This is a genomic window from Streptomyces sp. NPDC107550 (assembly GCF_055639095.1).
In genome coordinates this window covers 115,344-228,829 of the sequence record NZ_JBVKBC010000009.1, presented here as the reverse complement: position 1 = coordinate 228,829, position 113,486 = coordinate 115,344, and the positions used below count along the sequence as shown (strand labels likewise).

102 protein-coding genes, 5 tRNA genes and 1 pseudogene (2 of these 108 cut by a window edge) are annotated in these 113,486 nt (G+C 72.8%); 76 read left to right on the top strand and 32 right to left on the bottom strand.

Annotated elements, in window-relative coordinates:
* A protein-coding gene (locus ACZ7LY_RS15860) for a D-alanyl-D-alanine carboxypeptidase (RefSeq protein ID WP_471625151.1) crosses the window boundary here: on the top strand, nt 1-1,486 show its 3' portion. It extends 332 nt beyond the left edge of the window; the window shows 1,486 of its 1,818 coding nt (coding positions 333-1,818); the start codon falls outside the window, past its left edge; its stop codon occupies nt 1,484-1,486.
* A gap of 151 nt (nt 1,487-1,637) precedes the next feature.
* Nucleotides 1,638-3,536 (top strand): MFS transporter, encoded by a 1,899-nt coding sequence (locus tag ACZ7LY_RS15855; RefSeq protein WP_471625150.1) that lies wholly within the window; start codon nt 1,638-1,640, stop codon nt 3,534-3,536.
* 26 nt (nt 3,537-3,562) lie between these two features.
* Here the strand turns inward: ACZ7LY_RS15855 and ACZ7LY_RS15850 are convergent, their stop codons facing one another.
* From ACZ7LY_RS15850 to ACZ7LY_RS15840, 3 genes are read right to left on the bottom strand one after another with little or no spacing between them, the layout of a single operon-like run.
* Complete coding sequence (locus tag ACZ7LY_RS15850) at nt 3,563-4,900, bottom strand: extracellular solute-binding protein (protein WP_471625149.1); 1,338 nt, start codon at nt 4,898-4,900, stop codon at nt 3,563-3,565.
* A complete protein-coding gene (locus tag ACZ7LY_RS15845; protein WP_471625148.1) occupies nt 4,897-6,204 on the bottom strand; it encodes a hypothetical protein in 1,308 nt (435 codons plus the stop codon). Before ACZ7LY_RS15845 ends, ACZ7LY_RS15850 begins: the two co-directional genes overlap by 4 nt.
* Complete coding sequence (locus ACZ7LY_RS15840) at nt 6,201-8,585, bottom strand: serine/threonine protein kinase (RefSeq protein ID WP_471625147.1); 2,385 nt, start codon at nt 8,583-8,585, stop codon at nt 6,201-6,203. Before ACZ7LY_RS15840 ends, ACZ7LY_RS15845 begins: the two co-directional genes overlap by 4 nt.
* Before the next feature lie 405 nt (nt 8,586-8,990).
* Between ACZ7LY_RS15840 and ACZ7LY_RS15835 the strand changes: the two genes are divergently transcribed.
* Together ACZ7LY_RS15835 and ACZ7LY_RS15830 are read left to right on the top strand one after the other, a co-directional pair.
* Entirely contained in the window at nt 8,991-9,896 is a 906-nt protein-coding gene (locus ACZ7LY_RS15835) for a tRNA (adenine-N1)-methyltransferase (RefSeq protein WP_471625146.1), read from the top strand.
* Between the two features lie 235 nt (nt 9,897-10,131).
* Nucleotides 10,132-10,710, top strand: a complete 579-nt coding sequence (locus tag ACZ7LY_RS15830; RefSeq protein WP_471625145.1) for a hypothetical protein — start codon at nt 10,132-10,134, stop codon at nt 10,708-10,710.
* Nucleotides 10,711-10,800: 90 nt separating this feature from the next.
* Here the strand turns inward: ACZ7LY_RS15830 and ACZ7LY_RS15825 are convergent, their stop codons facing one another.
* A complete protein-coding gene (locus ACZ7LY_RS15825; protein WP_471625144.1) occupies nt 10,801-11,121 on the bottom strand; it encodes a ferredoxin in 321 nt (106 codons plus the stop codon).
* 263 nt (nt 11,122-11,384) lie between these two features.
* On the opposite strand from ACZ7LY_RS15825, the gene arc reads away from it, so the two are divergent.
* The 6 genes and pseudogenes from arc (at nt 11,385) to prcA (ending at nt 17,139) form a co-directional block, all read left to right on the top strand.
* Entirely contained in the window at nt 11,385-13,151 is a 1,767-nt protein-coding gene (gene arc / locus ACZ7LY_RS15820; RefSeq protein WP_471625143.1) for a proteasome ATPase, read from the top strand.
* Between the two features lie 256 nt (nt 13,152-13,407).
* Nucleotides 13,408-14,919 (top strand): depupylase/deamidase Dop, encoded by a 1,512-nt coding sequence (gene dop / locus ACZ7LY_RS15815; RefSeq protein WP_471625142.1) that lies wholly within the window; start codon nt 13,408-13,410, stop codon nt 14,917-14,919.
* 150 nt (nt 14,920-15,069) lie between these two features.
* Nucleotides 15,070-15,288 (top strand): ubiquitin-like protein Pup, encoded by a 219-nt coding sequence (locus ACZ7LY_RS15810; protein WP_266756831.1) that lies wholly within the window; start codon nt 15,070-15,072, stop codon nt 15,286-15,288.
* A 71-nt stretch (nt 15,289-15,359) separates the two neighbouring features.
* Nucleotides 15,360-15,497 (top strand): annotated as a pseudogene (locus tag ACZ7LY_RS15805) (endonuclease domain-containing protein); the annotation flags it as partial.
* Nucleotides 15,449-16,294, top strand: a complete 846-nt coding sequence (prcB, locus tag ACZ7LY_RS15800; protein ID WP_471625141.1) for a proteasome subunit beta — start codon at nt 15,449-15,451, stop codon at nt 16,292-16,294. The pseudogene ACZ7LY_RS15805 and the gene prcB, both read left to right, overlap by 49 nt.
* Nucleotides 16,295-16,368: 74 nt before the next feature.
* Nucleotides 16,369-17,139, top strand: coding sequence for a proteasome subunit alpha (prcA, locus tag ACZ7LY_RS15795; protein WP_471625140.1), 771 nt, complete (start codon nt 16,369-16,371; stop codon nt 17,137-17,139).
* A gap of 129 nt (nt 17,140-17,268) precedes the next feature.
* Here the strand turns inward: prcA and ACZ7LY_RS15790 are convergent, their stop codons facing one another.
* Nucleotides 17,269-18,312, bottom strand: coding sequence for a LacI family DNA-binding transcriptional regulator (locus tag ACZ7LY_RS15790; protein WP_471625139.1), 1,044 nt, complete (start codon nt 18,310-18,312; stop codon nt 17,269-17,271).
* A 123-nt stretch (nt 18,313-18,435) separates the two neighbouring features.
* Between ACZ7LY_RS15790 and ACZ7LY_RS15785 the strand changes: the two genes are divergently transcribed.
* The 17 genes from ACZ7LY_RS15785 (at nt 18,436) to ACZ7LY_RS15705 (ending at nt 35,876) form a co-directional block, all read left to right on the top strand.
* The gene (locus ACZ7LY_RS15785) at nt 18,436-19,701 is read left to right on the top strand and encodes an MFS transporter (protein ID WP_471625138.1); all 1,266 of its coding nucleotides are present in this window, start codon (nt 18,436-18,438) and stop codon (nt 19,699-19,701) included.
* Between the two features lie 9 nt (nt 19,702-19,710).
* Nucleotides 19,711-21,072, top strand: coding sequence for a Pup--protein ligase (gene pafA / locus ACZ7LY_RS15780; RefSeq protein WP_471625137.1), 1,362 nt, complete (start codon nt 19,711-19,713; stop codon nt 21,070-21,072).
* Between the two features lie 126 nt (nt 21,073-21,198).
* The gene (locus ACZ7LY_RS15775; RefSeq protein WP_471625136.1) at nt 21,199-22,218 is read left to right on the top strand and encodes an FKBP-type peptidyl-prolyl cis-trans isomerase; all 1,020 of its coding nucleotides are present in this window, start codon (nt 21,199-21,201) and stop codon (nt 22,216-22,218) included.
* Between the two features lie 69 nt (nt 22,219-22,287).
* Nucleotides 22,288-22,662, top strand: a complete 375-nt coding sequence (locus tag ACZ7LY_RS15770; protein WP_471625135.1) for an FKBP-type peptidyl-prolyl cis-trans isomerase — start codon at nt 22,288-22,290, stop codon at nt 22,660-22,662.
* 174 nt (nt 22,663-22,836) lie between these two features.
* Nucleotides 22,837-23,814, top strand: coding sequence for a helix-turn-helix transcriptional regulator (locus ACZ7LY_RS15765; RefSeq protein ID WP_471625134.1), 978 nt, complete (start codon nt 22,837-22,839; stop codon nt 23,812-23,814).
* A gap of 29 nt (nt 23,815-23,843) precedes the next feature.
* Complete coding sequence (locus ACZ7LY_RS15760) at nt 23,844-24,812, top strand: helix-turn-helix transcriptional regulator (protein ID WP_471625133.1); 969 nt, start codon at nt 23,844-23,846, stop codon at nt 24,810-24,812.
* Nucleotides 24,813-24,836: 24 nt separating this feature from the next.
* A complete protein-coding gene (locus ACZ7LY_RS15755) occupies nt 24,837-25,118 on the top strand; it encodes a hypothetical protein (protein ID WP_471625132.1) in 282 nt (93 codons plus the stop codon).
* A gap of 9 nt (nt 25,119-25,127) precedes the next feature.
* A complete protein-coding gene (locus ACZ7LY_RS15750; protein ID WP_471625131.1) occupies nt 25,128-25,325 on the top strand; it encodes a hypothetical protein in 198 nt (65 codons plus the stop codon).
* A gap of 306 nt (nt 25,326-25,631) precedes the next feature.
* On the top strand, nt 25,632-25,925 hold the full coding sequence (tatA, locus tag ACZ7LY_RS15745; protein ID WP_471625130.1) for a Sec-independent protein translocase subunit TatA: 294 nt from the start codon (nt 25,632-25,634) through the stop codon (nt 25,923-25,925).
* Nucleotides 25,926-25,987: 62 nt separating this feature from the next.
* Nucleotides 25,988-26,935 (top strand): twin-arginine translocase subunit TatC, encoded by a 948-nt coding sequence (tatC, locus tag ACZ7LY_RS15740; RefSeq protein WP_471625129.1) that lies wholly within the window; start codon nt 25,988-25,990, stop codon nt 26,933-26,935.
* A gap of 43 nt (nt 26,936-26,978) precedes the next feature.
* Nucleotides 26,979-27,869, top strand: a complete 891-nt coding sequence (locus ACZ7LY_RS15735; protein ID WP_471625128.1) for a diacylglycerol kinase — start codon at nt 26,979-26,981, stop codon at nt 27,867-27,869.
* A gap of 99 nt (nt 27,870-27,968) precedes the next feature.
* Entirely contained in the window at nt 27,969-30,776 is a 2,808-nt protein-coding gene (locus tag ACZ7LY_RS15730; RefSeq protein WP_471625127.1) for a DEAD/DEAH box helicase, read from the top strand.
* A 410-nt stretch (nt 30,777-31,186) separates the two neighbouring features.
* Nucleotides 31,187-32,794 carry a sensor histidine kinase gene (locus ACZ7LY_RS15725; RefSeq protein ID WP_471625126.1) on the top strand — a complete coding sequence of 536 codons (1,608 nt, stop codon included), beginning with the start codon at nt 31,187-31,189 and terminating at the stop codon, nt 32,792-32,794.
* A complete protein-coding gene (locus tag ACZ7LY_RS15720; protein ID WP_471625125.1) occupies nt 32,791-33,198 on the top strand; it encodes a roadblock/LC7 domain-containing protein in 408 nt (135 codons plus the stop codon). The genes ACZ7LY_RS15725 and ACZ7LY_RS15720 overlap by 4 nt, the downstream gene beginning before the upstream one ends.
* On the top strand, nt 33,195-33,602 hold the full coding sequence (locus ACZ7LY_RS15715) for a DUF742 domain-containing protein (RefSeq protein ID WP_471625124.1): 408 nt from the start codon (nt 33,195-33,197) through the stop codon (nt 33,600-33,602). The genes ACZ7LY_RS15720 and ACZ7LY_RS15715 overlap by 4 nt, the downstream gene beginning before the upstream one ends.
* Entirely contained in the window at nt 33,583-34,224 is a 642-nt protein-coding gene (locus tag ACZ7LY_RS15710) for a GTP-binding protein (protein ID WP_471625123.1), read from the top strand. The genes ACZ7LY_RS15715 and ACZ7LY_RS15710 overlap by 20 nt, the downstream gene beginning before the upstream one ends.
* A 77-nt stretch (nt 34,225-34,301) precedes the next feature.
* Nucleotides 34,302-35,876 (top strand): cytochrome P450 family protein, encoded by a 1,575-nt coding sequence (locus ACZ7LY_RS15705; RefSeq protein WP_471625122.1) that lies wholly within the window; start codon nt 34,302-34,304, stop codon nt 35,874-35,876.
* Here ACZ7LY_RS15705 and ACZ7LY_RS15700 read toward each other — a convergent pair.
* The 3 genes from ACZ7LY_RS15700 to ACZ7LY_RS15690 form a co-directional block, all read right to left on the bottom strand.
* Complete coding sequence (locus ACZ7LY_RS15700; RefSeq protein ID WP_471625121.1) at nt 35,870-36,823, bottom strand: pseudouridine synthase; 954 nt, start codon at nt 36,821-36,823, stop codon at nt 35,870-35,872. The two genes, ACZ7LY_RS15705 and ACZ7LY_RS15700, sit on opposite strands and share 7 nt — an antisense overlap.
* Before the next feature lie 294 nt (nt 36,824-37,117).
* Entirely contained in the window at nt 37,118-37,966 is an 849-nt protein-coding gene (locus ACZ7LY_RS15695; protein WP_471625120.1) for a siderophore-interacting protein, read from the bottom strand.
* A gap of 47 nt (nt 37,967-38,013) precedes the next feature.
* Complete coding sequence (locus ACZ7LY_RS15690) at nt 38,014-38,922, bottom strand: 5'-3' exonuclease (RefSeq protein ID WP_471625191.1); 909 nt, start codon at nt 38,920-38,922, stop codon at nt 38,014-38,016.
* A 320-nt stretch (nt 38,923-39,242) separates the two neighbouring features.
* Between ACZ7LY_RS15690 and ACZ7LY_RS15685 the strand changes: the two genes are divergently transcribed.
* The 4 genes from ACZ7LY_RS15685 to ACZ7LY_RS15670 all read left to right on the top strand — a co-directional run bounded on the left by ACZ7LY_RS15685 (nt 39,243) and on the right by ACZ7LY_RS15670 (nt 44,505).
* A complete protein-coding gene (locus tag ACZ7LY_RS15685; protein WP_471625119.1) occupies nt 39,243-40,391 on the top strand; it encodes a quaternary amine ABC transporter ATP-binding protein in 1,149 nt (382 codons plus the stop codon).
* Complete coding sequence (locus ACZ7LY_RS15680) at nt 40,384-42,993, top strand: ABC transporter permease/substrate binding protein (protein WP_471625118.1); 2,610 nt, start codon at nt 40,384-40,386, stop codon at nt 42,991-42,993. The genes ACZ7LY_RS15685 and ACZ7LY_RS15680 overlap by 8 nt, the downstream gene beginning before the upstream one ends.
* Before the next feature lie 192 nt (nt 42,994-43,185).
* Entirely contained in the window at nt 43,186-43,761 is a 576-nt protein-coding gene (locus tag ACZ7LY_RS15675; protein ID WP_471625117.1) for a helix-turn-helix domain-containing protein, read from the top strand.
* Nucleotides 43,762-43,779: 18 nt separating this feature from the next.
* Nucleotides 43,780-44,505, top strand: coding sequence for a helical backbone metal receptor (locus ACZ7LY_RS15670; RefSeq protein ID WP_471625116.1), 726 nt, complete (start codon nt 43,780-43,782; stop codon nt 44,503-44,505).
* Nucleotides 44,506-44,572: 67 nt separating this feature from the next.
* Here the strand turns inward: ACZ7LY_RS15670 and ACZ7LY_RS15665 are convergent, their stop codons facing one another.
* Nucleotides 44,573-45,697, bottom strand: a complete 1,125-nt coding sequence (locus ACZ7LY_RS15665; RefSeq protein ID WP_471625115.1) for a TDT family transporter — start codon at nt 45,695-45,697, stop codon at nt 44,573-44,575.
* A 70-nt stretch (nt 45,698-45,767) separates the two neighbouring features.
* Here ACZ7LY_RS15665 and ACZ7LY_RS15660 point away from each other — a divergent pair, with 70 nt between their 5' ends.
* Nucleotides 45,768-46,730 carry a LysR family transcriptional regulator gene (locus ACZ7LY_RS15660; protein ID WP_471625114.1) on the top strand — a complete coding sequence of 321 codons (963 nt, stop codon included), beginning with the start codon at nt 45,768-45,770 and terminating at the stop codon, nt 46,728-46,730.
* A 30-nt stretch (nt 46,731-46,760) separates the two neighbouring features.
* Here ACZ7LY_RS15660 and ACZ7LY_RS15655 read toward each other — a convergent pair whose 3' ends face one another.
* Nucleotides 46,761-47,459, bottom strand: coding sequence for a gamma-glutamyl-gamma-aminobutyrate hydrolase family protein (locus ACZ7LY_RS15655; protein ID WP_471625113.1), 699 nt, complete (start codon nt 47,457-47,459; stop codon nt 46,761-46,763).
* A 163-nt stretch (nt 47,460-47,622) separates the two neighbouring features.
* Nucleotides 47,623-48,351, bottom strand: coding sequence for a FadR/GntR family transcriptional regulator (locus ACZ7LY_RS15650; protein ID WP_471625112.1), 729 nt, complete (start codon nt 48,349-48,351; stop codon nt 47,623-47,625).
* Between the two features lie 105 nt (nt 48,352-48,456).
* On the opposite strand from ACZ7LY_RS15650, the gene ACZ7LY_RS15645 reads away from it, so the two are divergent.
* The 5 genes from ACZ7LY_RS15645 (at nt 48,457) to ACZ7LY_RS15625 (ending at nt 54,417) form a co-directional block, all read left to right on the top strand.
* Nucleotides 48,457-49,836, top strand: a complete 1,380-nt coding sequence (locus tag ACZ7LY_RS15645; RefSeq protein ID WP_471625111.1) for a glutamine synthetase family protein — start codon at nt 48,457-48,459, stop codon at nt 49,834-49,836.
* Between the two features lie 92 nt (nt 49,837-49,928).
* Entirely contained in the window at nt 49,929-51,284 is a 1,356-nt protein-coding gene (locus tag ACZ7LY_RS15640; RefSeq protein ID WP_471625190.1) for an aldehyde dehydrogenase family protein, read from the top strand.
* Nucleotides 51,281-52,069, top strand: coding sequence for a 3-oxoacyl-ACP reductase (locus ACZ7LY_RS15635; protein ID WP_471625110.1), 789 nt, complete (start codon nt 51,281-51,283; stop codon nt 52,067-52,069). The genes ACZ7LY_RS15640 and ACZ7LY_RS15635 overlap by 4 nt, the downstream gene beginning before the upstream one ends.
* Nucleotides 52,070-52,100: 31 nt before the next feature.
* Nucleotides 52,101-53,387 carry an HAD family hydrolase gene (locus ACZ7LY_RS15630; protein WP_471625109.1) on the top strand — a complete coding sequence of 429 codons (1,287 nt, stop codon included), beginning with the start codon at nt 52,101-52,103 and terminating at the stop codon, nt 53,385-53,387.
* A 118-nt stretch (nt 53,388-53,505) separates the two neighbouring features.
* A complete protein-coding gene (locus ACZ7LY_RS15625) occupies nt 53,506-54,417 on the top strand; it encodes a DUF2510 domain-containing protein (protein WP_471625108.1) in 912 nt (303 codons plus the stop codon).
* An 81-nt stretch (nt 54,418-54,498) separates the two neighbouring features.
* Here ACZ7LY_RS15625 and ACZ7LY_RS15620 read toward each other — a convergent pair whose 3' ends face one another.
* Complete coding sequence (locus tag ACZ7LY_RS15620) at nt 54,499-55,701, bottom strand: amino acid deaminase/aldolase (protein ID WP_471625107.1); 1,203 nt, start codon at nt 55,699-55,701, stop codon at nt 54,499-54,501.
* A gap of 319 nt (nt 55,702-56,020) precedes the next feature.
* Here ACZ7LY_RS15620 and ACZ7LY_RS15615 point away from each other — a divergent pair, with 319 nt between their 5' ends.
* The 3 genes from ACZ7LY_RS15615 to ACZ7LY_RS15605 all read left to right on the top strand — a co-directional run bounded on the left by ACZ7LY_RS15615 (nt 56,021) and on the right by ACZ7LY_RS15605 (nt 59,324).
* On the top strand, nt 56,021-57,043 hold the full coding sequence (locus ACZ7LY_RS15615; RefSeq protein ID WP_471625106.1) for a hypothetical protein: 1,023 nt from the start codon (nt 56,021-56,023) through the stop codon (nt 57,041-57,043).
* Complete coding sequence (gene mycP, locus ACZ7LY_RS15610; RefSeq protein WP_471625105.1) at nt 57,040-58,191, top strand: type VII secretion-associated serine protease mycosin; 1,152 nt, start codon at nt 57,040-57,042, stop codon at nt 58,189-58,191. Before ACZ7LY_RS15615 ends, mycP begins: the two co-directional genes overlap by 4 nt.
* Before the next feature lie 401 nt (nt 58,192-58,592).
* Nucleotides 58,593-59,324, top strand: coding sequence for an SseB family protein (locus ACZ7LY_RS15605; protein ID WP_471625104.1), 732 nt, complete (start codon nt 58,593-58,595; stop codon nt 59,322-59,324).
* Nucleotides 59,325-59,415: 91 nt separating this feature from the next.
* On the opposite strand, the gene ACZ7LY_RS15600 is transcribed toward ACZ7LY_RS15605, so the two are convergent.
* A complete protein-coding gene (locus ACZ7LY_RS15600; protein WP_471625103.1) occupies nt 59,416-59,796 on the bottom strand; it encodes a DUF1844 domain-containing protein in 381 nt (126 codons plus the stop codon).
* 370 nt (nt 59,797-60,166) lie between these two features.
* On the opposite strand from ACZ7LY_RS15600, the gene infC reads away from it, so the two are divergent.
* From infC to ACZ7LY_RS15550, 10 genes are all read left to right on the top strand, one after another.
* Entirely contained in the window at nt 60,167-60,865 is a 699-nt protein-coding gene (infC, locus tag ACZ7LY_RS15595) for a translation initiation factor IF-3 (RefSeq protein WP_471625189.1), read from the top strand.
* Between the two features lie 123 nt (nt 60,866-60,988).
* Complete coding sequence (rpmI, locus tag ACZ7LY_RS15590) at nt 60,989-61,183, top strand: 50S ribosomal protein L35 (protein WP_007829094.1); 195 nt, start codon at nt 60,989-60,991, stop codon at nt 61,181-61,183.
* 101 nt (nt 61,184-61,284) lie between these two features.
* On the top strand, nt 61,285-61,671 hold the full coding sequence (rplT, locus tag ACZ7LY_RS15585) for a 50S ribosomal protein L20 (RefSeq protein ID WP_189976603.1): 387 nt from the start codon (nt 61,285-61,287) through the stop codon (nt 61,669-61,671).
* A 200-nt stretch (nt 61,672-61,871) separates the two neighbouring features.
* On the top strand, nt 61,872-62,711 hold the full coding sequence (locus ACZ7LY_RS15580; protein ID WP_471625102.1) for a TrmH family RNA methyltransferase: 840 nt from the start codon (nt 61,872-61,874) through the stop codon (nt 62,709-62,711).
* 210 nt (nt 62,712-62,921) lie between these two features.
* Nucleotides 62,922-64,049 carry a sensor histidine kinase gene (locus ACZ7LY_RS15575; protein WP_471625101.1) on the top strand — a complete coding sequence of 376 codons (1,128 nt, stop codon included), beginning with the start codon at nt 62,922-62,924 and terminating at the stop codon, nt 64,047-64,049.
* Between the two features lie 152 nt (nt 64,050-64,201).
* On the top strand, nt 64,202-65,338 hold the full coding sequence (gene pheS, locus ACZ7LY_RS15570; protein ID WP_471625100.1) for a phenylalanine--tRNA ligase subunit alpha: 1,137 nt from the start codon (nt 64,202-64,204) through the stop codon (nt 65,336-65,338).
* Nucleotides 65,338-67,851 (top strand): phenylalanine--tRNA ligase subunit beta, encoded by a 2,514-nt coding sequence (pheT, locus tag ACZ7LY_RS15565; RefSeq protein ID WP_471625099.1) that lies wholly within the window; start codon nt 65,338-65,340, stop codon nt 67,849-67,851. Before pheS ends, pheT begins: the two co-directional genes overlap by 1 nt.
* Before the next feature lie 418 nt (nt 67,852-68,269).
* Nucleotides 68,270-69,262, top strand: a complete 993-nt coding sequence (locus tag ACZ7LY_RS15560) for a PP2C family protein-serine/threonine phosphatase (RefSeq protein WP_471625098.1) — start codon at nt 68,270-68,272, stop codon at nt 69,260-69,262.
* 258 nt (nt 69,263-69,520) lie between these two features.
* Nucleotides 69,521-70,861, top strand: coding sequence for a transcriptional regulator (locus ACZ7LY_RS15555; protein ID WP_471625097.1), 1,341 nt, complete (start codon nt 69,521-69,523; stop codon nt 70,859-70,861).
* A 73-nt stretch (nt 70,862-70,934) separates the two neighbouring features.
* Complete coding sequence (locus ACZ7LY_RS15550; protein WP_471625096.1) at nt 70,935-71,465, top strand: NUDIX hydrolase; 531 nt, start codon at nt 70,935-70,937, stop codon at nt 71,463-71,465.
* Between the two features lie 23 nt (nt 71,466-71,488).
* Here the strand turns inward: ACZ7LY_RS15550 and ACZ7LY_RS15545 are convergent, their stop codons facing one another.
* Together ACZ7LY_RS15545 and ACZ7LY_RS15540 are read right to left on the bottom strand one after the other, a co-directional pair.
* The gene (locus ACZ7LY_RS15545) at nt 71,489-71,746 is read right to left on the bottom strand and encodes a hypothetical protein (RefSeq protein WP_471625095.1); all 258 of its coding nucleotides are present in this window, start codon (nt 71,744-71,746) and stop codon (nt 71,489-71,491) included.
* A 205-nt stretch (nt 71,747-71,951) separates the two neighbouring features.
* Complete coding sequence (locus tag ACZ7LY_RS15540; protein WP_471625094.1) at nt 71,952-72,812, bottom strand: 3-hydroxybutyryl-CoA dehydrogenase; 861 nt, start codon at nt 72,810-72,812, stop codon at nt 71,952-71,954.
* Nucleotides 72,813-72,979: 167 nt separating this feature from the next.
* On the opposite strand from ACZ7LY_RS15540, the gene ACZ7LY_RS15535 reads away from it, so the two are divergent.
* Nucleotides 72,980-74,194, top strand: a complete 1,215-nt coding sequence (locus ACZ7LY_RS15535) for a glycoside hydrolase family 10-like protein (protein WP_471625093.1) — start codon at nt 72,980-72,982, stop codon at nt 74,192-74,194.
* Nucleotides 74,195-74,221: 27 nt separating this feature from the next.
* On the opposite strand, the gene ACZ7LY_RS15530 is transcribed toward ACZ7LY_RS15535, so the two are convergent.
* Complete coding sequence (locus ACZ7LY_RS15530; protein WP_471625092.1) at nt 74,222-75,193, bottom strand: DMT family transporter; 972 nt, start codon at nt 75,191-75,193, stop codon at nt 74,222-74,224.
* Between ACZ7LY_RS15530 and ACZ7LY_RS15525 the strand changes: the two genes are divergently transcribed.
* Nucleotides 75,192-76,625: an aminotransferase-like domain-containing protein gene (locus ACZ7LY_RS15525; RefSeq protein ID WP_471625091.1), complete on the top strand. Its 1,434-nt coding sequence runs from the start codon at nt 75,192-75,194 to the stop codon at nt 76,623-76,625. The two genes, ACZ7LY_RS15530 and ACZ7LY_RS15525, sit on opposite strands and share 2 nt — an antisense overlap.
* Nucleotides 76,626-76,697: 72 nt before the next feature.
* On the opposite strand, the gene ACZ7LY_RS15520 is transcribed toward ACZ7LY_RS15525, so the two are convergent.
* The 4 genes from ACZ7LY_RS15520 to ACZ7LY_RS15505 form a co-directional block, all read right to left on the bottom strand.
* Nucleotides 76,698-77,168, bottom strand: coding sequence for a DUF6314 family protein (locus ACZ7LY_RS15520; protein ID WP_471625090.1), 471 nt, complete (start codon nt 77,166-77,168; stop codon nt 76,698-76,700).
* Nucleotides 77,169-77,257: 89 nt separating this feature from the next.
* Nucleotides 77,258-77,881: an isochorismatase family protein gene (locus ACZ7LY_RS15515; protein WP_471625089.1), complete on the bottom strand. Its 624-nt coding sequence runs from the start codon at nt 77,879-77,881 to the stop codon at nt 77,258-77,260.
* A gap of 82 nt (nt 77,882-77,963) precedes the next feature.
* The gene (locus ACZ7LY_RS15510; RefSeq protein WP_471625088.1) at nt 77,964-78,950 is read right to left on the bottom strand and encodes a GlxA family transcriptional regulator; all 987 of its coding nucleotides are present in this window, start codon (nt 78,948-78,950) and stop codon (nt 77,964-77,966) included.
* 163 nt (nt 78,951-79,113) lie between these two features.
* Nucleotides 79,114-80,106: a hypothetical protein gene (locus ACZ7LY_RS15505; RefSeq protein WP_471625087.1), complete on the bottom strand. Its 993-nt coding sequence runs from the start codon at nt 80,104-80,106 to the stop codon at nt 79,114-79,116.
* 156 nt (nt 80,107-80,262) lie between these two features.
* Here ACZ7LY_RS15505 and argC point away from each other — a divergent pair, with 156 nt between their 5' ends.
* The 5 genes from argC to ACZ7LY_RS15480 all read left to right on the top strand — a co-directional run bounded on the left by argC (nt 80,263) and on the right by ACZ7LY_RS15480 (nt 85,227).
* Nucleotides 80,263-81,291, top strand: coding sequence for an N-acetyl-gamma-glutamyl-phosphate reductase (gene argC / locus ACZ7LY_RS15500; protein WP_471625086.1), 1,029 nt, complete (start codon nt 80,263-80,265; stop codon nt 81,289-81,291).
* 73 nt (nt 81,292-81,364) lie between these two features.
* The gene (gene argJ, locus ACZ7LY_RS15495; RefSeq protein ID WP_471625085.1) at nt 81,365-82,516 is read left to right on the top strand and encodes a bifunctional glutamate N-acetyltransferase/amino-acid acetyltransferase ArgJ; all 1,152 of its coding nucleotides are present in this window, start codon (nt 81,365-81,367) and stop codon (nt 82,514-82,516) included.
* The gene (gene argB, locus ACZ7LY_RS15490; RefSeq protein WP_471625084.1) at nt 82,513-83,466 is read left to right on the top strand and encodes an acetylglutamate kinase; all 954 of its coding nucleotides are present in this window, start codon (nt 82,513-82,515) and stop codon (nt 83,464-83,466) included. The genes argJ and argB overlap by 4 nt, the downstream gene beginning before the upstream one ends.
* Nucleotides 83,463-84,659 carry an acetylornithine transaminase gene (locus tag ACZ7LY_RS15485; RefSeq protein WP_471625083.1) on the top strand — a complete coding sequence of 399 codons (1,197 nt, stop codon included), beginning with the start codon at nt 83,463-83,465 and terminating at the stop codon, nt 84,657-84,659. Before argB ends, ACZ7LY_RS15485 begins: the two co-directional genes overlap by 4 nt.
* A gap of 13 nt (nt 84,660-84,672) precedes the next feature.
* Complete coding sequence (locus tag ACZ7LY_RS15480) at nt 84,673-85,227, top strand: arginine repressor (RefSeq protein WP_471625082.1); 555 nt, start codon at nt 84,673-84,675, stop codon at nt 85,225-85,227.
* A 24-nt stretch (nt 85,228-85,251) separates the two neighbouring features.
* Here ACZ7LY_RS15480 and ACZ7LY_RS15475 read toward each other — a convergent pair whose 3' ends face one another.
* The 3 genes from ACZ7LY_RS15475 to ACZ7LY_RS15465 all read right to left on the bottom strand — a co-directional run bounded on the left by ACZ7LY_RS15475 (nt 85,252) and on the right by ACZ7LY_RS15465 (nt 87,782).
* On the bottom strand, nt 85,252-86,286 hold the full coding sequence (locus tag ACZ7LY_RS15475) for a bile acid:sodium symporter family protein (RefSeq protein WP_471625081.1): 1,035 nt from the start codon (nt 86,284-86,286) through the stop codon (nt 85,252-85,254).
* A gap of 92 nt (nt 86,287-86,378) precedes the next feature.
* On the bottom strand, nt 86,379-87,191 hold the full coding sequence (locus ACZ7LY_RS15470; RefSeq protein ID WP_471625080.1) for a L,D-transpeptidase family protein: 813 nt from the start codon (nt 87,189-87,191) through the stop codon (nt 86,379-86,381).
* Nucleotides 87,192-87,194: 3 nt separating this feature from the next.
* On the bottom strand, nt 87,195-87,782 hold the full coding sequence (locus ACZ7LY_RS15465) for a pyridoxamine 5'-phosphate oxidase family protein (protein ID WP_471625079.1): 588 nt from the start codon (nt 87,780-87,782) through the stop codon (nt 87,195-87,197).
* Nucleotides 87,783-87,891: 109 nt separating this feature from the next.
* Between ACZ7LY_RS15465 and argH the strand changes: the two genes are divergently transcribed.
* From argH to ACZ7LY_RS15450, 3 genes are all read left to right on the top strand, one after another.
* The gene (gene argH, locus ACZ7LY_RS15460; protein WP_471625078.1) at nt 87,892-89,319 is read left to right on the top strand and encodes an argininosuccinate lyase; all 1,428 of its coding nucleotides are present in this window, start codon (nt 87,892-87,894) and stop codon (nt 89,317-89,319) included.
* Nucleotides 89,320-89,514: 195 nt separating this feature from the next.
* The gene (locus ACZ7LY_RS15455; protein ID WP_471625077.1) at nt 89,515-90,066 is read left to right on the top strand and encodes a TetR/AcrR family transcriptional regulator; all 552 of its coding nucleotides are present in this window, start codon (nt 89,515-89,517) and stop codon (nt 90,064-90,066) included.
* On the top strand, nt 90,063-91,592 hold the full coding sequence (locus ACZ7LY_RS15450; protein WP_471625076.1) for an MFS transporter: 1,530 nt from the start codon (nt 90,063-90,065) through the stop codon (nt 91,590-91,592). The genes ACZ7LY_RS15455 and ACZ7LY_RS15450 overlap by 4 nt, the downstream gene beginning before the upstream one ends.
* An 85-nt stretch (nt 91,593-91,677) precedes the next feature.
* On the opposite strand, the gene ACZ7LY_RS15445 is transcribed toward ACZ7LY_RS15450, so the two are convergent.
* A complete protein-coding gene (locus ACZ7LY_RS15445) occupies nt 91,678-92,298 on the bottom strand; it encodes a lysophospholipid acyltransferase family protein (protein WP_471625075.1) in 621 nt (206 codons plus the stop codon).
* A gap of 341 nt (nt 92,299-92,639) precedes the next feature.
* On the opposite strand from ACZ7LY_RS15445, the gene ACZ7LY_RS15440 reads away from it, so the two are divergent.
* From ACZ7LY_RS15440 to ACZ7LY_RS15430, 3 genes are all read left to right on the top strand, one after another.
* Nucleotides 92,640-93,833 (top strand): glycerophosphodiester phosphodiesterase, encoded by a 1,194-nt coding sequence (locus tag ACZ7LY_RS15440; protein ID WP_471625074.1) that lies wholly within the window; start codon nt 92,640-92,642, stop codon nt 93,831-93,833.
* Between the two features lie 74 nt (nt 93,834-93,907).
* Entirely contained in the window at nt 93,908-94,447 is a 540-nt protein-coding gene (locus tag ACZ7LY_RS15435) for an RNA polymerase sigma factor (protein WP_471625188.1), read from the top strand.
* Nucleotides 94,448-94,464: 17 nt separating this feature from the next.
* Nucleotides 94,465-94,968 (top strand): GNAT family N-acetyltransferase, encoded by a 504-nt coding sequence (locus ACZ7LY_RS15430; protein ID WP_471625073.1) that lies wholly within the window; start codon nt 94,465-94,467, stop codon nt 94,966-94,968.
* 73 nt (nt 94,969-95,041) lie between these two features.
* On the opposite strand, the gene ACZ7LY_RS15425 is transcribed toward ACZ7LY_RS15430, so the two are convergent.
* Both ACZ7LY_RS15425 and ACZ7LY_RS15420 read right to left on the bottom strand, forming a co-directional pair.
* The gene (locus tag ACZ7LY_RS15425) at nt 95,042-95,425 is read right to left on the bottom strand and encodes a hypothetical protein (RefSeq protein WP_471625187.1); all 384 of its coding nucleotides are present in this window, start codon (nt 95,423-95,425) and stop codon (nt 95,042-95,044) included.
* A gap of 130 nt (nt 95,426-95,555) precedes the next feature.
* Entirely contained in the window at nt 95,556-95,915 is a 360-nt protein-coding gene (locus ACZ7LY_RS15420; protein ID WP_471625072.1) for a hypothetical protein, read from the bottom strand.
* A 71-nt stretch (nt 95,916-95,986) separates the two neighbouring features.
* Between ACZ7LY_RS15420 and ACZ7LY_RS15415 the strand changes: the two genes are divergently transcribed.
* The 9 genes from ACZ7LY_RS15415 to ACZ7LY_RS15375 all read left to right on the top strand — a co-directional run bounded on the left by ACZ7LY_RS15415 (nt 95,987) and on the right by ACZ7LY_RS15375 (nt 108,600).
* Nucleotides 95,987-96,637: an HAD-IA family hydrolase gene (locus ACZ7LY_RS15415; protein ID WP_471625071.1), complete on the top strand. Its 651-nt coding sequence runs from the start codon at nt 95,987-95,989 to the stop codon at nt 96,635-96,637.
* 424 nt (nt 96,638-97,061) lie between these two features.
* Nucleotides 97,062-98,117 (top strand): methionine ABC transporter ATP-binding protein, encoded by a 1,056-nt coding sequence (locus ACZ7LY_RS15410; RefSeq protein WP_471625070.1) that lies wholly within the window; start codon nt 97,062-97,064, stop codon nt 98,115-98,117.
* Nucleotides 98,114-98,887 carry a methionine ABC transporter permease gene (locus tag ACZ7LY_RS15405; protein WP_471625069.1) on the top strand — a complete coding sequence of 258 codons (774 nt, stop codon included), beginning with the start codon at nt 98,114-98,116 and terminating at the stop codon, nt 98,885-98,887. Before ACZ7LY_RS15410 ends, ACZ7LY_RS15405 begins: the two co-directional genes overlap by 4 nt.
* 62 nt (nt 98,888-98,949) lie before the next feature.
* On the top strand, nt 98,950-99,780 hold the full coding sequence (locus tag ACZ7LY_RS15400; RefSeq protein ID WP_471625068.1) for a MetQ/NlpA family ABC transporter substrate-binding protein: 831 nt from the start codon (nt 98,950-98,952) through the stop codon (nt 99,778-99,780).
* Between the two features lie 151 nt (nt 99,781-99,931).
* Nucleotides 99,932-100,570 carry a GNAT family N-acetyltransferase gene (locus ACZ7LY_RS15395; RefSeq protein ID WP_471625067.1) on the top strand — a complete coding sequence of 213 codons (639 nt, stop codon included), beginning with the start codon at nt 99,932-99,934 and terminating at the stop codon, nt 100,568-100,570.
* Between the two features lie 122 nt (nt 100,571-100,692).
* A complete protein-coding gene (cbiE, locus tag ACZ7LY_RS15390) occupies nt 100,693-101,907 on the top strand; it encodes a precorrin-6y C5,15-methyltransferase (decarboxylating) subunit CbiE (protein WP_471625066.1) in 1,215 nt (404 codons plus the stop codon).
* 353 nt (nt 101,908-102,260) lie between these two features.
* The gene (cobT, locus tag ACZ7LY_RS15385) at nt 102,261-105,890 is read left to right on the top strand and encodes a nicotinate-nucleotide--dimethylbenzimidazole phosphoribosyltransferase (protein ID WP_471625065.1); all 3,630 of its coding nucleotides are present in this window, start codon (nt 102,261-102,263) and stop codon (nt 105,888-105,890) included.
* Nucleotides 105,891-106,470: 580 nt separating this feature from the next.
* Entirely contained in the window at nt 106,471-107,718 is a 1,248-nt protein-coding gene (gene cobA, locus ACZ7LY_RS15380) for a uroporphyrinogen-III C-methyltransferase (protein ID WP_471625064.1), read from the top strand.
* Between the two features lie 54 nt (nt 107,719-107,772).
* Nucleotides 107,773-108,600, top strand: a complete 828-nt coding sequence (locus ACZ7LY_RS15375; RefSeq protein ID WP_471625063.1) for a TrmH family RNA methyltransferase — start codon at nt 107,773-107,775, stop codon at nt 108,598-108,600.
* Between the two features lie 16 nt (nt 108,601-108,616).
* Here ACZ7LY_RS15375 and ACZ7LY_RS15370 read toward each other — a convergent pair whose 3' ends face one another.
* Nucleotides 108,617-109,906: a serine/threonine-protein kinase gene (locus tag ACZ7LY_RS15370; protein ID WP_471625186.1), complete on the bottom strand. Its 1,290-nt coding sequence runs from the start codon at nt 109,904-109,906 to the stop codon at nt 108,617-108,619.
* Nucleotides 109,907-110,537: 631 nt separating this feature from the next.
* On the opposite strand from ACZ7LY_RS15370, the gene ACZ7LY_RS15365 reads away from it, so the two are divergent.
* From ACZ7LY_RS15365 to ACZ7LY_RS15355, 3 genes are all read left to right on the top strand, one after another.
* On the top strand, nt 110,538-110,744 hold the full coding sequence (locus tag ACZ7LY_RS15365; protein WP_471625062.1) for a hypothetical protein: 207 nt from the start codon (nt 110,538-110,540) through the stop codon (nt 110,742-110,744).
* Between the two features lie 286 nt (nt 110,745-111,030).
* Complete coding sequence (locus ACZ7LY_RS15360) at nt 111,031-111,969, top strand: phosphotransferase family protein (protein ID WP_471625061.1); 939 nt, start codon at nt 111,031-111,033, stop codon at nt 111,967-111,969.
* 136 nt (nt 111,970-112,105) lie between these two features.
* Nucleotides 112,106-112,426, top strand: a complete 321-nt coding sequence (locus ACZ7LY_RS15355; protein ID WP_471625060.1) for a TFIIB-type zinc ribbon-containing protein — start codon at nt 112,106-112,108, stop codon at nt 112,424-112,426.
* A 61-nt stretch (nt 112,427-112,487) separates the two neighbouring features.
* On the opposite strand, the gene ACZ7LY_RS15350 is transcribed toward ACZ7LY_RS15355, so the two are convergent.
* The 5 genes from ACZ7LY_RS15350 to ACZ7LY_RS15330 form a co-directional block, all read right to left on the bottom strand.
* Nucleotides 112,488-112,562 (bottom strand) — tRNA-Val (locus tag ACZ7LY_RS15350).
* A 62-nt stretch (nt 112,563-112,624) separates the two neighbouring features.
* Nucleotides 112,625-112,696, bottom strand: a tRNA-Val gene (locus ACZ7LY_RS15345).
* Between the two features lie 38 nt (nt 112,697-112,734).
* Nucleotides 112,735-112,806, bottom strand: a tRNA-Val gene (locus tag ACZ7LY_RS15340).
* Between the two features lies 1 nt (nt 112,807).
* Nucleotides 112,808-112,881 (bottom strand) — tRNA-Cys (locus tag ACZ7LY_RS15335).
* 36 nt (nt 112,882-112,917) lie between these two features.
* Nucleotides 112,918-112,990: transfer RNA gene (locus tag ACZ7LY_RS15330), tRNA-Gly, on the bottom strand.
* 239 nt (nt 112,991-113,229) lie between these two features.
* On the opposite strand from ACZ7LY_RS15330, the gene ACZ7LY_RS15325 reads away from it, so the two are divergent.
* On the top strand, nt 113,230-113,486 hold the 5' end (the start) of the coding sequence (locus ACZ7LY_RS15325; protein ID WP_471625185.1) for a chorismate-binding protein. Its footprint extends 766 nt past the window's final position; the window shows 257 of its 1,023 coding nt (coding positions 1-257); its start codon is at nt 113,230-113,232; its stop codon lies off the right edge, out of view.

Genomic DNA, 113,486 nt, shown 5'->3' with positions numbered 1-113,486 from the left:
CGAGCGGACCAGCAAGTTCGTGCCGCTGAAGCCGCTCGACGACGGCGCCGGCAAGGACGTACCCGCCAAGACGCCCACGCCCACGCCTCCGCCCGCCCCCGCGACCCCCGCGCCCAAGAGCGCGGCGCCCGCCGAGGAGGCCGCCCAGGTCCCCGCGCCGGAGCGGACCACGCAGCAGCCGCTGCCGCCGAAGCCGCCGCTGGACCTGCTCGCCGAGCTGACGAACACGCCGCCGCCGCCGGAGACCACCGTCCGCACCGCCGTGCGCCGGGTCAAGATCTGGACGCCGCTGGTGCTGCTCCTGGTGCTGGTGTTCGCGATCGTGCAGGCGGTGCGTCCGCTGCCGACGCCGACGCTCCAGCTCACGGCGCGGGAGTCCGTGGCGTTCGAGGGCGGCAAGCCTTCCGTGCCGTGGCCCGGGCAGGGTCAGGCCGCGATGGATGTGAACGGCATCGGCACGTTCGGCACGTCCGGCGCGCAGAAGCCCGTACCGATCGCCAGCATCGCCAAGGTCATGACGGTGTACCTGATCCTGCGCGACCACCCCCTCAAGCCGGGCGAGCACGGGCCGAAGATCACCGTGGACGCCGCCGCGCAGAAGCACTACGAGAGCGGCAAGGCGGAGCAGGAGTCGGTCGTCAAGGTCACCGAGGGCCAGAAGCTCAGCGAGTACGAGGCGCTCCAGGCGGTCATGCTGCCGTCCGCGAACAACATCGCGAAGCTCCTCGCCCGCTGGGACTCCGGCAGCAACTCCGAGGACGAGTTCGTCGCCAAGATGAACAAGACGGCCGCCGAGCTGGGCATGAAGAACACGCGGTACACCGACCCCAGCGGCCTGGACAAGACCACCGTGTCCACCGCCGGCGACCTGGTGAAGCTCGGCCGTGCCGCGATGGAGAACCCCGTGTTCGCGGAGATCTCCAAGCAGCCCGGCTACGTCGACCTCAACGGCGACAAGCAGAAGAACTTCCTCGGGCTCGTCCCCACGGTCGCCGTCGGTATCAAGACCGGCACGTCCACGGCGGCCGGCGGTAACATCCTGTTCGCCGCCGAGAAGACGGTCGACGGCAAGAAGCAGACCATCATCGGTGCGGCGCTCGGCCAGTTCGGCAGGAACGGCGTCGCCAACATCGACGAGGTCACCGCCGTCGTCCGCAGGCTCATCGCCGCAGGTCAGGACGCGCTGAAGGCCAAGACGATCGTCAAGAAGGGCGATGTCGTCGGCCAGGTCGACGACGGGCTCGGCGGCACCACCCCGGTGGTCGCCACCAAGGACGTCTCCGCCGTCGGCTGGTCCGGCCTGACGGTCAAGCTGGCCCTGAACGACCGCAAGGGCCAGAGCGTGCCCCACCAGGCGAAGAAGGGCACCGAGGTCGGTGTGCTCAGCGTCGGCGACGGCAAGAACGACGCGGTCGAGGTGCCCGTCGCGCTCGCCGAGGACCTCAGCGAGCCGGGCCTCGGCGCGAAGCTGAAGCGCGTCGGCTGACCCCGCGCGCGGGAGGCGGGTACGCCCCGCCTCCCGCGGCGCCCCCTCGCCCTGCCCGTGCTAGCGTCGCCAGGGCCTTTCGTTCGGATCGGGCCGGTGGGCGATCCCCGGCCGCCCAGGCCGTCCACGTCGGTACCTACGGGAGTCAGCAGTGGCCACAGCGGAGCCGACGCGCGCCGACAACGCGGAGCCGGGCCGGGAGCGGGCCGCCGCCGCGGACCGCGACCAGCCGTCCCTCATACGGACCACCCCGGCGGCCCCCTCGAAGGCGGGGGACGCGGCCGGGGGCGGCGACGGGGAGCGGGACGGCGCGCGCGCCGTCGTCAGGGCGTGGCTCGGACGGGTGGCGCGGGAGCGTCCGGTCGCCTTCGTCACCGTGACCGCCGGACTCCTCCACCTCCTGTGGTTCTTCACTTTTGCGAACAGTGGCGGTGACCTGGCCGCGCAGGACGCGTGGGCCGAGTTCGTCGGGCGGCACCCCGACTCCGCGTACAACCTCGCCTGGTACGGCGGTATGCACCCGGTGTCGTACAGCGTGGTGTCGCCGTATCTGATGTCCGTGCTCGGTGTGCGGACCACGATGATGATCGCGGGCACGCTCTCCGCCGGGCTGCTGACCCTGCTCCTTGTGCGCACCCGGGCCGTCGCCGATCCGCTGGGGCCCGCGTTCGCCGGGGTCTTCGCGCTGCTGTGCAACGCGGTGTCGGGCCGGGTCACCTTCGGGCTCGGCATGATGTTCGGGCTCGCCGCGGTCGCCGCCGTGTTCTGCTGGCCCTACCGCTGGCGCCACAAGCGGTGGGCCAAAGCCGCCGTCGCCGCGCCGCTCGCCGGGCTCGCCACCGCGGCCTCGCCGGTCGCGGGCCTGTTCGTGGGGCTGGTCGCGGTCGCCCTTTTCCTCCAGAAACGCCGGCCGGGGGCCTACGCGCTCGGGCTCGCGCCCGCCGCCGTCGTCGGCCTGTCGGCGCTGCTGTTCCCGTTCTCCGGCACGCAGCCCATGTCGTTCTGGTCGTCGGTCCTGCCGCTCGCCTTCGGCGTCCTCGTCTACGTGCTCGTGCCCAAGGAGTGGCTGACGGTCCGCATCACCGCCGCCGTCTACACCCTGTCCGTGCTGCTCGTCTGGCTGATCAGCTCGCAGATCGGCTCCAACATCACGCGGCTGCCGATGCTGTTCGCGGGCGTCGCGCTGCTCGCCGCGCTGCCCTTCACCCGGCCGCGCACCCGCAAGTGGTACGTCACCGTCGTCGCGTTCGCCGGACTGAACGCGTGGATCGGCTTCAAGTCCGTCGACGACATCATCCACACCACGCCCGCCGCGTCCTGGGCCCGCGAGCTGGCCCCCCTCGTCAACGAGCTCCAGCAGGTCGGCGCCGGCCGGGGCCGCGTCGAGGTCGTCCCCGCCCGCTCCCACCGGGAGGCGTCCGCGCTCGCCCCGTACGTGAACCTGGCGCGCGGCTGGACGCGGCAGGCCGACATGAAGCGCAACCCGCTGTTCTACGACGACACGCTCAACTCGGCGAACTACCACGCCTGGCTCAAGCGCTGGGCCGTGCACTACGTCGTCCTGCCCAAGGGCGAGCCGGACGGCACCGGCGGCCAGCGCGAGCGGCAACTCGTGCGGCGCGGCCTGCCGTATCTGAAGCAGGTGTGGGGCGACGCGAACTGGCAGCTGTTCTCCGTCACCGACCCGACCCCGATGGCCGAGCCGCACGCCACCGTGGACGCCGCCGAGCAGGCGCAGCTCACCATCGAGGTCAGCCGCCCCGGCCGCATCCTCATCCGCGTCCCCTACTCGCCGTGGCTTTCGGTCGTCGACGCCGACGGCAAGAGCCTGGACGCGCCGCGGGAGACCGAGGCGTCCAAGCGGGCCAGGGAGAGCGACGAGACGCTGCCCCGCCGGTTCACCAACGTGCACGGCTGCCTGAGGGAGACCGACGAGGACGCGGCCGGCGACCGCTGGACCGTGCTGCTCGCCCCCCGCGCCGGCACCTACCACCTGGGCGCCCCCTACAAGTGGTCACGCGGCACGCCCTGCCCCGACGAGCTGAAGTGACCCCGCGCGCCTGACCCGGCCGCCGCTCAGTCGCCGGTCGGTCCGGCGGCGCGGCAGATGTCGGTGGGCGGGGTGATCCCGGGCGGGGTCGGCGGGCCCGCGATCCGCGTACGGACCGTCTCCAGGCGGTTGAGGATGCGGTCCAGGGTCGCCGGGGCCGGGGAGCGGAAGTACTCCAGGACCGCCCGGTAGAACGCGTCGCGCAGCACCGGCGGCAGCACGTCGGACGCGTCGAAGCAGAGCGTGCGGGAGCCCTGGGTGAGCAGGCGGGCGATTCTGCGCGCCGTCGCGTTCTCGCCGGGCTGCGGGTCGCTCGCGTCGGGGAAGAACGGCCGCAGGTACGCCCGCGCCTCCCGCGACCAGGCCCGCCGCCCGTCCTCGCTGGTCAGCCGCCGCACCAGCTCCTGCGCGCCCGGGTTGTCGGTGAGGACGGCCGCCATGTCGCCGGACACCTCGAAACTGTCCGCGTACCGGGCCGAGCCGCGCAGGAAGCGGGCCGCGGGCTCCACGCGGACATCGCCGCGGGCCGCGTACACGTACCGCAGGAACGACGCCTGGTGCTCGCGCGCGCAGCCGCGCTGCGAACCGCCGAGCAGGCCGCGCGGGTCGCCGCCCGGCCGGCGCGGGTCGGGCGTGCCCCAGAACGACATGGTCAGCGCCGACTCCACCGCGCGCGGGGTGCGCGGGCCGCCCGCCGCGAGCAGCGCCGCCCACGTCGTGAACGCGCGCCGCAGCTCGGGGGAGGTCGCCCAGTTCAACTGGCCGGTCGCCCACCGCGTGTACGTGTCCGGGCCCGCCTGGTGCAGCAGGATGTCCTCCACCCAGTCCGTGCCGGGCCACCCGGACGTGGCCTGCGCCGCCATCGCCACGCACCAGCGGGCCGCCGCCGGGCCCGCGCCGCCGCCCTTCCTGCTCCACACGAGGCTCTTGAGGTCCACCTTCAGCGGCACCCAGTACGTGCGCCTGCGCCCCTCCACCATCAGCGTCGGCGACCACGGCGGATAGGCGCGCTCGGCGGCCTGCGGCTCCAGCGGCTTGAGCCGGCCGCGCGCCGCGTACTCGGTCAGCTCGCCGATGCTGTTGAGGATCGCCACGTCCGGCGGGGCGTCGGCGGCGAGCTGCGCGACCAGCGTCTCGCGCAGCGACCGGGTCCCCTTGTACACGTACGTGTGGCCGGAGCCGCGAGACAGGTCGCGCAGCACCGTCTCGAACGCGGCGCCCTCCGGGCCCGTCCACGGCCCGAGCACGACGACCGGCTCGCCCCGGGGCGCCGCGCACCCGCCGCCGAGCGCGGCCACCGCCAGCAGACAGCCCGCGAGCACCGCCCGCACCAGCCCGCGCGCCCGCCCCGCCGCCGCCCTCATGTGCCGCTCCTGCCGCGCCCGATGGTCAGATACTCGCGCCGGTAGCCGTGCACACTCGCGCCGATCAGTCCGGCGACGGCCAGGCCGGCCGGGGCGAGGGCGTGCGCGAAGACGTCGACGCCGCCGAGCGCGCCGTGCGCGACGACCGCCCGCATCCGGTCGGCCGCCGGGTGGATCGCCGCGGCGGCGGGCGTGGCCAGCGGGTCGTCGTCCAGGGCCGTCTCGACGCGCGGGTCGGCGCGCCGGGCCAGCACGTCCGCGTACGGCAGGGCCGCCCGCTGCGCGTTCCAGGCGAGGACGCCGTCGGCCACCACCCACGGCACCAGCAGCAGCGGCAGCGCGGCGGCCGCCAGCGGCACGCTGATCCGCAGCCGCATCCGGCGCCGCAGATGCACCGCCGTGCGCCACAGCCCCACCGCGAGCAGCGTCAGGCTCACGGCGGCGACCGCGACGGCGAGCAGGACCCCGGGGCCGAGCGCGGCGCGGGCGGTGAGGCGGGCGCGCAGCTCGCGCTCCAGGGAGGTGATGCGGTCGACGACGGTCGTCGCGTCGGACGGCTTCGCGGCGGGCGCGCACGGCGGGTAGGGGGCGTGCCGGTCGGTGGCGGGGGCGGGCGCCGGGCCGCCGCACAGCATGCTCGCCGCGTACGCGAGTCCCGCCTTGCGCAGCGAGGGGTCGCCGACGTTGGTGCGGGCCCACGCGATCCACTCCTCGTAGCCGTCGATCAGGCCCGAGATGACGTCGAGTTCCTGGCGCTGCCCCGGCCCGAGCGCGCCGCCGCGCGCGAGGCGGGCGATGTCCTGCGCGGCGGCCCCGGTCCGCGCGGTGTAGCGCGGCCCGAGCCCCGACAGCTCCACCGCCCGGCCCGCGTCGAGGCCCACCTCCGCCTCCCGCTGCGCGATGCGCAGGGACGTCTTCGCGTCGGCGAGGTCCGCGAGCGCGGGCGCGATGCTCTCCCGTACGGCGGTGGAATCGTCACGGACCTGCGCGTACGCCCAGCCGAGCGCGGCGAACCCGACGGCCGCGAGCAGCGGCAGCGCGATCAGCCGGTCGCGCAGATAGGTGCGGTTGCGGGGGGCCGGGCTGTCGGCGGTGGGCGTCGCGGGCGTCGCGGGCGGCCACAACAGCCGCCGCAGCAGGGCGAGACGGTCGGCGAGCGCCCGCGCCCGCGCTCCGGTGCGCGCCCGGTCCAGGGCGCGCACCGCCTCCGCCGCCCGGCCGCCCCACACCCGGCGGGCGCGCGCGCCGGGGCCTTCGGGGCGCGTCTGCCGCCGGGCTTCCCCGCCCGGTTTTGTACGGGTCATGCGTCGCGCCGCGGTGTGGGGCGCCGCCACAGGGCGGGCGGGCGGCGGTCGCGGTGGTGGCGCCAGGCGAGCGGGCGGACGGCGTAGGCGCGGTCGAGGAGCCGTTCGGCGACCTCGTCGGCGTGCGGGACGTCGGCGGCGCGGGCGGTCTGGCGGGCGAGCAGCAGATAGAACGCGGACAGGTCCCGGCCGAGCGCCCGGCCGCTGTCCGGGAAGCCGAGCCGGGCGCCCGCGTCCCGGGCCTCGTCGTCGCGGCGGGCCGCGTCCCGGGCCAGCTCGCGCAGCGCCGCCGCGTCCACCGCGCCGCGCGCGACGAGCCGCTGGGCCGCCTCCCACACCTCGGCCTTCATCCGGGTGCGGCCGATCTCGTCGGTGAGCCCGTGCTCATTGCACAGCCGGGCGAGGCGGACGAGGGCCGCGCCGAGCGTGGCCGGTCCATCGGCGTGCGCGACGGCGATCCTGACGGTGGCGGTACGGGCGGCCGTGCGGTGCCGGGAGTGCTGCGGCACGGCGTCGAGCGCGTCGATCGCGGCGGCCGCTGCGCGCGGGCCGCCGAGCGCGAGACGGGTGCGGGCCGCGCCGAACGCGGCGCTGCCGAGGGACGGGTTGCGCAGCCGCACCGCTTCGTAGAGGCCGAGCGCCTCCCGCCAGTACCCGGCGGCGCTCTCGCCCGCGCCCCGAGCCTCCCCACCGGCCGCGACGGCCTCTCCGTGCTCGCCCTCGCTCCCGCCCTCGCCCTCGTTCTCGTTCTCGTACGGAGGCTGCTGTTCCGCCGCGCGGGCGAGGCGCTCGGCGCAGTGGCCGAGGGCGAGCTTCGGCGCGTACTCGCCGGGGATCGCGGCATAGACCTGGTCGAATTGGTCGCGGGCCGCGTCCGCCTCGCCCCGGGCCAGCGCGAGCAGCCCCTGATGCCAGTCCACCCGCCAGTCGTGCCGGGCCCGCTCCCGCCCGATCGCCGCGGTCGCCGCGTCCAACTCCCGTTCGGCCAGGGCCAGATAGGCGTCGTCGGGGTCGGTGCGCAGCGCCACCCGCAGCCGCAGCCGGCAGCGCAGCAGATGGACCTCGGCGGAGTCGCGCCAGTCGGCGGTGTGCTGGAGCAGGGCCGCCGGGTCGGCGTCGGTGAGCCGGCTCAGCTCCGCGTGCCGCTCGTCGTGCGGGTCGGGGCGCGGCACGGGCAGCCGGGCGCAGGCGTCGGCGGCGGCGGGCGGCTCGTGCAGCGGGCCCGGCGGCTCCCCGCCCGGCGGCGCGGCCCAGCGGGGCAGCGCGGGCGGGGTACCGAGACCGGCGTCGAGCGCGTACGGGGACTGCAGGAACAGCGGCGACGGCTCGAACGTCTCGTCCCGGGTGCGCAGGGAACGTAACTCCCGCCATACTCCCCGCAGTTGGTCCTGCATCTCGCGGGCGTCGGCGTACCGGTCGGCCGGTACCGCGCGCGTCGCCCGGCGCAGCACCCGGGCCAGCGACAGCAGGCCGAGGCCGGCCGGCGGGGGCGTCGTGGCCGGCACGGCGAGCGCGGGCCCCTCCCGCAGCCGGGCCAGCGCGCCGAGCGCCCCGAGGTCCTGGTGCGCCTCGCCGAGCCCGCACAGGACGCGCAGGGTCGCGCCGAGGCTGAACAGGTCGTCCTGCGGCATGCTCGCGCCGGTCCTCGACGCGGGGCCGAGCGGTACGTTCGGCGCGCGGAACCCGCTCGTCGTCAGGCCCGGGGCGCCGGCCGGGCGGATCGAACCGACGTCGACGACCTTGATCGAGGCGCCGTCGTGCATGACGTTGTGCGGCTTGAGATCGCCGTAGACCAGCGCGACGCGGCCCGGCCGGTCGTGCAGATGCTCCAGGGCGGACAGCACGCGCACCCCGTACGCGAGGACGAACTCGTGGAAGCGGGAGCCGCCGAAGCGGTCCGGGTCGCGGCGGGCCAGCGCGCGCACCTCCGCGAGGTTCAGGCCGTCGACGTACGGCAGGACGAGGAAGCCGCCGACCTTCTCGTGCGTGCCGTAGTTGAACACCGGGATGATGCCCTCGTGGTTGAGGTCCGCGAACGCCTGCCGCTCCTCGGCCAGCCCCTGACTCGCGTACGGGACCTGCCCCGGGCGCAGCGTCTTGACGGCGACGTCCCGCCCGTCGACCTTCTCGTCCCGCGCCAGATACACATCGCCCATCCCGCCGAGCCCGAGCCGCCGCACCACCTTGTACTGGCCGGACAGCATGTCGCCCGGCGCCAGCCCGTCCCGCCCGTCGTCCGGCGGGCCGTCCACCGGCTCGCGCGGCCTGATCTCGGGCAGCGCGGTCACGTCCGGCCCTTCGGCGGGCAGGACGACATCGGCGTCACGCGGCGCGTCCGGCAGCGGCATGACGATCAACGGCCCCGAGGAGTCCCCCTCCATGGTGTCCAAGGATAGGCGGCAGGACACCAGGGAGCCCCGTTGCCCACGGTGCCGATCCGGCCACAACTCGGTCAGTTCTGCGGCCAGTTGCGGGGGCGCTGCCGCTGGGAACGTGCGCTGAGGTCAGCCCCGGCAGGGGCGCGGGCACGCTGGCGCTGGGAACGGGCGTTGAGGTGAGCCCCGCCAGGGGCGCGGGCGCGCTGCCGCTGGGAACGGGCGTTCAGGTCAGCCCCATAAGGGGCGCGGGGAACTGCGCGAGCGGCCACGACGTACCCGGCACTCTGGGGCGCTGCCCCAGGCCCCGCTCCTCAATCGCCGGAGGGGCTGGGTGTTGGCGCTGAGCCAGTCCGCCGGGAGCCGCCCGCACTGGTCGGCGACCCCCGGCGGGCCCGGTAGGCTGGTCACATGTCCGAACCGACCGGTGCCGCCCGCAGGCGCGGGCCCTTCAAGGTCGGGGATCAGGTACAGCTCACCGACCCCAAGGGCCGCCACTACACGTTCACGCTCGAAGAGGGAAAGAACTTCCACACCCACAAGGGTTCTTTCCCGCACGACGAGCTGATCGGCGCCCCCGAGGGAAGCGTTGTCCGCACCACCGGAAACGTCGCCTATCTCGCGCTGCGCCCCCTGCTCCCCGACTACGTCCTGTCCATGCCCCGCGGCGCCGCCGTGGTCTACCCGAAGGACGCGGGGCAGATCCTCGCCTTCGCCGACATCTTCCCCGGCGCCCGCGTCGTGGAGGCGGGCGTGGGCTCCGGCTCGCTCAGCAGCTTCCTGCTCCGCGCCATCGGCGACGAGGGCATGCTGCACTCCTACGAGCGCCGCGAGGACTTCGCCGAGATCGCCAAGGGGAACGTCGAGCGCTACTTCGGCGGCCCGCACCCCGCCTGGCAGCTCACCGTCGGCGACCTCCAGGACAACCTGTCCGACGCGGACGTCGACCGCGTCATCCTCGACATGCTGGCCCCCTGGGAGTGCCTGGACGTCGTCAAGAAGGCGCTCGTCCCCGGCGGCATCCTGTGCTGCTACGTGGCCACGACCACGCAGCTCGCCCGCACCGTCGAGTCCATCCGCGAGATCGGCTGCTTCAACGAGCCGACCTCCTGGGAGACGATGATCCGCAACTGGCACGTGGAGGGCCTCGCCGTCCGCCCCGACCACCGGATGATCGGCCACACCGGCTTCCTGCTGACCGCCCGCCGCCTCGCGGACGGCGTCGAGCCGCCCATGCGCCGCCGCCGCCCCGCCAAGGGCGCCTACGGCGAGGACTACGACGGTCCGAACGCGGACGGCGGCAGCCGAGGCCGCTGACCCCGCCGCCCCCGAGGCAGGGCCGGCCCGTCCGACCCGTACAACGCACGCACGCCGCCGCCGAGTTCCCCCGGCACACCGGGAACTCGGCGGCGGCTTTCGTCCGTTGACCGTACGGCGGCACCTGTCCCACGGCGTCCGCGGAAACCTCGTACCCCGGCGTTCCCCCGCACTGTGACGTATGGCACGATGCTGGCCACCCCCACCGGCACAGCCCTCACAGGAGACGCTCCTAGTGCAGCAATCCGCCGTCCCGGAACTGGCGCACACCACCACCCGTCCCATCCACTGGCTGGCCACCGCGGCAGCCGTCGCCGCGGTCGTCGCCGCCTCCGGCTTCCTCCAGCCGGACTCCGCCACCGCCGCCCAGACCGCCGCCGAGGCGCCGGTCACCACCAAGACGCGCGCCGTCGCCCCGCCCGACCCGGCCGCGGTCTCCTTCCCGATCGACTGCGGACCCGTCGGCGTCCTCGTCCAGAAGAAGGCCAGCGGCGACCTCGACGGCGACGGCAGACCCGAGACCGTGGCGGTCGTGCGCTGCGACGCCGGCTCAGGTACCCCGCCGAACGGCGTCTATGTCCTCACCCAGCCGGCCGGTGCCGAGCCGCGTGTCGTCGCCACCCTCGTCGACCCGAAGGACTCCTACTCGGTCACCGACTTCGCCGTACGCGACGGAGCCGTCCTCGCCACCCTGGAGGGCTACTCGTCGCCGAGCGTGCCGCGCTACAAGCCCGACGTCCACGACAAGGCCAAGTGGCAGTGGCGCGAGGGGGCGTTCGTCCGCTCCCGGCCCGCCGAGGCCCGGGGCGTGTGACCCGCGCGCGGGGGAGCACGTACGTGAAGGGCCCTGTCCGCCGGACTCGCTCCGGCGGACAGGGCCCTTCACGCGTGTGGGGGAGCCGTCTCAGTCGGCGTCGGCGTCGGGTCCGTACACCTCGACCCTGTCCGAAACGCGGCGCACATGGATGCAGTCGCCCGGGCACTCCTTCGCCGACGCCACCACGTCGGTGAGAAGCGGAAGCGGCACCGGCGCCGACGCGCCGGGCTCCTGGAGCAGTTCGTCGTCGCCGCTCTTGACGTACGCGAGACCGTCGATGTCCAGCTCGAAGACCTCCGGCGCGTACTGGGCGCAGATGCCGTCGCCGGTGCACAGGTCCTGGTCGATCCACACCTCCAGCGGAACGCCGGTGTCGGTGCCGGATCCGGCCTCTTGCTGCACGCTCATGTCTCCTGCCGTTTCCTTCGTCGCGGCCACCGGCCGGCGCTCGCCGGGAGCAAGTCGGGCCGGGCCTGACGGGTGTTGAACATATCGACCCTACAACCGGCCGCTTTCCGATGGTGTCCACTGGGTATTCACCTCGCGTGAGGGAGAGCGCAAGGGTGAAGATCGGACACACCCCGACCGTCTTTTTGATCTAGGGGTTTCAATCGACACCCGCCCAGGTAGGGTCTGGAAGCGTCCAGCTCCCCTTGGAGGAGGTGAGGACCGTGGCAGCCCACGACGACGACATCAACCGCGGCATCCGCCCGGGACGAGGGTCTGACGACCCGGCCGGGCAGGTTGCCTATCTCGAGCAGGAAATCGCCGTCCTGCGGCGCAAGCTCGCCGACTCTCCGCGTCATACGAGGATTCTCGAAGAGCGGATCGTCGAGCTGCAGACCAACCTGGCCGGCGTGTCCGCGCAGAACGAGCGGCTCGCCAACACGCTCCGTGAGGCCCGCGACCAGATCGTGGCCCTCAAGGAGGAGGTCGACCGGCTCGCACAGCCGCCGGCCGGCTTCGGGGTCTTCCTCACGGCGAACGAGGACGGCACCGCCGACATCTTCACCGGCGGTCGCAAGCTCCGCGTCAACGTGAGCCCCAGCGTCGAGCTCGACGAGCTACGGCGCGGCCAGGAACTAATGCTGAACGAAGCGCTCAACGTGGTCGAGGCCATGGAGTTCGAGAGCGTCGGCGACATCGTCACCCTCAAGGAGATCCTGGAGGACGGCGAGCGCGCCCTCGTGACCGGGCACACCGACGAGGAACGGGTGGTACGGCTCGCCGAGCCGCTGCTGGACGTCACCATCCGCCCCGGCGACGCCCTGCTGCTCGAACCCCGATCCGGCTATGTCTACGAAGTCGTACCCAAGAGCGAAGTAGAGGAACTGGTCCTCGAAGAGGTCCCGGACATCGGCTACGACCAGATCGGCGGCCTGGGCAACCAGATCGAACTGATCCGGGACGCGGTCGAGCTCCCGTACCTCTACCCGGACCTCTACAAGGAGCACGAGCTGCGCCCGCCCAAGGGCGTCCTGCTCTACGGACCGCCCGGATGCGGCAAGACGCTCATCGCCAAGGCGGTCGCCAACTCCCTCGCCAAGAAGGTCGCCGAGGTGACCGGGCAGGCGCAGGGCAAGAGCTACTTCCTGAACATCAAGGGCCCCGAGCTTCTCAACAAGTACGTCGGTGAGACCGAGCGGCAGATCCGGCTCGTCTTCCAGCGGGCCCGCGAGAAGGCCAGCGAGGGCACCCCCGTCATCGTCTTCTTCGACGAGATGGAGTCCCTCTTCCGCACCCGCGGCTCCGGTGTCAGCTCGGACGTGGAGAACACCATCGTCCCGCAGCTCCTCGCCGAGATCGACGGTGTGGAGGGCCTGCAGAACGTGGTCGTGATCGGCGCCTCCAACCGTGAGGACATGATCGACCCGGCCATCCTGCGCCCCGGCCGGCTCGACGTGAAGATCAAGATCGAGCGGCCGGACGCCGAGGCGGCCAAGGACATCTTCGGCAAGTACCTCACCGAGCGGCTGCCGCTGCACGCCGACGACCTCAGCGAGCACGGCAGCGACAAGGTCGCCACGGTCCACGCCATGATCCAGACGGCCGTGGAGCACATGTACGCGGAATCCGAGGAGAACCGCTTCCTGGAGGTCACGTACGCCAATGGCGACAAGGAAGTCCTGTACTTCAAGGACTTCAACTCCGGCGCCATGATCGAGAACATCGTCGGCCGCGCGAAGAAGATGGCCATCAAGGCGTTCCTCGACCAGAAGCAGAAGGGTCTCAGGGTCTCTCACCTCCTCCAGGCTTGCATCGACGAGTTCAAGGAGAACGAGGACCTGCCCAACACCACGAACCCGGACGACTGGGCCCGCATCTCCGGAAAGAAGGGCGAGCGGATCGTCTATATCCGCACCCTCGTCACCGGAAAGCAGGGCGCGGACACCGGACGCTCCATCGACACGGTGGCGAACACCGGTCAGTACCTGTAAAAGTCAGGTGGCTGCGGGTGCCCGATGCGGGTACCCGCAGCCGACTGTTTTTCCAGGAAACGACCTCGCCACCCGTCGCTCGACGCCGGAGCCAAGCAATGACGCAAATGATCTCCCCACCAGCGCAAAGGCGTTCTAGGCTCTTTCATGCCGCCGATTCGCGCGGTGCGGGGACGGGCACCGCACACGCATCGGAGAACCAGCGGTACTTGAGCGCCGCTCCCGACCGGGGGCGCCGCCGGGCAAGGAGGGCCGCATGACCGTACGGCGAGTAATGGGCATCGAGACCGAGTACGGGATCTCCGTCCCCGGCCACCCCAACGCCAATGCCATGCTCACCTCGTCCCAGATCGTCAACGCCTACGCCGCGGCGATGCACCGGGCCCGCCGGGCCCGCTGGGACTTCGAGGAAGAGAACCCGCTGCGTGACGCCCGGGGCTTCGACCTCGCCCGGGAGACCGCCGACTCCAGCCAGCTCACCGACGAGGACATCGGCCTGGCCAACGTCATCCTGACCAACGGCGCGCGCCTCTACGTCGACCACGCCCACCCGGAGTACAGCTCCCCGGAGATCACCAATCCGCGCGACGCCGTCCTGTGGGACAAGGCCGGCGAGCGGATCATGGCCGAGGCGGCGGAGCGGGCCGCGCAGATCCCCGGCGCCCAGCCGATCCACCTCTACAAGAACAACACGGACAACAAGGGCGCCTCCTACGGGACGCACGAGAACTACCTGATGAAGCGGGAGACCCCGTTCTCGGACATCGTGCGCCATCTGACGCCGTTCTTCGTGTCCCGGCAGGTCGTCACCGGCGCCGGCCGCGTCGGTATCGGGCAGGACGGCCACGAGCACGGCTTCCAGATCAGCCAGCGCGCGGACTACTTCGAGGTCGAGGTCGGCCTGGAGACGACGCTCAAGCGGCCGATCATCAACACGCGGGACGAGCCGCACGCGGACGCGGAGCGCTACCGCCGCCTGCACGTGATCATCGGCGACGCGAACCTCTCGGAGATCTCGACCTACCTCAAGCTCGGCACCACCTCCCTCGTGCTCTCCATGATCGAGGACGGCTTCATCACGGTCGACCTGGCCGTCGACCAGCCGGTGCGCACCCTGCACCAGGTCTCCCACGACCCGACGCTCCAGCACCTCATCGAGCTGCGCAGCGGGCGCACGCTGACGGCCGTACAGCTCCAGATGGAGTACTTCGAGCTGGCCCGCAAGTACGTCGAGGAGCGCTTCGGGGCCGACGCGGACGAGCAGACCAAGGACGTGCTCACCCGCTGGGAGGACGTGCTCGGGCGCCTGGAGACCGACCCGATGAGCCTCTCCGGCGAGCTGGACTGGGTCGCCAAGCGCGAGCTGATGGAGGGCTACCGGCGCCGTGACGGCCTGGAGTGGGACGCGGCGAAGCTGCATCTGCTCGACCTCCAGTACGCCGACGTACGGGCCGAGAAGGGCCTGTACAACCGCCTGGCGGCCCGCGGCAAGATGAAGCGGCTCCTGGACGAGTCCGAGGTCGAGCGGGCCCGTACGCAGCCTCCGGAGGACACGCGCGCCTATTTCCGGGGCCGCTGCCTCGAGCAGTACGCCGACGACGTCGCCGCGGCCTCCTGGGACTCCGTGATCTTCGACCTGCCCGGCCGTGACTCTCTGCAACGAGTGCCGACGCTCGAACCCCTGCGTGGTACACGCAACCATGTCAAGGAGCTGCTCGACCGCTGCCGTACGGCGGAAGATCTGGTCCGGGTGCTCTCCGGCGGCTGAAAAGCCTGTGGCAGGGGAATCACAGAGGTGGGCTCCGCACGTTGAGGAAACTGCGGGGCCGATGTCGGACCCGACTTGTAGGGTTCTGATCACGAACGACCTGAACGACACGCATGACGTGGATGTCGAACCGAGCGGGGTGAGCTGGACATGGCAACCAAGGACACCGGCGGCGGGCAGCAGAAGGCGACGCGTTCCACCGAGGAGGTCGAGGAGCAGACGCAGGACGCGCAGGCGACCGACGACCTCAAGGAGCGCCAGGAGAAGCTGAGCGACGACGTCGACTCGGTACTGGACGAGATCGACGACGTGCTGGAGGAGAACGCCGAGGACTTCGTGCGCTCGTTCGTGCAGAAGGGCGGCCAGTAGGCCACCGGCACCGCGGCCCCGGCCGGGACGTCCCCCTGTGCGCGCCGAGGCCGCGAGGCCCCGGCCGCACGGCCTCGGCCGCACATGTGGATCACCGCCACGAGCCGGGTAGGGTCCGTGGCGTACTGTGCTTCAACTGCATTTACGTGGAAGGAAACGCGTGGAAGCCAACCCTCGTAGCACCGGGCGTCTGCCGGCGGCCTTCCTGACGCCCGGTTCCTCGTCCTTCATGGACTTCCTGTCCGAGCACCAGCCCGAAATCCTGCCCGGCAACCGGCAGTTGCCCCCGACGCAGGGCGTCATCGAGGCTCCGCACGGCACCACCATCGTCGCCGTGACGTTCCCCGGCGGTGTCGTCCTCGCCGGCGACCGCCGCGCGACGATGGGCAATGTGATCGCGCAGCGCGACATCGAGAAGGTCTTCCCGGCGGACGAGTATTCGGCCGTCGGCATCGCCGGCACCGCCGGTCTGGCCGTCGAGATGGTCAAGCTGTTCCAGCTGGAGCTGGAGCACTTCGAGAAGGTCGAGGGTGCCCAGCTCTCCCTGGAGGGCAAGGCCAACCGGCTCTCGACGATGATCCGCTCGAACCTCGGCATGGCCATGCAGGGCCTCGCCGTCGTCCCGCTGTTCGCCGGGTACGACGTGGACCAGGGGAAGGGCCGCATCTTCTCCTACGACGTCACCGGCGGCCGCAGCAAGGAGCACGGCTACGCGGCCACGGGCTCCGGCTCGGTCTTCGCCCGCGGCGCCATGAAGAAGCTCTACCGCGAGGATCTGACGGAGGAGCAGGCGACGACCCTGGTCGTCCAGGCGCTCTACGACGCCGCCGACGACGACTCGGCGACCGGCGGGCCGGACGTGGCGCGCCGCATTTACCCGATCATCACGGTGATCACGGAGGACGGGTTCCGCAGGCTGAGCGAGGACGAGGCGTCCGCGCTGGCCCGCTCGGTGCTGGAGCGGCGTCTGGAGCAGCCGGACGGACCGCGCGCCGACCTGCTGTGACGGGCCCGCGGCAGGCAACTCCCGCGCCCTGGTTCCCCACTGACGCTCCACTGACAGAAAGGGACGGATAGCCGGTGTCGACACCGTTCTATGTCTCTCCCCAGCAGGCGATGGCCGACCGCGCGGAGTACGCGCGCAAGGGCATCGCACGCGGTCGCAGCCTGGTCGTGCTGCAGTACGCCGACGGCATCGTCTTCGTCGGCGAGAACCCGTCCCGTGCCCTGCACAAGTTCAGCGAGATCTACGACCGGATCGGCTTCGCCGCCGCCGGCAAGTACAACGAGTACGAGAACCTCCGCATCGGCGGTGTGCGCTACGCGGACCTGCGCGGCTACACCTACGACCGGGCCGACGTCACGGCCCGGGGCCTGGCGAACGTGTACGCGCAGACGCTCGGCACGATCTTCTCCAGCGCCGGCGAGAAGCCCTACGAGGTCGAGCTGGTCGTCGCCGAGGTCGGCGAGAGCGCCGAGGGCGACCAGATCTACCGGCTGCCGCACGACGGCTCGATCGTCGACGAGCACGGCTCGGTTGCGGTCGGCGGCAACGCGGAGCAGATCAGTAGCTACCTGGACCAGCGCCACCAGGACGGCATGACGCTCTCCGAGGCGCTCAAGCTCGCCGTGCAGGCCCTCTCCCGCGACACCAACGGCAGCGAGCGGGAGATCCCCGCCGAGCGCCTCGAAGTGGCGGTCCTCGACCGTACGCGGCCGCAGAAGCGCAAGTTCAAGCGGATCGCCGGGCGCCAGCTCGAACGGCTGCTGACCGCGGAGAGCGCGGCCGAGGTCTCCAAGGCGGCCTCCGAAGCGGTCTCCGACGAGGAGTCCTCCGACGACGAGTCGTGACGGGGGCCACCGCCCCTGATCCGTCCCGGATGTGCCCCGGCCGGTCCCGTACCGGCCGGGGCACACCTGCGTCCGGGCGCGGGGTACGGGGCGCGCGGTGCGGGCGCAGGGGCAGGCTCGGGCCCGGGCTCAGAGGTCCCGGGTGTGGGGCGCGCGGGCCGTGGAGCCGCGGACGACCAGTTCGACGGGGAGCGGGTCCGTGACGGGTGCGCGGCCCTCCAGCACGGCGATGAGCGCCGCCATGCCCCGCTCCCCGAACTCCTCGGCGGGCAGCCGCACGGTGGTCAGCTCCGGCTCGATGGCGGTGGCCAGGGAGAGGTCGTCGAAGCCGGTGACGGAGAGCTGGTCGGGCACGCGCAGGCCGAGGCGCCGGGCGGCCTTGTAGGCACCGGCGGCGAGCTTGTCGTCGTCGCACACGATCGCGGTCGGCTCGGTGAGCCCGGAGGTGCGCAGCGCCCGCTCCGTCGCCCACAGCGCGTCCTCGACGGTGAGGTCGGCGCGGACCGTGCGCAGGGTGGTGCCGGGCGCGGCGGCGGTACGGGCGGCGAGTTCGCGGGCCCGCACATCGAACGTCCAGGACGGGACCGCCGACGCCAGATGCAGGAAGTGCCGGTGGCCGAGGCCGAGCAGATGCCCCGTCAGCCGCCGCACCCCGTCCGTGAGATCGAGGTTGACGGTCGTCGCGCCGGGGTTGCCGTCCGGGTCGCTGTCCAGCATGACGAGCGGCAGGTCGTCGCCGCGCAGGGTGGCGACCGCGTCGGCCGCCATCGAGGAGGCGAGGATGCCGTCGAGGGCGGCGCGGGCCGAGGGGAACGGGTCGGGGGCGGGGCCGATCCCGGTGGGCGACGGGTACAGGACGAGCCCGACGTCGTGCCGCGCGGCGACCCGGGCGGCACCCGTGTAGACCCCGGCGAAGAACTCGTTCGTGAGCGCCGGGACGACCAGCAGGGCCGTACGGGTGCGGCCGAGGCGCAGATTGCGGGCGGCGAGGTTCGGCCGGTAGCCGAGCCTGCGGGCCGCGTCGCGGACCCGGTCGGCGGTGGCGGGGGAGACCCGGCCGCGCCACTTGTCGCCCATGACGAGGGAGACGGCGGCCTGCGAGACCCCCGCGGCGCGCGCCACGTCCCGGCTGGTGGGCCGGGCGACGGCCGGCCCGTCCGTACCGCTGGTCACTTCTGCCTCCGTGTGTCGCGTGCCCCCGAATCCCCGACGTTAGCGGGGTGGCTCCCGAGAGCCCGCACGTGGTACGTATAACGCCAGACGTTATACGTAAAACTTCAGGTGAGGCGGGGGCCCATGGCCGCGCGGTATGTGGAGATCCTCAGAGCGCGGCACGCGATGCGGCTGCTCACGGGGACGCTGGTGGGCCGGCTGCCGAACGCGACGGCGGCCATCGCCATCGTGCTGTTCATCCGAGCGGAGGGCGGCACCTACAGCCTCGCCGGCGCCCTCGCGGCCGTCTACGGCGTGGCGAACGCCATCGGCCAGCCCCTCCTCGGCCGCCTCGTGGACCTGCGCGGCCAGCCCCGCGTGCAGCTCCCGGCGGCGGTCGCGTCCGCGCTCGCCATGACCGTCTTCGCCCTCACCGGCACCGCCTCCCTGCCGCTCGCGTACGTGGCCGTCGGCGCCGCCGGACTGTTCACCCCGCCCCTGGAGGGCGGCCTACGGGCGCTGTGGCCCAGCGTGCTGCCACGCGAGGAGCAGGTCCACACCGCCTACGCCATGGACGCCATCGCCCAGGAAGTCATGTTCACCGTCGGGCCGCTGCTGGTCACCGTGTGCGTGGCCCTGTGGTCGACGCAGACCGCGCTGATCGCCCTGAACGTGGTCGGTGTGCTGGGCGCCCTGTCCGTCGTCCTCTCGCAGCCGTCCCGTACCTGGCGCTCCGCGCCCCGCGAGGCCCACTGGCTGGGCGCGCTGCGCTCGCCGGGGCTGCTCGCCCTGCTGGCCGCCTTCCTGTTCATCGGGCTCGCGCTCGGCTCGATCACCGTGGCCGGGGTCTCGTACGCGGACGACAGCGGCCGGGACGCCACGGCCGTCTACGGCTGGCTCATGGCGGCCCTCGGGCTCGGCGCCCTGCTCGGCGGCGCGGTCTACGGCGCCCGCGAGTGGGCCGGCGCACCCGAGGCGCGGCTGCGGTGGCTCGTGGCGCTGCTCGCGGTGTTCTACGTACCGCTCGTCGCCGTGCCCGGGCCGGTGGCCATGGTGGCGCTGACCGCGCTCGCCGGGGTGTTCCTCGCGCCGTGCATCGCCTGCGCGTTCATCGTCGTGGACCGGCACGCGCCGCGCGGGACGGTGACGGAGGCGTTCTCGTGGCTCGTGACGACGTTCACGGTCGGCGCGAGCGTCGGGACGGCCGTCGCCGGGCCGGTCGTGGAGTGGGGCGGCACCCGCTGGGGATTCGCCGTGCCGGCCGCCACGGGAGGCGTCGCGCTGCTCGTGCTCCTCGCCGGTGGACGGGCGTTGGCGCGGCCGGTCGCGTCCGGGCGTGTCGCGCTCTCTTCGGAAAATGATCCGAACCGTGCCGTCGAACCCCGTTTCAGCTCGGGGGATCGGGCGTAATGTTCAGACATGGACCGCCGCATTTTCGGGCTGGAGAACGAGTACGGCGTCACATGCACGTTCAGGGGACAGCGACGCCTGTCTCCTGACGAGGTGGCGCGGTACCTCTTCCGCCGTGTCGTGTCATGGGGCCGCAGCAGCAACGTCTTTCTGCGGAACGGCGCCCGCCTCTACCTCGATGTCGGATCGCATCCGGAATACGCAACACCGGAATGCGACAACGTGCCCGAACTGGTCACGCACGACAAAGCGGGCGAGCGCATTCTGGAAGGCCTGCTCGTCGACGCAGAACGACGCCTGCACGAGGAGGGAATCGCAGGCGACGTATATCTCTTCAAGAACAACACCGACTCGGCGGGAAACTCCTACGGCTGCCACGAGAACTATCTGGTGGCGCGGCACGGGGAGTTCTCGCGTCTCGCGGACATCCTCATCCCCTTCCTGGTCACCCGTCAGCTCCTGTGCGGAGCGGGCAAGGTGCTCCAGACCCCGCGCGGCGCGGTGTACTGCGTGAGCCAGCGCGCCGAGCACATCTGGGAGGGCGTCAGCTCCGCGACGACGCGCTCCCGTCCCATCATCAACACCCGCGACGAACCGCACGCGGACGCCGAGCGCTACCGCAGGCTCCACGTCATCGTCGGCGACTCGAACATGTCGGAGACGACGATGCTGCTCAAGGTCGGCGCCACCGACCTCGTGCTGCGCATGATCGAGGCCGGCACGGTGATGCGCGACCTGACCCTGGAGAACCCGATCCGGGCCATCCGCGAGGTCAGCCACGACATCACGGGCCGCCGCAAGGTCCGCCTGGCCAGCGGGCGCGAGGCGTCCGCCCTGGAGATCCAGCGCGAGTACTACGAGAAGGCCGTCGACTTCGTGGAGCGCCGGGGCATCCGTACCGGCACCGTCGACCAGGTCCTGGAGCTGTGGGGCCGCACGCTCGACGCCATCGAGTCCGAGGACCTCGACCGCATCGGCACCGAGATCGACTGGGTCATGAAGTACAAGCTCATCGAGCGGTACCGGGCCAAGCACAACATGACGATGTCGCACCCGAGGGTCGCGCAGATAGACCTCGCGTACCACGACATCCACCGCCGCCGCGGGCTCTACTACCTCCTGGAGAAGAAGGGCCAGGCCGCCCGGATCTGCAACGACCTCAAGATCTTCGAGGGCAAGTCCGTGCCCCCGCAGACCACCCGCGCCCGGCTGCGCGGCGACTTCATCCGCCGCGCACAGGAACAGCGCCGGGACTTCACGGTCGACTGGGTGCACCTCAAGCTGAACGACCAGGCGCAGCGCACCGTGCTGTGCAAGGACCCGTTCCGCAGCGTGGACGACCGCGTGGAGAAGCTGATCGCCGGCATGTAGGCACACGTTCGACGTGTCAAACCGGGACCCCGTACAAATCATTCGTACGGGGTCCTTCGGCTGCTTGGAATGACAGCCGTAGGGCCTAGAGTGGCCGGACCGTATCCGCGAGACTTGAGGATTCCTGTGCGACGCCGACTTGCAGCTCTACTGATCGTGCCGGCACTGGCGCTGACCGCGACGGCCTGCGGCAGTGACGACGGCAAGAAGGACTCGGCGGACAAGGCGGACTCCTCGTCCGCGTCGCCGAAGGCGGCCGAGGTCCCCAAGGCGGTCGACAGCGCGAACCCGATGCCGAAGGTCAGCGGCGACGCCGGCAAGAAGGCCACCATCGAGGTGCCCAAGGGCGACCCGAGCGGCAAGTTCGTCGTGCACACCCTCAGCCAGGGCAGCGGCCCCGAGGTGAAGAAGAACGATCTGGTGTCGATGAACTTCACCGGCAAGGTCTGGAAGGGCGGCAAGGACCTCGGCACCACGTACGGCTCCCAGGGCGGCGGCGACCAGATGGTCACCGCGGGCGGCGCCGGCCAGCTCCCCGCGTTCGCGCAGGCCGTGCTCGGCCAGAAGGAGGGCAGCCGGGTCCTCGTCGTCGCGCCCCCGGCCGCCGGCTTCGGCCCCCAGGGCAACCCGCAGGCCGGTGTCGGCCCCGACGACACGCTCGTCTTCGCCGTCGACGTCGGCAAGGTGATCCCGAAGAAGGTCGAGGGCACCCAGGCGCCGATCCCGTCGAACCTGCCGCAGATCAAGGCCGACAAGGAGGAGCCGGCGACGATCTCCGTCCCGAAGAACGACCCGCCGAAGAAGCTCGTCGACCAGGTCCTGATCAAGGGCAAGGGTGCCGAGATCAAGAGCGGCCAGACGGTCAGCATGCAGTACAGCGGTGCCGCCTGGAAGCTGAACGAGGGCAAGGCCAAGGCCGAGCTGTTCGACTCCTCCTGGAAGCGCGGCGGCCAGCCCTTCACCACGCCCATCGGCCAGGGCCGGGTCATCAAGGGCTGGGACCAGGGCATCGTCGGCAAGCACGTCGGTGACCGCGTGCTGCTCGTCATCCCGCCGGACATGGCCTACGGCGCCAAGGACCAGGGCAAGACCCTGCCCGCCAACTCCACGCTCGTCTTCGTCGTGGACATCCTCGCCGCCCACTGACCCGCGCGGACCCGGGGGAGTGGCAGACTGTCCCGGTTGTCCGACAGCCAACCAGCAGGAGCTTTTCACGTGAGCATCGACAAGCCCGAGGTCGACTTCCCGGTCGGCGAGCCGCCGACGGACCTCCAGATCAAGGACATCTGGGAGGGCGAAGGCGCCGTGGCCAAGGCCGGCGACTTCGTCAAGGTCCACTACGTGGGCGTGGCCTTCTCCACCGGCGAGGAGTTCGACGCCTCCTGGAACCGCGGCAACCCGCTGGAGTTCCAGCTCGGCGCCGGCCAGGTCATCCAGGGCTGGGACCAGGGCGTCCAGGGCATGAAGGTCGGCGGCCGCCGTGAGCTGACCATCCCCGCGCACCTCGCGTACGGCGACCGCGGCGCGGGCGGCGGTCGCATCGCCCCCGGCGAGACGCTGATCTTCGTGTGTGACCTCGTCTCCGTCTGAGTCGATCACACAGCGACCACAAACGGTCGGAAAGGGCCCGCGCCCCGGTGCGCGGGCCCTTTCGCGTCGGCCCGCTTGCCCCTGGCTTTTGCCAGTACACCCCGGGGCGGTACGGTCGTCCGTCGGGAGCGCCAGGGAGCGCGCGGGGAGACCTCGGGGAACGAAAGGGCGTCGATGGCCATTGCCAAGGCCGAGCGGCTGATGAATCTGGCGCTGTGCCTGCTCGGGGCGCGCCGCCCGCTCAGCAAGCGCGAACTGCGCGGTTCCATCGAGGCGTACGTCGAGGCGTTCGGCCCGGGCGGACCCACGAGCGCCGGGGACGACTCCTTCAACCGCATGTTCGAGCGCGACAAGGACGACCTGCGCGAGCTGGGCCTCGTCATCGACACCGTCGAGAACCTGGACGGCGAGGTCGGCTATCTCGCCCGCCGCGACTCCAACCGCCTGCCGCCCGTCAGCCTCGACGCCGAGGAGGCCGCCGCCCTCGGCCTCGCCGCCAAGGTCTGGCAGCAGGCCCGCCTCGCGGGCGCCGCCAGCGGAGCGCTGCAGAAGCTGCGCGCCGCCGGCATGCCCGAGGACGTGGACCCGTACGACAGTCACTGGGCACTGGAGCCGCGCATCCCCGCGCACGAGGCGGCCTTCGAGCCGCTCATGCTCGCCTGCCGCGACCGCCGCCCGGTCGTCTTCGACTACCGCAAGGCCAGCGCCGCCCGGCCCGAGCAGCGGCATGTGGAGCCCTGGGCCCTGGAGTGCTGGCGCGGCCACTGGTACCTGGCCGGCTGGGACCGCGAGCGGCAGGCCGAGCGCGTCTTCCGGCTCTCCCGCATCACCGGCAAGGTGCGCTCCCGCGCCGGACAGTTCAAGGCGCCGGTGCCCGACGTGGTGACCGTGCGCGAGACCGTCGCCGGCTGGGCGGGGGAGCGGGCCGACCGATCCGCCCGGATCAGGCTGCGCTCCGGCGCGGGCTTCCCGCTGCGCGCGAAGGCCGTCACCGTACGGGAACTCGGCGACGGCTGGGACGAGTTGGAGATCCCGTACGGGCACGGGCTCGACGCCTGGCTGGTGGAGTTCGGGCCCGACGTGGTCGTCCTGGAGCCGGCCGAACTGCGGGCCGACGTCGTGGACCGGCTGCGTGCCGTGGCCAAGGGCTGAGCGCGGGACCGAGAGGAGCACGGACGAGCATGGCTTCCAACGCCATCGACCAGACCCGGCGGATGCTGTCCCTGGTGACGTATCTGCGCGAGCGCCCCGGCGCCCACGTCAGCGACGTCGCGCGGGCCTTCGGCATCACCGAGGACGAGCTGATCTCCGACCTGGACGTGCTGCCGCTGTGCGGGACGAGCTTCCGCGGCGGCGACCTGCTCGACATCGACACCGACGGCGACCGCATCTGGTGGCACAACCCCGCCGCGCTGTCCGCCGAGGCCGCCGAGCCGCTGCGGATCGCCGCCGACGAGGCCACCGCCCTGCTGGTCGCCGCCCGCGCGGTCGCCACCCTGCCCGGCCTGCGCGAGAGCGACCGGCTCGCGCTGCTGCGCGCCACCGCCAAGCTGGAGGCGGCGGCCGGTGAGGCCGCGGGCGCCAGTGCGCGCCTGTCGGTCACCTTCGAGTCCGAGGGCGGTGTCTTCGCCGACGTGGACCGGGCGATCTCCGAGCGGCGCCGGCTGTGGATCCGCTACTACTCGCCCGCCCGCGACGAGGTCACCGAGCGCGAGATCGACCCCATCCGGCTCGTCTCCGTGGGCCATACGTACGTCGAGGCATGGTGCCGCCGCTCCGAGGCGCGGCGCACGTTCCGCCTGGACCGGGTCGCCGAGATCAAGGTCCTGGACGAGCCGTCAGCGCCGCCCGAGATCGAACTGCGCGACCTGTCCGAGGGGCTCGTGCAGCCGGCCGCCGAGGACCCCGAGGTCGTCATCGAGGTCGGTCCGGGCGGACGCTGGGTCGCCGAGTACTACCCGCACGACAGCGCCGAGGAACTGCCCGACGGCGGACTGCGCATCACCCTGCGCACGCCCGAGCCGTCCTCGCTGCGCCGGCTCGCGCTGCGGCTCGGCCGCGACGGGCACATCGTCGCGCCCGCCGACCTCGCCGCCAGCGCCCGTGACGCCGCGCGCGAGGCGCTCGCCGCGTACGACGAAGTGGCCTGAGGAATGAGAGGTGAGGTGGGCGAGATGACCGGTGTGACCGGTTTCACCGACATCGCCGGGATGACCGTCACGGTCCCCGCTCCGGCGCCCGTCGTCTTCAAGGCCGCGTGTCCGCACTGCCGGGCGCGCTGTGAACTAGCCGCGTCCGCGCTGCGGCTGGCCATCGGCGCCAGCCGCAGGACCACGTTCTACTCGTTCACCTGTCCCGAGTGCGCCGCCACCGTGCGCAAGCCCGCCGGCGAGCGCATCGTCGAACTCCTCACCGGCGGCGGGGTCAGCACGCTCCGCCTCCACCCGACCGTCTAGGCTCGGCGCATGTTCTGGGCGATGCTGGCGGTGGCCGTGGGGTTCGTGGGACTGGCCGTGCTGGCGGTCCTGGCGATCAGAGTCTTCGTCGAGGCCCAGCGCCTGAGCCGCCAGGTCACCGACACCACCCGGCGCATCAACCGCGCGGCCGAGGACCTGGAGCGGGCGGCGGTCGGCGTGGCCAAGTCGGCGGGCGACACGGTCTGACCCGCGCGCGTGGGGGCCGCAGCGGGCGGGGCAGGCAGGCGAGGGCGCCGACGCGGGCCCGGGCGGCAAGCGGATGGAAAGCGCTTTACCCCCATGGCCTGTCCGTACGCCAGGTGTGCCGGGTACGCTCCTGTAGGTGGCCCGGGAGCGAGGCGCGGGCCGCAACTGGGAGTACGCACGGGGATTGCCCCCTGTTCACCCCCGCGGGATACGATCGCTGCCAGCACGGTGGCCGGACATCAGTTCCGACGTCCGGCCGGTACCGGCAGACCCGCCCCTGCCGCCTCGGTGAGAAGGTAAACGCTTATGTTCGGTGGAAAGATCGGCGCCCCCGAGTTGATCATCATCCTCGTGGTCGTCCTCCTCCTGTTCGGAGCCAAGAAGCTCCCGGACATGGCGCGCTCGCTCGGCAAGTCGGCCCGCATCCTCAAGAGCGAGGCCAAGGCCATGAAGAGCGAAGGCAACAACAACGCCGCCGCCCCCGCGGACCCGCCGAAGACCGACGAGCAGCCCCCGGCCGCGCGCACGATCCAGGCCGCGCCCGGCGACGTCGACAGCTCGCGCCCGGTGAGCGAGCCGACGAACACGACGAAGAGCTGATCCAGAGCAGATCTAAGGCCGCCTCCGCCATGGCGGCCTGACGCACGAGATGAGGACGTGGGTTGCTCAAGTCTGCCCGCAAGCAGGAGAAGGACCCCGAGGGGCGGATGCCGCTCGCGGAGCACCTGCGTGAGCTTCGTAACCGGCTGGCGAAGGCGCTGCTGGGCATCGTCGTCATCACGATCATCGCCGCCTTCTACTACAACCAGATCATCGATGTGATCACGCAGCCGATCCTGGACTCGGTCGGCTGCCCGCAGAAGTTCTCGGAACTGGCCCAGATCAAGACCGAGCACTGCGCCCAGATCACCGTCAACGGTCTGCTGACGCCGTTCACCCTGGCGCTCAAGATCTCGCTGATGGCCGGCATCGTGTTCTCCTCCCCGGTCTGGCTCTACCAGTTGTGGGGCTTCATCGCGCCCGGACTGCACAAGCACGAGAAGGGGTACGCCTACGGCTTCGTGGGCACCGGCGTCCCGCTGTTCCTGGCCGGCGCCTACTTCGCGTACGCGATCCTGCCGACCACCGCCAAGGTGCTCATCGGCTTCACCCCGGGCAACGCGCAGAACCTGCTGCCCCTGGACGACCTCCTCGACCTCGTGACCCGCATGGTCGTCGTCTTCGGCCTCTCCTTCGAGCTGCCCCTGGTGCTGGTGTTCCTCAATCTCATCGGGGCACTCACCGGCAAGCGCATGCTCGGCTGGTGGCGCGCCATGATCATGTGCATCACGGTGTTCGCCGCCGTCGCCACCCCGAGCACCGACCCCCTGTCGATGCTGGCCCTCGCGGCGCCGATCTGGGTCCTCTACTTCGCGGCCGTGGTCTTCTCCCTGCTCAACGACCGGCGCAGGCGGCGCAACAACCCGGACGCCGAGCTGGACGACGACGAGGCCTCGCGCCTGGACCTCACCCCCCAGGACATCAACGAGGTCGAGTCCGTGCGCGCGAGCCGGATGCTGCCCGAGCAGACCAACCCGGAGCGCATCAACGGTTACGACGATGTGACCTGAGGCAACCCCCGCAGGCCCCCGGGCGGTTGTTAGGGTCCGGGCCGTGACCAGCGAGATCACCCTCTTCGTCAATCCCACCGCGGGACGCGGCCGGGGCGCGCACGCCGCGCAGCCGGCCGCTTCCGCGTTGCGGGCCGCCGGCTTCCACGTCCGCACGGTGATCGGCGAGGACGCGCCCGACGCGCTCGCACGCGCGCGTGCCGCCGCCGAACAGGGCACGGGCGCCCTCGTCGCGGTCGGCGGCGACGGGCTCGTGAACCTCGCGCTCCAGGCCGTCGCGGGCACCCGCACCCCGCTCGGCGTCGTCGCCGTGGGCACCGGCAACGACTTCGCCCGCGCCCTTCGCCTGCCCGTACGGGAGCCCGCCGCGGCCGGGGCCCTCGTCGCGGACGCCCTCAAGGGCGCGCGCGTGCGGGACGTCGACCTCGGGCGGATCGGCGGGCACTGGTTCGGCACGGTCCTCGCCTGCGGCTTCGACTCCCGCGTCAACGACCGGGGCAACCGGATGCGGCTCCCGCTCGGCCGTTTCAAGTACGACCTGGCGATCGCCGCCGAGCTGGCCGCCTTCAAGCCCGTCCCCTTCCGGCTCACCCTCGACGACGGCGCCGTACGCGAGATACCGGCGACCCTCGTCGCCGTCGGCAATGGCACCTCGTACGGCGGCGGCATGCGGATCTGCGCGGACGCGCGCGTGGACGACGGCCTCTTCGACGTGACCGTCGTCGGCGACTGCTCCCGCGCCACGCTGCTGCGCGTCTTCCCCCGCGTCTACCGGGGCACCCACCTGAGCCACCCGAAGGTCAGCGTGTACCGCGCGGCCCGCGTGGAGCTGGCCGCGCCCGACATCACCGGCTACGCCGACGGAGAGCCGGTCGGGCCGCTGCCGCTGGTCGCGGAGTGCGTGCCCGGCGCGGTCCGGGTGCTCGGGCCCTGACCGGTCCCGGCCGTTCCCGCCCGGTCCCGGCCGGTCCGTGAGCGGGCCACGCATAATGATCGTCCGATGTCAGTGTCGGCCGGTAGGCTCGAAAGCACGATGACAGACGACCTCTCACCGGCCGAGCGGTACGCGGCAGCCCGTAGGCGGGCCGCCGAGCAGGCCACCGCACTCGCGTCCTTCCGCGAGATGTACGACTTCGGCCTCGACCCCTTCCAGATCGAGGCGTGCCAGGCGCTGGAGGCCGGCAAGGGCGTCCTGGTCGCGGCGCCCACCGGCTCCGGCAAGACGATCGTCGGCGAGTTCGCCGTCCACCTCGCCCTCCAGCAGGGCAAGAAGTGCTTCTACACGACCCCCATCAAGGCCCTGTCGAACCAGAAGTACCAGGACCTCGCCAAGCGGTACGGGTCCGACAAGGTCGGCCTCCTCACCGGGGACAACAGTGTGAACAGCGACGCGCCCGTGGTCGTCATGACCACCGAGGTGCTGCGCAACATGCTGTACGCGGGCTCCCAGTCGCTGATCAATCTCGGGTACGTGGTCATGGACGAGGTGCACTACCTCTCCGACCGCTTCCGGGGCGCCGTCTGGGAAGAGGTGATCATCCACCTCCAGGAGTCCGTGACCCTGGTCTCCCTGTCCGCGACCGTGTCCAACGCGGAGGAGTTCGGCGACTGGCTCGACACCGTGCGCGGCGACACCGAGGTGATCGTCTCCGAGCACCGGCCCGTGCCGCTGTTCCAGCACGTGCTCGCCGGGCGCCGCATGTACGACCTCTTCGAGGAGGGCGAGGGCCACAAGAAGGCCGTCAACCCCGACCTCACCCGCATGGCGCGCATGGAGGCCAGCCGCCCCTCCTACCAGGACCGGCGGCGCGGCCGGCACATGCGCGAGGCCGACCGGGAGCGCGAGCGCAGACAGCGTTCGCGGATCTGGACGCCGGGCCGCCCCGAGGTCATCGAGCGGCTCGACTCCGAGGGCCTGCTGCCCGCGATCACCTTCATCTTCAGCCGCGCCGCCTGCGAGGCCGCCGTCCAGCAGTGCCTGTACGCGGGCCTCAGGCTCAACGACGACGAGGCGCGGGCCCGCGTCCGGGAGATCGTCGAGGAGCGCACCGCGTCCATCCCGGACGAGGATCTGCACGTCCTCGGCTACTACGAGTGGCTGGAGGGCCTGGAGCGGGGCATCGCCGCGCACCACGCGGGCATGCTGCCGACCTTCAAGGAGGTCGTCGAGGAGCTGTTCGTCCGCGGTCTGGTCAAGGCCGTCTTCGCCACGGAGACGCTGGCCCTCGGCATCAACATGCCGGCGAGGTCCGTCGTCCTGGAGAAGCTCGTCAAGTGGAACGGGGAGCAGCACGCGGACATCACCCCCGGCGAGTACACGCAGCTCACCGGCCGCGCCGGGCGCCGGGGCATCGACGTCGAGGGCCACGCGGTCGTGCTGTGGCAGCGCGGTTTCAGCCCCGAGCACCTCGCGGGTCTCGCCGGCACGCGCACGTACCCGCTGCGCTCCAGCTTCAAGCCCTCGTACAACATGGCGGTCAACCTGGTCGAGCAGTTCGGGCGGCACCGCTCGCGCGAACTGCTGGAGACGTCCTTCGCGCAGTTCCAGGCCGACAAGTCGGTCGTCGGGATCTCCCGCCAGGTCCAGAAGAACGAGGAGGGGCTCGCCGGCTACCAGGAGTCGATGACCTGCCACCTCGGCGACTTCGAGGAGTACGCGCGCCTGCGCCGCGAACTCAAGGACCGCGAGACCGAGCTGGCCAAGCAGGGCGCGGCCCAGCGCCGGGCGCAGGCCGCCGCCGCCCTGGAGAAGCTCAAGCCGGGCGACGTGATCCATGTGCCGACCGGCAAGTTCGCCGGGCTCGCCCTCGTGCTCGACCCGGGCATCCCGGCGGGCCGGTCCAACGGGCACCGCGGCTTCGAGCAGCACGACGGCCCGCGCCCGCTGGTGCTCACCGCCGAGCGGCAGGTCAAGCGGCTCGCCTCGATCGACTTCCCGGTGCCCGTGGAGGCGCTGGAGCGGATGCGCATCCCGAAGTCGTTCAACCCGCGCTCCCCGCAGTCCCGGCGCGATCTCGCGTCCGCGCTGCGGACGAAGGCCGGCCACATCGTGCCCGACCGGCACCAGAAGAAGGGCCGCTCCCCGGCGGCGGACGACCGCGAGATCGCCCGGCTCCGCGCCGAGCTGCGCGCCCACCCCTGCCACGGCTGCGACCAGCGCGAGGACCACGCCCGCTGGGCCGAGCGCTATCACCGGCTGCGCCGCGACACGGCGCAGCTGGAGCGGCGCATCGAGGGCCGCACCAACACGATCGCGCGGACCTTCGACCGCATCGTCAAGCTGCTGACGGAGCTGGACTATCTGCGCGGCGACGAGGTCACCGAGCACGGCAAGCGGCTCGCCCGGCTCTACGGCGAGCTGGACCTGCTGGCCAGCGAGTGTCTGCGTGACGGCGTCTGGGAGGGCCTGAACCCGGCCGAACTGGCGGCGTGCGTCTCGGCGTTGGTCTACGAGTCCCGGGCCGCCGACGACGCGATGGCGCCCAAGGTGCCCTCCGGGCAGGCCAAGGCCGCGCTCGGCGAGATGGTGCGGATCTGGGGCCGGCTCGACGCGCTGGAGGAGGACTTCCGCATCAACCAGGCGGAGGGCGTCGGGCAGCGCGAGCCCGACCTCGGCTTCGCGTGGGCCGCCTACCAGTGGGCGTCCGGCAAGGGCCTGGACGAAGTGCTGCGCGAGGCGGAGATGCCGGCCGGTGACTTCGTGCGCTGGTGCAAGCAGGTCATCGACGTGCTCGGGCAGGTCTCCGCGGCGGCGCCCGCGGGCTCCACGGTCGCCCGCAACGCCCGCAAGGCGGTCGACGAGCTGCTCAGGGGCGTCGTGGCGTACTCGTCGGTGGGATGAGCGCCGGGGGCCGTGGCCCTGGCCCCCACCGGGGCCGAGTCGATGGAGGGGCGGACGCCGGAGGTGTCCGCCCCTTCGGCGTCTCCTCGGGCGGTGCGGGCGGTCGCGTAACCCTTACGCGGTATGCGGCGGGGCGGGGAGACGCATGCGCGGACGCCCTTACTCCATGTGTGCGATTCGGTGCTGTGCGTGTAAATGGGAGCGAGTGTATTCCTCTTACGGGGGCCGTCGCAGAGGGTTGCCGAATATGACTCGGCGTTGATCCGGTCGGACTAAGCTCGCCCGCAGCGCACCGAGTTGAGAGGTATTCGGGCGTTTGTTCCCCTGTGCTCCGAAGGTCCGCATCGACCCCGGAACGAAGCGCGGCGAACCGTCACACATCCCCGATCCGACCGTTTCAGAGGGCATACATGGTGAGTGTTCAATCGCCTCCCGGTGGCCGAGAAGTCCCCTACACACGCGTGCTGTTGCTGCCCGCCATGGTCATGGCGGCCGCCACCGGGGCGGCCGCCGCCCTGGTCGCCGAGGACGCGCGGCTCGCCGTCGCCCTGTGCGGAGCGCTCGGCACGGTTCTCGTCCTCGCCGTCGCCGCCGAAGCCGTCCGCCGCGGCCGGGTCACCCGCGAGCTCCGCGCCCGCTACGCCCGCCACGTCGCCGAGCTCGAAGGCCGCATCGCCGTGCAGGAAGAACGCACGATGCGGGTCGCCAAGGAGCTGTTCCCGCAGGTGATGCGCCGGATGCGCAAGGGCCTCAACCCGGACGTCGCCGTCGCCCGCACCTGCGACTCCGACCCGTACTTCCACGACGTGACGCCGGGCGAGCGCGAGCTGATGTTCCAGTGCCTCAACGAGATCGACCGCGGTGACGCCGAACGCGAGGCGGCGCAGCGCGCGTTCGTCTCCGTCGCCCGCCGCGTCCAGGCCATCGTCCACAAACAGGCCCAGGAACTGCGGGAGATGGAGGAGGATCACGGCCGCAACCCCGAGGTCTTCGACGACCTCCTGCGCATCGACCACGGCACCGCCCTGATCGGCCGTCTCGCCGACTCCGTCACCGTCCTCGGCGGCGCCCGGCCCGGCCGCCAGTGGCCACGGCCCGTCAAGCTCTACAGCGTGCTGCGCGGCGCCATGTCGCGCATCCTGGAGTACCCGCGCATCGACCTGCACGCCATCTGCGACTCGGCGGTCAAGGGCATCTTCGTCGAGCCCGTCATCCACGCGTGCGCCGAACTCCTCGACAACGCCACCCGCTACTCGCCGCCCACCACCCGCGTGCACGTCACCGCGGTCGAGGTGCAGACCGGTGTCGCCATCGAGATCGAGGACGCGGGCGTCAGCCTCGGCGAGGAGGCGCAGGCCAAGATCGAGGGGATGCTCGACAAGGCCCAGGCCGGCGTCGACCTCAACGACCTAGGGGAGAACCCCCGGCTCGGCCTGTCCATCGTCGGCCGACTCTGCAAGATGTACCACATGAAGATCGCGCTGCGGCGCTCCGCCTACGGCGGCGTCCGCGCGGTCCTCATCGTGCCGCACGACATGCTGAGCACCGAGCACGCCCCGGGCCTCGCCCACGGCATCGGCGCCACCGCCGTGCCCCGCGTCGACCACAACGGCGTCCTCATCCAGGAGGAGCCGCGGCTGAAGAAGACGCGCCGCCCGACCACGGGCCCGCGCCCCTCAGCCCCGCTCGTTCCCCTGGAGGACGACGTCCCCGTGGTCACCGAATGGCGGGCCAACGGGCTGCCGCAGCGTCGCAGGAAGTACGACACGAAGATCATCGAGGACCAGATCATCGTGACCCCGCGCAACCCCGACCTCTCCATGCCGCCGCCCCCCGCCCCCGCCCCGCCCGCCGCCGGCGGGGAGCGCGAGCGGCGCGAACCGGGGCTGTGGGTCGAGGCGTTCATGAACGGCCTCAAGGAAGCCGACGACGCGCACGCCGCCGCAGGCACCGCCGACCCCGACAAGCCGCAGAACGACACGTACAACCAGCAGGTCGACGAGGGAGACCGCCAGTGATCCAGCAACGGGCCAATTTCGACTGGATGCTCAAGGAGCTCGCCGAGTGCGTGCCCAACGTGCATCAGGTCGTGGTGCTCTCCGCCGACGGTCTGCGCATCGCCCGCTACGGCGGCGACCCCGACGCCGCCGACCGTATCGCCGCCGCCTGCGCCGGACTCCAGTCCCTGGCCACGGCCGTCGCCACCGAGATCCCGCAGAGCGACGGCACCATGAACATGGTGATCATCGAGGTCGACGGCGGCTTCTTCTACCTCATGGCGGCGGGCAAGGGGGCGTATCTCGCGGTCCTCGCCGACCAGTTCGTCGACGCCGGTCTGGTGAGTCACCAGATGCGTGACCTCGTCATCCGCATCGGCGACCACCTGACCAGCCCGCCCCGCCGAGGCGGAACGCCCGTATGAGCCCACTCCCTCCCGAACCGCCGTTCAGGGACCAGCCCCCGCAGCGCGAGCGGCGCCCCGCCGCCGACGGGAAGCGCCCCGACCCCGAACGGCTCTATGTCATCACCGGCGGCACCGAAGGCAGCGACCGCGCGCCCCTCGATCTGGTCACCCTGATCGTGGCGCGCGGCACGCCGCCCCCCTCGGTCCCGCCGGAGCAGGCGGCGGTCTTACGCATGTGCGGGACCCCCCTGTCGACGGCCGAGATCTCGGCCTATCTCAACCTGCCGTTCAGCGTGGTCACCGTGCTGCTCGGCGAACTCCTCGCGGCCGAACTGGTGCAGGCGCGGGCCCCTGTGATCCGCGGCGCCACCGCCGACCGTTCCCTCCTCGAAGCGGTGATGCATGGACTACAGAAGCTCTGACGGTACGGACCTCGCGGTGGGCGCCGCGCACATCCCCGGCCCCCGCGTCGAGGACCGTATGCCGGAGACGGTCACCTCGGCCGTGAAGATCGTCATCGTCGGCGGGTTCGGCGTCGGCAAGACCACGATGGTCGGTTCGGTGAGCGAGATCCGCCCGCTGACCACCGAGGAGACGATGACCCAGGCGGGCATCGGCGTCGACGACGACTACGGTTCCGACACCAAGACCGCCACCACTGTCGCCATGGACTTCGGCCGGATCAGCATCACCGACGAACTCGTCCTCTATCTGTTCGGGACGCCGGGCCAGGAGCGCTTCTGGTTCCTGTGGAACGGCCTGTTCGAGGGAGCGCTCGGCGCCGTCGTCCTGATCGACACGCGGCGCCTCGAAGTCAGCTTCGACGTGATCGGGCGCCTGGAGGAGCGCGGCGTGCCGTTCGTCATCGCCAACAACGCCTTCCCCGACGGCCCGCGTTACCCCACCGACGAACTGCGCCAGGCCCTCGACCTCGACCCCGCCGTGCCGATCATCGAGTGCGACGCCCGCCGCAGGGCCTCCAGCCGCGACGTCCTGATGACGCTGATGCGCTATCTGCACGAGATGGCGCTGCACCGCGCCTGACCCGCGCGGCCCCCCTCTGGGCCCGCCCGCCCCTCCTCCCTCGCAGCCCACGTGACACACCACCGGAGCGATTCACCGTGACGCCTCCCGCCCAGCCCTCCCAGCCGTCCACCGGATACGACGGACTCGGCGACCCCGACCTCGCCCCGCCCCCCGGCTGCCCCGCCCACTCCTTCGGCGCCGGCGGACTGCGCCGCCTCTACGGGCCCGAGGCCGACGCCGACATCGCGTCCGTGTACGAGAAACTGCGCGCCGAGCACGGCTCCGTCGCGCCCGCGCTCATCCACGAGGACGTGCGCATGTGGGCGGTGCTCGGGCACGCCGAGAACCTGCACATGGTCAGCAACACCGCCCTGTTCAACCGCGACGCCCGCAACTGGACCGCGCTCAAGGACGGCACCGTCACCCCCGCGCACCCGCTCGCGCCGGTCTTCTCCTGGCAGCCCATCTGCTCCATGACCGAGGGCGCCGAACACCGCAGGCTCCGCGAGGCCAACGCCCTCGCCATGAGCACGATCGAGCACCGCGCGCTGCGCCGCGTCATCAACCGCTCCACCCAGATCATCATCAACCGCTTCTCCGAGCGCGGCACCTGCGACATCGTCAGCGAGTTCGCCGAGCACCTGCCGATGATGGTCATGCTGGAGATCCTCGGCGCGCCCGAGGCGTACAGCGAGCGCATCGTGCAGGCGGCCCGCGACATGATCAAGGGCACCGACACGGCCATCGCCAGCAACGAGTACATCATGAGCGTCCTGATGGACCTCGCCGTGCGCCGCCGCGCCTCGCCCGTCTCCGGCGACTTCACCAGCGCTCTCGTCGCCGCGCCCGCCGCCCTCACCGACGAGGAGGTCGCCCAGCATCTCCGGCTCGTGCTCATCGCCGCGTACGAGGGCACCGCCAACCTCATCGCCAACGTGCTGCGCGTCGTCCTCATCGACCCGCGCTTCCGCGCCCAGCTCAACGGCGGCCAGATGACCGTCCCGGAAGCGGTCGAGCAGTCGCTGTGGGACGAGCCGCCGTTCAGCGCGATGGTCGCCTACTTCGCCAAGGCCGACACCGAACTCGGCGGGCAGCACATCCGCGCGGGCGACGGCCTGATCTTCGGCATCCAGCCCGGCAACGTGGACCCGGCGATCCGTCCCGACCCCACGCAGCACATGATGGGCAACCGCTCGCACCTCGCCTTCGGCGGCGGCCCGCACGAGTGCCCCGGCCAGGACGTCAGCCGTACGATCGCCGAGATCGGCGTCGACGCGTTCCTCATGCGGCTGCCCGACGCCGAGATGTGCTGCGCGGAGTCGGACCTGCGGTGGCGTTCGACGATCCTCTCCCGCCATCTCGTGGAACTCCCCGTCGACTTCACGCCTCGCGCCCCGCAGGACGTGCAGGGCGCCCCGAGCATCGTGCCGCCGCAGGAACGGCCGGACTGGCAGATCAGCTCGGGGTCGCCGACGCCGCCCGCGTCCGCGCCTGACGCGACTGGCGCGGCTGACGCCTCCGGCCCGGGGCAGGGCCCGGCCGCGCGGTGGGGGCGGGCGGGGTCGGCATCGGGGTCGGGTCCGGCGGACTCCGGTGCTCCCGAGGGCGGGCGGCAGGAGCCGCCCGCCGGGGCGTGGCAGCGGTTCCTGCGCTGGTGGCGCGGCTACTGACCGCGCTCCCAGCGCTCGTACGACTCCCAGGCGGCCAGCTCGCGCCCGCTGCGGAAGCGGTGCGTGCGGCCGGTCACCGGGTCCCTGAACTCCAGGGAACGGGCGAGGAGTTGGAGCGGCCTGCGGAAGTCGCCGGGGGCGGTCTCCTCGGCGACGCGCGGATACAGCGGGTCGCCGAGGATCGGCAGGCCGAGTCGGTTCATATGGACCCGGAGCTGGTGGGTGCGGCCCGTGCGGGGGAGCAGCCGGTAGCGGGCGAGTCCGTCGCGGGCCTCGACGAGTTCGACGCGGCTCTCCGCGTTCGGCTCGGCGCCCGGGATCTCCTCGGCGGTGAGGACGCCGCGCTCCTTCTGGATGTGGCTGCGCACGGTCGCGGGCAGCGGTACGGCCGGGTCGTGCGGGGCGATCGCCTCGTACCCCTTCGTGACCAGCCGGTCCCGGAACAGCGTCTGGTAGCGGCCGCGTTCCTCGGGCCTGACGACGAACAGCACGAGGCCGGCCGTCAGCCGGTCCAGGCGGTGGGCGGGGCCGAGCGTGGTCAGGCCGGTGTCGCGGCGCAGGCGGGCGAGGGCCGTCTCGGTGACGTGGCTGCCGCGGGGGGTCGTGGCGAGGAAGTGCGGTTTGTCGGCGACGAGGATGTGGTCGTCGCGGTACACGACGCGTACGGGGTGCGGTACGGGGTGTTCGGGGGCGGTGTCCCGGTGGAACCAGACGTGGTCGCCGGGGGTGTACGGGGTGTGCGGGGTGACGGGGGTGCCGTCGGCGCGGACGAACTCGCCTGCGGCGATCATGGCGTCGATCACGGCGGCGCCGGCGGGGGCGAGGCGCTGGGCGAGGTGGTCGCGGACGGTGAGCCAGGGTCCCTGCGGGAGGCGGAGGTGGACGGGGTCTACGCCGGCGCGCTGCGGGAGGGGGGACGGGGGTCTGGGCGGTCTGCGGTGGGTCATCGGGGTCAGGGTATGGGGCGGGCGGGGTTTGGTGGGGGGCGTTGAGTTCTTTGGGTGCGGGTGCGTCGTGGCTGGTCGCGCAGTTCCTCGCGCCCCTGAGGGGGTTGTCCGGCGGGGGGCTTGTCGTGACCGTTTTCGCAGCTTCCCGCGCCCTTGAGAGAGCGGGCTGCGCCCAGCTCCCCAGGGTGGAGGTGGCGACGTAGCCGCCCTCCAGGGGCGCGGGGAACTGCGCGACCAGCCCTCCACCGGGCAGAAGGTGAACGAAGACCCGGGGCGCGGGCACCCCGTGTCCGGTCAGGTGCGGTCGGCCGCCGGTTCTTGTTCCGCCTCGACCCGCGCGTTCCAGTCCCGCTTCGACGCCTGCCAGCCGTCCTCGTCGTGGCCGAGTCGCCAGTACCCCGAGATCGACAGGTCCTCGCGCGGGATCTGGCGTTCGACGCGGAGCAGGCGGCGGAGTTCCTTCACGAAGCCGGCCTCGCCGTGGACGAACGCGTGGACCCGGCCCGCCGGGAAGTCCAGCGCGGCGACCGCCTCGACCAGCGCCTGGCCCACCGGACGGCCCGCCCGGTGCAGCCAGGTGACCTCGACGGGGGAGTCGATCTTCTGCTCCTCCCCGGGCCCCTCGACCTCCAGGAAGACATGCGCCCTGGCCCCCTCGGGCAGCGCCTCCACGGCCGCGGCCACGGCGGGCAGCGCGCTCTCGTCCCCGGCGAGGAGATGCCAGTCGGCGTCGGCGGACGGGGCGTACGCGCCGCCGGGGCCCATGAAGTGGATGGTCTCGCCGGGCTGGACGCGCGCCGCCCAGGGCCCGGCCAGGCCCTCGTCGCCGTGGACGACGAAGTCGAGCGTCAGCTCCCGCGCCCGCGGGTCCCAGGCGCGGACGGTGTACGTACGCGTCACCGGCCACTGCTCGCGCGGCAGTTCGGCGCGCACCCGCTCCACGTCGAACGGCTCGGGGTAGCTGACGCCCTCCGGCGCGAACAGCAGCTTCACGTAGTGATCGGTGTACTCCAGCGTCTCGGGGAAGTCCGCGAGCCCGTCGCCGCCGAGCACCACCCGGCGCATGTGCGGGGTGAGCCGCTCCGTCCGTACGACCTGTGCGGCGCGGGCCTTGCGGGGCTTGCGTGCGGGGCGCTCGGCCATGTGCGGTCTCCCTCGAAACGATACTTAGGTATGCCTAAGCTAGCACCTCACCCGGCGAGCGTGTCGAGGAGCCGCTGCAAGGAGCCGCCGAGCCCCCACCGCGCCGCCAACTCCCGTACCGCCTCGGGGTCGTGGGGCGTCCGGGGCAGTGCCGTGGCCACGTCCGGGAGCGGGACGTCCCCGGCGACGCGGACGACCTTCGGCGCCACGGCGAGGTAGGGCCGTGCCTCGTCGAGCCGCTTGCGCTGGGTCGGCGTCAGTCTGGCGGCGGGGTCGTCGACGGCCGCCATGATCCCCGCCAGATCACCGAACTGGGCCAGCAGCTTCGCCGCCGTCTTCTCCCCGACCCCTGGCACCCCGGGCAGCCCGTCGCTCGGGTCGCCCCGCAGCAGCGCCATGTCCGCGTACCCCGAGCCGTCGACCCCGTACTTCTCGCGCAGCAGTGCCTCGTCGGTGATCTGGAGGGTGCCGACGCCCTTGAGCGGGTAGAGCACGCGGCGCTCCCGCGCGTCGTCCACGAGCTGGAACAGGTCGCGGTCGCCGGTGACGATGTCGACGGGGCCGCTCGCCCGCCCGGTGAACGTGCCGATCACGTCGTCCGCCTCGTGCCCGGCGACCCCCACCCGGGCGATGCCGACCGCGTCGAGCACGGCCTCGATGACCGGCACCTGCGGCGACAGCGTGTCGGGCACCTCCTCCTCGTCCGGCGTCCCGGCCGGGGTCTCCTCGGCGACCCGGTGCGCCTTGTAGGAGGGGATGAGGTCGACGCGCCACTGCGGACGCCAGTCCGCGTCCATGCACGCCACCAGGTCCGTCGGATGGTGGTCGTGCACGAGCCGCGTGATGAATTCCAGCAGCCCGCGCACCGCGTTGACCGGGGTGCCGTCCGGGGCCCGTACGGAGTCGGGCACGCCGAAGTAGGCGCGGAAGTAGAGCGAGGCGGTGTCGAGCAGCATCAGGCGCTGGAGGTCTGTGTTCGTCACCCTCCGCATCATGCCGCAGCCCTGTGACAGTCACCGTCCGGTCGCCCCGGTAAGGCGCGCCGGGAAAGCGTCGTCACCGTATGTGAGGGAATCGGTGTCATGCGTGAACAGTGTGTGAACTGGGCCACTCTTTTGTTTGCTTCGGGCGGGCCGGGGCAGGCGCCGACCCGGAGCGGACCCGGTCGCGCGTTCAACTACTGGACGGCTGACCGGTCAGGCGGGCAGACCCCGCGCCGCTCCACGGCCCGCCGGCGGGGGAGGCGGGCCGTCTTGGTTCGACCCGAGAGGTGTATGTGTCCAGGCTTGAAGCCGAAGACCTGTACAAGGTGTTCGGCAGACGACCCACTGAGGCGGTGGAGAAGCTCCGCCGCGGAGCCGACCGTGAGGAGTTGCGTGCGGACGGCACGACGGCTGCCGTGATCGATGCGACCTTCACGGTCGAGCCCGGTCAGATCTTCGTCGTCATGGGTCTGTCGGGTTCCGGCAAGTCCACCCTTCTGCGCATGCTGAACGGACTGTTGGAGCCCACCGCGGGACACGTCCGCTTCGACGGCCAGGACCTGACGACCCTGTCCTCGCGCGAACTGCGCGAGGTCCGGTCGAAGAAGATCAGCATGGTCTTCCAGCACTTCGCGCTGTTCCCGCACCGCTCCGTCCTGGAGAACGCGGCGTACGGCCTCGAAGTACAGAAGGTGCCGCGCGAGGAGCGCGAGAAGCGCGCCCACGAGGCGCTGGAGCTGGCCGGGCTCAAGGGCTGGGAGAAGTCCTTCCCCGACGAGCTGTCCGGCGGTATGCAGCAGCGTGTGGGCCTGGCCCGCGCGCTCGCCACGGACGCCGACCTGCTGCTCATGGACGAGTCGTTCAGCGCGCTCGACCCGCTGATCCGGCGCGACATGCAGGACCAGCTCCTGGAGCTGCAGAAGACGCTGAAGAAGACCATCGTCTTCATCACGCACGACCTCAACGAGGCCATGCGCCTGGGCGACCGCATCGCCGTCATGCGTGACGGCCGCATCGTCCAGATCGGCTCCGCCGAAGACATCCTTGTCACGCCCGCCAACGAGTACGTCGCGTCCTTCACCCAGGACGTCGACCGCTCCCGCGTGCTGACCGCGGGCGCGATCATGGGCGCCCCCGGCGACGGGTACACGGCGGCGGACGCCCCGGCGACCGTCACCGAGGACACCCCGATCATCGACCTGTTCACGCCGTGCTCGACCAGCGAGGTCCCCGTCGCCGTCACCGACGCCGACGGCACCCTCACCGGTGTCGTGCCGCGTGAGCGGCTGCTCGCCGTGCTCGGCGAGCCGATGAAGTCCGTGGAGGAGGACTCCGCGCCCAAGGCCTTGAAGACCGGCGGCGCGGACCGGCCCGAGGACGCGGTGGTCTCCCCCCGCGGCGAGGGCGACGAGCCGGTGGAGAAGGTGAACGCCGGTGCCTAGGATTCCCTTCGGCGACTGGGTCAACGACGCGGTCCAGTGGATGCTGGACCACCTCGGCTGGTTCTTCGAGTTCTTCGAGAACATCTTCAAGAGCGTCTACACCGGTCTCAGTGACCTCCTCCAGGCCCCCGAGCCGCTGATCATGGCCGGTATCTTCGCCGTGATCGCGTTCTGGCTGCGCGGCACGCTCGGTGCCGTACTGACCTTCGTCGGGTTCTGGTTCATCGACAACCTGGAACTGTGGGACGACGCGATGCTCACGCTGTCGCTCGTCCTCGTCTCCACGGTGATCGCCCTGGTCATATCCGTGCCGCTCGGTATCTGGGCGGCACGCTCCAACCGCGTCAGCGGTCTGTTCCGGCCGGTCCTCGACCTGATGCAGACGCTGCCCGCGATGGTCTATCTGATCCCCGCGATCCTGTTCTTCGGCTCCGGCGCCCCCGCCGGCATCGTCGCCACGCTGATCTTCGCGCTGCCCCCGGGCGTGCGCATGACCGAGCTGGGCATCCGGCAGGTCGACAAGGAGCTGGTGGAGGCCGCCGACGCGTTCGGCACCAAGCCCGGCAACACGCTGTGGCGCGTCCAGCTCCCGCTCGCCCTCCCGACGATCATGGCCGGTGTCAACCAGGTCATCATGCTGGGTCTGTCCATGGCCGCCATCGCGGGCATGGTCGGCACCGGCGGTCTCGGTGGCGCGGTCAACGAGGCCATCGGCCAGCTCAACGTGGGTCTCGGCGCCGAGGCCGGCATCTCGATCGTCATCCTGGCGATCTACCTCGACCGCATGACCAGCTCGCTCGGCCAGCAGGTCTCCCCGCTCGGCCGCCGCGCGCTCGCCAAGGCGCGGGCCGCGCAGGGCCTCAAGGTGTGGTCCTACCGGCCGCGCCCGGCCGTCGCCGTGGTCGGCGTCGTCGTCCTCGCGCTCGTCGCCGGCGGCATGGGCATGTTCGGCAGCTCCCCGGCCACATCGTCGGCCGGTGACGCCACGGACGTGGGCAAGGGCAAGAAGCTCTCCATCGGCTACATCCCCTGGGACGAGGGCGTCGCCTCCACGTTCCTGTGGAAGGAGGTCCTGGAGCAGCGCGGCTTCGACGTCGAGGCCAAGCAGATGGACGCGGGCCCGCTCTACACCTCGCTCGCCCAGGGCAACGTCGACTTCGAGACGGACTCCTGGCTGCCGACGACCCACGCCCAGTACTGGAAGAAGTACGGCAAGCAGCTGGAGGACCTCGGCGCCTGGTACGGCGAGACGTCCCTGGAGCTGACGGTGCCCGCCTACATGAAGGGCATCGACTCGCTGGCCGACCTCAAGGGCCAGGGCGCGAAGTTCGACGGCAAGATCACCGGCATCGAGGCCAGCGCCGGCGAGACCGCGCTCCTCAAGAGCAAGGTGCTCAAGGCGTACGGGCTCGACAAGGAGTACAAGGTCGTCGACAGCTCCACCCCGGCGATGCTGGCCGAGCTGAAGCGCGCGATCGCCAAGAAGAAGCCCATCGTGGTCCCGCTCTGGTCGCCGCACTGGGCGTACAACGACTACGACCTGAAGAAGCTCAAGGACCCCAAGGGCGTCTGGGGCAAGGGCGACGGCGTGCACTCGCTGGCCCGCAAGGGCTTCGGCAAGGACACCCCCGAGGTCGCCGACTGGCTCAAGAAGTTCAAGATGAGCGAGAAGGAGCTGACGAGCCTCGAAGCCGAGATCAACAAGGTCGGCAAGGGCAAGCAGCAGGACGCCGTCAAGGCGTGGCTCAAGCAGCACCCCGGCTACGTCGACAAGGTCGCCCCGGTCAAGAAGCAGTCGCGCGGCTCGGACTCCAAGGACCCGGTGAACGTCGCCTGGTTCCCGTGGGACGAGGACGTCGCGGTGACGTACCTGTGGAAGAACGTCCTGGAGAAGCGCGGCTACAAGCTGAACCTCAAGCAGATGGACGTCGGCCCCGTCTACACCGGCCTCGCCGGCGGCGACCTGGACGTCAACTTCGACGCCTGGCTGCCCTACGCGCAGAAGAACTACTGGGACCAGCACAAGAACGACCTCAAGGACCTGGGCAGTTGGTACAGCCCCACGTCCCTGGAGATCGCCGTGCCGTCCTACGTGAAGGGCATCAAGTCGCTCGCCGACCTCAAGGGCAAGGCGAAGACCTTCGACGGCAAGATCATCGGCATCGAGCCGGGCACCGGCGAGATGAACATGCTGAAGAAGCAGGTGCTCCCCGGCTACGGGCTCGACAAGGAGTACCAGGTCGTCGACGGCTCCACGCCGGCGATGCTGGCCGAGCTGAAGCGCGCCATCGCCAAGAAGAAGCCGGTCGCCGTCGTCCTGTGGTCGCCGCACTGGGCCTACAGCGAGTACGACCTGACCAAGCTCGCCGACCCGAAGAAGAAGTTCGGCGAGGGCAACACGATCCGCACGATCTCCAACAAGGACTTCCCGAGCAAGTACCCGCAGCTCACGAAGTGGTTCAAGAACTTCAAGATGAGCGAGGACGAGCTGGGCAGCCTGGAGGCCGAGATCAAGAAGAGCGGTCAGGGGCACGAGGAGGAGGCCGTCACGACGTGGCTCAAGAGCCACGGTGACGTCGAGAAGCGGATGACCGCTTCCTGACCTTCCGCGTCCCCGGAGGGGGCGGGTCACGTCCGGCGCGAGCCGCGACGGGACCCGCCCCCTCCGGGGACGCCGTGCGCCACCGCGCGCGTGCCGCGCGTCACGGCTCGGCCCGCTCACCTGAAACTGTTTGAGGACTTGCGTAGGGTGCATTCCAACGGCAGGCCCCGACAGCGGGAGGGAGCGGACGTCATGGACGAACACAAGGAGACGCTGCGCGTCGGCGCGGCCGTCCGGCGCCGCCGTCGCGCGCTCGAACTGACACTGTCGGCCGTCGCCCGCCGCAGCGGCCTCTCGGTGCCCTTCCTCAGCCAGGTGGAGAACGAGCGGGCGAGACCCAGCCGCCGCTCCCTGGAGAAGGTCGCCGACGCCCTCGGCACGACCGCCGTCGAACTCCTCGCCGCCGCCGACCCCGCCCGCACCGTGGACCTCGTGCGCGCCGACGACACCGACGTGGAGAGCGCCGACGACGGCTTCGTCGTACGGTCCCTGGTGCGCGGGCACCACCAGATGCACGCGCAGGAGTTCGTCGGCGACCACGACCCGGGCCGCGAGTTCCAGCTCCGCAACGACGTGCTGATGTACGTCACCGAGGGCGCCGTCGAGGTCGAGGCGGAGGGCCGCGCCCACCGTCTGGTCCGCGGCGACACTCTGTATCTGACCGGCGGCGTACGGCACCGGTGGCGGGCGACGGTCCCGGAGGCGCGGGTCCTCGTCGTGGCGGTCGCCGAGCACATCGACGCGGTCGACGAGCCCGGCCCCAAGTAGCCCCGGGCAGCCGCCGCCATGCGAGTCGTCTCCCTGGTCCCCTCGCTCACCGAGGCCGTCGCCGTGAGCGTGCCGGGCGTCCTCGTCGGCGCCACCGAGTGGTGCACCCACCCCGCCGGGCTCGACGTGCCGCGCGTCGGCGGGACCAAGAACCCGGACGTGCCCGCGATCCTCGCCCTGCGCCCCGACCTCGTCGTCGCCAACGAGGAGGAGAACCGCCCGCCCGACCTCGCCGCCCTGCGCGCGGCCGGCGTGCCCGTCCTCGTCACCGAGATCCGCGATCTGCCGCAGGCGCTGCGCGAGCTGGACCGCGTGCTGCGCGCGTGCGGCGCCCTGACCCGCCCCCGCTGGCTCGACGACGCCGAGGCGGCCTGGGGCGCCCTGCCCGCGCCCGAGCGCCGCTCACGGGCCGTCGTGCCCGTCTGGCGGCGCCCCTGGATGGTGCTGGGCCGCGCCACGTTCGCCGGGGACCTGCTGGCCCGTCTCGGCGTCGACCACGCGTACGCGGGACACGCTGAGCGCTACCCGCGCGTGCCGCTGGAGGAGCTGCGCGCCGCTGCCCGTGACCTCGTGGTCCTGCCCGACGAGCCGTACCGGTTCGCCGCCGACGACGGCCCCGAGTGCTTCGAGGTACCCGCCGCGCTCGTCAGCGGACGCCATCTGACGTGGTACGGGCCTTCGCTGGCCGAGGCGCCCGGGGTGCTGGCGGCGGCCTTGCGCGAGGCCGGTCACGCCCTGCCGTGAGCCCTCCCCGGCCGCGTCACGCCGAGCGCCGCGTCATGTCGAACGCCGTGTCAGGCCGCGCGGTGCCTCACGCGCGCGGGGCGGCGAGCAGACGCCCGGCGAGCAGCCCGCGGGCCGTCCGCGCCGACGCCACCGCCCAGGCCGCCACGAGCAGCGCGTACAGCAGCACCGCGAGCCCCTCGAACACCGCGAGCCCGGTGTGCTTGGCGAGCCCCTCAGCGCCCGTCACACACGTGCCCACGGGGAACGTGAACGCCCACCACGTCATGGCGAACCCCATGCCCTGCCGCCGCGCCCGCACGACCATCGCCACGGCCAGCGCCAGCCACATCAGGGCGAAGCCCATCACCGGCACGCCGTACAGCACGGCGAACGCCGAGAAGCCGTGCGCGTACGCGTCGGGCAGGACGCCCGGTGCCACGTCCGCGAACTTGTTGGCGGCGGTCGTCGACTGCCCGAGCGGGCCGAGCACCAGGAACAGCGTCGGGGTCAGCGCGAGCGGCAGCGGCCCGGCCGTCACCAGCCGCGCGAAGATCACCGGCAGCATGACGAGCGTGGCCAGCAGGCTCAGGCCGAACATCGCGTAACACGCCAGCAGCAGCGTCTGCCGCGCCTGCCCCTCGGGCAGATGCGCCACGAGCAGCGGCCCGACCGCCGCCGACACCATCGGCGCCACCACCGGCAGCAGCCACACCGGCGACGCCTCCTGCGCCGCGATCCGATGCCGTACGACCATCAGGTACGGGATCGCCACCGCGGCGGCGAGCCCGATCACCGTCCCCGCGACGAACAGCACGGTGTCCACGGCGACCGCCGCCGGCAGCCCGATCCAGTCCGCGCCCACCAGCACCGTGCCCGCGCCGACCGCGAGCAGCGCCATCGACAGGCAGCCGTAGAACGGCGCGACCGCCGGGTCGAGCAGATGCCTGCGGGCCTGATCGCGGTGGTGCGCCCAGTGCAGCGCCCGCGCCCCGAGCAGCGTCAGCAGCAGCACGCCCGACAGCGCCCACACCACCGCGCACGCCGTCCGCTGCCCGGGGAACTGCCAGGGCAGCGTGACGCCAGCGTTGGCGACGATGGCGGTGCCCATGACGGCGGCGTACCAGTTCGGGCCGAGGTGGCGGACGAGGGCGGCGCGGCGCACGGGCGCGGGCGCGGTGGACGGGGACAAGGACGGAGCGGCGGTGACCATGACCTCACCGTCTCGCGGGGGAGCGGCCCCCACCAGGGACGCTTCCGCTATGGGGACATAAGCTGCCTTTATGAGCAGCGAGCGCGGAGAGGCAGCACAGGCACCCGACGGGACGGCACCGCCGCCGGGCACCCTCGCCCACCGCGTCCCCGACCTGGGCGCCCTGCAACTCCTGCTGGCCGTGGCCCGGCTCGGCAGCCTCGGCGGCGCCGCCCGCGAACTCGGCATCACCCAGCCCGCCGCCAGCAGCCGCGTCCGCTCGATGGAACGCCAGCTCGGCCTCGCCCTCGTCGACCGCTCCCCGCGCGGCTCCCGGCTCACCGAGACCGGCGCCCTCGTCACCGACTGGGCGCGGCGCGTCGTGGAGGCCGCCGAGGAGTTCGACGTGGGCGCGCAGGCGCTGCGGGTGCGGCGCGACTCCCGGCTGCGCGTCGCCGCCAGCATGACCATCGCCGAGTACCTGCTGCCGCGCTGGCTCGTCGCGCTGCGCACCGACCGGCCCGACACGGCCGTCTCGCTGCTCGCCGGGAACTCCGCTTCGGTCGCGCGCCGCCTGCTGTCCGGCGAGGCCGACCTCGGCTTCGTCGAGGGCGTCTCCGTACCGGCCGGCCTCGACTCGGCGGTCATCGCGCACGACCGGCTCGTCGTCGTCGCCGCGCCCGGCCACCCCTGGTCCCGGCGCCGCCGCCCCCTGACCGCCGCCGAACTGGCCGCCACCCCGCTCATCCTGCGCGAGGAGGGCTCGGGCACCCGGCAGGTCCTGGAGGCGGCGCTCGGCGCGCCCGCCCGGCCCCTGATCGAGCTGTCCTCGACGACGGCCGTGAAGTCGGCGGCCGTGGACGGCGCGGGCCCCTCCGTCCTGAGCGAACTCGCGGTCGGCGAGGAACTGGCCTCCCGGCGCCTGGTCCGCATCCCCCTGGAAGGCGCGCCCCTGACCCGCGCCCTGCGCGCCGTCTGGCCCACCGGGCACCGCCCGACGGGCCCGGCCCGCGACCTGCTCTCGCTCACCCGCACGGGCCGCGACAAGAACTGAGCGCCCGGGACGGCTCCAGGGCGGGGGGCGTCAGAAGCCGTGCGGGGTGCTCGCCGCGCGGACCAGGCCCTCGGTGACGCGGGTGTCCTCGCCCATCTCCGGATGCCACTGCACGCCCATCACCCAGGCCATGCCCGGCAGTTCGACCGCCTCGACCGTGCCGTCCGCCGCGTACGCCGACGCCACGAGCCCGCGCCCGAGCCGGTCCACCGCCTGGTGGTGATAGGTCGGCACGTCCGCGACCTCCGGTACGAGATCCGCGTACCGCGTGCCGGGCACGGGCGTCACCGTGTGCCTGCCGAAGACGCCGATGTCCTTGAGGTGCCCCTCGATGTGCTGGGTGAGCGTCCCGCCGAGCGCCACGTTCAGCAGTTGCATGCCCCGGCACACGCCGAGCAGCGGGGTGCCGGAGGTGGACGCGGCGCGGATCAGGGCCAGTTCCCAGGCGTCGCGCGCGTCGGCGGCGGGTCCGGTGCGCGGGTCGCGCTCGGCGCCGTAGCGGGCGGGCGCCACGTCGGGGCCGCCCGCCACGATGACGCCGTCCAGCCGGGCCACCACGTCCGGCGCGTGCTTCGGGTCGTCGGGCGGCAGCATCAGGGCGAGGCCGCCGGACCTCTGGACGAGCGCCGGGTAGCCGGCGGGCAGCAGCGCGGCGGGCAGCTCCCAGGCGCCCCAGGCCGCGCGGTCCTCCAGGTACGTGCTGATGCCGATCAGCGGCCTGCTCACCATCGTGCCGTGCTCCCCAACCTCGCGTCGTGGCCCGCGTGCGCCCGGCCCCGGGCCCCTTCGCGCCATGGAAGGAACGAGGGTACGAGATCACGGGCCCCGTCACCGGGACGTTCAGCATGCGGTCACCTGGGCCAAAGGAACGACCGTGGACCTTTGCGTGGGATCAGGTCAGGAAGCCGCGCAGCAGGGCCGCCGTGCCCGCGCAGTGCTCGCGCATCATCTCCCGCGCGCCGTCCGCGTCGCCGTCGAGGACCGCCTCCACCAGCGCCGTGTGCTGGCGCTGCGAATGCTCCAGGTTGCGCACCAACAGCGGGATGCAGTCGAGGAGTTCGTTCACCGTGGCTCGTACCGCCGCGTACTGCGTCGCCAGCGTCGGCGAGCCGCACAGCCCGGCGAGCGTCAGATGCAGCAGCGTGTCCCGGCGCCGGTACTCCGCGAGCGGCGCGTCGTGCGTGTCCGCGAGCGCCGCCCGCAGCCGCCGCTCCTGCCCCGCGTCCAGACCGTGCGCCGCGCACAGCCCCGCCGCGCCCACCTCCAGCACCTCGCGGAAGCGCAGCGCGTCCTCCACGTCGACTCCCCTGACGCGGCGCCGCAGTTCATCCTCGCCGGCCGCCCCGGGGCGCGGCAGCACGAACGTGCCGCCGTACCGGCCGCGCCGCGACTCCACGAGCCCCTGGTCCTGGAGGACCTTCAGGACCTCGCGCAGCGTGACCCGGCTGATGCCGAGCCGGTCCGCCAACTCCCGCTCCGACGGCAGCCGTTCACCGGCCGGGACGAGACCGAGCCGGACCACCTGGAGGATCTGCTCCAGCGCCTCCTCGAAGCCGTTGCCGGCGCGAACCGGGCGCAGCACAGCCGCCCCGGCGCCCGGCGCGGTCTCCTCGTGCGACATGCCGCCCCGCCCCCTTCCCAAGCAAAGGTCTTCCGCAATACCTTATGGCGGGCGGCCGCGAGGCCGGCCACCGGCCGTTCCCAGGGACCCGAGGAGGCCACCGACGTGGCAGACCGCACACCCCCGCTCGGCGTCGACGAACTGCGCGCGCTCGTCGGGAGCGGGGAGATCGACACGGTCGTCCTCGCCTTCCCCGACATGCAGGGCCGCCTCCAGGGCAAGCGGTTCGCCGCCCGCTTCTTCCTCGACGAAGTCCTCGAACACGGCACGGAGGGCTGCAACTACCTCCTCGCCGTCGACACCGAGATGAACACCGTGGACGGCTACGCCATGGCGTCCTGGGACCGCGGCTACGGCGACTTCGCCATGCGCCCCGACCTAGGCACCCTGCGCCGCGTCCCCTGGAACGCGGGGACGGCCATGGTCCACGCCGACCTCGCCTGGGAGGACGGCACGCCCGTCGCCGCGGCCCCCCGCCAGATCCTGCGCCGCCAGCTGGAGCGCCTGGCCGCCCTCGGGCTCACCGCCCAGGCCGGCACCGAGCTGGAGTTCATCGTCTTCAAGGACACCTACGAACAGGCGTGGGACGCGGGCTACCGCGCACTCACCCCGGCGAACCAGTACAACATCGACTACTCCGTCCTCGGCACCGGCCGCATCGAGCCCCTGCTGCGCCGCATCCGCAACGAGATGGCGGGCGCGGGCCTCACCGTCGAGTCCGCCAAGGGCGAGTGCAACCCGGGCCAGCACGAGATCGTCTTCCGCTACGACGAAGCGCTCATCACCTGCGACCAGCACGCGCTGTACAAGACGGGCGCGAAGGAGATCGCCGCGCAGGAGGGCGTCTCGCTCACCTTCATGGCGAAGTACGACGAGCGCGAGGGCAACTCCTGCCACATCCACCTCTCGCTCACCGACGAGGACGGCCGCAACGCGATGGCGGCGCCCGAGGGCCACCCCGGCGGCCACGGCGCCATGAGCGACCTCATGCGGCACTTCCTCGCCGGACAGCTCGCCGCCCTGCGCGACTTCTCCCTCCTGTACGCCCCGAACATCAACTCCTACAAGCGGTTCCAGGCCGGCTCCTTCGCGCCGACCGCCGTCGCCTGGGGCCACGACAACCGCACCTGCGCCCTGCGCGTCGTCGGCCACGGCCGCTCCCTGCGCTTCGAGAACCGGCTCCCCGGCGGCGACGTCAACCCCTATCTGGCGGTCGCGGGCATGATCGCCGCCGGGCTGCACGGCGTCGAACAGCGGCTCGAACTGCCCGAGCCCTGCGCGGGGAACGCGTACACGGCCGCGTACGAGCACGTGCCGACGACGCTGCGCGAGGCCGCCGAGCTGTGGGAGACGAGCCCGCTGGCGAAGGCCGCCTTCGGCGACGAGGTCGTCGCCCACTACCGCACCATGGCGCGGGTCGAACTCGACGCGTTCGACGCCGCCGTCACGGACTGGGAGCTGCGCCGAGGATTCGAGAGGCTGTGACCTTGCCCCACCGGGAGAACGCCCTGAACACCGACCCGCACCCGCACACCGACGCGCACCCGGACCCGGCCCCGCCCGGCGACCCCGGCTCGCTGACCGTCCTGAACCCCGCCACCGCCGAGACGATCGCCACCGTCCCCGCCGCCGACGAGGCCGCCGTCGACCACGCCGTGCGCCGGGCGGCGAAGGCGCAGCACGCCTGGGCGGCCACCGCCCCCGCCGACCGCGCCCGCCTGCTGCGCCGCTTCGCCCAGCAGGTCGACGACCACCTGGACGAACTGGCCGCCCTCGAAGTGCGCGAGGCGGGCCACCCGATCGGCGCCGCCCGCTGGGAGGCCGGCAACGTCCGCGACCTGCTCCTGTACGCGGCCGGCGGCGCCGAACGCCTCAACGGCGCCCAGATCCCCGCCCCCGGCGGCTGGAACGTCACCTTCCACGAACCGCTCGGCGTGGTCGGCGTCATCGTCCCCTGGAACTTCCCCATGCCGATCGCCGCCTGGGGCGCCGCCCCCGCCCTCGCGGCCGGCAACGCGGTCGTCCTCAAGCCCGCCGAGACCACCCCGCTCACCGCCCTGCGCCTCGCCGAACTCGCCCTGGCCGCCGGGCTGCCCGAGGGCCTGTTCCAGGTCGTGCCCGGGCATGGCGGCGTCGCCGGCCGCGCCCTCGTCGACCACCCGGACACCGCCAAGGTCGTCTTCACCGGCTCCACCCGCACCGGCCGCGAGGTCATGCGGCGCTGCGCCGACGGCACCAAACCCGTCACCCTCGAACTCGGCGGCAAGAGCCCCAACATCGTCTTCGCCGACGCCGACCTCACCCGCGCCCTCGACCCGTTCTCCTTCCTCGACAACGCGGGCCAGGACTGCTGCGCCCGTACCCGCGTCCTCGTCCACGAGTCCGTGTACGACCAGGCCGTCGAGCACCTGCGCGACGCGCTGGAGGCGGTCGTCGTCGGCGACCCCGCCGACGAGAAGACCCAGATGGGCCCCCTGATCTCCCGTCAGCAGCTCGACCGCGTACGGGACTTCGTGCCGGGCGGCGCTCCCGGGCTGCGCGGCGCCGCGCCCGAGGGGCCCGGGTTCTGGTTCCCGCCGACCGTCCTGACCGGCGAGGCCCCCGGCTCGCGGGCCGCCACCGAGGAGATCTTCGGGCCCGTCGCCGTGCTGCTGCCGTTCACCGACGAGGCCGACGCCGTCCGCCTCGCCAACGCCACGCCCTACGGCCTGTCCGGCTCGATCTGGACCCGGGACGTGGGCCGCGCCCTGCGCGTCTCCGCCGCCGTCCGCGCCGGGAACCTGTCCGTCAACTCCCACGCCAGCGTGCGCTACTGGACCCCGTTCGGCGGCTACAAGCAGTCCGGCGTCGGCCGTGAACTCGGGCCCGACGCGCTCACCGCCTTCACCGAGACCAAGAACGTCTTCATCAGCACGGAGGGCCCCGCACAGTGACCGCATCGCAGGAGAGCGTCTGCCGCCGCCTCGTCGGCCGCACCGCCGTCATCACCGGCGCCGGCAGCGGCATCGGCCTCGCCACCGCCCGCCGCCTGGCCGCCGAGGGCGCCCACGTCGTGTGCGGCGACATCGACGAGAGCGCGGGCGCCAAGGCCGCCGACGAGGTCGGCGGCCTCTTCGTCACCGTCGACGTCACCGACGCCGAACAGGTGGAGGCCCTGTTCAAGGCCGCGTACGACACCTACGGCTCGGTCGACATCGCCTTCAACAACGCCGGTATCTCGCCGCCCGACGACGACTCCATCCTCGACACCGGGCTCGACGCGTGGAAGCGCGTCCAGGAGGTCAACTTGACCTCCGTGTACCTGTGTTGCAAGGCCGCGCTGCCCTACATGCGCCGCCAGGGCAAGGGCTCCATCATCAACACCGCGTCCTTCGTGGCCCGCATGGGCGCCGCCACCTCCCAGATCTCCTACACCGCGTCCAAGGGCGGCGTCCTCGCCATGTCCCGGGAACTCGGCGTCCAGTTCGCCCGCGAGGGCATCCGCGTCAACGCCCTGTGCCCCGGGCCGGTCAACACCCCATTGCTCCAGGAGCTGTTCGCCAAGGACCCCGAGCGGGCCGCGCGCCGGCTCGTGCACATCCCCGTCGGCCGGTTCGCCGAGGCCGACGAGATCGCCGCCGCCGTCGCCTTCCTCGCCAGCGACGACTCCTCCTTCGTCAACGCCACCGACTTCCTCGTCGACGGAGGCATCTCGGGCGCGTACGTCACGCCTCTGTAAGGGACGCGTCAGATCGGTGTACGGTCCCCGGATGCGTAACAGAGATGTTGCCGCGTGGACTTCGGCCGTGGTCACCACCCTGGTGACCGCGGCTCTCGTCTCTCCAGCGGCCGCCGCCACGTCCGCGTCCACCGCCTCCGGCACCCGCGCCTGCCCGCAGCTCTCCACGAAGCTGCCCTGGTACGGGGAGAACCGCGAGCACCTCCAGCAGATGATCGACGAACGCGGGACCTGCGGGGGCCACCACGGCCCGCGGCCCGTCGCCGCGTTCGACTGGGACAACACCGTCTCCAAGAACGACGTCACCGACGCCACCATCGCCTGGTCCCTCCGACACGACAAGATCCTGCGCCCCGCGAGCTGGAAGAAGACCAGCAAGTGGCTGACCGACGAGGCCGACAAGGCGCTCACCGCCGCCTGCGGCACCGCCGTGCCCGTCGGCGCGCCCCTGCCCACCTCCACCGACACCGACTGCACCGACGAGATCTTCAACATCCGCGAGTCGGGCAGAACCATGAGCGGTGCCGCCGCGTTCGCCGGTGACTGGAACCACCGCCGCACCGTGCCCCAGTACGCCTGGGTCCCCCAGCTGTTCGCCGGGCACACCGTCCCCGAGCTGGAGTCCTACGCGGCCGCCGCCCGCAAGGAGGCCCTCGCCGCGCCCGTGGGGGCCACGCGGAAGCTCGGCACGCACACCATCCCCGGGTACGTCCGCTACTACGAGCAGCAGCGCGACCTCATCCGCACGCTCCAGCGCGCCGGGTTCGACGTCTACATCGTCTCCGCCGGCTCCGAACCCGTCACCGAGGTCTGGTCCAAGGGCGTCGGCATCGACCGCGCCCACACCGTCGCCATCCGCTCCGTCCTCGACGCGCGGGGCCGCATCACCACGTACAACGAGGGCTGCGGCGGCACCGGACGGACCCAGGGCGAGGCCATCCCGTACATCGACGGCAAGCGCTGCTGGATCAACCAGGAGATCTACAAGGTCAAGGGCGCAGCCGCCTGGGAGAAGCAGCGCTGGGGCAAGCGGATCGCGCTCGGCGGCGGGGACGCCGACACCGACGTCACCTTCGTCGGCGACGCCACCGGCGCCCACCTCGTCCTCAACCGCAACAAGACCGAACTCATGTGCCGCGCCTACGACGACGAGGACGGCCGCTGGGTCGTGAACCCCATGTTCATCGAGCCGCTGCCCCGCAAGTCCGGCCCCTACCCCTGCTCCACCGCCGGTCACAACGAGCCCGGGGGCGGCTTCGGGCCCCTGCGCCGCGCGGACGGCAGCCCCGTACCCGACCAGACGGACACCGTGTACTGACGGTGTACCGAATGCTGACGGTGCACGGACGGCGTACGGGCGGGCGACCGGCCGAAACCCGTCGGGCACTGCGAGCGGACCGGTCCCGTGAGCCGGGCGCCCGCCGTACAGTGCCGGGGTGAACACGCCGCCGCCGGGCTGGTACCCGGACCCCCAGGCCCCGACCACCGAACGCTGGTGGGACGGGGTCGCGTGGACCGACGCCCGGCGGCAGCCCGCCCCGCCGACCGTGCCACCGCCGCCCGTCGGCCACGGCACGCGGCGCGGCCCCGGGCGCGTCGTCGCCGTCGCCGTGGCGGCCGTCGCGGTCGTCCTCGCGGTCGCCGCCGGACTCGTCGTCACCCTCACCCGCCATGGCAGCGACCCCGCACCCGAGGCAGGCCCCGCCGCCGACGCCACCTCCGCCGCCCCGGCCACGCCCGTGACATCGGCCCCCGCGCCCGCGCCCTCACCGAGCGAGGACCCGGGCCGCGTCACCGACGAGCTGAACGGCATCACCCTGCCCGTCGTCGACGGCTGGCAGAAACCCCAGTACGTCGCCGACGAGGACGTCGTCCTCACCACCCACGGCACCTACGACTGCCCCTTCGACCAGGGCCTGTGCCGGCACGGCACCGTCGCCACCCGCACCGTCACCGGCGAGGACACCTCCGACCTGCGCGCCCTCGCCCGCAAGGACGTCTCCGACGCCGCGGGACTCGCCTACGACAAGAACGCCATCGGGGAGCGCCCCTTCGGCGGGCTCACCGGCCACAAGGTCGTCGCCGCCCGGCAGATCGGCGTCGCCGGACGCGCCGGATTCCTCGTGCGCTGGCGGGTACGGACCGCCAAGGGGCCCGGCGGCTGGGTGCAGTCCGTGGTCTTCCCCTCCAGCGTCGGCTCGCAGTCCCTCGTCGCCGTCCGCTGCGCGCTCGACGCGGGGCCCGGCTCCCGCCCCCTCGCCGACCTCGACCGCATCGTCAAGGGCATCGCCCCGCTCGGCGGCAGCGGCGGCGGGGGAGTGGGCAGCAGCATCGGCCCCACGGACTGACGGCCCGCGAGGCCGCGCTCACGCCTCCGCGCGGCTCACAGGAAGGTGTCGCCCGCCGCGCGGCTCACGCTTCGGCGCGGCTCACAGGAACGTGTAGCCCTCGCCCCGGTACGTCGGCACCGTCTCGGCCACGCTGTCACCGGACACGAGGTGCAACACCTCGAACCGCTCGCACAGTTCACCGGCCTTCGCGTGCCGGAACCACACCTTGTCCCCGATCAGCAGATCGTCCGCCGGCGACCCCAGCAGCGGTGTCTGCACCTCGCCGGGCCCTTCCTGCGGGTCGTAGCGCAGCCCCTCCGGCAGATACGGCACCGGCAGCCGGTCCTGGCCCGCGACACCCGACGCCGGGTAGCCGCCGCCGAGCACCGTCACCACCCCGACGCCGGGCCTGCGCACGACGGGCTGCGCGAACAGCGCCGCCGGACGGCCCGTGAACGACGTGTAGTTGTCGAACAGGCGCGGCACGTACAGGCCCGACCCGGCCGCGATCTCCGTCACCGCCGCCTCGGCCGCCGTGTGCTGCACACTGCCCGTGCCGCCGCCGTTGACGAACTCCAGGTCCGGCACCACGGACCGCACCGCCCGCACCACCGCCGCCCGCCGCGCCGCCAGCTCCTTGCGCGCGGCGGCCTGCATCAGCCGGATCGCCCGCGACCGCACCGGGCGCCCCGCCACGTCGTCCCCGACACCGGCGACATGACCCTCGTACGCCATGATCCCGACCACCCGGAAACCGGGGCGCGAGGAGACCAGGCGGGCCAGCTCCGCGAGGTGGTCGGGGGTGCGCAGCGGGGAGCGCAGGGCGCCGACCCTGACCCGGCCGCCGAGGACCTGCCAGGACGTGTCCAGCTCCAGACAGACCCGGATCTCCTGGGTGCCGCCGTCGCGGGCGTCGTCGATCAGCCGCAGCTGCGCCGGGTCGTCGACCATCACCGTGACGGCGGCGGCCAGCTTCGGGTCGTGCGCCAGCTCGGCGAAACCGGCCCGGTCCGCCGACGGGTACGCGAGCAGCACGTCCTCGAACCCGGAACGCGCCAGCCAGACCGACTCGGCCAGCGTGAACGACATGATCCCGGCGAACCCGTCGCGCGCGAGGACCCGCTCCAGGAGCGCCCGGGAACGTACGGACTTGCTCGCCACCCGGATCGGCTTCCCCGCCGCACGCCGGACGAGGTCGTCGGCGTTGGCGTCGAAAGCGTCCAGATCGACGATCGCCACGGGGGCGTCGAGATGTGCGGTGGCCCGGTCGTAACGGGCACGGTCGGCGGCGCGCGGTGTCATGGCCGAAGCCTGCCAGACGCGATTACCGCAGGGTAGAGGGACGATCCGGGCAGATCGGCCGGGCGACCCCGGCGAGGCGCCCCGCGCGCGGACTGGCCCGTTAGAGTGACGCGCACGCAGGTTGAGGAAACGGGGAGGCATGAGCACCGAAGCCCGACGTGTTCCCCCACGCCCGACGGACCCGCCCCAACCTCCGGCCGCCGTCCCGCCGTTGCCCTCGGCGCCGCCGCCACCGCCCCCCACGGCCCGCTTCCCGGACCGCCGCCCGGCCCGGGAGGCCGGACGCCCCGGAGACGGGGAGCGCCACGGGTCCCGGCCGGTGCCCCCGCGGACGGCGAGCGAGACGACCACCCGGCTGCGGCCCGTCCCGGCCGCCGCCCCTTCCGCGCCCCGCGCCGCTCCTCTCGTACCGCCCGCGCCTCCCGTGCCGCCGGTACCGCCCGCGCCTCCGGCCGCCCCGCGCCGGGACGTCGGCGCCGTCGACCTGACGCCCGACCCGCGCACGGCCGGGCGCCCCTTCGTCCGTTTCGCGCGCCCCGCGCACTACGACGACAGCACGACCCGGCTGCGCCCGGTCGCCCCGCACCGCCGGCTGCGCGTCGCGGCCGCCGCCGCGTGCCTGGTCCTCGGGCTCGGCCTGATCGGGGGCGCCGCCACCGGCACCCTGCTCACCGGCGAGGACGGCGGCGGCACGCTCTCCGCGCAGGCCGCCTACCGCGACGCCGGGGAACTGTGGCACGGCATACCCGTCGACCGCCTCTTCCCGCGCACCCTCCTCGGGGAGGGCGCGGGCCCCGGCGGCGCCGACCGGACCTGGACCCGCGTCGCCGTCGCCCCCGACAGCGGCTGCCGGGACGCCTTCGACCCGCTGCTGCGCAAGGCGCTGCGCTCCGCGGGCTGCCTGCGCCTGCTGCGCGCCACCTACACCGACGCCACCCAGTCCAGCGTCACGACGGTCGGCCTGATGTTCACCAAGGCCGACGCCCCGGCGATGGCGGCGCTGCGCGGCCGGTTCCGCGACCAGCGCCTCGACCGGCGCGCCGACCTGATGCCCCGGCCCTACGCCGCCGCAGGCACCGTCGCCGAAGGGTTCCACGACGCCCAGCGCGCCTCCTGGGCCATCGACGTGCTCACCGACGCGCCCGTCGTCGTCTACGCCGTCTCCGGCTTCGCCGACGGACGGACCGTCGGCGACCCCCTGCCCGCCGTCGACGCCATGCGGCCCGGCGCCACCGCCGCGCCCGCCCAGGCCGGCCTCGGCCATGAGGCGCGGGGCGTCGCCGACCGGGTCGAGCGTGCCTTGCGCAAGGCCGTCCAGAAGTCCACGGAGCAGCCGTCATGAACCGCCCGAGCGCCGTCCGCAGGCTCGCCGTGCTCACCGCCGCGGCCGCGCTCGCCCTGCTGCCCTCCGCCGCCGGCGCCGACACGATCCGCGCCCAGCAGTGGGGGCTGTCCGCCCTGCACACCCAGCAGGCGTGGCGCACCACCAAGGGCGCCGGGATCACCGTCGCCGTCCTGGACACCGGCGTCGACGACCGCCACCCCGACCTCGCCGGGAACGTCCTGCCGGGCAAGGACCTCGTCGGCTTCGGCGCCGGGCGCGGCGACCGGCCCTGGGCCCGCCACGGCACCGCCATCGCCGGGATCATCGCCGGTCACGGCCACGGCAAGGACAACGCCGAGGGCGTCCTCGGCATCGCCCCCGAAGCGAAGATCCTGCCCGTGCGGGTCATCCTGGAGGACGGCGACCCGGACCGGGCCAAGGCCCGGCGCACGCGGGGGACCGCCCTCGCCGAGGGCATCCGCTGGGCCGCCGACCACGGCGCCGACGTCATCAATCTCTCCCTCGGCGACGACTCCGACACCGCGCACCCGGAAGCGGCCGAGGACGCGGCCGTCCAGTACGCGCTGAAGAAGGGCGTCTCCGTCGTCGCCTCCGCGGGCAACGGCGGCGAGAAGGGCGACCACATCTCCTTCCCCGCGGCCTACCCCGGCGTCCTCACCGCCACCGCCGTCGACTCCTCCGGCGCCCGTGCGTCCTTCTCCACGCGGCGCTGGTACGCGAGTGTCGCCGCGCCGGGGCGGGGCATCGTCACGGCGGATCCCGACCGGACGTACTACTCGGCGTGGGGTACGAGTGCGGCGTCCGCGTTCGTCTCGGGGGCGGTGGCGCTGGTCCGCGCCGCGCATCCCGGGCTCGACCCGGCTCAGATCAAGCGGCTCATGGAGGACACCGCGCAGGATCCGCCGCCGGGGGGCCGGGACGACGCGCGGGGATACGGCATGGTCGATCCCGCCGCCGCCATCGTCGCGGGGCGGGCGCTCAAGGGGCGGGGGCTTTCTTCCGCGGCGTACGGGGAGAAGTACTTCGGCGGTGGGCCGGTGGGGCCTGATGAGGATGGGCCCGCGCCCTGGGTGACGCCGGCGGCGTACGTCTTGGGGGCGCTGCTCCTCCTGACGGGCGCCCACCTCTACCGCACCCGGCACTGACCCCCGGGGGGCCTGGGAGTTTCCCTTGAGGCCAGCCCCGCAAGGGGCGCGGGGAACTGCGCGACCAGCCACGACGAGACCCGCACCCGGCGACGACGCCCGGGGCTCCGCCCCAGACCCCGCTCCTCAATCGCCGGAGGGGCTTGAGGGTGCGACAGCCGGAGGGGCTTGAGGGTGCGGCAGCCGGAGGGGCTGGGAATGGATGGCGCTGAGATCAGCCCCGCAAGGGGCGCGGGGAACTGCGCGACCAGCCACGACGAGACCCGCACCCGGCGACGACGCCCGGGGCTCCGCCCCGGACCCCGCTCCTCAATCGCCGGAGGGGCTTGAAGTCACCGGAGATGGACGGTGCTGAAGTCCCCGCCGGGGCCGGAGGCAACCGCGCGGGTAGGGTCGAGGGCGTGGTGAACAAGAACATTCCTGACCCCGGTTTCTCCGACGACGACGGCTCCGCGGACCCCCGCCTCACCGCCGCCCTGACCGCCTGGTCGAAGGACCGCACGGCCCACGCCGGCGTACTGGCCGCCCTGAAGGACGCCCGCCTCCTCGTCCCGGTCGTCGCCGTACTCGGCGAGGTCGAGGAGGACGAGAACGGCCTGCGCCGGGAGAAGACGTCCGACATGGCCGTCCCCACGCTGAAGGCCGGCGACCGCACCGCGCTGCCCGCGTTCACCTCCACGGACTCCCTCGCCCTGTGGGACCCCGAGGCCCGCCCCGTCGCTGTCCCGCTGCACCAGGCGCTCCAGGCGGCGGCGCACGAGAAGGCCGACACGGTCGTGATCGACCTCGCGGGCCCCGTCGCCTACGAGCTGACCGGCGCCGCCCTGTACGCCCTCGCCGAGGGCCGCGCCAGCACCGACCCGCTCGCCGACCCCGCCGTCACGGACGCGGTCCGCGCCGCCGTCGCCGCCGAACCGGCCGTCGCCCGCGCCCACCTCGGCCCGGGCACCGCCGACGGCACCCTCGCCCTCGTCCTGGACGCGGACGCCGACGTCCAGGCCACCGCGCAGGCGCTCGCCGCCCGTATCGCCGCCGACGAGACCCTGCGGGCCCGCCTGGTACGCGGCCTCGACCTGGCCCTCCTCCCCGCCGGCACCGCACCCGCCGGCGACCCCCTCTACGTACGCCCCTGAGAAGCAGGGGACGCAAGAGCGCCGGCCGGACACAGGAGCGCCCCCGGCCCGTGAAGGACTCGGGGGCGGCGGTGGACCGGGGCGGGAGGCGTCAGCCGTAGACCGCGCCCGTGTACTTCTCGCCCGGGCCCTGACCCGGCTCGTCCGGGACGAAGGACGCCTCGCGGAAGGCGAGCTGGAGGGACTTGAGACCGTCGCGCAGCGGAGCCGCGTGGAACGAGGAGATCTCCGTCGCGCTGCCGTCGAGCAGCCCGGCGAGCGCGTGGATCAGCTTGCGGGCCTCGTCGAGGTCCTTGTGCGCGTCGCCCTCCTCGGTGAGGCCGAGCTTCACGGCGGCGGCGCTCATCAGGTTCACCGCGACCGTGACGATGACCTCGACGGCGGGCACCTCCGCGATGTCACGGGCCAGCGCGTCGTAGTCGGGGGCGGCGTCGGGGACGCCGGCGGCGGTGGAAGGGGTCGGCTCACTCATGCGTCCCACGATATGCGGCCCGCGGAGCCCCTCGCGCCGCGCACCCGGTTGGGCGCCACCGCCAAGTGCTGCTAACCTTGTGTGACGACCGGCCGGAAACCCTCGTCCCGAGACGTGAGTGCCCGGCCCACAAGTGGAGGCTCCGATCTCCCACCTGGCTGCCCTCGCGGGCGGCGGGTCACCGGTCAGGCGGTCGCCATCGTTCCGTACGGACGATGGAAGCCGCAGGACAGCAAGCGCCCCGCGGTCACTCGTGGCGGTGCTCCGGTAATTCTTGGAGCCCCCCGTGTGTACCGTCCGGGGCATTTTTTGTGCGCCGGCGCGGTTGGTACTACGTAACAGACGTAACGCGGCGGTCCGCCAGGCCGTCGTGTGGTGCTACCGAGGAGGATCCATCAGCGCCGAGCCCCGCATCAACGACCGGATTCGCGTTCCCGAGGTGCGACTTGTCGGTCCCAGCGGCGAGCAGGTCGGGATTGTTCCGCTTGCCAAGGCCCTGGAGCTTGCGCAGGAGTACGACCTCGACTTGGTCGAGGTTGCCGCGAACGCGCGCCCGCCGGTCTGCAAGCTCATGGACTACGGGAAGTTCAAGTACGAGTCGGCCATGAAGGCCCGTGAGGCGCGCAAGAACCAGGCGCACACGGTCATCAAGGAGATGAAGCTCCGGCCGAAGATCGACCCGCACGACTATGACACCAAGAAGGGTCACGTCGTCCGGTTCCTCAAGCAGGGCGACAAGGTCAAGATCACGATCATGTTCCGTGGCCGTGAGCAGTCCCGTCCGGAGCTCGGCTTCCGGCTGCTGCAGCGTCTCGCGGAGGACGTCCAGGACCTCGGGTTCGTCGAGTCGAACCCGAAGCAGGACGGCCGAAACATGATCATGGTCCTCGGTCCGCACAAGAAGAAGACCGAGGCGATGGCCGAGGCCCGTGAGGCGCAGGCCGCCCGCAAGGCCGACGCGAAGGCCAACCCCGGCAAGTCGCAGAACGCGGCCGAGGCCGACGCCGACGTCGAGGCCGAGGCCGAGGTCGAGGCCGACGCCCCCGCCGAGGCTCCTGCCGAGGCATGATCCGCAGGCGCACAGCTGGTGCGCCTCGGATACCAACTGACACAACTGACGTTCCCCCACGGCCGGTCCGGGCCTCGCGCACGGACCGGCCGGGAACGCCACTGACGAGGAGAGAACGGCGCTATGCCGAAGAACAAGTCGCACAGCGGTGCCAGCAAGCGCTTCAAGGTCACCGGCTCCGGCAAGGTGCTCCGTGAGCGCGCCGGCAAGCGCCACCTGCTCGAGCACAAGTCGTCGCGCCTGACGCGCCGCCTCACCGGCAACGCCGAGATGGCCCCGGGCGACGCCAAGAAGATCAAGAAGCTTCTCGGCAAGTGAGGTGCCGGCGCCGAAAGCGCCGCGCACACCCTCACCACCGGGACCTATTCGAATTCGGGTCGGGTGAAGACAACCCCGGCCCCGCTACAAGGAGTTAAAAAGTGGCACGCGTCAAGCGCGCGGTGAACGCGCACAAGAAGCGTCGGGCGATCCTCGAGCAGGCCAGCGGCTACCGCGGTCAGCGTTCGCGTCTGTACCGCAAGGCCAAGGAGCAGGTCACCCACTCCCTGGTCTACAACTACAACGACCGCAAGAAGCGCAAGGGCGACTTCCGTCAGCTCTGGATCCAGCGGATCAACGCCGCTGCCCGCCAGAACGGCATGACGTACAACCGCCTCATCCAGGGTCTGAAGGCCGCCAACATCGAGGTGGACCGCAAGATCCTCGCCGAGCTGGCCGTCAACGACTCCAACGCGTTCGCCGCGCTGGTCGAGGTCGCGCAGAAGGCCCTCCCGGCCGACGTGAACGCGCCCAAGGCCGCCGCCTGAGCGCTCCGCTGAGCCGGACGTGATATTCGGACCCGCAAGCCGAGTGCTTGCGGGTCCGAGTGCGTTCGGTGTCTCGTCTGCCGTCGTCCGTTGTCTGCCGTGTGCGAGCCGTCAGTGGCTGAGCGCGCCCACGCGGCGGAGCCGCACATCGACACTGCCCCGCGCCCCTTGCAGGGGCGCTTGCCCCTAGGTGAGTCCTCATGGTTGCCCCCGAACTGATCTCTCCCAAGTCCTCCCGTGTGTCCGCGGCCCGGCGGCTCGGGAAGCGGAACTTCCGGGGCAAGGAGCGGCTGTTCCTCGCCGAGGGCCCCCAGGCCGTACGGGAGGCCGCCGCGCACGGCGGGCTCGTGGAGATGTTCACGACCGTCGAGGCCGCCGAGCGCTACGCCGAGATCGTGGGCGAGGCCCGCGCCGCGGGCGCCCGCGTCCATCTCGCCGACGAGAGCGTCATCGCCGACATCTCCACCACCGTCACCCCGCAGGGACTCGTCGGCGTCTGCCGCTTCCTCGACACGCCGTTCGAGGAGATCCTCGCCGCCCGCCCCAAGCTCGTCGCCGTCCTCGCCCACGTACGCGACCCCGGCAACGCGGGAACCGTGCTGCGCTGCGCCGACGCCGCCGGCGCCGACGCCGTCGTCCTCACCGACGCCTCCGTCGACCTGTACAACCCGAAGGCCGTCCGCGCCTCCGTCGGCTCCCTGTTCCACCTGCCCGTCGCCACCGGCGTCCCCGTCGAAGCCGCCGTCGCCGGGCTCAAGGACGCCGGCGTGCGCATCCTCGCCGCCGACGGCGCGGGTGAGAACGACCTCGACGACGAACTCGACCACGGCACCATGGGCACCCCCACCGCCTGGGTCTTCGGCAACGAGGCGTGGGGGCTGCCCGAGGAGACCCGCGCGCTCGCGGACGCCGTCGTGCGCGTCCCCATCCACGGCAAGGCCGAGAGCCTCAACCTCGCCACGGCCGCCGCCGTGTGCCTCTACGCGTCCGCCCGTGCACAGCGCGCCCCCGGAGGGTGCCGCTCCGTCACCCCCAGCTAGGGCCTGTCCTTCGGATCATGCCGGGGTCGCGGGCTCTGGCACCGCACCTCGCGGCGTTGTCGTCGGTTGCCATGGCTCCGCCATGACGCCCTCCTCCGCCTTGCGATGCACGGCACCAGAGCCCGCTCCCTGATCCGGCCTGACCCGAAGGAAAGACCCTAGTAGGGTGACCACCTCGGGTCCACGGTCCGAGAGGCGGGATACGGGGAGATGAGCGTCGTCGGCACGAGCAATGCGCCCGGTGCGCGGGGCCGGTGGTCACCGGTCGCGCCCCGGCCCGCGGGCGACGACCTCGCGGGTCTCGGCCTGCACCCCGACGACCTGCCCGACGGCATGGTCGTCGCCGACGAGCACGGCCGCGTCGTCTGTTTCAACGCGGCGGCCGAGCGGATCACCGCCGTCCCCGCCGAGCGCGCCCTCGGCGCCCCCCTGGAGCGCGCGCTGCCCCTCGAAGACCTCGAAGGGCGCCGCTGGTGGGAGCTGACCGACCCCTACGGCGGCCTCGCCACCCGCGGCGGACAGCCCGAGCGCAACCTGCTGCTGCCCGGCGGCCGGGAAATCCTGGTCAGCGCCCGCTATCTGCGCGAGCGCCCCACCGGTCCCGTGCGCCGCGTCGTCGTCGCCCTGCGCGACACCGCGGCCCGACGCCGCACCGAGCGCAGCCACGCCGAGCTGATCGCCACCGTCGCCCACGAACTGCGCTCGCCGCTCACCTCCGTCAAAGGGTTCACGGCGACGCTGCTCGCCAAATGGGAGCGGTTCACCGACGAGCAGAAGCGGCTCATGCTGGAGACCGTCGACGCCGACGCCAACCGCGTCACCCGGCTCATCGCCGAACTCCTCGACATCTCCCGCATCGACTCAGGCCGCCTCGAAGTGCGCCGGCAGCCCGTCGACATCGGCGCCGCCGTCTCCCGCCACATCCAGGCCCACGTCGCCTCCGGCCGCCCCGCCGACCGGTTCCTGCTGCGGGTGCGCCAGCCGCTGCCCGACCTGTGGGCCGACCCCGACAAGGTCGACCAGGTCCTGAGCAACCTGCTGGAAAACGCGGTGCGGCACGGCGAGGGAACCGTCACCATTGATGTCGAGCCCGCGCCAGCGGGCACCTCGGTCACCGTGAGCGACGAGGGCCCCGGCATCCCGGAGGAGTCCATGAACCGCGTCTTCACCCGCTTCTGGCGGGGCAGCAAGCGCGGCGGCACCGGGCTCGGCCTGTACATCGTCAAGGGGATCGTCGAGGCGCACGGCGGGACGATCACCGTGGGACGGGCCCCGGGCGGCGGCGCCCAGTTCCGATTTATCCTGCCCGTGGCGGCACCCGCGTATCTCACCGGCTGAGCACGCGGCCCCACGGGCGCCTTCGACCACCCCACCCCCGTTAGACTCGTCCTTTGGCACATTGCGTCACCAAAAAAGTGGCGTTCCGTTCCAGATCCGGGGACGCGTCGCAGATGGGGCCACCCGCCAGCCAATCGGAAGCACGGGAAGAGATGTCGGCACCGAACAAGTCGTACGATCCGGTCGAGGTCGAGGCCTTGAAACCGGAAGAGATCGAGCGCATGCGGGACGAGGCGCTCGCCGCCTTCGCCGCCGCGGACTCGCTCGACGCGCTTCAGGCGGCCAAGGTCGCGCACACCGGCGGCACCGCGCCGCTGTCCCTCGCCAACCGCGAGATCGGCGCGCTGCCGCCGCAGGCCAAGGCCGAGGCCGGCAAGCGCGTCGGCCAGGCCCGCGCCGCCGTCGGCCGGGGCCTCGCCGCCCGCCAGGCCGAGCTGGAGGCCGAGCGCGACGCGCGCGTCCTGGTCGAGGAGGCCGTGGACGTCACGCTGCCCTACGACCGCACGCAGCCCGGCGCCCGGCACCCGCTGACGACCATGATGGAGCGCGTCGCCGACGTCTTCGTCTCCATGGGGTACGAGATCGCCGAGGGCCCCGAGGTCGAGGCCGAGTGGTTCAACTTCGACGCCCTGAACTTCACGCCGGACCACCCGGCGCGGCAGATGCAGGACACGTTCTTCGTCGCCGGGCCCGAGGGCCGCGCCAAGACCACCGGCGACGAGTCCGGTGTCGTCCTGCGCACCCACACCTCGCCCGTCCAGGCCCGCACCCTGCTCGACCGTGAGCCGCCGGTCTACGTGGTCTGCCCCGGCCGCGTCTTCCGCACCGACGAGCTGGACGCCACGCACACCCCGGTCTTCCACCAGATCGAGCTGCTCGCCGTGGACGAGGGCCTGACCATGGCCGACCTGAAGGGCACCCTCGACCACATGGTCCAGGCGCTGTTCGGCGCGGACATGAAGACCCGGCTGCGCCCCAACTTCTTCCCCTTCACCGAGCCGTCCGCCGAGATGGACATGGTCTGCTACGTGTGCCGCGGCGAGTCCGTCGGCAACCCGGACCGGCCGTGCCGTACCTGCGGCAGCGAGGGCTGGATCGAGCTGGGCGGCTGCGGCATGGTCAACCCGCGCGTGCTCACCGCGTGCGGCGTCGACCCCGAGAAGTACAGCGGATTCGCCTTCGGGTTCGGCATCGAGCGGATGCTGATGTTCCGCCACAACGTCGAAGACATGCGAGACATGGTCGAGGGTGACGTCCGGTTCACCCGACCGTTCGGGATGGAGATCTGATGCGGGTCCCGCTTTCCTGGCTGCGGGAGTACGTCGACCTCCCCGCCACCGAGACCGGCCGCGACGTGCAGGCCAAGCTGGTCGGCGTCGGACTTGAGGTCGAGACCGTCGAGCAGCTCGGCGCCGACCTCAAGGGCCCCCTGGTCGTCGGCCAGGTGCTCACCATCGAGGAGCTGGAGGGCTTCAAGAAGCCCATCCGCTTCTGCACCGTCGACGTCGGCCAGGCCAACGGCACGGGCGAGCCGCAGGAGGTCGTCTGCGGCGCCCGCAACTTCCAGGTCGGCGACAAGGTCGTCGTCGTCCTGCCCGGCGCCGAGCTGCCCGGCGGCTTCGCCATCGCCGCGCGCAAGACGTACGGCAAGGTCTCGCACGGCATGATCTGCTCCACCGACGAGCTGGGCATGGGCGACGACGGCACGCACGGCATCATCGTGCTGCCGCCCGAGCACGAGGCGGGCACCGACGCCATCGAGCTGCTCGAGCTGGTCGACGAGGTCCTCGACATCGCCGTCACGCCCGACCGCGGCTACTGCCTGTCGATGCGCGGCATCGCCCGCGAGACCGCCATCGCCTACGGCCTGCCGCTGCGCGACCCGGCCCTGCTCGACGTGCCCGCGCCCAACGCCACGGGCTACCCGGTCAAGGTCGCCGACCCGCTCGCCTGCGACCGCTTCACCGCGCGCACCGTCTCGGGCCTGAGCCCCGAGGCCCGCTCGCCGATCTGGCTCCAGCGTCGGCTCCAGAAGGCCGGCATGCGCCCGATCTCGCTCGCGGTCGATGTCACCAACTACGTGATGCTGGAGCTGGGCCAGCCCCTGCACGCGTACGACCGTTCGCTCGTCCAGGGCGCCATCGGCGTGCGCCGCGCCGAGCAGGGCGAGGCGCTGACCACCCTCGACGGCACCAAGCGCACGCTGGACGCCGAGGACCTCGTCATCACCGACGAGCGCGGTCCCATCGGCCTCGCCGGAGTCATGGGCGGCGCCGACACGGAGATCGCCGACCACGACGCCCAGTCCGGCACCACCGACGTCGTCATCGAGGCCGCGCACTTCGACGCGATCACGATCGCCCGCGCCGCGCGCCGCCACAAGCTGGCCTCCGAGGCGTCCAAGCGCTTCGAGCGCGGCGTCGACCCGCAGGCCACCTCCGCCGCCGCCCAGCGCGCGGTCGACCTGCTCACGCTGCTGGCCGGCGGCACCGCCGACGAGGGCGTCACCGAGGTCATCGCCCCGGGCGCCCCGCGCACCATCACCATCCCGGCCGACCACCCCGACAAGGTCGCGGGCGTCGCCTACGGGCGCGAGACCGTCGTACGCCGCCTTCAGGAGGTCGGCTGTGATGTCTACGGGCAGGACGAGCTGGTCGTCACCGTGCCGTCGTGGCGGCCCGACCTGACCGACCCGAACGACCTGGCCGAAGAGGTCATCCGCCTGGAGGGCTACGAGAACCTGCCCTCCACGCTGCCCAAGCCCCCCGCGGGCCGGGGCCTGACCGAGCGCCAGCGGCTGCACCGCCGCGTCGGCCGCGCCCTCGCCGGCGCCGGCTACGTCGAGGCGCTGAACTACCCGTTCATGGGGCAGGCCGTCCTCGACCAGCTCGGCCTGGCGGCGGACGACCCGCGCCGCACCACCGTCGAGCTGGTCAACCCGCTCTCCGACGAGGAGCCATCGCTCCGTACGACGCTGCTGCCGGGCCTGCTCGGCGCGCTGCGCCGCAACGACGGACGCGGCAGCCACGACCTCGCCCTGTTCGAGACGGGCCTCGTCTTCCGGCCGACCGGCGACGAGCACAAGGCCGCCCGGCTGCCCGTCGACCACCGGCCCACCGACGAGCAGGTCGCCGAGCTGACCAGCGCCCTGCCCGCCCAGCCGCGGCGCGTCGCGGTCGTCCTCGCGGGCGCCCGTGAGCAGGCCGGCTGGTGGGGCAAGGGCTACCCGGAGTCCTGGGCGGACGCCGTCCAGGCCGCCCGGCTCGTCGCCCATGAGGCCGGTGTCGAACTCGTCGTGGAGCAGGACCAGCACGAGCCCTGGCACCCCGGCCGGTGCGCCGCGCTGCACGTCGTGATCGACGGGGAGAAGACCCTCGTCGGCCACGCGGGCGAGCTGCACCCCCGCGTCGTCAAGGCGCTGCACCTGCCCGAGCGCACCAGCGCCATGGAGCTGGACCTCGACCTCGTGGAGCGCGCCGGCGACGGCCCGGTCCGCGCGCCGCGGATCTCCACGTTCCCGGTGGCGACCCAGGACGTCGCGCTCGTCGTCGGCAAGGACGTGCCCGCGGCCTCCGTCGAGGAGCAGCTCCGGCTCGGCGCCGGGACGCTCCTGGAGGACCTGCGCCTGTTCGACGTGTACGAGAACGCCGAGCAGCTCGGTGAGGGCAAGAAGTCGCTCGCGTACGCGCTGCGCTTCCGCGCCCCCGACCGGACGCTGACCGTCGAGGAGGCCAGCGCCGCCCGTGACGCGGCGGTCGCCCGCGCCGCCGAGCACGTCGGGGCGGTGCTGCGCGGCGCCTGATCCCGCGCCCGACAGCAGTTGAGGGGGCGTGTCCGGGAGACCGGCCGCGCCCCTTCGCGCTGCCGGGACACGGGCGCGCGGGGCGGAGGCAGAGCCGGTGCGCGCTCACTCGTTAGGGTGAGGATCTTCGGGGATCTGGTCCTTTCGGGGCATGCGGTGGACAGAATCGGTGGGCCCGCCGGCCGACCGGTGCGGCACGCTGAACCCGCTCTGGGCCGAGGGGGCCGCCGGCATGATGCGAACCAGGACCGGAGCGCCCGCCCGGCGCGTCCCGCTCCTTCCCCGTTCCCTGCGATCTCTGCGTTCCCTGCGACCTCCGCGAGCCGCGGTTCTCCGTGCCGGGGCCGCGCGGCGCCGACCGCCCCGCACCCGGCCATCGGGCGGACTGCTGCTCGCGCTGCCCACGGTGTGGGGCGCGGTGGCGGTCACGTACAAGCTGACCTGCCCGCTCGCCCAGCAGACATCCCTCGGCGCCCGCGTGGTCAACAGCGTGGTGTTCTTCGCCGTGGGGACGGGGCTGATACTCCACGCCCGGCGCGGACTCGTCCGCGAACTGCGGGCCGTGCGGGCGGTCGCCGGGGCCGCCGAGTCGGTGCTGCTGCGCCCGCTGCCGCCGCGCCTCGACGGCCTCGCGCTCGCCGCGTGCCGGCTCAGCGCCGACCCGGGCGCGAGCGTCGGCGGCGACCTGTACGACGTCGCCGCCACCGAGCACGGCGTGCGCGTGATCATGGGGGACGTACGCGGCCACGGCATCGCCGCCCTGGACACCGTCGGCGCGGTCCTCGGCAGTTTCCGCGAGGCCGTCCACGACGAGCCCGACCTCGGCCGCGTGTTACGCAGGCTGGAGCGTGCCCACGCCCGCCACCTGCGCCAGCGCTGCCGCGACGAACATCCGGCGGCGGCGCGCGTCGCCCCCGAACATCCGCAGGCGGAGGAGTTCGTCACCGTCCTGCTGCTGGAGATCCGGCAGGACGGCACGGTCGACGCCCTCAACTGCGGGCATCCCTGGCCGTATCTGCTGTGCCCGGGCGCCCGGCGCGGCGCCGAGCCGATGAGCGGCGGCGACCCGATGCCGCCGCTCGGCCCGTTCCCGCTGCCCGCCGAGCTCGAACCGGTGCGCTGCGGCCGGGTGTTGCCGGGGCAGGGTCTGCTCCTGCACACGGACGGGATCGAGGATGCCCGGGACGCTCATGGCCGGTTCTTTCCGCTGGCGGACACGCTGGAGCGGTGTCTGGGGGGCGGGCCGTTGGTGCCGAGCACGCTGGTGCGGTCCGTGTGCGGGCGGCTGCTGCGCCATGTCGGGGGCCGGCCCGCCGACGACGCCGCCCTGCTGGTCCTGCGCAACGACCGGGGCCGGGTGCCGGCCCAGCACGGCGAGAGCGCGCCGCGGCCCGCCCACCGGGTCCCCTGACGCGCGCCGGTACGCCAGGGCGTCGTCCGCCCGCCACGGGCGAACGGGCAGGCAGGCGGGCGGACGACGCGGGACCGGGCCGCCGCACTGTACGAGGGGGAGCCGGCGACCCGTCCGGCCTCTTGCGAGGAAGTTCAGTCAACCCGTGCGAAACCAGCCACAACAGAGTGCACACCGCCCGGAGTTGGGCATTCCGATCACACCCCGTGTGAAGCGGGCGGTACTAGGCTTCTCGGCAACGAGCCCACGGAGGGCACCATGCAGCCCAACACCCTGCTCGACGCGATCCTCGACGAGGCCGGGATCTCCCACGCGGGTCTCGCCGCCCATGTGAACCAGGCGGGCAAGGCCCGGGGTCTCGCCCTGCGCTACGAACACACCGCCGTCGCCCGCTGGTTGAAGGGGCAGCGCCCGCGCGGGCAGGTGCCCGACCTGATCTGCGAGGTGCTCGCGGGCCGGCTGCGCCGCCAGGTCACCCTGGACGACATCGGCCTCGGCATCCCCGGCGAACCGGCGGCGGCGCACGCCTCCTCGCTCTCCGGGTTCGTCGAGCGGGCGACCGCCCTGTGGCGCTCCGACGAGCAGCAGCGGCGGCACGTCCTCGACGCTCCGGCGGTCACCGGGACGCCGGCCGTGATGCCGGTCTGGGAGTGGGAGAACCCGCCGGAGGACACGGACGTCTCGCGCGGCGGACGGCACCCGGTCAGCGCCGCCGACATAGAGATGATGCGTTCGGCCCGCACCCACTACGAGCAGATGTACCGCAAGGCCGGCGGCATCGCCACGCGGACCCGGATCGTCGGCTTCCTCAACACCGAGGCGGCGCCCCTGCTGCGCGGCGGCTACACCGACGCCACCGGACGCCAACTGCACCGGGCGACCGGCGGCCTGGTGGCCATCGCGGGCATCTGCGCGTACGACTCCGACGCCCACGGCCTCGCCCAGCGCTACTTCCACCAGGCGCTGCGGCTTGCCAAGGCGAGCGCGGACCGGGGGCTCGGCGCGTACGTGATAGCGCTGCTCGTCAACCAGGCGCTGCACATGCGCGAGTACCGGCAGGCCGTCGCCTTCGCGGAGGCCGCGCTGCGCACCGCGGGCCGCCACATCACCCCGGCGCTCGCCTCGGATCTGTACGCGATGCAGGCGAAGGCGTACGCGCACCTCGGCGACGGCACGAGCGCCCTGGAGTGCATCCGGCGTGCCGAGTCCGCCGCCGACCGCATCCGGCGCGGGCACGAACCGGACGAGACGGGATATGTGCAGCCCGGATTCGTCAACGTCCAGGTGGCGGAGGCCCTGCTCAGCCTCGGGGACTACACCGCCGCGAAGGAGCACGCGCAGGAGGCGGTGCACACACCGGCGCACGACCGGGGCCGGGTGCACCGGCTCGCCGTGCTCAGCCAGATCCAGCTGCGCCAGGGCAACGTGGAACAAGCCGTGGTCACCGCCGTGGAGATGGCCGAGACCGCCCGGGGCATGGAGTCGCAGCGGCTGCGCGACCGGCTCCGCGCCGTACGCGAGCACCTGGTACGCAGCGGCTGCGCCGGGACCGCCGAGGCCGCCGAACTGATCGACGGGGCGCTGCGCGTGCCGCTGTGAGCCCCCGCGCGACCGCGCCTGTTTCCGCCACTGCTGCGATATTGCCAGCAAATCGGCGGAAGGTGGCAGAACCGTGCAGTGGACGAAACAGAACGAACAAACTGTGTATGAGAACAGGTGGTTCAGCGTCAACCTCGCGGACGTCGAACTCCCCGACGGCAGCCATCTGGACCACTTCCTGATCCGGATGCGCCCGGTGGCCGTCGCCACGGTCGTCAACGAGGCCAACGAGGTGCTGCTGCTGTGGCGGCACCGCTTCATCACCGACAGCTGGGGCTGGGAACTGCCGGCCGGGGTCGTCGAGGACGGCGAGGACATCGCGTACGCGGCGGCGAGGGAACTGGAGGAGGAGACCGGCTGGCGGCCGGGACCGCTGCGGCACCTGATGAGCGTCGAGCCGTCCAACGGACTCACGGACGCCCGGCACCACATCTACTGGACCGACGAAGGGACGTACATCGGCCACCCCCAGGACGACTTCGAGTCGGACCGCAGGGAATGGGTCCCGCTCAAACTCGTCCCCGACATGATCGCCCGTGGCGAGGTCCCGGCCGCCAACATGACGGCCGCGCTGCTCCTGCTGCACCATCTGCGTCTCGGCTAGCGCGCCGCACCGGCGGGTGCGGTCTAGCGACCGAGCACCTGCCACACCGTGACGACCAGGGCTCCGACCGCCGTGAGCGCGGCGACCGCGGGCAGCGGCCAGCGGGTGTGTTCGAGCGCCGAGACACGGGCGCTCAGCTCGTCCTGATCCTTGGCCGTCTGGTCGTCGCGGTGGGCGAGCAGGGTGAGCTGACCGTCGATGCGGGTCAGCCCGACCTCGAAGACACGGCGTAACTCTGCGAGTTCCTCGGGGACCACGGGATGCTCCGGGTCGGTGGTCACGAGTCGGCTCCTTTCCGTAGTCGGCACATCCCTGTTGTGCGCAACGGAAGTCAACTCGCCTGGTGGACGCGGCGGGAGCGTGTGCGGAGAGCATATGCGTGCCCGGCGCGCGTACCCCGTGCGAACGGGACGGGCCCGGTGTCATGAAGAACACCGGGCCCGCCGTCGTGCACGGAGTGTGAGGGCGCGGCCCTCTCGCTGATGCTCAGGCGTACGTGTAGAAGCCCGAGCCGGTCTTACGGCCGAGCCGGCCCGCGTCGACCATCCGCTGGAGCAGCGGGGGAGCGGCGTACAGCGGCTCCTTGTACTCGGCGTACATCGAGTCGGCGATGGAGGCGATGGTGTCGAGGCCGATGAGGTCCGACAGCTTCAGCGGGCCCATCGGGTGGGCGCAGCCCAGCTCCATGCCGTTGTCGATGTCCTCGCGGCTGGCGATGCCCGACTCGAACATCCGGATGGACGACAGCAGGTACGGCACCAGCAGGGCGTTCACCACGAAACCCGAGCGATCCTGCGCCCGGATCGCGTGCTTGCCCAGTACCTTCTCCACCAGGACCTGGGCGCGGCTGATCGTGCCCTCGGACGTGGTGAGCGCGGGGATCAGCTCGACGAGCTTCTGCACCGGCGCCGGGTTGAAGAAGTGGATGCCGATGACGTGGTCCGGGCGGGAGGTGGCGACGGCCAGCTTCACCAGCGGGATGGACGACGTGTTCGACGCGAGGATGGCGTCGGGGCGCGTGACGACCTGGTCGAGGATCTGGAAGATCTCCGTCTTGACCTGCTCGTTCTCCACGACCGCCTCGATGACGAGGTCACGGTCGGCGAACTCGCCGAGGTCCGTGGTGAAGGTCAGGCGCGCCTGCGTCTCCGCCAGCTCCTCCTCGGTGATCTTGCCGCGGGAGGCCGCCTTGGACAGCGAGTTGAGCAGGCGGGTGCGGCCGATCTCCAGGGCCTCGCCTGTGGTCTCGGCGACCTTCACCTCCAGGCCGGAGCGGGCGCAGACCTCAGCGATGCCGGCCCCCATCTGGCCGCAGCCCACCACTCCGACGCGTGCGATGTCAGTCAAGGCGTCCGTCACCTCGTGCCTTTCGGGGATCGTCCGGGCTCGCCGGCAGCAAGAACTTCCAGGGTCTTTCGGATCTGCACGTTACCTCGTAGACATGACAGCGGTGGAGCCCGGGTTAACGCCTGTTCATCCGGCTCACACCGTGACACAAGGACACAGGGGGAACCATGGGACGTATCTCACGTCGTGCTTTCACGTTCTCGGCGGCGTTCGCGCTCGCCTCGCTCACGGCGGGCGACGCCGTGGCCGCACCGGGTCACGGGCGGCGGCGCGGCCGTGACCTGCGCGGCATGTGGCTGGCGACCGTCGCCAACCGGGACTGGCCCACGCGCCCCGGGCTGAGCGCCGCCGAGCAGCGCGCCGAGCTGATCGCCCACCTGGACACGGCCGTGCGCCGGAGACTCAACGCGGTGATCTTCCAGGTGCGGCCCACCGCCGACGCCCTGTGGCCCTCCCCGTACGAGCCCTGGTCGCAGTACCTGACCGGGACCCAGGGCAAGGACCCGGGCTGGGACCCGCTGGGGACGGCCGTCACCGAGGCGCACCGGCGCGGGCTCGAACTGCACGCCTGGTGCAACCCGTACCGCGTGGCCAACCACACCGACCCCTCGCGGCTCGTGCCGACGCACCCGGTCAGGCAGCACCCGGACTGGGCAGTCCCGTACGGCGGCAAGCTCTACTACAACCCGGGGCTGCCCGAGGTGCGGCGGTTCGTGCGCGAGGCGATGCTCGACGCCGTGCGCCGCTACCCGGTGGACGCGCTCCACTTCGACGACTACTTCTACCCGTACCCGGTCGCCGGGCAGACCTTCGACGACGACGCCGCCTACGCCGCGTACGGCGACGGCTTCGCGGACCGGGCGGCCTGGCGCCGGGACAACATCGACAAGCTGGTGCGCGAGACGGCCGCCGGGATCAAGCGGGTCAGGCCGGGCACGCGGTTCGGCATCAGCCCGTTCGCCGTGTGGCGCAACCGCGCGAGCGACCCGGCGGGCTCGGACACGCGGGCCGGGGTGCAGACGTACGACGACCTGCACGCGGACACCCTGCGCTGGGTGCGCGAGCACTGGATCGACTACGTCGTCCCGCAGGTGTACTGGAACCTCGGGTTCCCCGCCGCCGACTACGCGAAGCTCGTGCCCTGGTGGGCCGACGCCGTACGGGACACCGGGGTGCGCCTCTACATCGGTGAGGCGCTGTACAAGGCGGGTGACCCGGCGCAGCCCGCGGCCTGGCAGGACCCGGCGGAGCTGTCCCGGCACCTGACCTTCGCGGCCGGCCACCCCGAGGTGCGCGGGCATGTGTACTTCTCCGCGAAGGAGGTCGGCGAGGACCGGATCGGGGCGCTCGCCCGCGTCGTCGCGGACCACTACCGGCGCTGACCTCCGGGGCATCCGGGGGGTGGGGGCTCAGCCGCGTGAGCGCTGGGTGACGGCGATGCACACGAGCACCGCGACGGCGGTCACGGGCGCCGCGAGCGGCAGCGCCTCACCCAGCAGCGCGACCGACCACACGAGCGTCAACAGCGGCTGCGCGAGCTGGAGTTGACTGGCCTTCGGTACGCCGATCAGGCCCATGCCCTTGTACCAGACGACCAGCCCGAGGAACTGCGACCCGGCCGCGAGCCACAGCAGTCCCGCCACCGCGTGCCCGGTCAGCCGCAGCGGCTCGTACGAGAAGGCCACCGCCGACCCGGCGACCGCGAGCGGCAGGCACAGGACGAGCGCCCACGCGATGACCTGCCAGCCCGGCATGACCCCGGCGAGCCGCCCGCCCTCGGTGTAGCCGGCCGCGCAGATCAGCAGGGCCGCGAAGAGGTAGAGGTCGGCCCTGGTCAGCGCGCCGCCGCTCTGCTGCACGGTGAACGCGATCACGGCGGCGGCCCCGGCGCAGGCCGCGACCCAGAACGTACGGGAGGGCCGCGCGCCCGTGCGCAGCGCGGAGAACACGGCCGTCGTCAGCGGCAGCAGCCCCACGACGACCGCCGAGTGCGCGGTGGTCGCGGTCGTCAGCGCCAGCGTCGTGAGCAGCGGGAAGCCGACGACGACGCCCGCCGCGACGACCACGAGCCCCGCCCAGTGCCGCCGCTCGGGCACCCGGACGCGCAGGACGAGCAGACAGGTCCCGGCGATCAGCGCGGCCAGCACGCTGCGCACGCCGATCAGGGAGTACGGGCCGAAGCCGTCGAGGCCCCAGACGGTCGCGGGGAAGGTGAGCGAGAAGGCGGTGACGCCGAGCGCGGCGAGGAGCGTGCCGGCGGCCGGTCGCGCGGGCCGCCCCGGGCGCCGGGTGGGGCGTACGGGGGCCCGGGTCGAACCGGCCCGGCCGGACGTGGCGACCGCTATCCCGGAAGTGGTGGTAGCGCTATTCTCTGTCCTCATGTACGAGCGTAGCAGTGTGGGTGAGTTGGCGAACAGTCTGCGGGCGGAGCTGAACCGCTACTCGCCGGGTGAGAAGCTGCCGTCCAGCCGTGCGCTCGTCGAGCGGTTCCGGGTCAGCCCGGTCACCGTCTCGCGGGCGCTGGCCCGGCTCTCCGCCGAGGGGCTCGTGGTGACCCGGCCGGGAGCGGGCGCGTTCCGGGCCGCCCCGCGTACGGCCGTGCCCGTGGGCGACACCTCCTGGCAGGAGGTCGCGCTCAGCGCCGAGGGCTCCGCCGAACGCGTCCCGAGGGCCGTCGACGCCTCGGGCGTCCTCGTCACGCTCGCCGCGTCACCGCCCGGAGTCATCGAGTTCAACGGTGGCTACCTCCACCAGTCCTTGCAGCCCACCACCGCGCTCGCCGCCGCCCTCGCCCGCGCCGGACGCCGCCCCGGCGCCTGGAACCGGCCGCCCGTGGACGGCGTGCCCGAACTGCGGGAGTGGTTCGCGCGCGGCATCGGCGGCGCCGTCACGGACGCCGAGGTGCTGATCACGAACGGCGGTCAGGCCGCGCTCGCCACCGCGCTGCGGGCGCTGGCCCCGCCCGGCGCCCCCGTCCTCGTCGAGTCCCCGACCTACCCCGGCCTGCTGGCCATCGCCCGCGCCGCCGGGATGCGGCCCGTCCCGGTGCCCGTGGACCGCGACGGCGTACGCCCCGAGCTGCTCGCGGCCGCGTTCAAGGCCAGCGGCGCCCGGCTGTTCGTGTGCCAGCCGCTGTTCCAGAACCCGACCGGCGCCGTGCTCAGCGCCGAGCGCCGCCCCGAGGTGCTGCGCATCGCGCGGGAGGCCGGAGCGTTCGTCGTCGAGGACGACTTCGTGCGGCGGCTCGTGCACGAGGACTCGGGGCCGCTGCCGAGGCCCCTGGCGACGGACGACCCGGACGGTGTCGTCGTCCACGTCTGCTCGCTCACCAAGGCCACCTCGCCGAGCCTGCGCGTGGGCTGCCTCGCCGCGCGCGGGCCCGTGCTGGAGCGGCTGCGCGCGATCCAGGTCGTCGACCAGCTCTTCGTGCCGCGCCCGCTCCAGGAGGCCACGCTCGAACTCGTCGGCTCGCCCGCCTGGCCGCGTCATCTGCGCACCGTGGCGGGGGAGTTGCGGGCCCGGCGCGACACCCTCGCGGCGGCGCTGGCTACTTCGCTGCCGGAGCTGACGGTGGCTCATATCCCGGCCGGTGGCTATCACTTGTGGGCGCGGCTGCCCGACGGCACCGACGACCGCCGCTTCGTCGCCGGGGCGCTGCGGCACGGGGTCGCGCTCGCGCCGGGCCGCCCCTACTTCGCCGCCGAACCGCCCGCCCCGTACGTCCGGTTGAGCTTCGTCGCGGTCGCCGGACAGGCGGAGATCGGGGAGGGGGTACGGCGGCTGCGGGCGGCGTGTGAGGGGGAGGGGTGGTGAGCGCGGGCCGGGTGTGGGTCGGTGAGCGCGGGTGGCGCGTGAGGCGGAGCGCGGGGGGCGCGGGGGGCGCGGTCACGCGCGCCGGTAGTCGGTCGTCAGGCGCAGGTCCTTCGCGGGGCCGCGCACCCGCCACACCGTCCGCCACCGGTCCGCGCCGTACACGGTGAACTCGCCCCGGTACAGGTCCTCCGCGCAGGGATGATCCGCCACGCAGTGGCCCGTACGCAGGTCCAGGGCGTGGAAGAAGCGGCCGTCGGCGAAGCGGACCTCGGCGGTGCCGGGGGCTGCGCCCGGCAGGCAGCGCAGGGTGCGCTCGGCGGGCCGTGCGGTGCCGCGCCAGGTGAAGGTGCCGGACTCGGCGTGCAGCAGGCCGCCGGGGTCCGCGCCCTCGGTGGTGAAGCGGGCGGTGCCGGTGAAGGTGCCGGTCAGATCGTCGGCGAGGTCCCGTACGGTCCGCTCGATGTGCCAGGACCCGGCCCAGAACTCCAGCACGTCCGGCACTGGCATCGGCACCGGCGGCGTGCTCGCTGTCGCGTACGTCATCGCGCGCCCCTCTCCGCCCCGGCCGTCCATGTGCGCGGATACGCAGTCTAGGTCGGCGGGGCGGAGAGGCGGAGGGGTGGGCGGACGGGTCAGGCGCCCAGGGCCCCGGTGTCCGGGACGACCACGGCGAACAGGTCGGCCAGCGTCGTCAGCGCCGCCGTCTTGAGCGCGGCGGCGGGCAGGGCCGTACCGTCCGGAGCGGGCAGCGAGCGGGTCGCGGTGGCGTCGGCGACGACGGTCGGGGCGTAACCGAGGTTGAAGGCGCCCTGGGCCGTGTACGACACGCACATGTGCGTCATGAACCCGGCGAGTATCAGCGTGCGCCCCTCGCCGGCGGCGAACCCGAGGCCCTCCAGCGTCTTCTCCAGCGCGGTCGCGTGGAAGGAGTTCGGGTACTGCTTGACGACCACCGGCTCGCCGTCCACGGGCGCGACCGCGTCGCAGATCGCGCCGATCTCCGCGCGGATGTCGTACGGGCTGCCCTCGCCGCCGTCATGGACGACGTGCACGACGGGAGTACCGGCGGCGCGGGCCCGGGCCAGCAGCCGCGCGGCCTCCGCCAGCGCCTCGTCGGCGCCTTCGAGGGCCATCACGCCGCTGCGGTAGGTGTTCTGGAAGTCGATGAGGACGAGGGCGGACCCGGTGAGCGCGGCGGGCTCGCCGCCGATCCCGGAGACCTCGCGGAGGGTGGCGGAAGGGGTGTGCGTGGACATGGCTGTGCCTTTCGGTGGGTGTGCGTGAGGAAGGAACGGTCGTACGACAACCGGCGACGCCGGCCGTTGGCATAGGTTTCCTTCAGGTCGTGCGGAAGCGGCGGCGGTACGCGGCCGGGGTCGTCCCCAACTGGCGGCGGAACGCCCGGTGCAGGGTCTCCACCGAGCCGAGCCCGCTGGTGGCGGCGACCGAGTCGAGCGGCGCGTCCCCGGTCTCCAGCAGGCGGCGGGCCACCTCGACGCGCGCGGCCTCGACGTACGCCGCCGGGCTGGAGCCGGTCTCCTGGGCGAAGACGCGGGCGAAGTGCCGCTCGCTCAGGCACATCCGCTCGGCCAGCGCCGCCGCCGACAGATCGGCGTCCAGATGCTCCGCGATCCACAGCCGCAGTTCGTCGATGTCCCGGCGCTTCCCCGGTGACCTGCGCAGCGGTACGGAGAACTGGCTCTGCCCGCCCTGCCGCTTCAGGTACATCACGAGCTGCCGGGCGACCGCCAGTGCCGTCCGCTCGCCCTGGTCCTCGGCGACCAGCGCGAGCGACAGATCAAGGCAGGCGCTGATCCCGGCGCCGGTCCACAGCCGCCCCCGGTCGGCGCGGACGAAGATCGGGTCGGGGGCGACGGTGACCTCGGGGTGGTCGGCGGCGAGTTGCGCGGCCGTCGACCAGTGGGTGGTCGCGCTCATGCCGTCGAGGAGCCCGGCGGCGGCCAGGACGTGCGCGCCGACACAGACGGACGCCACCCGGCGCGCGTGCGGCGCGGTCTTCTCCACCCACGCCACGACCTCCGGGTCCACCCGCGCCACCGGCCCGGCCTCGCCCATGTCGACCGCGCCGGGCACCACGAGGGTGTCGACGTCGGCGCCGACCTCGTCGAAGGAGAGGTCGGTGAGCAGCCGCACCCCCGCCGAGGTCCGCACGGCCCCGCCCACCGGCCCGGCGAGCCGCACCTCGTACCCGGCGCGGCCCCGGGTCTCCCGGTTGGCCAGCGCGAACACCTCGGCGGGACCGGTGACATCGAGAAGGTCGACATCGGGGAAGACCGCGATGACGACCCGGTGGGTGAGGGCCATGCCTCTATGCTCCCCGCGCCGCCCCATGACCACAATGACACTTCCCTGTCACATCCGGACACGAACCTCTGTCACGCCCGTGCACGCCTGCTGCGACCGAGAACTCTGCTGAGCTGTCCTCACCCCGAAGAAGCAGGTCGGGGAAGCAGGCCGAGGACGCTCATCAGGTGAGGAAGCGGTACGGGTGCCCTGCACCTCCGGGACAAGCGTCGATGACGAGCCGACCGCTGCCCGGTGACACGCCGGTGGGGACGTTGGCGTCCATGACATCCGCGTACGGTCGGTCCTCCAGCGGGATCCAGCTCGTCGTGCCAGGGTCCCACTCGCGTTCGTCGACGGTGAGGAGCGGGATCAGCTCCCTGCCGCACTCGCCACAGGCCGGCGGCTGGGGGGCCGCGAGCCGCCAGGCGAGGTAGCCACCGACCTTCCAGCCCGGTGCGGTGGACAGGTCGTAGATGTACTGGGGGCGCCCGTCGTCCTCGGGGCCTTCCCACGCGTCGACGCACTCTCGCAGGGAGGCGGGCAGAGTCGTCAGGCAGGGGTGCTCCACGATCTCTTCGGGGTGCAGGACGCAGGGGGAGGGGACGAGCTCCGAACGGCCGACGATCTCGGGGGCCGGCTGCTCCTCGACAAGAGGGCCGGTGTCCCGAGCGGAGCGCCACCGCAGATGTACGTGGAGCTCGTGCCGGCTGTCGCCGTGCTTCTCGAACGGGCACCAGAACACCTGGAGAACGTCGCCTTCGCCGGTGTCCGGAAGGCCGGGGACGTCGCGGCGGTAGAGCTGGGCCACGGCCAGCAGGGGAATGGGGTCCGTGTCGGCGAGGTGCGGCGCGTGACGGCCGCGCTTGAACTGGGCGAGGAGGTCGGCCTCCTCGGCGTTCGGCCCGGACCGAGGATCGCGCCTCCAGGCTCGTTCGAGGATTTCCCGTTCCTGTCGTACGTCGGCGAGGCGGTAGCCGCTGCTCCGCTTGTGCGGGACGGTGCAGACGGGCCAGGGCTCGTCCGCGGGCCAGAGCAGCGGTCCGCCGACCGAACTGTCCTGAGCCGTGGGCGCCGCGCGGCGCGGGTGCAGCCGGGTCGCCGCTCGTCGCTGGGCGGCCAGTCCGGGGAAGGCGGCCTCCACGTCGGCGGGGCGAGGCGGGGTGGTACGCGACATGGGCCGGGCCTCCCGGAGCTCGATCGGCGGTTCGGTCGGGGCGGAGGGGACTCTACGCAGTGCGGGCGACTGCTCAGGGTTCCCGGGGCGCCCCGTCGGTTGATTGCATAAACGTGCAGCTGCACGTATAGTCATGCCATCCAAGAGGAGGGTTCCATGGTGGTGCGGGTAGCAGTGGCGGGCGCGAGCGGATACGCGGGCGGTGAGGCGCTGCGTCTGCTCCTCGGGCACCCCGAGGTCGAGATCGGCGCGCTCACGGGCAACAGCAACGCCGGGCAGCGGCTCGGCGCGCTCCAGCCGCATCTGCCGCCGCTCGCCGACCGCGTGCTCGGCGCCACCACCGCCGAGGAGCTGGCCGGGCACGACGTCGTGTTCCTGGCGCTGCCGCACGGGCAGTCCGCCGCCGTCGCCGAGCAGCTCGGCCCGGACGTCCTCGTCGTCGACATGGGCGCCGACTTCCGGCTCGCCGACGCCGCCGACTGGGAGAAGTTCTACGGCAGCCCGCACGCCGGGACCTGGCCCTACGGCCTCCCCGAACTGCCGGGTGCCCGCGCCGCGCTGGAGGGGTCCAAGCGCATCGCGGTGCCCGGTTGCTACCCGACGGCCGTCTCCCTCGCCCTCGCCCCCGCGTACGCGGCGGGCCTGGTCGAGGACGAGGCCGTGATCGTCGCCGCGTCCGGCAGCTCGGGCGCGGGCAAGGCCGCCAAGCCGCACCTGCTCGGCAGCGAGGTCATGGGGAACATGTCCCCGTACGGCGTCGGCGGCGGGCACCGGCACACGCCCGAGATGATCCAGAACCTCAGCGCCGCCGCCGGGCACCGGATCTCGGTGTCGTTCACGCCGACCCTCGCGCCGATGCCGCGCGGCATCCTCGCCACCTGCTCCGCCCGCACCGCCCCCGGGGTGAGCGCCGAGGCGCTGCGGGCCGCGTACGAGAAGGCGTACGGCGACGAGCCGTTCGTGCGGTTGCTGCCCGAGGGGCAGTGGCCCGCGACCGCCGCCGTGTACGGGTCGAACACCGCGCAGCTCCAGGTCGCCCTGGACGAGTCGACCGGCCGCGCCATCGTGATCAGCGCCATCGACAACCTGACCAAGGGCACCGCCGGCGGTGCCGTGCAGTCCATGAACATCGCCCTGGGGCTCGACGAGACCACCGGGCTCCCCACGACCGGCGTCGCCCCGTGAGCACCGCCCGGACGACGACGATGACGCCCCCGCCGCCCGGCGGCGCGGGCACGCGAGCCAACGAGGAGACACAGTGAGTGTGACGGCAGCCAAGGGATTCCAGGCAGCGGGCATCGCCGCCGGGATCAAGGAGAGCGGCAACCCGGACCTGGCCCTCGTGGTCAACCGCGGCCCCCGCCAGGCAGCCGCGGGCGTCTTCACCTCCAACCGCGTCAAGGCCGCCCCGGTGCTCTGGAGCGAGCAGGTCCTCAAGGGCGGCGCCGTCTCCGCCGTCGTCCTCAACTCCGGTGGCGCCAACGCCTGTACGGGCCCCAAGGGCTTCCAGGACACGCACGCCACCGCGGAGAAGGCCGCCGAGGTCCTCGGTCTGAACGCGGGCGAGGTCGCCGTCGCCTCCACCGGCCTCATCGGCGTCCTCCTCCCGATGGACAAGCTCCTGCCCGGCATCGAGACCGCCGCCGGCACGCTCTCCGAGCACGGCGGCGAGAAGGCCGCCATCGCCATCAAGACCACCGACACCGTCCACAAGACCGCCGTCCACGAGGGCGCCGGCTGGACCGTCGGCGGCATGGCCAAGGGCGCCGGCATGCTCGCGCCCGGGCTCGCCACCATGCTCGTCGTCCTCACCACCGACGCCGACCTGCCCGCCGGCGCCCTCGACCGCGCGCTGCGCGAGGCCACCCGCGTCACCTTCGACCGCGTCGACTCCGACGGCTGCATGTCCACCAACGACACCGTGCTCCTCCTCGCCTCCGGCGCCTCCGAAGTCACCCCCGACGAGGCCGAGTTCGCCGAGGCCGTCCGCGCCGTCTGCGACGACCTGGGCCGCCAGCTCATCGGCGACGCCGAGGGCGCCAGCAAGGACATCAAGGTCGAGGTGATCAACGCGGCCAGCGAGGACGACGCCGTCGAGGTCGGCCGCTCCATCGCCCGCAACAACCTCCTCAAGTGCGCGATCCACGGCGAGGACCCCAACTGGGGCCGCGTCCTGTCCGCCATCGGCACCACGAAGGCCGCCTTCGAGCCGGACGCCCTCAACGTCGCCATCAACGGCGTGTGGGTCTGCGAGAACGGCGGCGTCGGCGAGGACCGCGACAAGGTCGACATGCGCTTCCGCGAGGTCGTCGTCACCGCCGACCTCGCCGCCGGCACCGCGTCCGCCACCATCTGGACCAACGACCTCACCGCCGACTACGTCCACGAGAACAGCGCGTACTCCTCATGAGCGAGCACCAGAAGGCCACGGCCCGCAAACACACCGCGCTGCCCAAGGCGCAGACGCTCATCGAGGCGCTGCCCTGGCTGACCCGCCACCACGGCAAGACCGTCGTCATCAAGTTCGGCGGCAACGCCATGGTCGACGAGGAGCTGAAGGCCGCGTTCGCCCAGGACGTCGTCTTCCTGCACCACGCCGGGCTCAAGCCCGTCGTCGTGCACGGCGGCGGCCCGCAGATCAGCAAGGCCCTCGACCGGCACGGCATCGTCAGCGAGTTCAAGGCGGGCCTGCGCGTCACCACCGAGGACGCCATGGACGTCGTACGGATGGTGCTCGCCGGGCAGGTCCAGCGTGAACTGGTCGGCCTGCTCAACCAGCACGGCCCGCTCGCCGTCGGCCTCACCGGCGAGGACGCCCACACCATCACCGCCACCAAGCACCAGCCCCGCATCGAGGGCGAGCTGGTCGACATCGGACGCGTCGGCGAGATCACCGAGATCGACACCGGCGCCATCGAGGCCCTGCTCGCCGACGGCCGCATCCCGGTCGTCTCCTCCATCGCCCGATCCCAGGACGACCACCATGTCTACAACGTCAATGCTGATACGGCGGCTGCGGCACTCGCTGCGGCTCTTGACGCCGAGACGCTGATGGTCCTGACCGACGTCGAGGGGCTGTACGAGGACTGGCCCCACTCCGACGAGGTCATCAGCAAGCTCACCGCCGCCGAACTGGAGAAGCTGCTCCCCGACCTGGCGAGCGGCATGGTCCCGAAGATGGAGGGCTGCCTGCACGCCGTACGCAACGGCGTGCACACCGCCCGCGTCATCGACGGCCGCGTCCAGCACTCGATCCTGCTGGAGATCTTCACCGACGAGGGCATCGGCACCATGGTCGTGCCCGACGCCGAACAGCCGCACGCCGCACAGCCGAACGCAGAACACGGGGGCACCGCATGAGCAACGCAGAGCTGACCCGGCGCTGGCAGGGCGCCCTGATGAACAACTACGGCACGCCCCGGCTGCCGCTGGTCAAGGGCGCCGGCGCCCGCGTGTGGGACGCCGACGGCACCGCCTACCTCGACTTCGTCGGCGGCATCGCGGTCAACGCCCTCGGCCACGCGCACCCGGCGGTCGTCGAGGCGGTCAGCCGCCAGATCGCCTCGCTCGGGCACGTCTCCAACCTGTTCGTCGCCGAGCCGCCCGTCGCCCTCGCCGAACGCCTCCTGGAGCTGTTCGGCCGCGACGGCGCCGTCTTCTTCTGCAACTCCGGCGCCGAGGCCAACGAGGGCGCCTTCAAGATCGGCCGCCTCACCGGCAGGCGGCACATGGTCGCCACCACCGGCGGCTTCCACGGCCGCACGATGGGCGCCCTCGCCCTGACCGGCCAGCCCGGCAAGCAGGACGGCTTCACGCCCCTGCCCGGCGACGTCACGCATGTCCCGTACGGGGACGTGGAGGCGCTGCGGGCGGCGGTCACCGAGGAGACCGCGTTCGTCGTCATCGAGCCGATCCAGGGCGAGAACGGCGTCGTCGTACCGCCCGCCGGCTATCTGAAGGCGGCCCGCGACATCACCCGCGCGACCGGGACCCTGCTCGTCCTCGACGAGGTGCAGACCGGCGTCGGCCGCACCGGGCACTGGTTCGCGTACCAGGCGGAGGAGGGCATCGAGCCTGACGTCGTCACGCTCGCCAAGGGGCTCGGCGGCGGCCTCCCGCTCGGTGCGACCGTCGCCTTCGGCGAGACGGCGCGGCTGCTGAGGCCCGGTCAGCACGGCACGACCTTCGGCGGCAACCCCATCGCCTGCGCCGCGGGACTCGCCGTACTCGACACCGTCGGCACCGAGGGCCTGCTCGCCAACACCAAGCGCGTCGGCGCCAAGCTGACCGCCGGCGTCGAAGGGCTCGGGCACCCGCTCGTCAGCCATGTCCGGGGCGCGGGCCTCCTGCTGGGTATCGTGCTCACCGGGCCGCGCGCACAGCGGGTGCAGCAGGCGGCCCAGGACGCGGGCCTCCTGGTGAACGCGCCCGCCCCGGACGTCGTACGGCTGATGCCGCCGCTGAACCTGACCGACGCCGAGGCGGACGCGTTCCTCGCGGCGCTGCCCGCCGTCCTGGACGCGGCAGCGGACGACGGGGAAGCACGATCCTGAGGATGGGACGACGATGAGCAGCAAAGCGGAGAACGACGAGCGGGCCACCCACGGCGGCCAGGGCCCTGCCGTGCCGCAGACGCGCACCGCGCGCCACCGCCGGATCGTGGACATCCTGAACCGGCAGCCGGTGCGCTCGCAGAGCCAGTTGGCGAAGCTGCTCGCCGACGACGGACTGACCGTCACCCAGGCCACGCTCTCGCGCGACCTCGACGAACTGGGCGCGGTGAAGATCCGCAACACCGGCGGCGAGCTGATCTACGCCGTGCCCAGCGAGGGCGGCTTCCGCACCCCGCAGGCGCCGCTCGGCGAGTCCGCGAAGGAGGAGCGGATGCGCCGCCTCGCGGGCGAACTGCTCATCTCCGCGGAGGCGTCGGCCAACCTGGTCGTGCTGCGCACCCCGCCGGGCGCCGCCCAGTTCCTCGCCTCCGCCATCGACCAGGCCGAACTGCACGACATCCTCGGCACGATCGCGGGCGACGACACGCTGATGCTGATCAGCCGGGACCCGGCGGGCGGCCAGGCCCTCGCCGAGCACCTGCTGCGCCTCGCCCAGAACGACCACTGAGGCGCGGGGGCGGTCACGGGGGCGCTACGCCGCCGCGCGCCGCGCCCGATGGGCCATCCAGGCGGCGACCAGCGCGCCGGAGACGTTGTGCCACACCGAGAACACGGCGGCGGGCAGGGCGGCGAGCGGGCTGAAATGGGCGGTGGCCAGCGAGGCGGCGAGCCCCGAGTTCTGCATGCCGACCTCGAAGGCCATCGCGCGCGAGGCGGGCGGTCCGAGCCGGGCCGCCCTGCCCGCGCCGTAGCCGAGCAGCAGCCCGAGCCCGTTGTGCAGGACGACGGCGAGCAGCACGAGCCCGGCCGCCGACCGGATGGCGTCGGCGCTGCCCGCGACGACCACGGCCACGATCACGGCGACCGTCAGCGCCGACAGCCACGGCAGCGCCTTCAGGAGCCGGTCCACGTACCGCCCGAGGACGAGCCGGACGACGAGGCCCGCGACGACCGGCAGCAGCACGGTCTTCAGGATGTCCGTCATCATCGACGCGGCGTCCACCGGCAGATAAGCGCCCGCGAGCAGCAGCGTCAGCGGGGGAGTGACCAGCGGCGCGAGGACCGTGGAGACGGTCGCCACCGAGACCGACAGGGCCACATCGCCCCGGGCCAGGTACGTCACCACGTTGGACGCGGTGCCGCTGGGCGCGCAGCCGACGAGGATGACACCGGCCGCGAGCTGCGGGGACAGACCGAGCGCGTGCGCGATGAGCCAGCCGAGCCCCGGCATGATCACGTAGTGGGCGACGAGCCCGAGCCCGACCGCCCAGGGCCGCCGCGCGACGCCCTTGAAGTCCCCGAGCGTCATCGTCAGACCCATGCAGAACATCACGACGCCCAGCAGGTACGGGACGTTCGGCCCCCAGCCGGAGAACGTGCCGGGCGCGGCGAGCCCCCAGGCGCCCGCGACCAGGACGAGGACCGGGAAGACGGTCACGGCGAGGCGGGCGGCGCGGTCGGCGGACGCGGTGGCCGGTCCGTCGGGGGACCCGGCCGGCTCAGGGGTCCCGGTGGGCTCGGAGGCCGGGCCGGGGGAGGGGTTCGGGTGTTCGGTATCGCTCTGCACCGGGCGATGCAACGCCGCCGTCCGGTGCCCGTGCAACCGTGTCTCGATATGTGGTCGGTACACGCGTCCCGGCCGGGGCGCGTCCGGCGCCCTCAGTAGCGGGTGAGCGCGGTGGGCCCCGACGCCGTGCCGATGGCGAGGTGCGGGGCGCGGTCCGGGCGGGCCCAGGCGAGGATGTCCCGCATCGCGGCGCGCGGCACGGACACGCAACCTGCCGTCGCCCCGCGCCCGTTGACGTGCAGGAAGATGCCCGCGCCGCGTCCGCGTACGGGCCGGTGGTAGTTGAAGGCGACGACGAGGGCGTGCGCGTACTGCGTGTCGTAGTCGGCCAGGCGCTCCGACTCGCTCGCCCGGCAGTCGGCGGGGCGCGGGTCCGTCCAGCGGTTGTAGGAGCGGGAGTCGTTGTCCTCGCACCACCACGAGGTGGGCCGCACCGCGCGGTAGGGCGTCGCCGTCCCGGCCGGCGCGGGCGCGGTGCCGAACGCGAACGGCAGCGCGAAGAGGCCCGTCGGCGTGGTGGACGTCCCCTGCCGCCGTTGGATGCCCTCCACCAGCCCGTTCGCCCCGAACCTGGCCGGCGCCGACCCGGCCCGCACCCAGCGCCCGTCCGCCCGCCGGTCCCACCAGCTCAGGGTGCCGGTGGTGGCGGAGAGGCGGGGCGCCTCGGCCGTGAGGACCTGGCTCCCGCCGCCCGTGTCGGCCATCCGGGCGGGCAGACCGGCGACGGCGGACCCGGCGGGCGGCGCGGCCGAGAACAGCGCGCAGGCGGCGAGGGCGACGGCGAGACCGGCCCGCACGGAGGACTTGGCCCGTACGGAGGACTTGGTACCTACCCGAAGGGCGGGACGCACGGACGATCCGGTACGGACGAGAAGCGCGGGACGTACGGGAGATACGGGACGCATGGGTCAGAACGTAGCGGGCGGGAGCGGGAGCGGCAGCCCGGGAAGGCCGTCCAGGCTCGCCGCGATGTGCTCCTTCTTCTGGAAGTAGGCGTCGAGGGAGGCGTCGTCCTCGCGCGCGAAGCGCTTGGCGTGCAGATCGCGGTCCTCGTCGTACGACATGAACGGCACCGCGTATCCGCAGGTGTCACGGACGAGTTCGGCGTGCACGACGATGATCGCGCGCAGCCCGTGCGGGGTCGGGTCGATGCCGGGGAAGCGGGCGAGGAGACCGGGGAAGCGCTCGTCGTCGCGGAAGACGGGCTCGCCGCGCCCGTGCACCCGCACGATGTTCGGCGGGCCCTGGAACGCGCACCACATGAGGGTGATGCGGCCGTTCTCGCGCAGGTGGGCGACGGTCTCCGCGTTGGAGCCGGTGAAGTCGAGGTAGGCGACGGTGTGTTCGTCGAGGACGGCGAAGGAACCCTTCAGCCCTTTGGGTGACAGGTTCACGGTGCCGTCGGCGGCCAGCGGCGCCGTGGCCGTGAAGAACACGGGCTGTTCCTCGATGAAGGTCCGCAGCCGGCCGTCTATGCGTTCGTAGGTCTTTCCCATGGGGGAAGTATGGGCTTCCCCGCCGGTGCGTATGCCCGGCCCGATTGACGAATCATGCATGACTCTGCATAATCATGCATGACAACCACCGGCTTGAGGAGCAGAGCACGTGAGCAGCAACACCGGCGATGTCCGCCTCTGGGGCGGCCGGTTCGCCGACGGCCCCGCCGAGGCCCTGGCGAAACTCTCCGCCTCCGTCCACTTCGACTGGCGCCTCGCCCCCTACGACATCGCGGGTTCGCGCGCCCACGCGCGCGTGCTGCACACGGCGGGCCTGCTCACCGACGACGAGCTGACCCGGATGCTCGACGGGCTCGACCGCCTGGAGGCGGACGTCGCCGACGGCTCCTTCGTCGGCACCATCGCCGACGAGGACGTGCACACCGCCCTGGAGCGCGGCCTGCTGGAGCGGCTCGGCCCCGACCTCGGCGGCAAGCTGCGCGCGGGCCGCTCCCGCAACGACCAGGTGGCGACCCTCTTCCGGATGTACCTGCGCGACCAGGCGAGGATCCTCGGCGGCCTGATCGCGGACCTCCAGGAGGCGCTGGTCGGGCTCGCGGAGGCGCACCCGGACGTCGCCATGCCGGGCCGTACGCACCTCCAGCACGCCCAGCCGGTCCTCTTCGCCCACCACGTCCTCGCGCACGTCCAGTCGCTGTCCCGGGACGCCGAGCGGCTGCGGCAGTGGGACGAGCGCACGGCCGTCTCCCCGTACGGCTCGGGCGCGCTCGCGGGCTCCTCGCTGGGTCTCGACCCCGAGGCGGTCGCCCGTGACCTCGGCTTCGAGCACGGCTCCGCCGCCAACTCGATCGACGGGACGGCCTCGCGGGACTTCGTCGCGGAGTTCGCCTTCATCACCGCGATGATCGGCGTGAACCTCTCGCGCATCGCGGAGGAGGTCATCATCTGGAACACGAAGGAGTTCTCCTTCGTCACGCTCCACGACGCCTTCTCCACCGGCTCGTCGATCATGCCGCAGAAGAAGAACCCGGACATCGCGGAGCTGGCGCGCGGCAAGTCCGGCCGCCTCATCGGCAATCTGACGGGTCTGCTCGCCACGCTCAAGGCGCTGCCCCTCGCCTACAACCGCGACCTCCAGGAGGACAAGGAGCCGGTCTTCGACTCCTGTGACCAGCTCACGGTCCTGCTGCCCGCCTTCACCGGCATGATGGCCACCCTCACCGTCAACCGGGAGCGCATGGAGGAGCTGGCCCCGGCCGGTTTCTCGCTCGCCACCGACATCGCGGAGTGGCTGGTCAAGCAGGGCGTCCCGTTCCGTGTCGCGCACGAGGTCGCCGGCGAGTGCGTCAAGGTCGCCGAGGCCGAGAACAAGGAGCTGGACGACCTCACCGACGAGCAGTTCGCCAAGATCTCCGAGCATCTGACGCCCGAGGTGCGCACGGTCCTCAACGTGCCCGGCGCCCTCGCCTCCCGCTCCGGGCGCGGCGGCACCGCACCGAGCGCGGTCGCGGTCCAGCTCGCCGAGGTCAAGCAGGACCTCGCCGTCCAGCGGACCTGGGCGGACGCCAAGAAGTAACCGCACGCCCGTCCCGTACGAAACCGAGGCCCCGCCCCTGCGAAGGGGGCCGGGCCTCTTCGGCGTACCCGACGGGCTGCCGGTAGGTCCTGACCGGTCAGGGCACTGCGGTCGGTCCTGACCCGTCAGTGCCTCGGCTGGCACGTTACCCTTTCGAATGAGACACACATGTCTCATTCGGGGTATGCTCGTCTCATGGCCGTCGACCGTTCCCACATGCTGCGCACCGCCGCCGCCCTGTTCACCCGCAAGTCCACCGCCACGATGGACGAGGTGGCCCGGGCCGCCGGCACCAGCCGCGCCACGCTGCACCGCCACTTCGCGGGCCGCGACGCGCTGGTGCGCGCGCTGGAGGACCTCGGCATCCAGGAGTGCGAGAGCGCGCTGGAGCGGGCCCGGCTCGACGAGGGCCCCGCCGAGGACGCGCTGCGCCGCATGATCCACGAGTTCGAGTCCAGCGCCCCGCTGCTCGCCTTCCTCGCCACCGAGAACCAGTTGTTCGAGGGCGACGAGCAGAACGAGGGCTGGGCCCGCCTCGACGCCCGGATCGCCGCGCTGTTCCGGCGCGGCCAGCAGACGGGCGAGTTCCGGATCGACCTCAGCCCGGCCTGGCTCACCGAAGCGCTCTACAGCCTCGTCGGTGGCGCCGCATGGGCCATCCAGGACGGCCGCCTCGCGGCCAACGACTTCACCCACATGATCGCCGAGCTGCTGCTCGGCGGCGCACGACGGAGCGTGGAACCATGACCAGCACACAGCAGCGCACTCCCGCGGCGGAGGTGGTGACGCGCCCCGGCCGGTGGCTCGCCCTCTCCGTCCTCGTGCTCGCGGTGCTGCTCGTCGCCGTGGACGCGACGGTCCTCGGCCTCGCCACCCCCTACATCAGCGAGGACCTGGCGCCGACCGGCACCCAGTTGCTGTGGATCGGCGACGTCTACTCGTTCGTCATCGCCGGACTCCTCGTCTCCATGGGCAGCCTCGGCGACCGCATCGGCCGCAAGAAGCTGCTGCTGACGGGCGCCGTCGCGTTCGGCGCGGTCTCCGTGCTCAACGCGTACGCGACCAGCCCCGAGATGATGATCCTCGCGCGCGCCCTGCTCGGCGTCGCGGGCGCCACCCTCATGCCGTCCACGCTCGCCCTCATCCGCAACATGTTCCACGACCCGCGCGAGCGGTCCGTCGCCGTCGGCATCTGGGGCGCGATGGCCTCGGCGGGCGCGGCGGTCGGCCCGGTCGTCGGCGGCTTCCTGCTGGAGCACTTCTGGTGGGGCTCGGTCTTCCTGATCAACCTGCCCGTCATGGCGATCCTCGTCCTCGTCGGCGCGAAGCTCATCCCCGAGTCGAAGAACCCGGTGCCCGGCCCCTGGGACCTGGCCAGCGTCGGCCTCTCCCTCGTCGGCATGATCGGTGTCGTGTACGCGGTCAAGGAGGCCGCCGCCCACGGCTTCGGCTGGCCCGTCGCCGCCACCGCCGTCATCGGTGTCGCCGCGCTGGCGTGCTTCGTGCGCCGTCAGTTCCGCCTGGAGGCGCCGCTGTTGGACATGGGCCTGTTCAAGCACCGCGGCTTCTCCGGCGCGGTCCTCGCCGACCTGCTGACCATCCTCGGCCTCGCGGGCCTGATCTTCTTCCTGTCGCAGTTCCTCCAACTGGTCCAGGGCCGCCAGCCGTTGCAGGCCGGCCTCGCCGAACTGCCCGCCGCCGTCGGTGCGGTGGTCGCCGGTCTGCTCGCCGGAGTCGTCGCGCGCCGCTTCTCCGTACGGTCCGTCGTCGCGGGCGGGCTCGCCGCGATGGGCCTCGCGCTCGCCACCCTGACGACGCTGAGCGAGCACACCGGGTACCCGCTGCTCGGCGCGGTGCTGCTCGTCGTCGGTGTCGGCGCCGGGTTCTCGTTCACCGTGACCGCCGACGTCATCCTCTCCAGCGTGCCCAAGGAGCAGGCGGGCGCCGCGTCCGCGGTCTCCGAGACGGCGTACGAGCTGGGGGCCGCGCTCGGCATCGCCCTGCTCGGCTCGATCGTCACCAGCGTCTACGCGGGCTTCACCGCCCCGGCCGGCACCCCGGCCGAGGTGGCGTCGGCGGCGCACGAGTCGCTGGGCGGTGCCGTCGAGTCCGCGTCCGCGCTGCCCGCGGCCCAGGCGCAGCAGCTGCTGGACTCGGCGCGCGGCGCGTTCGTCGACGGCCTCCAGACGGCCGCCGGTGTCGGCTCCGCCGTCCTGCTCGCCACGGCCGTCGCCGCCTGGTTCATGCTCCGGGGCCAGCGCCTGGAGAAGTGACCCGGCGCGCGCCGAGAACGCGTGAAGGGCGTGGGCCCACCGGACGAACTCCGGTGGGCCCACGCCCTTTTCGGCGGTGTGGGGCTCAGGCGGCCTTGGCCTTCGTGGCGTACATGTCCACGTACTCCTGCCCGGAGAGCCGCATGACCTCGGCCATCACGGAGTCCGTCACCGCGCGCAGCACATAGCGGTCACGGTCCATGCCCTCGTAGCGGGAGAACTCCATCGGCTCGCCGAAGCGGACCGTCACCCGGCCCGGACGCGGCATGCCCTTGCCGCCCGGCTGCAGCTTGTCCGTACCGATCATGGCGAACGGCACCACCGGCGCGCCCGTCATCAGCGTCAGCCGCGCGATGCCGGTACGGCCCCGGTACAGGCGGCCGTCGGGGGAGCGGGTGCCCTCCGGGTAGATGCCGAAGATCTTGCCCTCTTCGAGGATGCGGCGCCCCGTCATCAGCGCCGCGACCCCGCCGTTGGCGCCGTCCCGGTCCACCGGGATCATGCCGACGCCGGTGAAGAACCAGGCCATCAGGCGGCCCTTGAGGGACGTGCCCGTGACGTACTCGTCCTTGCCGATGAAGCAGACCTGCCGGTCGCACACGACCGGCAGGATCACCGAGTCGATGAACGTCAGATGGTTGCCCGCCAGGATGACGGGACCCTCGCCCGGGATGTTCTCGGCGCCTTCCACCTGTGGGCGGAACATCAGGCGCATGATCGGTCCGAGCACTGCCTTGATGAGCGCGAAGCGGGACAACGGGCCCTCCGGTGTCGAGGAACGTATGGGTGAAGTCTGTGCAGGTGAGGACGATACTCGCGGCCGGGTACCCCGCGCACATCGGGTTCACCGACTCGATACGCGGAGTTGACACGGAAAAGACATCCCCACAGCCCCGCGAGCGCGCCCGCGTCACCCGGCGGCCATCGCGCATCAGCCCGACGTTCCGCACGAGGTCTCCCGCTCGTCACTCCCGCCCACCTACGATCGGTCCCGCTTTGACAGGTGCAAGGCAGCAGGTGGGCCGTGCTCGGCGGGAGGAGTGCTTGATGGGGAACGAGACGTCACAGGCGGCACAGGGGCAGCAGCCGGTACGGGCGGTGGGGCGCCGCTCGCTGCTCGGCGCGGCGGTGCTCGGCGCGGGCGCGGCGGCCCTCGGCGTGCCCGGGTCGGCGAGCGCCGCCGAGCGGGCGAGTGGCGGGAATCACGCCGGGGCGGGCTACCGGAGCCTGCCCGTGCCGACCGTCATCGCCCACCGCGGCACCAGCGGCTACCGGCCCGAGCACACCCTCGGCTCGTACCAGCTCGCGCTCGACATGGGCGCCCACGTCATCGAGGCCGGCGACCTCGTCCCCACCAGGGACGGACACCTCGTCTGCCGCCACGAGCCGGAGATCGGGGGCACCACGGACGTGTCCGCGCACCCCGAGTTCGCCTCCCGCAAGACCACCAAGGTGCTCGACGGGGTCTCCACCACCGGCTGGTTCACCGAGGACTTCACGCTCGCCGAGCTGAAGACGCTGCGCGCCAAGGAGCGCATCCCCGCCACCCGCCCGCACAACACCCTCTACGACGGCCGCTGGGAGATCCCGAGCTTCGAGGAGGTCCTCGCCTGGCGCGCCGAGCAGAGCCGCCGGCGCGGGCGCGAGGTGTGGATCTACCCGGAGATCAAGCACCCCACCTACTTCCGCAAGCTCGGCATCGACGTCGAGGCGAAGCTCGCCGGGATCCTGCGCAAGCACGGCCTGCACAAGAAGAACTCGCCCGTCATCATCCAGTCGTTCGAGCCGACCAGCCTCCAGCGCATGAACAAGCTCGTCGGCAACCCGCTGGCCGTCCTGCTCTCCACCGCGGGCTCCCGGCCCGCCGACTTCGTCGACAACGGCGACCCGCGCACCGTCGCCGACCTCATCACGCCCAAGGGCCTCGCCGAGATCGCCACGTACGCCCAGGGCATCGGCCCGACCCTGGACCTGATCATCCCCAAGGACGCCTCGGGCCGCCTCAAGGAGCCCACCACCCTCGTCAAGGACGCGCACGCGGCCGGGCTGATCCTCCACCCGTACACGATGCGCAACGAGAACACGTTCCTGCCCGCCGACTTCAAGAAGGGCACCGACCCGAACGCGTACGGCGACGCCTTCGGCGCGTTCAAGGCGTACTACGCGACCGGTATCGACGGTGTCTTCTCCGACAACTGCGACACCGCGCTCCTCGCCCGCGAGGACTTCGTCAACGGCTGAGCCGCCGCTGCCGGTTGGAGTGAGGCGTGGCCGCCCGGGCAACCGGCGCCCCGGTCGGCCACGTCCCGCCGTGCATGACGACGACGCACGCCACCGTGTTCGACACCCTGCGGCCCCTGCTCGCGGCCGAGGTCCGCGCCGAACTGCCCGCCGCCGAGGCCGCCGACACCGAACAGGCCGTCTGGGTGCGCCTCCTGGAACGCCTCGCCGCGCAGGGCCCGCCCGCCGACCCCGCCGCCTGGGTCACCGCCGCCGTCCGCGCCGAGGCCCGCGGCCTGCACCGCACCGCCCGCAGCGAACTGCCGTACGCGGCCGAACCCGCCGCCGAGCGCGCCGACTTCGACCCCGAACACCGCACCCTCGCCGGTGAGCGGGCCCGCGCCCTGCGCGGAGCCATCCGCAGACTGCCCGGCCGCTGCCCGCGCCTGATCGGCGCGATGCTGTCCCCGGATGACCTCACTTACCGTGAAATCGCAGGCGAGTTGGGTATCTCACAGGGCAGTCTTGGGCCGGAACGTTCCAGATGTCTGGGATGCCTGCGCAGAATCCTCGCCGCCGAGGTTGCGCCCCGAGCGCGTAGGGAAAAGGCTGGGCAACAACCGGCGGACAGGTGAGCGGGAGGCATGCACACATGGGCATGAGCGTGACCATCTCTGCGGCGACCGATGCGGACGCCGAGCAGATCCTCAAACTGCAGTACCTCTGCTTCCAGAGCGAGGCACAGCTCTACGGGGACTACTCGATCGAGCCGCTGACCCAGACCCTCGACTCGATCCGGGCCGAACTGCGGGGCGGCACCGTGCTCGTGGCCCGCCTCGGCGACGAGGTGGTCGCCTCCGTGCGCGCCGCCGTCGACGCGGACGGCACGGCGAGCATCGGCAAGCTCGTCGTCCACCCGAGGCTGCGGCGGCACGGGCTCGGCGGCCGGCTGCTCGCCGCCATCGAGGACGAACTCGGCGCGTCCGGCACCGCCCGCCGCTTCCAGCTCCTGACCGGCCACCGCAGCGAGCACAACCTGCGCCTGTACCGCCGCCACGGCTACGCGCAGGTCAGGACCGAGCGCGTGGACGACCGGCTCACCATGGTCACCCTCGCCAAGGAGGCGCGGGCGGGCGCCTTCGCCGCCAGCGCCTGACACATCCGGGGCATCCGGGGGCGCACCCACCGCGCCCCCGGCTCGGGCCTCTCCGGCTCGCACCGGTCCCGGCTCAAGCCGCCTCCGGCCGTTCCTGCCGCAGCACGCCCTTGCGCAGCCAGTACATGGCCGTCAGCGGCAGCAGTACGGGGATGAACAGATAGCCCATCCCGTAGTCCGACCAGACGGTCGCGTCCGGGAACGCCGACGGCTCCACCAGTGTCCACGTGCCCACGATCAGCACCCCCGCCAGCTCCAGCGCGCAGCACACGAACGCGGCCCTGCGCGCCGTCTCCCCGCCCCGGACCAGGGTGTACGTGATGAAGCCGTACACGATCCCGGCGAGCGCGGACAGCGAGTAGGCGAGCGGGGCCTTGCCGAACTCGGTGGAGATCTGCACCGCCGAGCGCGAGACCGCGCCGACGACCATGACCCCGTAGAGCCACACGAGGAGCATGCCGGGACCGCCGATCAGCCGCCTGCCCCGCGCCTTGCCCGTGTCCTTGCCCGTGTCCTTGGCCGCGCCGGCGTCCGTGCCCGTGTCCGTGCCCTTGCCCGGCGTGCGGTCCGAAGAGGTCACCGTCACCTCATCCTCCCCAGATGTCGAAAAGCCGTACTTCGAGGACGGCGAGGACGACCCCGCCCGCCGCGACCGTCGCCGAGCCCCAGCGGGTCCGCTCGGTCAGCGACATGAAGCCCGTCACGGGCACGCACGCGAACGCCCCGATCAGATACGCCACGAAGATCGTCGTGCCCTGCTCGGGCTTCTCGCCCCGCGCGAGCTGCACGATCCCGATGACGAGCTGCGCGAGCGCCAGCACCGACACCACGGCCATGCCGATGAAGTGCCAGTCCTTGGTCGACTGGTCGCGGTACGCGGCGTAGCCGCACCAGGCCGCCAGCGCGAGCGCGGCGAGACCCGTCACGAGGGTCAGGGCATCAAGCATGGCCGTGAGCCTATTACGGGCCAAAAGGCCCGATGCGCTCGCCCCCGGCCCGCCCCGTACGCTCGGGAGGCATGAAGATCCACGCTGACGCCCTGCTGTTCGACAACGACGGAACGCTCCTCTCCTCCCTGGAGTCGGTGTACCGCTGCTGGACCCGGTGGGCGCAGGAGTACGGGATCACCGCCGGGGCGTTCGCCGCCGTGGAGCTGCACGGCCGCCCCGCCGCCGAGATCGTCGCCGATCTGCTGCCCCCGGAGGCGGTCCCCGGCGCCGTCGCCCGCATCGAGGACCTGGAGGTCGAGGACGTGCCCCACGGCGGCACCCACGCCCTGCCCGGCACGCTCGACCTGCTCGCCTCCCTGCCCGCCGGACGCTGGGCCGTCGTCACCTCCGCCACCCGCCGTCTCGCCGAGGCCCGGCTCGCCGCCGTCGGCATCGAGCCGCCGCTGCTGATCGCCGCCGACGACATCACGCGCGGCAAGCCCGACCCCGAGCCGTTCCTGCTGGCCGCCGCCAAGCTGGGCGCGGACCCGGCGCGCTGCGTGGTCTTCGAGGACGCCCCGGCCGGGCTCGCGGCGGGCCGCGCGGCCGGTATGCGGACCGTGGCGTTGACCACAACGCACACCGCGACCGAGCTGACCGCCGACGCCGTCGTGCCCGACCTGTCGGCCCTGTCAGCACTGGTCACGGACACGGGCGTGGAGATCACCGCGGCCGTCTGAGCGGCCCGCCGGTCCCGTCCACCGCTGTCCGCTATTCGGACAGCGGTGGCGGTGAGCGCCCTCACTTCTGCTTTACTTGCCCGCATGACCACGACGAGCAGCCGCACCCTTGCGACCGAGGCGACGATGACGCCCGGTGCTCGTTGTATGTGTCGAATGTGCGCCTTCTGAGGGCCCCCGCACCTGCCGTCCCGCGCCCCGAAGCGAGACATGCGCGCCCCGTCCGTAGGGAGTGACTCCGCAGGGAGAAACAGCTCGACTACGTGACCGGGCCTGCCCGCGCACAGCTTCTCCGTACCTCCTGCGGTGCCGGATCCTTCCGGCCGGGAGAGCCTGCCGCGCCCGGAACCCTGGCACGTTCCGAACCGAATGCCCCGTGCCCGGCGCCACCCGCGCCGCGCACTCGACAGCTACGGATACCCACGTGATCACCACTCAGGGCCTCACCAAGGTCTACCGCTCGCGCGGACGCGAGGTCACCGCCCTCGACGGCGTCGACCTGCATGTGCGCGAGGGCGAGGTGTGCGGCGTCATCGGCCAGTCCGGCGCCGGCAAGTCCTCGCTGATCCGCTGCGTGAACCTGCTCGAACGCCCCACCTCCGGCACCGTCACCGTCGCCGGCCAGGACCTCACCGCCCTCGCCGGACGCGGACCCCGCGCGGGCCGGGAGCTGCGGGAGGCGCGCAGCCGCATCGGCATGGTCTTCCAGCACTTCAACCTGCTGTCCTCGCGCACCGTCCAGGACAACATCGAGCTGCCGCTGGAGATCCTCGGCAAGTCGGGGAAGGAACGTTCCACCAAGGCGCTGGAACTGCTCGACCTCGTCGGTCTCGCCGACAAGGCCAGGTCCTACCCCGCCCAGCTCTCCGGCGGCCAGAAGCAGCGCGTCGGCATCGCCCGCGCCCTCGCCGGCGACCCCAAGGTCCTGTTGTCCGACGAGGCCACCAGCGCCCTGGACCCGGAGACCACCCGCTCCATCCTCCAGCTGCTGCGCGACCTCAACCGGCAGCTCGGCCTGACCGTCCTGCTCATCACCCACGAGATGGACGTCGTCAAGACCGTCTGCGACTCCGCCGCCCTCATGGAGCACGGCCGCGTCGTCGAGTCCGGCACGGTCAGCGAACTCCTCGCCACCCCCGGCTCCGAACTCGCCGCCGCCCTCTTCCCGGTCAGCGGCGACGCCTCCGGCGAGGACCGCACGGTCATCGACGTCACCTTCCACGGCGAGTCCGCGACCCAGCCCGTCGTCTCCCAGCTCGCCCGCACCTACAACATCGACATCTCGATCCTGGGCGCCGCGATGGACACCGTCGCCGGCAAGCAGGTCGGCCGCATGCGCATCGAACTGCCCGGCCGCTACGAGGACAACGTCGTGCCCGTCGGCTTCCTGCGCGAGCAGGGCCTCCAGGTCGAGATCGTCGACGGCGGACCGCGCCGGGACGAGCAGCCCGTACTGCTGAAGGAAGGTGTCACCAAGTGACGTGGTCGGAGATACAGCCGCTGCTGTCGCAGGCGTGTTGGGACACCCTCTACATGGTCGGCTGGTCCACGCTGATCGCCGTCGTCGGCGGGCTCCCGCTCGGCATCCTGCTCGTCCTCACCGACCGCGGCGGCCTGCTCCAGAACAGCTTCGCCAACAAGGTCATCGGGCAGATCGTCAACATCGTCCGCTCGATGCCCTTCATCATCCTCATGGTCGCGCTGATGACGTTCACCCGCTGGGTCGTCGGCACCACCATCGGCCGGGACGCCGCGATCGTGCCGCTCGCCATCGGCGCCATCCCGTTCTTCGCCCGGCTCGTGGAGACCTCGGTGCGCGAGGTCGACGGCGGTCTCGTGGAGGCCGTGCAGTCGATGGGCGGCAACACCTGGACCGTCGTACGCAAGGTCCTCGTACCCGAGTCGCTGCCCTCGCTGATCTCGGCCACCACCACGACCGTCGTCGCCATCATCGGCTACACCGCGATGGCCGGCACGGTCGGCGCCGGCGGCCTCGGCGACCTCGCCATCCGCTACGGCTACCAGCGGTTCGAGACGAACATGATGTGGATCATCGTGGCCGTGCTCGCGGTCGCCATCGCCGTGATCCAGTTCGCCGGCGACAGCGCGGCCCGCGTCCTGCACCGCCGCGCCGGCAAGGGCGGCGAACCGCTGCGCTTCCGCGCCTTCGGCGGCTTCCGCACCCGCGGCCCCCTCACCACCGAGGCGAACGGGACCGCCGCCGAGGCGAGCCCCGCCAAGACCCTCTGACCTCACCCCGGACTCCCCGCCCCACCCGGCGGGTGCACCACCCATGGAGAAAGGCACTTTTCGTGCGTAACACCACCAAGATCACCGCTGCTGTCCTCGCCACCGGCGCCCTCACCCTCGGCCTTTCGGCCTGCGGCTCCGAGAAGGGCGACTCCAAGGCCAAGGCGTCCGACCCGCTGGTCGTCGCCGCGACCCCCGTCCCGCACGCCGAGGTCCTCAACTACATCAAGGACAACCTGGCGAAGAAGGCCGGCCTCAAGCTGGAGGTCAAGGAGTTCACGGACTACGTCCAGCCGAACAACGCCACCGAGGACGGCTCGGTCGACGCCAACTACTTCCAGACCGTGCCCTACCTGGAAGACTTCAACAAGAAGAACGGCACGCACCTCAAGTCCGTCGCCACGGTCCACCTGGAGCCCCTCGGCCTGTACTCGCAGAAGGCCGACAAGCTCTCCGGCATCAAGAAGGGCGGCACCATCGCCCTGCCCAACGACGCCGACAACGAGAGCCGCGCCCTGCGCTTCCTCGCCGCCAACGGCCTGATCACCCTCAAGAAGGGCGCCGAGGCCACCGCGACCCCGCAGGACATCGAGAAGAACCCCAAGGACCTCACCTTCAAGGAGGTCGAGGCCGCCCAGACCCCGCGCTCCCTCAAGGACGTCGACGGCGCCGTCATCAACGGCAACTACGCGATCGGCGCCGGCCTCAAGCCCGCCAAGGACGCCCTCGCGCTGGAGTCGGCGAAGAACAACAAGTACAACAACGTGCTCGCCGTCAAGGAGGGCAACGAGGACGACCCGCGCGTCAAGAAGCTCGCCAAGCTCCTGACCTCGCCCGAGGTCAAGAAGTTCATCGAGGACAAGTACAAGGGCTCGGTCCTGCCCTCGTTCTGACCCGTGTTCGCGTGAGCGCCTCCATGGGGGCCGCACCCGGCAACGGGAGCGGCCCCCATGTGCAGTTACGTGCCTGCATGCTGCATGCTGGGCACTTCACCCCCGGCCGGCACGAGGCACGCGGGCGGCCACGAAGGTTACGGAGCGGCGCATGACGAACACCTTCCCCGAGATCTCCATCAGCACGGAGCGCTTGGTGCTGCGTCCGCTCGACGAGGACGACGTCCCCTCCCTGGCCGCGATGATGAACGACGAGCTGGTCGCCGCCTGGACCGACGTCCCGCAGCCCTTCACCGAGGACGGCGCCCGCCGCTGGATCACCGAGTACGCGCCGCGCGAGCACGCCGCCGGAACCGGCCTCGACCTCGCCGTCACCGAGTTCCTGACGCAGCGTCTGGTCGGCGTCGTCCAGCTCACCAAGACCAACTGGCACGTCCGCTCCACCGAGTTGTCCTACATCGTCGCCCCCTGGGCCCGCGGCGAGGGCTACGCCTCCGAGGCCGCGCTCGCCACCGCCCAGTGGCTCTTCCGCGACCAGGACATGGAGCGCATCGAACTGCGCACCGCCGCCGACAACACCGCCTCCCAGCAGGTCGCGCAGAAGATCGGCTGCATCAGCGAGGGCGTCCTGCGCAACGCCTGCATAGCGCGCACCCGCACCGAGGACGGCACCTGGGCCGAGACGCGCACCGACTTCATCGTCTGGAGCCTGCTCCCCGAAGACCTCGACGGCGTCACCGAGCAGCTCGCCGAGGCCGGCGGCTTCACCGCGTTCTCCGACTGGAACTGACCCCCCCGCACAGTCACCAGCAGCAGCGGCAGCAGGTACGCTCACGGTGCTCCGCCCGGCCCCTGCCACCGGCGGCGACCCGCTCACGTACGCCCACCGCACCCCTCTGGAGACTGACGACGATGGCCGACCGGGTCACGGTGATCGGCTGGGACGGCTCGCCACTGACCGCGGCCGCCCGCTCCGCGCTCGGCGCGGCCACCCTCGTGGCCGGAGCCGCCCACCACCTCGCCCTGCCCGAGGTGCCCGCGCACGCCGAACGCGTCAGGCTCGGCAGCGTCTCCCTAGCCGCCCGCCGCATCACCGCCCACCGCGGCACCGCCGTCGTCCTCGCCGACGGCGACCCCGGCTTCTTCGGCGTCGTACGGACCCTGCGCGCACCCCAGTACGGCCTTGAGGTCGAGGTCGTCCCCGCCGTCTCCGCCGTCGCCCAGGCCTTCGCCCGCGCCGGGATGCCCTGGGACGACGCCCAGGTCGTCGTCGCCCACCGGCGCACCCTGCGCCGCGCGGTCAACGTGTGCCGCGCCCACCCCAAGGTCGCCGTCCTCACCTCGCCCGGCGCGGGCCCCGCCGAACTCGGGCTGCTCCTCGAAGGCGTCCACCGCACCTTCGTCATCTGCGAGGAACTGGGCACCTCCCGCGAGCAGGTCTCCGTCGTCACCTCCGACAAGGCCGCCGACCACAGCTGGCGCGACCCCAACGTCGTCATCGTCATCGGCGGGCCCGTCGCCGGCGCCCGCGAGGACGGTGGCTGGTTCATGGGCGGCGACCCCGACACGGGACCGCGCGGCTGGGCGCTGCCCTGCACCGAGTACGCCGGCCCCCTCGGCGAGGGCGAGAGCGAACAGCTCCGCGCCGCCCAACTGGCCTGCCTCGGCCCCCGCACCGGCGACCTCGTCTGGGACATCGGCAGCGGCAGCGGCGCCTTCACCGCCGAGGCCGCCCGGTTCGGCGCCGCCGTCATCGCCGTCGACCGCGACGCCGACGCCTGCGCCCGCACCCTCGCCGCCGCCCGCCGCTTCGGTGTCCAGGCCCAGATCGTGCACGGCACCGCCCCGCACGTCCTGGAGAACCTGCCCGAACCCGACGTCGTACGGGTCGGAGGCGGGGGAGCGACCGTCGTCTCCGCCGTCGCCGACCGGCGCCCGGCGCGGATCGTCACGCACGCCGCGACACGCGACGCCGCCGAACTCGTCGGCCGGGACCTGACCGAACACGGGTACGACGTGGACTGCGCCCTCCTCCAATCCGTCGAACTGGACACGCGCGCCTGGACGGAGAAGGAACGCGCCGTCGGATTCGTGCTGTCCGCGCGCCTGCGCGAGCGCCACCCGTGACCCTGGGGGCCGGGCACGCGCGGTAGGCTGGCCGATCGTTGCACCGCACCAGGACACCCGGTTTTTCGTACGCCAATGTCCTGAAAACGCGCCAGATACGGGACGCGTGTGGTACGGCGACGACCGGAGGACGCGCAACGTGGCGCAGTCCACAGAAAGCCGTGGCCGATCTCTTGGCCACAGCGGCGATCCGCCCGGGACAATGCCAGTTGTCCGGAGCGGTTCGTGCCGCGCGGCGCGCGCGCTCGTTCTTCATGACGGGCGGCCACGCGCCGCTCCGGTCAAGGGGGTTGCATCTCCGGCGATCGGCCGGGGGCGGCCAGGAAGTTCTCATCGATGGGCGAGGGGTAGGCATGACCGACACCGGTCAGTTTCCGGGCGAAGGGCTGCCGGAGAACGCAGGCACGGTGGACCAGCCGGGCGTCGCCGCTCCGGGGGCGTACACCTACCTCGATCCCGCCGACGCCGTGGCGGAGGACGACGAGCTGCTGCTGATGCCCGGTTCGCAGGGCGCCTGGGGCCAGCCGCAGGCCGCTCCCCAGCCGCCGCAGGCGCACGAGCCGGGCCCGCACGAGACGGGCGGCCGCGACAGCGGCCACCACGACCTCGGCGCCCTGCACACCCCGCCGCCCGCCCACGCGAGCCAGGGCGGCCAGCGCCGCCCGCTGCACATGGGCCCGCCGGTCCCGGACAACGCGGCGAGCCCGGTGCGTTCGCTCGCCGACCGCGGCCCCGCGCAGCAGACGCCGCCGCACCCCATGCCCGTACGCCAGGCCGGGCCGCCCACCACGGGCCCCGAGTACCTGGACATCCCGCCGCAGGGCGGGGCGCCGTGGCAGCCGGCCGAGGCGTCCCCGCAGGGCGGCGCAGAAACGGTCGTCCCGGCCACCCAGGAGTTCACCCCGGCCGCCGCGTACGCCGGTCAGGGCGCCGCCCCGCAGGCCGGGCAGGCGCAGTACGCGCAGCAGGCCGCGCCGCTCGGGCAGTTCGTGCCGGTCGAGGGCTCGGTCCCGACGACCCCGCACCTCGCGCCGACGCCGCCGCAGCCCTTCCAGGTCCCGCCGGAGCCGGAGGCCCCGGCGCAGCCGCATGCCCAGGCCCCGGCCCCGGCCGAGGCTGAAGCTGTCGCCGAGCAGGCGCAGGCTCCCGCCGCCCCGGCCGAGGCCGTTCCCGCGGACGCCGGTCAGGCGCCGCGGGCCGCCGAGGCGCCGGGGGAGCAGCCGGAAGCGGTCGCGGCTGGTGTGGACGCCGGGATCGTGGACGGCGGTGCCGTGGCCGCCCAGGAGCCGGCTCAGGCCGAGCCGCAGGCGGGCGCGGTGCCCGGTGACACGGAGGCGCCCGGTCAGCCGGTAGCCGCCGAGGCGCAGGCCCAGCCGGTCGCCGTCGCGGCGGAGGCACAGGCCGTCGCCGTCGCGGCGGAGGCACAGGCCGTCGCCGCCGCCGTGGACGCGCAGGGGCAGCCGGTCGCGGCGCCTGCTCCCGAGCAGACCCCGGAGCAGACCCCCGAGCAGGGCATCGCACCGGCCGCCGTGCCGGTCGCTGAGCCCGTCGCCCCTGAGGCGGACGCGCCGGAGCAGGCGCAGGCCGAGCCGGTCGCCGCCGAGGCGCAGGACGCACCGCAGGTAACCGAGGCCCAGGCCCCGCAGGCGCCGGACGCCCCGGTCGCCGCCGAGGCCGCCCCGCAGGCCCAGCCGCAGCCGGTGGCCGTGGACGCGCAGCCCGAGCCCGCGCCCCAGGCCGAGGCCGTCCAGGCGGTGCCCGCGCCCCCCGTGGCCGAGGAGCCGCAGGAGGCCCCGGCGCCCGCCGCCGAGGACGCTGTCGCCGCCCAACCGGTGGACCCGGGCCAGGAGCCCGCGCCGGAGCCCGAGGCGCCCGTCGAGCCCGTCGAGGCCGTCGAGCCCGCCGCGACCCTCGCGCCCGAGGAGCAGCCGGTCGCCCCGGTCGCCGACGGGCAGCCGCACGCCATCGCCCTCGGCGCCGACGGGCAGCCGCTCGCCGTCGTCATCGACGAGGAGCCCGCCGAGGCCCCCGCGCAGCAGCCGCACCCCGTGTTCCCCGAGGCGGCGCAGCACGCCGAGGGCGACGCGCCCGTCGCGCAGCAGACCGCTGACGGCGTGCCGCTGCACCAGCCCGCGCCCGACGCGCCCGCCGCCGTCCCCGCGCCCCGCGAGGCCGTCGCCGAGGACGAGCCGGACGTCATCGAGGTCGGCACCCACGCCCCCGCCGCCCCGCAGGACGCCCCGGAGCAGGGCCCGGCCGCCCCCGGCTACGCGGACGCCGAGCGCGAGGCCGTCCTGCGCGTCATGCGCGAACGCCGCGACATCCGCAACGGCTTCCGCGGCGACCCCATCCCGCACGAGGTCCTGCTGCGCGTCCTGGAGGCCGCCCACACGGCGCCCTCCGTGGGCCACTCGCAGCCCTGGGACTTCGTCGTGATCCGCTCCGCCGAGACCCGGCGCACGATGCACGAACTGGCCATGCGCCAGCGTGACGCGTACGCCAAGTCCCTGCCCAAGGGCCGCGCCAAGCAGTTCAAGGAACTGAAGATCGAGGCCATCCTCGACACCCCGGTCAACATCGTCGTCACCGCCGACCCGACCCGGGGCGGCCGGCACACCCTCGGCCGCCACACGCAGCCGCAGATGGCGCCGTACTCCTCCGCGCTCGCCGTCGAGAACCTGTGGCTCGCCGCCCGCGCCGAGGGCCTCGGCGTCGGCTGGGTCTCGTTCTTCGACGAGCGCGAGATGGTCCGTACGCTGGGGCTGCCCGAGCACCTCGAAGTCGTGGCGTACCTGTGCGTCGGATACGTCGACGAGTTCCCGGACGAGCCCGAGCTGATGCAGGCCGGCTGGTCCAAGCGGCGCCCGCTGTCGTGGGTCGTGCACGAGGAGACGTACGGGCGGCGCGCGCTGCCCGGCGAGGACCCGCACGACCTGCTCGCCGAGACCGTCTCCAACATCCGCCCGCTGGACGCCAAGGCGCTCGGTGAGGCGTGGGAGCGGCAGAAGCGCATGACCAAGCCGGCCGGCGCGCTCGGCATGCTGGAGATCATCTCCGCGCAGCTTTCCGGGCTGTCCCGGATGTGCCCGCCGCCCATCCCCGAACCGGCCGCCGTGGCGATCTTCGCCGGTGACCACGGGGTGCACGCGCAGGGCGTCACGCCGTGGCCGCAGGAAGTGACCGGCCAGATGGTCGCCAACTTCCTGGGCGGCGGCGCCGTCTGCAACGCGTTCGCCAACCAGGTCGGCGCCGAGGTCTGCGTCATCGACGTGGGCGTCGCCTCCGAACTGCCCGCCACGCCGGGGCTGCTGCCGCGCAAGGTGCGGGCCGGCACCGCCGACATGACCGCGGGGCCCGCGCTCAGCCGCGAGGACGTCAAGGCCGCGATCGAGGTCGGCATCGAGACCGCCCGCGATCTCGTCGCCGCGGGCAACAAGGCGCTGCTCACCGGTGAGATGGGCATCGCCAACACCACGGCGTCGGCCGCGCTGATCTCCGTGTACACGGAGGCGGACCCGGCGGAGGTCACCGGGCGCGGCACCGGCATCAACGACGAGACGCACGCCCGCAAGGTGGACGTCGTGCGGCGCGCCCTCGACCTGCACAAGCCCGATCCCGCGGACCCGGTCGGCGTCCTCGCGGCGGTCGGCGGCCTGGAGCACGCGGCGCTGGTCGGCCTGCTCCTCGGCGGTGCGTCGCTGCGTACGCCGGTGATCCTCGACGGGGTCAGCGCGGGGGCGGCGGCGCTGGTCGCGCGGGCCGTCGCGCCGGAGGTCCTCGCCGCGTGCATCGCCGGGCACCGCAGTGCGGAGCCGGGGCATGTCGCCGCGCTCAACAAGCTCGGGCTGCGGCCTCTCGTCGACCTCGACCTGCGGCTCGGTGAGGGCACGGGGGCGCTTCTGGCGCTGCCCATCGTCCAGAGTGCCGCGCGGGCGATGCATGAGGTGGCCACGTTCGACTCGGCGGGCGTCACCGAAAAGTAACGGCTGGCCTCCGGCGAGCGGGACCATGGGTGAGCGGGGCTGCCTGTGGTTTTGATCGCCCTCGCCTCCGTCGTGGCTGATCGCGCAGTTCCCCGCGCCCCTGGGTGGGTGGGCCTGCCCATCGTTCGTCGCCTTTCGCCCGGTGGGGCTTCTCGCGCAGTTCCCCGCGCCCCTGTCGGGGCGACTGCGTCGCCACCTCCCCCCGGAGGGAGCCGGAGGGGCGACTGCATCGCCACCTCCTCCCCTGGGGAGCTGGGGCGAAGCCCCGCTCCCTCAGGGGCGCGGGGAACTGCGCGAGCAACCGGCCACCGGCCGAAAGGCGACCACGCACAGGTGCGCCCCGTCAGGGGCGCGGGGAACTGCGCAATCCGGTACCGCAAGCGGCGTCCGCCGGAGAACTCCCCAGGGGCGCGGGGAACTGCGCGACCAGCCCCCACCGGCCCGCAGGCGGAGGACAGCCCCACGCCCCGTCAACCTCCCCCGCACCCACCCTCCCCCCGCCGGAGAGGCATAAGGTGGGGCCGAGCCAAGAACCCGCACGTCAAACCACCCCACCCCGTAGTCCAGGGAGCCGTACGACATGCCCCCCGCCCCGCACTCCACCCGGCACCCCGCCTACCCGGTGGGCCTGCGCCTGACCGGCCGTAAGACGATCGTGATCGGGGGCGGCCAGGTGGCCCAGCGCAGGCTGCCCGCCCTGATCGCGGCCGGCGCGGACATCACCCTGATCTCCCCCTCGGCGACCCCCTCCGTGGAGGCGATGGCGGACGCGGGCGAGATCCGCTGGACGCGCCGCCGTTACGAGGAGGGCGACCTCGAAGGCGCCTGGTACGTCCTGATCGCCACGGCCGACCGCACGGCGAACGAGCGGGCGTCGGCCGAAGCGGAGCGCGACCGCACCTGGTGCGTGCGCTCGGACGACGCGGAGGCGGCGACCGCCTGGACCCCGGCCACCGGCCGCACCGAGGGCGTCACCGTCGCCGTGCTCTCCGCGGAGGCCGCCGACCGCGACCCGCGCCGCACGGCCGCCGTCCGGGACGCCCTGGTGGAGGCCCTGCGCGACGGCACCGTCAGCCTGGAGCGCCCGCACACCCCCGGCGTCGCCCTCGTCGGCGGCGGCCCCGGCGACCCCGACCTGATCACGGTCCGCGGCCGGCGCCTGCTCGCCGAGGCCGACGTCGTCATCGCGGACCGGCTCGGCCCCCGCGACCTGCTCGACGAACTGCCCCCGCACGTCGAGGTCATCGACGCGGCGAAGATCCCGTACGGCCGGCAGATGGTCCAGGAGGCCATCAACCAGGCGCTCATCGACCACGCCAAGCAGGGCAAGGCCGTCGTCCGGCTCAAGGGCGGCGACCCGTACGTCTTCGGGCGCGGCATGGAGGAGGCGCAGGCGCTGGCCGCCGAGGGCATCCCGGTGACCGTCGTGCCCGGCATCTCCAGCTCGATCTCCGTGCCCGGCGCGGTCGGCATCCCGGTCACGCACCGGGGCGTCGCCCACGAGTTCACGGTCGTCAGCGGGCACGTGGCCCCCGACGACCCGCGCTCGCTCGTCGACTGGGCCGCGATGGCCCGGCTGACCGGCACGCTCGTCGTCCTCATGGGCGTCGACAAGATAGGGAAGATCGCCGAGGCCCTGATCGCGCACGGCAAGGACCCCGCCACCCCCCTCGCGCTCGTCCAGGAGGGCACGACGGCCGCGCAGCGCCGCGTCGACGCGACCCTCGCCACGGTCGCCGAGACGGTACGCGCCGAGGGCGTCAAGCCGCCCGCGGTCATCGTCATCGGAGACGTGGTGCGCGAGGGCCCCGACCGTGACCAGCGGTGACAGAAGTCGTTCCCGGCCGTTGGCACCACTCCGAGGACAAGGCAGTATCGACCCGTGGCTGAACCCGTAGGTCTCATCACCATCGAGGACCCCGACGACCCCCGCCTGCGCGACTACACCGGCCTGACCGACGTCGAGCTGCGCCGCAGGCGCGAGCCGGCCGAGGGCCTGTTCATCGCGGAGGGCGAGAAGGTCATCCGCCGCGCGAGGCAGGCCGGGTACGAGATGCGTTCGATGCTGCTGTCCGCGAAGTGGGTCGATGTCATGCGTGACGTCATCGACGAGGTCCCGGCGCCCGTGTACGCGGTCGCCCCCGACCTCGCCGAGCGGGTCACCGGCTACCACGTGCACCGCGGCGCGCTCGCCTCCATGCAGCGCAAGCCGCTGCCGAAGGCCGCCGACCTGCTCACCACGGCCCGCCGCGTCGTCGTCATGGAGTCGGTCAACGACCACACCAACATCGGCGCGATCTTCCGTTCGGCTGCGGCCCTCGGCATGGACGCGGTCCTGCTCTCCCCGGACTGCGCCGACCCGCTGTACCGGCGCTCGGTGAAGGTCTCCATGGGCGCCGTCTTCTCCGTGCCCTACGCCCGCCTCGAAGCGTGGCCCAAGTCCCTTGAGGGGGTGCGCGAGGCCGGCTTCCAGCTCCTCGCGCTGACCCCCGCCGAGCAGGCCAAGTCCCTGGACGAGGTGGCCCCGCACCGCATGGAGCGCGTCGCGCTGATGCTCGGCGCGGAGGGCGAGGGCCTGTCCACCAAGGCGCTGATGGCCGCCGACGAGTGGGTCCGCATCCCGATGGCCCACGGCGTCGACTCGCTCAACGTGGGCGCGGCGGCGGCCGTCGCCTTCTACGCCGTCGCCACCGGCCGCCCCGAGCTGTAAGCCCCGAGGGGCGCCGTCAGCCCGTGCCGCCGTCGCCGGGCGCGTCCGGCAGTGCCCGTACGGCGGTGGTGGGGGCCGGGGTGTGCGGGGTCAGCCCGCGCGAGGGGCCCTGGCAGCCCTGGGCCGCCGCGATGGCCAGCGCCACCAGCAGCGTCACCACCACGAACACGAACAGCCGCTGGCGCAGCAGCCGGGGGTTGGCGGGGCGCAGCTTCTTGCCCGCGCCCGTCCCGCCCGTCCGGGGCGCCGGGCGTCCCGCACCGCTGCGCGGCGCCGGCCTGCTGCCCGAGCCGCCGGGACGCGAAGGGGAGCTGCGCGGACCGGACCCGCCGCCCGCGCGCCCGCCGCCGGTGCGGGGGAGCGGGGTGCCGGGCTGGGTCCTGCGCTGGGTGCGCTGACCCTCGTACGACTGCGCGAGACGGCCCGTGGGCCGGTCGTGGTCGGCGCGCGGCGCGGGCGGCCTGGCCTCCCCGAGGCCCTGTGCCTCGCGCGCTGCGATCTCCTTGAGCCGCAGCGACAACTGGAGCGTGCTCGGCCGCTCCTCGGGGTCCTTGGCGAGACAGGCGCGCAGCAGCGGCGCCAGCGCGTCGGGCACGCCGTGCAGTTGGGCCTCCTCGTGCACGACGCGGTACAGCATCACCTCGGAACTGCCGTGCCCGAAGGGCGAGTCACCCGTCGCCGTGTACGCGAGCGTCGCGCCGAGGGCGAAGACGTCGGTGGCCGGGGTGACGGCCGCGCCGCGCACCTGCTCGGGCGCGAGGAAGCCGGGGGAGCCGACGGCGGTGCCGACATGGGTGAGCGTCGAGGCGCCGGTCGCCCAGGCGATGCCGAAGTCGATGATCCGCGGGCCCTTCGGCGACAGCAGGATGTTCGACGGCTTCAGGTCGCGGTGCACGACGCCCGCCTCGTGCACGGCGACGAGCCCCTCGGACAGCGCCGCGCCCACGGCCGCGACGTCGGCCGCGGCGAGCGGGCCCTCCTCGGCGACCTTGTCGTGCAGCGAGGGGCCGGGCACGTACTGCGTGGCGAACCAGGGCCGCTCGGCCTCCAGATCGGCCGCGACCAGCCGCGCGGTGCAGCCGCCCCGGATGCGGCGCGCGGCGGAGACCTCGCGCGCGAAACGCGAGCGGAACTCCTGGTCCTCGGCCAGATCCGGCCTGATCACCTTGAGCGCGACCCGCTGCCCACGCCGGTCGGAGCCGAGATAGACGACGCCCATCCCGCCGGCCCCGAGCCGTCTGTGAAGCCTGAACGAGCCGACGACGCGCGGGTCCTCGCGCCTCAGGCGCATCATCGCCATGTTCATCCCCGCTGCTGCCCGGTCCGTCTGACGAGCCACAGCTTACGTTTCCGCGCCCGCGTGTGCGCTCAGGCCGCGCCCTCCCGTCCGAATCGTTTGTCAGTGCCCGGTGGGAGACTTGAGGAACGGTCAGCCGGGCGGGCGGCGGACCGGCCGGCCGGCGGCTCCGGGGCCAATCCGCCGTGCCGCAAAGGGGATTGGACGCACGCGGGGTGAGGACGTGCGGGCGGTCACGGACGCGGGGTGCGGGAGGAGCACGTACGGGGTGGTGGTCCCGCGCGCCGGGCGCAGGGGCGGGGTGGCGGTGCGCGGGGGCGGGGTGGAAGTGAGCGAAGTCACCCCCGCCCGTAGCCCTGTGGGGCGCGCGAGGACTCCGGGACGAGGGCGGCCCGCGTCGCGCGACCCCTCGGGGAAGACCCCGAAGCCCCGGGCGGCCCTCTCCACCCAGGGGAGTACGCGGGAGGTGGCCGGTCATCCTCCGGGAGGCCCGTCATTCGGTACGAGGGCATGACGTCCGCCGGGGCCGTCGCGCCTAGATTTGAGGTCGAGCGGCGGGTGCGGCACTCGTCCCCCGAGGTCAGGCACCCGCCGCCACCACCACAACCGCACCACCACAGATTTCGACCGGGAGAGGATCATGGCCGACACGGCATCGCGGACCACGGCGTTCCGCACGCGCTTCGGCAGGGCGGGCCACTTCGGCGCCCCCGCCACCGGCCACCGGCACCCGCTGGTGGCCACGGCCATGGTCCTCCCTCTCGCGGTCCTGCTCGTCGTCCTCTTCGGCGGCTGGGACGCGGTGGTCGCACAGGCGTCGTCCGTGGGCGTGATGCTGGGGCGCTGAGCGGCGCCCCCAGGCCCGGAAGAGCGGTCCGGGCGGGGACATCCGGCCTTGTGAAACCCCGTGGGGACGGGGGTGCGGCGGACGGCACGAATGCCGCGTGCAGCTGGGGAGCTGCACGCGGCATTTACCTTTCCGCCTGCCCGACCGCCCGCATCCGCCTCCCCTTGAAGTCCCGCCCCCTGGAGTCCCGCCCCCGCGCCTCCGTCGCCCCGCGCTCCCGCCGTCCCGCGCGCTACGCTCCCGTGCAGCGGGTTCCGGAGTCGGCGGAGCCCTGGACGGGGGAGCCGTGACCACCTTCGCCGGCCGTACGAGCCTGCTGCCCGCCCTGCGCGCCCGGGCCCGGGCCGCCGCGCACCCGCCCGGCCTCGCCTGCGTCTGCGGCGCCGCCACCCTCGCCGACCGGCCCGACGCGACCGTCGTCCGGCACGGCGACACCGTCGCCAAGGCACACGCCCCGGACACCGACACCGCCCACCTCGCCCTGCGCCTCGCGGTCGCCGCCGACCCCGCCCAGTCCGACACCCTCCTGCCGCCCCTGAGCCCGGCCCCCTGCGCCCTGCACGGCCGCCCGGTGACGTTCTGGCCGTACGGCACCCCCGTCGACCCCGACCGCCCCGAGTACGCCCCCTGGGAGGCCGCCGGCGCCCTCCTCGCCCGGCTGCACGCCACCCCGGCGCACCGCCTGCCGCCCGGCCTCCCCGCGATGCGCGGGCCGGAGAAGGCCGCCCGCGCCCTCGCCCGCCTGGAGCGGGATGCGACAGGCCACCCCGCCGCCCCCGCCGTCCGCGCGGCATGGCGCACGCTCCCGCCCTGGGCCCGCGCCGAACGCGGCCACGACCACGCCCGCGCCCTGTGCCACGGCGACCTGCACCTCGGCCAACTCGTACGCCACCCCGCCGAGTCGGCGACCTGGCTGCTCATCGACGTGGACGACCTGGGTGTCGGCGACCCGGCCTGGGATCTCGCGCGCCCGGCGGCCTGGTTCGCCTGCGGCCTGCTGGCCCCCGAGGAGTGGACCCGCTTCCTCGGCGCCTACCGGAACACGGGCGGCGACCCGCGCCTGACGGGGCCCGACCCGTGGCCCGCGCTCGACGTGCCGGCCCGCGCGCTGACCGTCCAGAGCGCCGCGCTCGCCGTCGCCAAGGCCGCCGAGGCGGACCGCCCGCTGGACGACGCGGAGGAGTGCCTCGTCGCGGCCTGCGCCCGCATCGCCCGTACGCCATGAACGCCTGCACGTCATGAACGCCCGCACGTCATGAACGCCCGTACGCCCGGGCCGCCGCGCCCAGTAGGGTGCCGAGGACGACAGCCGGACGGTGTTCCGGCGAACCGGTGCCCTACGGCGAGGAGTTGAGCCGACGATGCAGTGCCCCAAGTGTCACGCGCCCATGCACACGTACAACCGCAACGGCGTCCAGATCGAGCAGTGTGGCGGGTGCCGGGGGATCTTCCTCGACTACGGCGAGCTGGAGTCGCTGACGCGGCTGGAGTCGCAGTGGCAGCAGCAGGCCCCGCCCCCGCCGCCCGCCCCGCAGGGCTATCCCTCGGCCCCGCAGGGCTACCCGCCGGCGCCCGCGCCCGCGTGGGGCGCCCCGCAGCCGCACGGCGGCGGCCACTACGGCGGTCACCACGGCCATCACGGGCACCACAAGGGCTTCGGCCGGATGCTGTTCTCGTCCTGAGCTCCGCGGGGCGGCCCCCGCACACGAAGAAGCCCCGGTCGGATCGACCGGGGCTTCTCGCTGGTGCGCGATACTGGGATTGAACCAGTGACCTCTTCCGTGTCAGGGAAGCGCTCTCCCGCTGAGCTAATCGCGCGGGAACGGGCCAGACTGTATCAGGCGCCGCGAGGGGTTCTGCCAGGTGGTGCGGTTACTGCGTGCGCGATACTGGGATTGAACCAGTGACCTCTTCCGTGTCAGGGAAGCGCTCTCCCGCTGAGCTAATCGCGCGGGACGGATCGAAGACGGACCGGAATCCGAAGATCCAGTGCGCGATACTGGGATTGAACCAGTGACCTCTTCCGTGTCAGGGAAGCGCTCTCCCGCTGAGCTAATCGCGCATGGAGGTGGAGACGGGATTTGAACCCGTGTAGACGGCTTTGCAGGCCGTTGCCTCGCCTCTCGGCCACTCCACCAGGAGCGTAGGGGTTCGGGAAGATCCCCCACATCCGAGCGAACGACCGGGTTCGAACCGGCGACCTCAACCTTGGCAAGGTTGCGCTCTACCAACTGAGCTACGTTCGCGTGTCTTTCCGTTCCGCTTCCGCGTCCCGGCGACGTGTTGAACTCTAGCGGATTCCCGGGGGAGGTCCAAAACGCGTTTGCGCAGCGTGCTGCGGTGCGACCGGCGGGCCGTCATACGCAGGGCCACCCCAGGTCACCCCCGTGTCACCGGCCATAGACTTCAGGACGTGCACGGCTACCGCTCCACCGCTCCCTCCCGGACCCCCTCGGACGGCGCCCACCGCGCCGCCAGCGGCCCGCTGCCGCCCCTCGCCCGCTTCGGCGAGCGCGTGGCCACGGGACTGCGGGACGTGACCGACGACCCGGCCGCCCTGGACTCCACCGGCTTCTGGGCCGTCGCCGCCGACTTCGAGGGCGGTCTCGTGTGCGCCCGCTTCGACGACGTACGCACCGCGCCCGTGCCCCCGGCCCGCTCCGGCGCCTGGCGCGGACCCGCGCGCGGCGACTGGACGTCGTCCCTCGGCCACACCGCGTACACGGACGGGGTGCGAGCGAT

What these genes read in the sequence shown, in the direction of transcription:
- ACZ7LY_RS15355 (WP_471625060.1), top strand. Translation starts at nt 112,106, where the DNA reads ATGCAGTGCCCCAAGTGTCACGCGCCCATGCACACGTACAACCGCAAC.
- ACZ7LY_RS15655 (WP_471625113.1), bottom strand. Translation starts at nt 47,459, where the DNA reads ATGGTGAGCAGGCCGCTGATCGGCATCAGCACGTACCTGGAGGACCGC.
- ACZ7LY_RS15415 (WP_471625071.1), top strand. Translation starts at nt 95,987, where the DNA reads ATGAAGATCCACGCTGACGCCCTGCTGTTCGACAACGACGGAACGCTC.
- tatA (WP_471625130.1), top strand. Translation starts at nt 25,632, where the DNA reads ATGTTCGGTGGAAAGATCGGCGCCCCCGAGTTGATCATCATCCTCGTG.
- ACZ7LY_RS15850 (WP_471625149.1), bottom strand. Translation starts at nt 4,900, where the DNA reads ATGAGGGCGGCGGCGGGGCGGGCGCGCGGGCTGGTGCGGGCGGTGCTC.
- ACZ7LY_RS15840 (WP_471625147.1), bottom strand. Translation starts at nt 8,585, where the DNA reads ATGGAGGGGGACTCCTCGGGGCCGTTGATCGTCATGCCGCTGCCGGAC.
- mycP (WP_471625105.1), top strand. Translation starts at nt 57,040, where the DNA reads ATGAACCGCCCGAGCGCCGTCCGCAGGCTCGCCGTGCTCACCGCCGCG.
- cbiE (WP_471625066.1), top strand. Translation starts at nt 100,693, where the DNA reads ATGGCCGACCGGGTCACGGTGATCGGCTGGGACGGCTCGCCACTGACC.
- cobA (WP_471625064.1), top strand. Translation starts at nt 106,471, where the DNA reads ATGCCCCCCGCCCCGCACTCCACCCGGCACCCCGCCTACCCGGTGGGC.
- ACZ7LY_RS15825 (WP_471625144.1), bottom strand. Translation starts at nt 11,121, where the DNA reads ATGAGCGTGCAGCAAGAGGCCGGATCCGGCACCGACACCGGCGTTCCG.
- ACZ7LY_RS15765 (WP_471625134.1), top strand. Translation starts at nt 22,837, where the DNA reads ATGGCCATTGCCAAGGCCGAGCGGCTGATGAATCTGGCGCTGTGCCTG.
- pheT (WP_471625099.1), top strand. Translation starts at nt 65,338, where the DNA reads ATGCGGGTCCCGCTTTCCTGGCTGCGGGAGTACGTCGACCTCCCCGCC.
- ACZ7LY_RS15365 (WP_471625062.1), top strand. Translation starts at nt 110,538, where the DNA reads ATGGCCGACACGGCATCGCGGACCACGGCGTTCCGCACGCGCTTCGGC.
- ACZ7LY_RS15435 (WP_471625188.1), top strand. Translation starts at nt 93,908, where the DNA reads ATGACGACGACGCACGCCACCGTGTTCGACACCCTGCGGCCCCTGCTC.
- ACZ7LY_RS15480 (WP_471625082.1), top strand. Translation starts at nt 84,673, where the DNA reads ATGAGCAGCAAAGCGGAGAACGACGAGCGGGCCACCCACGGCGGCCAG.
- ACZ7LY_RS15660 (WP_471625114.1), top strand. Translation starts at nt 45,768, where the DNA reads ATGAGCAGCGAGCGCGGAGAGGCAGCACAGGCACCCGACGGGACGGCA.
- pafA (WP_471625137.1), top strand. Translation starts at nt 19,711, where the DNA reads ATGGACCGCCGCATTTTCGGGCTGGAGAACGAGTACGGCGTCACATGC.
- ACZ7LY_RS15730 (WP_471625127.1), top strand. Translation starts at nt 27,969, where the DNA reads ATGACAGACGACCTCTCACCGGCCGAGCGGTACGCGGCAGCCCGTAGG.
- ACZ7LY_RS15370 (WP_471625186.1), bottom strand. Translation starts at nt 109,906, where the DNA reads ATGAACATGGCGATGATGCGCCTGAGGCGCGAGGACCCGCGCGTCGTC.
- ACZ7LY_RS15715 (WP_471625124.1), top strand. Translation starts at nt 33,195, where the DNA reads ATGAGCCCACTCCCTCCCGAACCGCCGTTCAGGGACCAGCCCCCGCAG.
- ACZ7LY_RS15665 (WP_471625115.1), bottom strand. Translation starts at nt 45,697, where the DNA reads ATGGTCACCGCCGCTCCGTCCTTGTCCCCGTCCACCGCGCCCGCGCCC.
- ACZ7LY_RS15425 (WP_471625187.1), bottom strand. Translation starts at nt 95,425, where the DNA reads ATGCTCCTCGTGTGGCTCTACGGGGTCATGGTCGTCGGCGCGGTCTCG.
- cobT (WP_471625065.1), top strand. Translation starts at nt 102,261, where the DNA reads ATGACCGACACCGGTCAGTTTCCGGGCGAAGGGCTGCCGGAGAACGCA.
- argC (WP_471625086.1), top strand. Translation starts at nt 80,263, where the DNA reads ATGGTGGTGCGGGTAGCAGTGGCGGGCGCGAGCGGATACGCGGGCGGT.
- ACZ7LY_RS15650 (WP_471625112.1), bottom strand. Translation starts at nt 48,351, where the DNA reads ATGTCGCACGAGGAGACCGCGCCGGGCGCCGGGGCGGCTGTGCTGCGC.
- ACZ7LY_RS15755 (WP_471625132.1), top strand. Translation starts at nt 24,837, where the DNA reads ATGACCGGTGTGACCGGTTTCACCGACATCGCCGGGATGACCGTCACG.
- dop (WP_471625142.1), top strand. Translation starts at nt 13,408, where the DNA reads ATGACCGTACGGCGAGTAATGGGCATCGAGACCGAGTACGGGATCTCC.
- ACZ7LY_RS15430 (WP_471625073.1), top strand. Translation starts at nt 94,465, where the DNA reads ATGGGCATGAGCGTGACCATCTCTGCGGCGACCGATGCGGACGCCGAG.
- ACZ7LY_RS15750 (WP_471625131.1), top strand. Translation starts at nt 25,128, where the DNA reads ATGTTCTGGGCGATGCTGGCGGTGGCCGTGGGGTTCGTGGGACTGGCC.
- ACZ7LY_RS15515 (WP_471625089.1), bottom strand. Translation starts at nt 77,881, where the DNA reads ATGTCCACGCACACCCCTTCCGCCACCCTCCGCGAGGTCTCCGGGATC.
- argB (WP_471625084.1), top strand. Translation starts at nt 82,513, where the DNA reads ATGAGCGAGCACCAGAAGGCCACGGCCCGCAAACACACCGCGCTGCCC.
- ACZ7LY_RS15450 (WP_471625076.1), top strand. Translation starts at nt 90,063, where the DNA reads ATGACCAGCACACAGCAGCGCACTCCCGCGGCGGAGGTGGTGACGCGC.
- pheS (WP_471625100.1), top strand. Translation starts at nt 64,202, where the DNA reads ATGTCGGCACCGAACAAGTCGTACGATCCGGTCGAGGTCGAGGCCTTG.
- ACZ7LY_RS15785 (WP_471625138.1), top strand. Translation starts at nt 18,436, where the DNA reads ATGGCCGCGCGGTATGTGGAGATCCTCAGAGCGCGGCACGCGATGCGG.
- ACZ7LY_RS15530 (WP_471625092.1), bottom strand. Translation starts at nt 75,193, where the DNA reads ATGAGGACAGAGAATAGCGCTACCACCACTTCCGGGATAGCGGTCGCC.
- ACZ7LY_RS15580 (WP_471625102.1), top strand. Translation starts at nt 61,872, where the DNA reads ATGGTTGCCCCCGAACTGATCTCTCCCAAGTCCTCCCGTGTGTCCGCG.
- ACZ7LY_RS15470 (WP_471625080.1), bottom strand. Translation starts at nt 87,191, where the DNA reads ATGCGTCCCGTATCTCCCGTACGTCCCGCGCTTCTCGTCCGTACCGGA.
- ACZ7LY_RS15455 (WP_471625077.1), top strand. Translation starts at nt 89,515, where the DNA reads ATGGCCGTCGACCGTTCCCACATGCTGCGCACCGCCGCCGCCCTGTTC.
- ACZ7LY_RS15440 (WP_471625074.1), top strand. Translation starts at nt 92,640, where the DNA reads ATGGGGAACGAGACGTCACAGGCGGCACAGGGGCAGCAGCCGGTACGG.
- ACZ7LY_RS15555 (WP_471625097.1), top strand. Translation starts at nt 69,521, where the DNA reads ATGCAGCCCAACACCCTGCTCGACGCGATCCTCGACGAGGCCGGGATC.
- rpmI (WP_007829094.1), top strand. Translation starts at nt 60,989, where the DNA reads ATGCCGAAGAACAAGTCGCACAGCGGTGCCAGCAAGCGCTTCAAGGTC.
- ACZ7LY_RS15445 (WP_471625075.1), bottom strand. Translation starts at nt 92,298, where the DNA reads ATGTTCCGCCCACAGGTGGAAGGCGCCGAGAACATCCCGGGCGAGGGT.
- ACZ7LY_RS15520 (WP_471625090.1), bottom strand. Translation starts at nt 77,168, where the DNA reads ATGACGTACGCGACAGCGAGCACGCCGCCGGTGCCGATGCCAGTGCCG.
- ACZ7LY_RS15600 (WP_471625103.1), bottom strand. Translation starts at nt 59,796, where the DNA reads ATGAGTGAGCCGACCCCTTCCACCGCCGCCGGCGTCCCCGACGCCGCC.
- ACZ7LY_RS15675 (WP_471625117.1), top strand. Translation starts at nt 43,186, where the DNA reads ATGGACGAACACAAGGAGACGCTGCGCGTCGGCGCGGCCGTCCGGCGC.
- ACZ7LY_RS15420 (WP_471625072.1), bottom strand. Translation starts at nt 95,915, where the DNA reads ATGCTTGATGCCCTGACCCTCGTGACGGGTCTCGCCGCGCTCGCGCTG.
- ACZ7LY_RS15535 (WP_471625093.1), top strand. Translation starts at nt 72,980, where the DNA reads ATGGGACGTATCTCACGTCGTGCTTTCACGTTCTCGGCGGCGTTCGCG.
- ACZ7LY_RS15525 (WP_471625091.1), top strand. Translation starts at nt 75,192, where the DNA reads ATGTACGAGCGTAGCAGTGTGGGTGAGTTGGCGAACAGTCTGCGGGCG.
- ACZ7LY_RS15845 (WP_471625148.1), bottom strand. Translation starts at nt 6,204, where the DNA reads ATGACCCGTACAAAACCGGGCGGGGAAGCCCGGCGGCAGACGCGCCCC.
- ACZ7LY_RS15700 (WP_471625121.1), bottom strand. Translation starts at nt 36,823, where the DNA reads ATGACCCACCGCAGACCGCCCAGACCCCCGTCCCCCCTCCCGCAGCGC.
- ACZ7LY_RS15760 (WP_471625133.1), top strand. Translation starts at nt 23,844, where the DNA reads ATGGCTTCCAACGCCATCGACCAGACCCGGCGGATGCTGTCCCTGGTG.
- ACZ7LY_RS15485 (WP_471625083.1), top strand. Translation starts at nt 83,463, where the DNA reads ATGAGCAACGCAGAGCTGACCCGGCGCTGGCAGGGCGCCCTGATGAAC.
- ACZ7LY_RS15725 (WP_471625126.1), top strand. Translation starts at nt 31,187, where the DNA reads ATGGTGAGTGTTCAATCGCCTCCCGGTGGCCGAGAAGTCCCCTACACA.
- ACZ7LY_RS15575 (WP_471625101.1), top strand. Translation starts at nt 62,922, where the DNA reads ATGAGCGTCGTCGGCACGAGCAATGCGCCCGGTGCGCGGGGCCGGTGG.
- ACZ7LY_RS15690 (WP_471625191.1), bottom strand. Translation starts at nt 38,922, where the DNA reads ATGCTGCTCGACACCGCCTCGCTCTACTTCCGCGCCTACTTCGGCGTG.
- ACZ7LY_RS15835 (WP_471625146.1), top strand. Translation starts at nt 8,991, where the DNA reads ATGTCCGAACCGACCGGTGCCGCCCGCAGGCGCGGGCCCTTCAAGGTC.
- ACZ7LY_RS15630 (WP_471625109.1), top strand. Translation starts at nt 52,101, where the DNA reads ATGCGTAACAGAGATGTTGCCGCGTGGACTTCGGCCGTGGTCACCACC.
- ACZ7LY_RS15395 (WP_471625067.1), top strand. Translation starts at nt 99,932, where the DNA reads ATGACGAACACCTTCCCCGAGATCTCCATCAGCACGGAGCGCTTGGTG.
- ACZ7LY_RS15465 (WP_471625079.1), bottom strand. Translation starts at nt 87,782, where the DNA reads ATGGGAAAGACCTACGAACGCATAGACGGCCGGCTGCGGACCTTCATC.
- ACZ7LY_RS15670 (WP_471625116.1), top strand. Translation starts at nt 43,780, where the DNA reads ATGCGAGTCGTCTCCCTGGTCCCCTCGCTCACCGAGGCCGTCGCCGTG.
- ACZ7LY_RS15710 (WP_471625123.1), top strand. Translation starts at nt 33,583, where the DNA reads ATGGACTACAGAAGCTCTGACGGTACGGACCTCGCGGTGGGCGCCGCG.
- ACZ7LY_RS15505 (WP_471625087.1), bottom strand. Translation starts at nt 80,106, where the DNA reads ATGTCGCGTACCACCCCGCCTCGCCCCGCCGACGTGGAGGCCGCCTTC.
- ACZ7LY_RS15510 (WP_471625088.1), bottom strand. Translation starts at nt 78,950, where the DNA reads ATGGCCCTCACCCACCGGGTCGTCATCGCGGTCTTCCCCGATGTCGAC.
- ACZ7LY_RS15810 (WP_266756831.1), top strand. Translation starts at nt 15,070, where the DNA reads ATGGCAACCAAGGACACCGGCGGCGGGCAGCAGAAGGCGACGCGTTCC.
- ACZ7LY_RS15620 (WP_471625107.1), bottom strand. Translation starts at nt 55,701, where the DNA reads ATGACACCGCGCGCCGCCGACCGTGCCCGTTACGACCGGGCCACCGCA.
- ACZ7LY_RS15695 (WP_471625120.1), bottom strand. Translation starts at nt 37,966, where the DNA reads ATGGCCGAGCGCCCCGCACGCAAGCCCCGCAAGGCCCGCGCCGCACAG.